The 113254-nt window shown below is 63.6% G+C and carries 99 protein-coding genes, 2 tRNA genes and 1 pseudogene (2 of these 102 running past the window's edge); 54 read left to right on the forward strand and 48 right to left on the reverse strand.

Translation table 11 applies throughout. The features are described from left to right. The 3 genes from gshA to JKP78_RS18865 form a co-directional block, all read right to left on the reverse strand. A protein-coding gene (gene gshA / locus JKP78_RS18855) for a glutamate--cysteine ligase (protein WP_200627200.1) crosses the window boundary here: on the reverse strand, positions 1–639 show its 5' end (the start). Its footprint begins 939 nt before the window's first position; only the first 639 of its 1578 coding nucleotides appear in the window; its start codon is at positions 637–639; its stop codon lies beyond the left edge, outside the window. 187 nt (positions 640–826) lie between these two features. Beyond that, a complete protein-coding gene (locus JKP78_RS18860) occupies positions 827–1210 on the reverse strand; it encodes a PaaI family thioesterase (RefSeq protein ID WP_170027816.1) in 384 nt (127 codons plus the stop codon). Next, positions 1210–3534 carry a Tex family protein gene (locus JKP78_RS18865; protein ID WP_170027817.1) on the reverse strand — a complete coding sequence of 775 codons (2325 nt, stop codon included), beginning with the start codon at positions 3532–3534 and terminating at the stop codon, positions 1210–1212. The genes JKP78_RS18860 and JKP78_RS18865 overlap by 1 nt, the downstream gene beginning before the upstream one ends. Positions 3535–3751: 217 nt before the next feature. Here JKP78_RS18865 and ompR point away from each other — a divergent pair, with 217 nt between their 5' ends. Both ompR and JKP78_RS18875 read left to right on the forward strand, forming a co-directional pair. Then, complete coding sequence (gene ompR / locus JKP78_RS18870) at positions 3752–4492, forward strand: osmolarity response regulator transcription factor OmpR (protein ID WP_170027818.1); 741 nt, start codon at positions 3752–3754, stop codon at positions 4490–4492. A 13-nt stretch (positions 4493–4505) separates the two neighbouring features. Then, a complete protein-coding gene (locus JKP78_RS18875; RefSeq protein ID WP_170027819.1) occupies positions 4506–5819 on the forward strand; it encodes an ATP-binding protein in 1314 nt (437 codons plus the stop codon). Between the two features lie 115 nt (positions 5820–5934). On the opposite strand, the gene rimK is transcribed toward JKP78_RS18875, so the two are convergent. Beyond that, positions 5935–6840, reverse strand: a complete 906-nt coding sequence (rimK, locus tag JKP78_RS18880) for a 30S ribosomal protein S6--L-glutamate ligase (protein ID WP_200627202.1) — start codon at positions 6838–6840, stop codon at positions 5935–5937. Further along, on the reverse strand, positions 6837–7319 hold the full coding sequence (gene rimB / locus JKP78_RS18885; protein WP_420831029.1) for a retropepsin-like aspartic endopeptidase RimB: 483 nt from the start codon (positions 7317–7319) through the stop codon (positions 6837–6839). The genes rimK and rimB overlap by 4 nt, the downstream gene beginning before the upstream one ends. Positions 7320–7428: 109 nt before the next feature. On the opposite strand from rimB, the gene JKP78_RS18890 reads away from it, so the two are divergent. Continuing rightward, the gene (locus tag JKP78_RS18890; RefSeq protein ID WP_186687611.1) at positions 7429–7830 is read left to right on the forward strand and encodes an RNA-binding S4 domain-containing protein; all 402 of its coding nucleotides are present in this window, start codon (positions 7429–7431) and stop codon (positions 7828–7830) included. A 64-nt stretch (positions 7831–7894) separates the two neighbouring features. On the opposite strand, the gene JKP78_RS18895 is transcribed toward JKP78_RS18890, so the two are convergent. Continuing rightward, positions 7895–8689 carry a phosphatase PAP2 family protein gene (locus JKP78_RS18895; RefSeq protein WP_186687608.1) on the reverse strand — a complete coding sequence of 265 codons (795 nt, stop codon included), beginning with the start codon at positions 8687–8689 and terminating at the stop codon, positions 7895–7897. Between the two features lie 121 nt (positions 8690–8810). On the opposite strand from JKP78_RS18895, the gene hslO reads away from it, so the two are divergent. From hslO to JKP78_RS18910, 3 genes are all read left to right on the forward strand, one after another. Next, positions 8811–9710: an Hsp33 family molecular chaperone HslO gene (hslO, locus tag JKP78_RS18900; protein WP_170027822.1), complete on the forward strand. Its 900-nt coding sequence runs from the start codon at positions 8811–8813 to the stop codon at positions 9708–9710. 179 nt (positions 9711–9889) lie between these two features. After that, on the forward strand, positions 9890–11431 hold the full coding sequence (locus tag JKP78_RS18905; RefSeq protein ID WP_170027823.1) for a phosphoenolpyruvate carboxykinase: 1542 nt from the start codon (positions 9890–9892) through the stop codon (positions 11429–11431). A 263-nt stretch (positions 11432–11694) separates the two neighbouring features. Then, on the forward strand, positions 11695–12135 hold the full coding sequence (locus JKP78_RS18910; protein ID WP_186687594.1) for an acyl-CoA thioesterase: 441 nt from the start codon (positions 11695–11697) through the stop codon (positions 12133–12135). 55 nt (positions 12136–12190) lie between these two features. Here JKP78_RS18910 and JKP78_RS18915 read toward each other — a convergent pair whose 3' ends face one another. From JKP78_RS18915 to fdhD, 3 genes are all read right to left on the reverse strand, one after another. Further along, entirely contained in the window at positions 12191–12673 is a 483-nt protein-coding gene (locus JKP78_RS18915) for a glycine zipper domain-containing protein (RefSeq protein WP_170027825.1), read from the reverse strand. Positions 12674–13092: 419 nt separating this feature from the next. Continuing rightward, positions 13093–15438 carry an FdhF/YdeP family oxidoreductase gene (locus JKP78_RS18920; protein WP_200627204.1) on the reverse strand — a complete coding sequence of 782 codons (2346 nt, stop codon included), beginning with the start codon at positions 15436–15438 and terminating at the stop codon, positions 13093–13095. A gap of 5 nt (positions 15439–15443) precedes the next feature. Next, positions 15444–16271 carry a formate dehydrogenase accessory sulfurtransferase FdhD gene (gene fdhD, locus JKP78_RS18925; protein ID WP_200627206.1) on the reverse strand — a complete coding sequence of 276 codons (828 nt, stop codon included), beginning with the start codon at positions 16269–16271 and terminating at the stop codon, positions 15444–15446. A gap of 189 nt (positions 16272–16460) precedes the next feature. Between fdhD and lysM the strand changes: the two genes are divergently transcribed. Further along, positions 16461–16901, forward strand: a complete 441-nt coding sequence (lysM, locus tag JKP78_RS18930; RefSeq protein WP_200627208.1) for a peptidoglycan-binding protein LysM — start codon at positions 16461–16463, stop codon at positions 16899–16901. Between the two features lie 50 nt (positions 16902–16951). Here the strand turns inward: lysM and yrfG are convergent, their stop codons facing one another. Next, positions 16952–17614, reverse strand: coding sequence for a GMP/IMP nucleotidase (gene yrfG, locus JKP78_RS18935; protein ID WP_186687584.1), 663 nt, complete (start codon positions 17612–17614; stop codon positions 16952–16954). A gap of 64 nt (positions 17615–17678) precedes the next feature. Here yrfG and nudE point away from each other — a divergent pair, with 64 nt between their 5' ends. Further along, complete coding sequence (nudE, locus tag JKP78_RS18940; RefSeq protein WP_015268611.1) at positions 17679–18245, forward strand: ADP compounds hydrolase NudE; 567 nt, start codon at positions 17679–17681, stop codon at positions 18243–18245. Further along, positions 18242–19060, forward strand: coding sequence for a 3'(2'),5'-bisphosphate nucleotidase CysQ (gene cysQ / locus JKP78_RS18945; RefSeq protein WP_200627211.1), 819 nt, complete (start codon positions 18242–18244; stop codon positions 19058–19060). Before nudE ends, cysQ begins: the two co-directional genes overlap by 4 nt. Before the next feature lie 134 nt (positions 19061–19194). On the opposite strand, the gene JKP78_RS18950 is transcribed toward cysQ, so the two are convergent. From JKP78_RS18950 to rfbC, 4 genes are read right to left on the reverse strand one after another with little or no spacing between them, the layout of a single operon-like run. Beyond that, positions 19195–19650: a thioesterase domain-containing protein gene (locus JKP78_RS18950; RefSeq protein ID WP_170027831.1), complete on the reverse strand. Its 456-nt coding sequence runs from the start codon at positions 19648–19650 to the stop codon at positions 19195–19197. Continuing rightward, the gene (locus JKP78_RS18955; protein ID WP_200627213.1) at positions 19650–21056 is read right to left on the reverse strand and encodes a sigma-54-dependent transcriptional regulator; all 1407 of its coding nucleotides are present in this window, start codon (positions 21054–21056) and stop codon (positions 19650–19652) included. Before JKP78_RS18955 ends, JKP78_RS18950 begins: the two co-directional genes overlap by 1 nt. Beyond that, complete coding sequence (locus JKP78_RS18960; RefSeq protein WP_170027833.1) at positions 21053–22867, reverse strand: sensor histidine kinase; 1815 nt, start codon at positions 22865–22867, stop codon at positions 21053–21055. Before JKP78_RS18960 ends, JKP78_RS18955 begins: the two co-directional genes overlap by 4 nt. Positions 22868–22909: 42 nt before the next feature. Next, the gene (rfbC, locus tag JKP78_RS18965) at positions 22910–23455 is read right to left on the reverse strand and encodes a dTDP-4-dehydrorhamnose 3,5-epimerase (protein WP_200627215.1); all 546 of its coding nucleotides are present in this window, start codon (positions 23453–23455) and stop codon (positions 22910–22912) included. A gap of 262 nt (positions 23456–23717) precedes the next feature. On the opposite strand from rfbC, the gene aguA reads away from it, so the two are divergent. The 3 genes from aguA (at position 23718) to JKP78_RS18975 (ending at position 27037) form a co-directional block, all read left to right on the forward strand. Then, positions 23718–24824, forward strand: coding sequence for an agmatine deiminase (gene aguA / locus JKP78_RS18970; RefSeq protein WP_186687570.1), 1107 nt, complete (start codon positions 23718–23720; stop codon positions 24822–24824). Between the two features lie 197 nt (positions 24825–25021). Further along, on the forward strand, positions 25022–25219 hold the full coding sequence (locus JKP78_RS25170; RefSeq protein WP_225931912.1) for a hypothetical protein: 198 nt from the start codon (positions 25022–25024) through the stop codon (positions 25217–25219). Between the two features lie 498 nt (positions 25220–25717). Continuing rightward, a complete protein-coding gene (locus tag JKP78_RS18975; protein ID WP_186674938.1) occupies positions 25718–27037 on the forward strand; it encodes an OprD family porin in 1320 nt (439 codons plus the stop codon). A gap of 42 nt (positions 27038–27079) precedes the next feature. On the opposite strand, the gene JKP78_RS18980 is transcribed toward JKP78_RS18975, so the two are convergent. The 4 genes from JKP78_RS18980 to JKP78_RS18995 all read right to left on the reverse strand — a co-directional run bounded on the left by JKP78_RS18980 (position 27080) and on the right by JKP78_RS18995 (position 29661). Beyond that, entirely contained in the window at positions 27080–28744 is a 1665-nt protein-coding gene (locus JKP78_RS18980; RefSeq protein ID WP_200627217.1) for an FMN-binding glutamate synthase family protein, read from the reverse strand. A 136-nt stretch (positions 28745–28880) separates the two neighbouring features. Then, the gene (locus tag JKP78_RS18985; RefSeq protein ID WP_186674940.1) at positions 28881–29090 is read right to left on the reverse strand and encodes a DUF3079 domain-containing protein; all 210 of its coding nucleotides are present in this window, start codon (positions 29088–29090) and stop codon (positions 28881–28883) included. Between the two features lie 148 nt (positions 29091–29238). Next, positions 29239–29314, reverse strand: a tRNA-Thr gene (locus JKP78_RS18990). A gap of 98 nt (positions 29315–29412) precedes the next feature. Further along, positions 29413–29661, reverse strand: a complete 249-nt coding sequence (locus JKP78_RS18995) for a hypothetical protein (protein ID WP_186687562.1) — start codon at positions 29659–29661, stop codon at positions 29413–29415. A 524-nt stretch (positions 29662–30185) separates the two neighbouring features. Here JKP78_RS18995 and JKP78_RS19000 point away from each other — a divergent pair. Further along, positions 30186–30470: a DUF3077 domain-containing protein gene (locus JKP78_RS19000; RefSeq protein ID WP_186687560.1), complete on the forward strand. Its 285-nt coding sequence runs from the start codon at positions 30186–30188 to the stop codon at positions 30468–30470. Between the two features lie 368 nt (positions 30471–30838). Here JKP78_RS19000 and JKP78_RS19005 read toward each other — a convergent pair whose 3' ends face one another. The 5 genes from JKP78_RS19005 to JKP78_RS19025 form a co-directional block, all read right to left on the reverse strand. Then, entirely contained in the window at positions 30839–32044 is a 1206-nt protein-coding gene (locus tag JKP78_RS19005) for a methyltransferase (RefSeq protein WP_200627219.1), read from the reverse strand. Positions 32045–32172: 128 nt separating this feature from the next. Beyond that, positions 32173–32862 carry an ABC transporter permease gene (locus JKP78_RS19010; protein ID WP_170027845.1) on the reverse strand — a complete coding sequence of 230 codons (690 nt, stop codon included), beginning with the start codon at positions 32860–32862 and terminating at the stop codon, positions 32173–32175. Continuing rightward, positions 32862–33554: an ABC transporter permease gene (locus JKP78_RS19015; RefSeq protein WP_170027846.1), complete on the reverse strand. Its 693-nt coding sequence runs from the start codon at positions 33552–33554 to the stop codon at positions 32862–32864. The genes JKP78_RS19010 and JKP78_RS19015 overlap by 1 nt, the downstream gene beginning before the upstream one ends. Positions 33555–33608: 54 nt before the next feature. After that, positions 33609–34364: an ABC transporter substrate-binding protein gene (locus JKP78_RS19020; RefSeq protein ID WP_186687556.1), complete on the reverse strand. Its 756-nt coding sequence runs from the start codon at positions 34362–34364 to the stop codon at positions 33609–33611. Between the two features lie 11 nt (positions 34365–34375). Then, complete coding sequence (locus tag JKP78_RS19025) at positions 34376–35149, reverse strand: ABC transporter ATP-binding protein (RefSeq protein ID WP_003257472.1); 774 nt, start codon at positions 35147–35149, stop codon at positions 34376–34378. A 639-nt stretch (positions 35150–35788) separates the two neighbouring features. Between JKP78_RS19025 and gabP the strand changes: the two genes are divergently transcribed. Next, positions 35789–37174: a GABA permease gene (gabP, locus tag JKP78_RS19030; protein WP_200627221.1), complete on the forward strand. Its 1386-nt coding sequence runs from the start codon at positions 35789–35791 to the stop codon at positions 37172–37174. Between the two features lie 181 nt (positions 37175–37355). On the opposite strand, the gene JKP78_RS19035 is transcribed toward gabP, so the two are convergent. Then, positions 37356–37799, reverse strand: a complete 444-nt coding sequence (locus JKP78_RS19035; protein ID WP_170027848.1) for a hypothetical protein — start codon at positions 37797–37799, stop codon at positions 37356–37358. 233 nt (positions 37800–38032) lie between these two features. Between JKP78_RS19035 and JKP78_RS19040 the strand changes: the two genes are divergently transcribed. Beyond that, entirely contained in the window at positions 38033–38266 is a 234-nt protein-coding gene (locus JKP78_RS19040; protein WP_200627223.1) for a hypothetical protein, read from the forward strand. Between the two features lie 54 nt (positions 38267–38320). On the opposite strand, the gene ppk2 is transcribed toward JKP78_RS19040, so the two are convergent. Continuing rightward, positions 38321–39301, reverse strand: a complete 981-nt coding sequence (gene ppk2 / locus JKP78_RS19045) for a polyphosphate kinase 2 (protein ID WP_234454665.1) — start codon at positions 39299–39301, stop codon at positions 38321–38323. A gap of 149 nt (positions 39302–39450) precedes the next feature. Here ppk2 and JKP78_RS19050 point away from each other — a divergent pair, with 149 nt between their 5' ends. After that, positions 39451–39741: a type II toxin-antitoxin system RelE/ParE family toxin gene (locus JKP78_RS19050; RefSeq protein WP_200627225.1), complete on the forward strand. Its 291-nt coding sequence runs from the start codon at positions 39451–39453 to the stop codon at positions 39739–39741. A gap of 9 nt (positions 39742–39750) precedes the next feature. Further along, positions 39751–40053 carry an addiction module antidote protein gene (locus JKP78_RS19055; RefSeq protein WP_200627227.1) on the forward strand — a complete coding sequence of 101 codons (303 nt, stop codon included), beginning with the start codon at positions 39751–39753 and terminating at the stop codon, positions 40051–40053. Positions 40054–40184: 131 nt separating this feature from the next. Here the strand turns inward: JKP78_RS19055 and JKP78_RS19060 are convergent. The 4 genes from JKP78_RS19060 to JKP78_RS19075 all read right to left on the reverse strand — a co-directional run bounded on the left by JKP78_RS19060 (position 40185) and on the right by JKP78_RS19075 (position 43921). Beyond that, positions 40185–40260, reverse strand: a tRNA-Phe gene (locus JKP78_RS19060). Positions 40261–40350: 90 nt separating this feature from the next. Then, on the reverse strand, positions 40351–40623 hold the full coding sequence (locus JKP78_RS19065; RefSeq protein ID WP_003257478.1) for an oxidative damage protection protein: 273 nt from the start codon (positions 40621–40623) through the stop codon (positions 40351–40353). Continuing rightward, positions 40620–41687 carry an A/G-specific adenine glycosylase gene (gene mutY, locus JKP78_RS19070; RefSeq protein ID WP_186687552.1) on the reverse strand — a complete coding sequence of 356 codons (1068 nt, stop codon included), beginning with the start codon at positions 41685–41687 and terminating at the stop codon, positions 40620–40622. The genes JKP78_RS19065 and mutY overlap by 4 nt, the downstream gene beginning before the upstream one ends. Next, positions 41684–43921: an AsmA family protein gene (locus JKP78_RS19075; protein WP_200627229.1), complete on the reverse strand. Its 2238-nt coding sequence runs from the start codon at positions 43919–43921 to the stop codon at positions 41684–41686. The genes mutY and JKP78_RS19075 overlap by 4 nt, the downstream gene beginning before the upstream one ends. Before the next feature lie 384 nt (positions 43922–44305). Here JKP78_RS19075 and JKP78_RS19080 point away from each other — a divergent pair, with 384 nt between their 5' ends. From JKP78_RS19080 to hisF, 6 genes are all read left to right on the forward strand, one after another. Then, positions 44306–45967, forward strand: a complete 1662-nt coding sequence (locus JKP78_RS19080) for an OFA family MFS transporter (RefSeq protein ID WP_200627231.1) — start codon at positions 44306–44308, stop codon at positions 45965–45967. Positions 45968–46265: 298 nt separating this feature from the next. Then, positions 46266–46859: an imidazoleglycerol-phosphate dehydratase HisB gene (hisB, locus tag JKP78_RS19085; RefSeq protein WP_003255736.1), complete on the forward strand. Its 594-nt coding sequence runs from the start codon at positions 46266–46268 to the stop codon at positions 46857–46859. Then, positions 46860–47498 (forward strand): imidazole glycerol phosphate synthase subunit HisH, encoded by a 639-nt coding sequence (hisH, locus tag JKP78_RS19090; RefSeq protein ID WP_170027853.1) that lies wholly within the window; start codon positions 46860–46862, stop codon positions 47496–47498. Beyond that, entirely contained in the window at positions 47499–47759 is a 261-nt protein-coding gene (locus JKP78_RS19095; protein ID WP_200627243.1) for a DUF2164 domain-containing protein, read from the forward strand. Between the two features lie 27 nt (positions 47760–47786). Next, positions 47787–48524, forward strand: coding sequence for a 1-(5-phosphoribosyl)-5-[(5-phosphoribosylamino)methylideneamino]imidazole-4-carboxamide isomerase (hisA, locus tag JKP78_RS19100; protein WP_003257484.1), 738 nt, complete (start codon positions 47787–47789; stop codon positions 48522–48524). A gap of 10 nt (positions 48525–48534) precedes the next feature. Next, a complete protein-coding gene (hisF, locus tag JKP78_RS19105; protein WP_200627245.1) occupies positions 48535–49305 on the forward strand; it encodes an imidazole glycerol phosphate synthase subunit HisF in 771 nt (256 codons plus the stop codon). A 118-nt stretch (positions 49306–49423) separates the two neighbouring features. Here hisF and choV read toward each other — a convergent pair whose 3' ends face one another. The 3 genes from choV to JKP78_RS19120 form a co-directional block, all read right to left on the reverse strand. Continuing rightward, a complete protein-coding gene (choV, locus tag JKP78_RS19110; protein WP_170027857.1) occupies positions 49424–50602 on the reverse strand; it encodes a choline ABC transporter ATP-binding protein in 1179 nt (392 codons plus the stop codon). Next, positions 50599–51447 (reverse strand): choline ABC transporter permease subunit, encoded by an 849-nt coding sequence (choW, locus tag JKP78_RS19115; RefSeq protein ID WP_170034006.1) that lies wholly within the window; start codon positions 51445–51447, stop codon positions 50599–50601. The genes choV and choW overlap by 4 nt, the downstream gene beginning before the upstream one ends. Before the next feature lie 80 nt (positions 51448–51527). After that, entirely contained in the window at positions 51528–52475 is a 948-nt protein-coding gene (locus tag JKP78_RS19120; RefSeq protein ID WP_170027858.1) for a choline ABC transporter substrate-binding protein, read from the reverse strand. 453 nt (positions 52476–52928) lie between these two features. On the opposite strand from JKP78_RS19120, the gene JKP78_RS19125 reads away from it, so the two are divergent. Further along, entirely contained in the window at positions 52929–54305 is a 1377-nt protein-coding gene (locus tag JKP78_RS19125; protein ID WP_186687547.1) for an L-serine ammonia-lyase, read from the forward strand. Between the two features lie 479 nt (positions 54306–54784). Continuing rightward, complete coding sequence (locus JKP78_RS19130) at positions 54785–55891, forward strand: GlxA family transcriptional regulator (RefSeq protein WP_186674957.1); 1107 nt, start codon at positions 54785–54787, stop codon at positions 55889–55891. Positions 55892–56011: 120 nt separating this feature from the next. On the opposite strand, the gene JKP78_RS19135 is transcribed toward JKP78_RS19130, so the two are convergent. The 5 genes from JKP78_RS19135 to choX form a co-directional block, all read right to left on the reverse strand. Beyond that, a complete protein-coding gene (locus JKP78_RS19135; protein ID WP_170027860.1) occupies positions 56012–56269 on the reverse strand; it encodes a hypothetical protein in 258 nt (85 codons plus the stop codon). A gap of 397 nt (positions 56270–56666) precedes the next feature. Further along, complete coding sequence (locus JKP78_RS19140) at positions 56667–57146, reverse strand: thioesterase family protein (protein ID WP_186687545.1); 480 nt, start codon at positions 57144–57146, stop codon at positions 56667–56669. Between the two features lie 10 nt (positions 57147–57156). Continuing rightward, positions 57157–58122: an L-carnitine dehydrogenase gene (locus tag JKP78_RS19145; protein WP_186687542.1), complete on the reverse strand. Its 966-nt coding sequence runs from the start codon at positions 58120–58122 to the stop codon at positions 57157–57159. 18 nt (positions 58123–58140) lie between these two features. Continuing rightward, positions 58141–59025, reverse strand: a complete 885-nt coding sequence (locus JKP78_RS19150; protein WP_170027863.1) for a 3-keto-5-aminohexanoate cleavage protein — start codon at positions 59023–59025, stop codon at positions 58141–58143. A gap of 122 nt (positions 59026–59147) precedes the next feature. Further along, positions 59148–60092: a choline ABC transporter substrate-binding protein gene (gene choX, locus JKP78_RS19155; RefSeq protein WP_186674961.1), complete on the reverse strand. Its 945-nt coding sequence runs from the start codon at positions 60090–60092 to the stop codon at positions 59148–59150. A 145-nt stretch (positions 60093–60237) separates the two neighbouring features. Here choX and JKP78_RS19160 point away from each other — a divergent pair, with 145 nt between their 5' ends. Continuing rightward, complete coding sequence (locus JKP78_RS19160) at positions 60238–61182, forward strand: GlxA family transcriptional regulator (RefSeq protein WP_186687539.1); 945 nt, start codon at positions 60238–60240, stop codon at positions 61180–61182. 117 nt (positions 61183–61299) lie between these two features. Here JKP78_RS19160 and JKP78_RS19165 read toward each other — a convergent pair whose 3' ends face one another. Beyond that, the gene (locus JKP78_RS19165; protein WP_186687528.1) at positions 61300–61701 is read right to left on the reverse strand and encodes a lysozyme inhibitor LprI family protein; all 402 of its coding nucleotides are present in this window, start codon (positions 61699–61701) and stop codon (positions 61300–61302) included. 296 nt (positions 61702–61997) lie between these two features. Here JKP78_RS19165 and JKP78_RS19170 point away from each other — a divergent pair, with 296 nt between their 5' ends. The 6 genes from JKP78_RS19170 to etfB all read left to right on the forward strand — a co-directional run bounded on the left by JKP78_RS19170 (position 61998) and on the right by etfB (position 69829). Then, positions 61998–62975, forward strand: coding sequence for a dipeptidase (locus JKP78_RS19170; protein WP_016392223.1), 978 nt, complete (start codon positions 61998–62000; stop codon positions 62973–62975). 77 nt (positions 62976–63052) lie between these two features. Continuing rightward, positions 63053–63583 carry a DUF5943 domain-containing protein gene (locus tag JKP78_RS19175; RefSeq protein WP_046614486.1) on the forward strand — a complete coding sequence of 177 codons (531 nt, stop codon included), beginning with the start codon at positions 63053–63055 and terminating at the stop codon, positions 63581–63583. A 15-nt stretch (positions 63584–63598) separates the two neighbouring features. After that, positions 63599–65659 carry a dimethylglycine demethylation protein DgcA gene (gene dgcA, locus JKP78_RS19180; RefSeq protein ID WP_170027867.1) on the forward strand — a complete coding sequence of 687 codons (2061 nt, stop codon included), beginning with the start codon at positions 63599–63601 and terminating at the stop codon, positions 65657–65659. A gap of 204 nt (positions 65660–65863) precedes the next feature. After that, entirely contained in the window at positions 65864–67816 is a 1953-nt protein-coding gene (dgcB, locus tag JKP78_RS19185; protein WP_200627247.1) for a dimethylglycine demethylation protein DgcB, read from the forward strand. Continuing rightward, complete coding sequence (gene etfA, locus JKP78_RS19190; protein WP_170027869.1) at positions 67816–69048, forward strand: electron transfer flavoprotein subunit alpha; 1233 nt, start codon at positions 67816–67818, stop codon at positions 69046–69048. The genes dgcB and etfA overlap by 1 nt, the downstream gene beginning before the upstream one ends. A 10-nt stretch (positions 69049–69058) precedes the next feature. Next, on the forward strand, positions 69059–69829 hold the full coding sequence (etfB, locus tag JKP78_RS19195; RefSeq protein ID WP_186687523.1) for an electron transfer flavoprotein subunit beta: 771 nt from the start codon (positions 69059–69061) through the stop codon (positions 69827–69829). A 706-nt stretch (positions 69830–70535) separates the two neighbouring features. Here the strand turns inward: etfB and gbcA are convergent. Then, on the reverse strand, positions 70536–71828 hold the full coding sequence (gene gbcA / locus JKP78_RS19200; protein ID WP_170027871.1) for a glycine-betaine demethylase subunit GbcA: 1293 nt from the start codon (positions 71826–71828) through the stop codon (positions 70536–70538). Between the two features lie 293 nt (positions 71829–72121). Between gbcA and gbcB the strand changes: the two genes are divergently transcribed. After that, positions 72122–73222, forward strand: coding sequence for a glycine-betaine demethylase subunit GbcB (gene gbcB / locus JKP78_RS19205; RefSeq protein WP_170027872.1), 1101 nt, complete (start codon positions 72122–72124; stop codon positions 73220–73222). 124 nt (positions 73223–73346) lie between these two features. Here the strand turns inward: gbcB and JKP78_RS19210 are convergent, their stop codons facing one another. Continuing rightward, on the reverse strand, positions 73347–74972 hold the full coding sequence (locus JKP78_RS19210) for a methyl-accepting chemotaxis protein (RefSeq protein ID WP_200627249.1): 1626 nt from the start codon (positions 74970–74972) through the stop codon (positions 73347–73349). 274 nt (positions 74973–75246) lie between these two features. On the opposite strand from JKP78_RS19210, the gene JKP78_RS19215 reads away from it, so the two are divergent. The 4 genes and pseudogenes from JKP78_RS19215 to JKP78_RS25515 all read left to right on the forward strand — a co-directional run bounded on the left by JKP78_RS19215 (position 75247) and on the right by JKP78_RS25515 (position 77926). After that, the gene (locus tag JKP78_RS19215; protein WP_186687519.1) at positions 75247–75477 is read left to right on the forward strand and encodes a hypothetical protein; all 231 of its coding nucleotides are present in this window, start codon (positions 75247–75249) and stop codon (positions 75475–75477) included. Then, entirely contained in the window at positions 75474–75776 is a 303-nt protein-coding gene (locus tag JKP78_RS19220; protein WP_170027875.1) for a cell division protein ZapA, read from the forward strand. The genes JKP78_RS19215 and JKP78_RS19220 overlap by 4 nt, the downstream gene beginning before the upstream one ends. Before the next feature lie 257 nt (positions 75777–76033). Continuing rightward, positions 76034–77062, forward strand: a pseudogene (locus JKP78_RS25510) (HAMP domain-containing protein); the annotation flags it as partial. Positions 77063–77221: 159 nt separating this feature from the next. After that, entirely contained in the window at positions 77222–77926 is a 705-nt protein-coding gene (locus JKP78_RS25515) for a methyl-accepting chemotaxis protein (protein WP_442794012.1), read from the forward strand. Between the two features lie 118 nt (positions 77927–78044). Here the strand turns inward: JKP78_RS25515 and JKP78_RS19230 are convergent, their stop codons facing one another. After that, on the reverse strand, positions 78045–79085 hold the full coding sequence (locus JKP78_RS19230) for a threonine aldolase family protein (RefSeq protein WP_200627253.1): 1041 nt from the start codon (positions 79083–79085) through the stop codon (positions 78045–78047). Positions 79086–79426: 341 nt separating this feature from the next. On the opposite strand from JKP78_RS19230, the gene JKP78_RS19235 reads away from it, so the two are divergent. The 8 genes from JKP78_RS19235 (at position 79427) to JKP78_RS19270 (ending at position 89169) form a co-directional block, all read left to right on the forward strand. After that, positions 79427–80680, forward strand: a complete 1254-nt coding sequence (locus JKP78_RS19235) for a serine hydroxymethyltransferase (protein ID WP_170027880.1) — start codon at positions 79427–79429, stop codon at positions 80678–80680. 15 nt (positions 80681–80695) lie between these two features. Then, positions 80696–81946 (forward strand): sarcosine oxidase subunit beta family protein, encoded by a 1251-nt coding sequence (locus tag JKP78_RS19240; protein ID WP_138219304.1) that lies wholly within the window; start codon positions 80696–80698, stop codon positions 81944–81946. A gap of 14 nt (positions 81947–81960) precedes the next feature. Next, a complete protein-coding gene (locus tag JKP78_RS19245; protein ID WP_170027881.1) occupies positions 81961–82296 on the forward strand; it encodes a sarcosine oxidase subunit delta in 336 nt (111 codons plus the stop codon). After that, complete coding sequence (locus tag JKP78_RS19250; RefSeq protein ID WP_170027882.1) at positions 82293–85310, forward strand: sarcosine oxidase subunit alpha; 3018 nt, start codon at positions 82293–82295, stop codon at positions 85308–85310. The genes JKP78_RS19245 and JKP78_RS19250 overlap by 4 nt, the downstream gene beginning before the upstream one ends. Before the next feature lie 170 nt (positions 85311–85480). After that, on the forward strand, positions 85481–86113 hold the full coding sequence (locus JKP78_RS19255) for a sarcosine oxidase subunit gamma (RefSeq protein ID WP_013970521.1): 633 nt from the start codon (positions 85481–85483) through the stop codon (positions 86111–86113). A gap of 11 nt (positions 86114–86124) precedes the next feature. Continuing rightward, on the forward strand, positions 86125–86982 hold the full coding sequence (gene purU, locus JKP78_RS19260; RefSeq protein ID WP_186674975.1) for a formyltetrahydrofolate deformylase: 858 nt from the start codon (positions 86125–86127) through the stop codon (positions 86980–86982). Positions 86983–87251: 269 nt separating this feature from the next. Next, positions 87252–88451, forward strand: coding sequence for a formaldehyde dehydrogenase, glutathione-independent (gene fdhA / locus JKP78_RS19265; protein ID WP_186687513.1), 1200 nt, complete (start codon positions 87252–87254; stop codon positions 88449–88451). Positions 88452–88593: 142 nt separating this feature from the next. Next, on the forward strand, positions 88594–89169 hold the full coding sequence (locus JKP78_RS19270; protein WP_170027884.1) for a DUF2780 domain-containing protein: 576 nt from the start codon (positions 88594–88596) through the stop codon (positions 89167–89169). A gap of 113 nt (positions 89170–89282) precedes the next feature. On the opposite strand, the gene JKP78_RS19275 is transcribed toward JKP78_RS19270, so the two are convergent. Further along, positions 89283–90170: an acyltransferase gene (locus JKP78_RS19275; protein ID WP_186687510.1), complete on the reverse strand. Its 888-nt coding sequence runs from the start codon at positions 90168–90170 to the stop codon at positions 89283–89285. 182 nt (positions 90171–90352) lie between these two features. On the opposite strand from JKP78_RS19275, the gene rloA2 reads away from it, so the two are divergent. After that, on the forward strand, positions 90353–90853 hold the full coding sequence (gene rloA2, locus JKP78_RS19280) for a retropepsin-like aspartic peptidase RloA2 (protein WP_186674980.1): 501 nt from the start codon (positions 90353–90355) through the stop codon (positions 90851–90853). 76 nt (positions 90854–90929) lie between these two features. Here the strand turns inward: rloA2 and JKP78_RS19285 are convergent, their stop codons facing one another. The 5 genes from JKP78_RS19285 to aceE all read right to left on the reverse strand — a co-directional run bounded on the left by JKP78_RS19285 (position 90930) and on the right by aceE (position 99889). Beyond that, a complete protein-coding gene (locus JKP78_RS19285) occupies positions 90930–91553 on the reverse strand; it encodes a glutathione S-transferase (protein WP_186687508.1) in 624 nt (207 codons plus the stop codon). A gap of 2 nt (positions 91554–91555) precedes the next feature. Beyond that, positions 91556–92221, reverse strand: a complete 666-nt coding sequence (gene msrA, locus JKP78_RS19290; protein WP_170027888.1) for a peptide-methionine (S)-S-oxide reductase MsrA — start codon at positions 92219–92221, stop codon at positions 91556–91558. A 165-nt stretch (positions 92222–92386) separates the two neighbouring features. After that, positions 92387–95077 carry a putative bifunctional diguanylate cyclase/phosphodiesterase gene (locus tag JKP78_RS19295; RefSeq protein ID WP_200627255.1) on the reverse strand — a complete coding sequence of 897 codons (2691 nt, stop codon included), beginning with the start codon at positions 95075–95077 and terminating at the stop codon, positions 92387–92389. Positions 95078–95586: 509 nt separating this feature from the next. After that, positions 95587–97230 carry a dihydrolipoyllysine-residue acetyltransferase gene (aceF, locus tag JKP78_RS19300; RefSeq protein ID WP_046614466.1) on the reverse strand — a complete coding sequence of 548 codons (1644 nt, stop codon included), beginning with the start codon at positions 97228–97230 and terminating at the stop codon, positions 95587–95589. Between the two features lie 13 nt (positions 97231–97243). After that, positions 97244–99889 (reverse strand): pyruvate dehydrogenase (acetyl-transferring), homodimeric type, encoded by a 2646-nt coding sequence (aceE, locus tag JKP78_RS19305; RefSeq protein ID WP_170027891.1) that lies wholly within the window; start codon positions 99887–99889, stop codon positions 97244–97246. Between the two features lie 383 nt (positions 99890–100272). Here aceE and glnE point away from each other — a divergent pair, with 383 nt between their 5' ends. The 8 genes from glnE (at position 100273) to JKP78_RS19345 (ending at position 110391) form a co-directional block, all read left to right on the forward strand. Next, positions 100273–103206 carry a bifunctional [glutamate--ammonia ligase]-adenylyl-L-tyrosine phosphorylase/[glutamate--ammonia-ligase] adenylyltransferase gene (gene glnE / locus JKP78_RS19310; RefSeq protein WP_200627257.1) on the forward strand — a complete coding sequence of 978 codons (2934 nt, stop codon included), beginning with the start codon at positions 100273–100275 and terminating at the stop codon, positions 103204–103206. 224 nt (positions 103207–103430) lie between these two features. Beyond that, entirely contained in the window at positions 103431–104480 is a 1050-nt protein-coding gene (waaF, locus tag JKP78_RS19315; protein ID WP_200627259.1) for a lipopolysaccharide heptosyltransferase II, read from the forward strand. Next, positions 104481–105539, forward strand: coding sequence for a lipopolysaccharide heptosyltransferase I (waaC, locus tag JKP78_RS19320; RefSeq protein WP_170027894.1), 1059 nt, complete (start codon positions 104481–104483; stop codon positions 105537–105539). Next, complete coding sequence (locus JKP78_RS19325; protein ID WP_170027895.1) at positions 105539–106663, forward strand: glycosyltransferase family 4 protein; 1125 nt, start codon at positions 105539–105541, stop codon at positions 106661–106663. Before waaC ends, JKP78_RS19325 begins: the two co-directional genes overlap by 1 nt. After that, positions 106660–107466: a lipopolysaccharide core heptose(I) kinase RfaP gene (gene rfaP, locus JKP78_RS19330; RefSeq protein WP_186687493.1), complete on the forward strand. Its 807-nt coding sequence runs from the start codon at positions 106660–106662 to the stop codon at positions 107464–107466. The genes JKP78_RS19325 and rfaP overlap by 4 nt, the downstream gene beginning before the upstream one ends. After that, the gene (locus JKP78_RS19335) at positions 107466–108200 is read left to right on the forward strand and encodes a lipopolysaccharide kinase InaA family protein (RefSeq protein WP_186687490.1); all 735 of its coding nucleotides are present in this window, start codon (positions 107466–107468) and stop codon (positions 108198–108200) included. The genes rfaP and JKP78_RS19335 overlap by 1 nt, the downstream gene beginning before the upstream one ends. Beyond that, positions 108197–108949: a lipopolysaccharide kinase InaA family protein gene (locus JKP78_RS19340; RefSeq protein ID WP_186687487.1), complete on the forward strand. Its 753-nt coding sequence runs from the start codon at positions 108197–108199 to the stop codon at positions 108947–108949. Before JKP78_RS19335 ends, JKP78_RS19340 begins: the two co-directional genes overlap by 4 nt. Beyond that, entirely contained in the window at positions 108949–110391 is a 1443-nt protein-coding gene (locus tag JKP78_RS19345) for a lipopolysaccharide kinase InaA family protein (protein ID WP_170027899.1), read from the forward strand. The genes JKP78_RS19340 and JKP78_RS19345 overlap by 1 nt, the downstream gene beginning before the upstream one ends. Here JKP78_RS19345 and JKP78_RS19350 read toward each other — a convergent pair. Then, on the reverse strand, positions 110352–113254 hold the 3' portion of the coding sequence (locus JKP78_RS19350) for a dermonecrotic toxin domain-containing protein (RefSeq protein WP_200627261.1). 121 nt of this gene lie beyond the right edge of the window; the window shows 2903 of its 3024 coding nt (coding positions 122–3024); the start codon falls outside the window, past its right edge — the gene reads right to left on this strand; the stop codon is at positions 110352–110354. The genes JKP78_RS19345 and JKP78_RS19350 overlap by 40 nt on opposite strands.

Below are 113254 nucleotides of genomic sequence, written 5' to 3' on the forward strand. Positions count from 1 at the left end.
ACGGCCACGCAGGAAGCCTTTGTCCAGGGCCGGCGAGGCGCCGAACAGGTACATCAACAGCCAGCTGTAACGGCGGAAATTGCGAATCAGCGCGATGTAGGCCGACGACTGGTAGTCGCGGTCGCTCTCGCTGCTGCCTTCGGCGCTGCGCAGCAGTGGCCACAGTGCCTCCGGCAAGGAGAAATTGTAATGGATACCGGCGATGCACTGCATGGTGCGGCCGTAGCGCAGGGCCAGGCCCTTGCGGTAGACGTGCTTGAGCTTGCCGATGTTGGAGCTGCCGTATTCGGCGATCGGGATGTCTTCCTCGGCCGGCAGCGTGCACGGCATCGATGGGCTCCACAGGTATTCGTCGCCCAGCTTGCTGTAGACGAAACGGTGGGTCTCCTCGAGGCTTTCGAGCACCTTGGCCGGGTCGGGCAGGGCCGGGGTGATGAACTCCAGCAGCGACTCGGAATAATCGGTGGTGATCTGCTCGTTGGTCAGCGCCGACCCCAGGGCTTGCGGATGCGGCGTCTGGGCCAGGCGACCTTCGGCGGTCACACGCAGGCATTCGCGCTCAATACCGTGCAGGCACTGCTTGAGCAGGGGGAGATTGGCGCCGAGCAGGCTCAGGCGGCGGTTGAGGAGTTCGCTCAAGATGTATTCCTTCACGCGTCAGTCGCCCCAATATGGGGGTAGAAAAGACGGTCTACAAGGGTAGTGGGAAAAGGAACTGGCGTTGTCGCCTGGTTTATGCGGTTCCGGCATTGCACAACGCCGACTTCGGAGGCCGCTTCGCAGCCCCCAGTCGTTGCCGAAAATACCGCACATAGCGGTTGGTGAGCTAGAGAACCGCGAAGGTTCCTTGCGCTTTCGCCACCAGTTTGTCGCCTTGGACTACGTCGGCGTCGACTACCAGGGTGCGCCGCCCGGCGTGCAGCACGCGAGCCGTGCACAGCACTTCGCCGTCACTGACGGCGCGCATGTAGTTGATCTTGCACTCGATGGTCACGCTTTGCTGGTCAAAGCCATGGCTGGCCGAGCAAGCCAGGCCCATGGCTATGTCCACCAGGCTGAAGATCGCCCCGCCGTGCAGTTTCTGGCCACGGTTGCGCAAGTGCGGCCCGAGCGCCAGGGCTACCTCGGCAACACCTGTCTCCAGGTGTTGCAGGCGGCAGCCGAGTAGCTGGCTGAAGGCGCTTTCGACGTATTCGCCGGGTACGTCCATCACTTCTTCTTCAACTGCTTGGCATTGGCGAACAGTGCGGCCATGGCATTGTTGGCCGGGGCGGCAGTGGCAGTTTCGCGCTGGCGCGGTGCCTGCTGCTGGCGGTTGCCGCCGGTGCCACGGTTGCCGCCGCGGTTGCCTTCGACCTTTTCGCCCGGGGTATCGCTCATGCGCATGGACAGGCCGACACGCTTGCGCGGGATGTCCACTTCCATGACCTTGACCTTGACCACGTCGCCGGCCTTGACCGCCTCACGCGGGTCCTTGACGAACTTCTCCGACAGCGCCGAGATGTGCACCAGGCCGTCCTGGTGCACACCGATGTCGACGAAGGCGCCGAAGTTGGTGACGTTGGTCACCACGCCTTCGAGGATCATGCCCGGTTCCAGGTCCTTGAGGTCTTCGACGCCGTCCTGGAAGGTGGCGGTCTTGAACTCAGGGCGCGGGTCACGGCCAGGCTTGTCCAGTTCCTGCAGGATGTCGGTGACGGTCGGCAGGCCGAAGGTTTCATCGGTGAACTGCTTCGGGTCCAGGCGCTTGAGGAAGCTGCTGTCACCGATCAGCGAACGGATGTCGCGGCCGGTGTCGGCGGCTATGCGCTGCACCAGCGGGTAGGCTTCAGGGTGCACTGCCGAGGCGTCCAGCGGGTTGTCGCCGTTCATCACGCGGAGGAAGCCGGCGGCCTGTTCGAAGGTTTTCTCACCCAGGCGGCTGACTTTTTTCAGCGCCGCGCGGGTGGCGAACGGGCCGTTGGCATCGCGGTGGGCGACGATGTTCTGGGCCAGGGTGGCGTTGAGGCCGGAAATACGGGTCAGCAGCGCCACCGAGGCGGTGTTGACGTCGACCCCCACGGCGTTCACGCAGTCCTCGACCACGGCGTCCAGGCCACGCGCCAGCTTCACCTGGGAGACGTCGTGCTGGTACTGCCCGACGCCGATGGATTTCGGGTCGATCTTCACCAGCTCGGCCAGCGGGTCCTGCAGGCGGCGGGCGATGGAAACAGCGCCACGGATCGACACGTCCAGGTCCGGGAATTCGCGGGCGGCCAGCTCCGAGGCGGAGTACACCGAAGCGCCGGCTTCGGAAACCATGACCTTGGTAATCTTCAGCGCTGGATACTTCTTGACCAGCTCGGCCACCAGCTTGTCGCTTTCGCGGCTGGCGGTACCGTTGCCAATGGCGATCAGTTCCACCGAGTGCTTGGCGCACAGCGCGGCCATGATGGAAATGGTACGGTCCCAGTCGTTCTTCGGCGCGTGCGGGTAGACCGTGGTGTGGTCCAGCAGCTTGCCGGTGGCATCGACCACGGCGATCTTGCAGCCGGTGCGCAGGCCCGGGTCGAAGCCCAGGGTCGCGCGCGGGCCGGCCGGGGCGGCCAGCAGCAGGTCGTGCAGGTTGTGGGCGAAGACATTGATCGCCTCGCCTTCGGCGTTGTCGCGCAGTTCGCCGAACAGGTCGGTTTCCAGGTGGGTGTACAGCTTGACCTTCCAGGTCCAGCGCACCACTTCGCCGAGCCACTTGTCGGCCGGGCGGTTGCGGTTGTCGATGCCGACGTGGTTACCGATCATCAGCTCGCAGGGGTGCAGGGTGCCGGGCAGTTCTTCGCCAACCTTGAGCGAGGCGCTCAGCACGCCCTCGTTGCGCCCGCGGAAAATCGCCAGGGCACGGTGCGACGGCGCGTTGCGCAGCAATTCGTCGTGGGCGAAGTAATCGCGGAACTTGGCGCCTTCCTCTTCCTTGCCGGGCACCACGCGGGCGCTGAGCACGGCTTCCTGCTTGAGGAAGCTGCGCAGCTTGTCGAGCAGCGCGGCGTCTTCGGCGAAGCGCTCCATGAGGATGTATTTGGCGCCTTCCAGCGCCGCCTTGACGTCGGCCACGCCTTTGTCGGCGCTGACGAAACGTGCGGCTTCGCTTTCCGGAGCCAGGTCAGGGTTGTTGAACAGGCCGTCGGCCAGCTCGCCGAGGCCGGCTTCGAGGGCGATCTGGCCCTTGGTGCGGCGCTTCTGCTTGTACGGCAGGTAGAGGTCTTCGAGGCGGGTCTTGGTGTCGGCCAGCTTGATCTCGCGGGCCAGTTCCGGGGTCAGCTTGCCCTGCTCCTCGATGCTGGCCAGGATGCTGGCGCGGCGCTCGTCGAGTTCGCGCAGGTAGCGCAGGCGCTCTTCCAGATGGCGCAGCTGGGTATCGTCCAGGCTACCGGTCACTTCCTTGCGGTAACGGGCGATGAAGGGCACGGTCGAGCCTTCGTCCAACAGGCCCACGGCCGCCTCGACCTGCTGGGGGCGTACGCCCAGTTCCTCGGCGATACGGCTGTTGATGCTGTCCATGTAAACCACCTGACATTGATGAATACGGAGGGCGCCTGTGGGCCTTTCGCCCGGCGGCGCTGGATGAAAGCCGCGCATTATACCCATCGCAACCGCCTTGCGGTGATGGCGCCCGGCCAGCCGGAACTGGCGCCCGGGGAAAAATCTGCTAACAATGCTCACGCAACGTGCAGCAATGGCTACGCCATAATGCGCGGCGATACCAGAGGAGTAATTCATGACCGGCACGCCAAACACCGCTGAAGGTGAAAAGATTCTCATCGTCGATGACGACCCGGGGCTGAGCAGCCTGCTGGAGCGTTTTTTCGCCAGCAAGGGCTACCGTGCCCGCGCGGTGCCCAACACCGAGCAGATGGACCGCCTGCTGCAGCGCGAGGTGTTCAACCTGGTCGTGCTCGACCTGATGTTGCCTGGTGAAGACGGCCTGTCGGCATGCAAGCGCCTGCGCCAGCAGAACAACCAGATCCCGATCATCATGCTCACCGCCAAGGGCGACGAGCTCAGCCGCATCAAGGGCCTGGAACTGGGCGCCGACGACTACCTCGGCAAGCCGTTCAACCCGGACGAGCTGATGGCCCGGGTCAAGGCCGTGCTGCGCCGCCAAGCCCCGAGCGTGCCGGGTGCGCCGGGCAGTGAAGACGAGTCGGTCACCTTCGGCGACTACGAGCTGTCGCTGGCTACCCGCGAACTCAAGCGTGGCGACGAAGTGCACATGCTCACCACCGGTGAGTTCGCCGTGCTCAAGGCGCTGGTCATGCATGCACGCGAGCCGCTGACCCGCGACAAGCTGATGAACCTGGCCCGTGGCCGCGAATGGGATGCGCTGGAGCGCTCCATCGACGTGCAGATCTCGCGCCTGCGCCGCATGATCGAGCCGGACCCGTCCAAGCCGCGCTATATCCAGACTGTCTGGGGCGTGGGCTACGTGTTCGTACCGGACGGAAACGCCGGCAAATGATGCCTCGCCGTCGATGAAGACACCGCTGTGGTTTCCGCAAAGCTTCTTCGCCCGCACGCTGTGGCTGGTGTTGATCGTCGTCCTGTTCTCCAAGGCCTTGACCCTGGTCTACCTGTTGATGAACGAGGACGTGCTGGTCGACCGCCAGTACAGCCACGGCGTCGCGCTGACCTTGCGCGCCTACTGGGCTGCCGACGAAGAAAACCGCGACAAGATCGCCGAAGCGGCAGGCCTTATCCGGGTTACCGGCTCGGGTGTACCCGAGGGCGAACAGCACTGGCCCTACAGTGAAATCTATCAACGGCAGATGCAGGCCGAGCTGGGCGATGATACCGAGGTGCGCCTGCGTATTCACGCCCCACCGGCGTTGTGGGTCAACGCGCCCAGCCTGGGCCCCGGTTGGCTGAAAGTGCCGCTGTATCCGCACCCGCTGCGGGGGCAGAAGATCTGGAACGTGCTGGGCTGGTTCCTCGCCATTGGCCTGCTTTCCACCGCCTCGGCGTGGATCTTCGTGCGCCAGTTGAACCAGCCGCTCAAACGCCTGGTATTCGCTGCTCGCCTGCTCGGCCAGGGGCGCAGCGTGCGCCTGCCGATCAGCGATACGCCCAGCGAGATGACCGAGGTGTACAAGGCCTTCAACCAGATGGCCGAGGATGTCGAGCAGGCCGGGCGCGAGCGCGAGCTGATGCTCGCCGGGGTGTCCCACGACCTGCGCACCCCGCTGACGCGCTTGCGCCTGTCGCTGTCATTGTTGAACAGCGACAGCGAGCTGAGTGAAGACATGGTCCGTGATATCGAGGACATGGATGCGATCCTCGATCAGTTCCTGGCCTTCATTCGCGATGGCCGTGACGAACCGCTCGAAGAAGTCGACCTGGCCGACCTGGTGCGCGAAGTGGTGGCGCCTTACAACCAGCCGGAAGAACGCGTGCGCCTGTGCCTGGAGCCGATTCCGCCGTTCCCGCTGCGCCGGGTTTCGCTCAAGCGCATGCTCGGCAACCTGATCGGCAACGCCTTGCACCATGCCGGCAAGGGGGTTGAGGTGGCCGCCTACGTGTCGGGCGACGAGAGTGCGCCGTACGTGGTGCTGAGTGTGCTGGACCGTGGCACAGGGATCGACGAGTCGGAGCTGGAAACCATCTTCAACCCGTTCATTCGCGGCGACCGGGCGCGCGGTGGCAAGGGCACCGGGTTGGGGCTGGCGATCGTCAAGCGGATCGCGGCGCAGCATGGCGGCAATGTGGAGCTGCGCAACCGCTCCGGGGGCGGGATCGAGGCGCGGGTAAGGCTGCCTCTGGGGCTGTTGCTGCCACGTAACGCCGTGTGATTACCGGGGCCGCTTTGCGGCCCTTTCGCGACGCAAGGCCGCTCCTACAAAAAGTGCGCGACCTGCTGTAGGAGCGGCCTTGTGTCGCGATGGGCTGCAAAGCAGCCCCAGGCTCTCAACCCTTGCCCTTGGTCCGGGTCTGATTAGGCCCGCCATTTTTCTCCAGATGCTCGATGATCATCGCCGCCACGTTCTTGCCGGTGGTCACCTCGATGCCCTCCAGCCCCGGTGACGAGTTCACCTCCATCACCAGCGGCCCATGGTTGGAACGCAGGATATCCACACCCGCCACGCTCAAGCCCATCACCTTGGCCGCGCGAATGGCGGTCATGCGTTCTTCCGGCGTGATCTTGATCAGGCTGGCCACCCCGCCACGGTGCAGGTTGGAACGGAATTCGCCGGGTTTGGCCTGGCGTTTCATCGAGGCGATGACCTTGTCGCCGACCACGAAGCAGCGGATGTCCGCGCCGCCAGCTTCCTTGATGTACTCCTGCACCATGATGTTCTGCTTCAGGCCCATGAACGCCTCGATCACCGACTCGGCCGCCTTGGTGGTTTCGCACAGCACCACGCCGATGCCCTGGGTGCCTTCCAGCACCTTGATCACCAGCGGCGCGCCATTGACCATCTGGATCAGGTCGGGGATATCGTCTGGCGAGTGGGCGAAGCCGGTAATCGGCAGGCCGATGCCACGCCGCGATAGCAGCTGCAGTGAGCGCAGCTTGTCCCGCGAGCGGGCAATCGCCACCGACTCGTTGAGCGGATATACACCCATTATCTCGAACTGGCGCAGCACTGCGCAGCCATAGAAAGTCACCGAGGCGCCGATGCGCGGGATCACCGCATCGAAACCTTCCAGCGGTTTGCCGCGGTAGTGGATCTGCGGCTTGTGGCTGGCAATGTTCATGTAGGCCCGCAGGGTATCGATCACCACCATTTCGTGGCCCCGCTGGGTTCCGGCTTCGACCAGGCGGCGGGTGGAATACAGACGCGGATTGCGCGACAGCACAGCGATCTTCATGCAGCACCTGTGACAGGGGAAAGGGTGGCCGGGAAGGCCGGTTTGTCTTGTACGTATTTCAGCCCGGGGTTGACCACCAACTGGCCGTGGATCAGCGCCTTGGAACCCAGCAACAGGCGGTAGCGCATGTTCTTGCGGCAGGCCAGGGTGAACTCCACCTCCCACACACCATCGCCCAATGCCAGTGACGTGCGGATGACATAGCGGGTCTGGGCCTGGCCATTGGAGCTCTTGATGGTCTTCATGGTCACCAGCGGTGCCTCGCAGCGACGGTGGCGCAGTTGCACCACCGAACCCAGGTGGGCAGTGAAGCGGACCCAGGGCTGGCCGTCGCGTTCGAACGGTTCGATTTCGGTGGCATGCAGGCTGGAGGTGCTGGCGCCGGTGTCGATCTTGGCGCGCAACCCGGCCACGCCAAGGTCGGGCAGGGCTACCCACTCGCGCAGGCCGATCACTGTCAAATGGTCAAATGTCTTCACGAAACGCACCCTGCTGATGAGGTGTTGAACTGTAAGCACGGCGGGGATTTTTTGCATCCGCTCGTTACGGTAGTACAGTTCGATGAAACACAGCGTTCGAGGTAACGGGATGGCACAAAAAGCCGAAGAAGACGACAAGGTCCGCCTGGACAAATGGCTGTGGGCGGCTCGCTTCTACAAGACCCGCGCACTGGCCAAGGCGGCGATCGAGAGCGGCAAGGTGCATTGCCGGGGCGAGCGCTGCAAGCCGGGCAAGGAGCCGCGGGTAGGCGACGAGTTCGTGCTGCGCACCGGGTTCGATGAACGCACGGTGGTGGTAAAAGCACTGTCGGTGGTGCGGCGTGGGGCGCCGGAGGCGCAGACGTTGTACGAGGAAACCGAAGAGAGCGTGCGCCGCCGTGAGCAGGCGGCAGAAATGCGCAAGGCGGGCGCCCTGGGGGTGACGACCGATGGCCGGCCGACCAAGAAGCAGCGGCGGCAGATTCACCAGTTGCATGGCAGTTTCGATTGAAAGGGGCCGCGTTGCGGCCCATCGCGGGCTTGCCGGCGATGGGCTGCGCAGCAGCCCCATGGCCTCACCGGGTGACGGCCATCCGTCCGACCAACGGTAATTTGCCCAGCAGGTTGAACAACGGCGCTGTCCAGCGCATCAGCGCCGCACTGCCCTTGGCCGCCAGCGGGGTGTAGTAGCTCCAGCCCAACGCCAGCACGGCCATCAGCAACCCGCCGATGTAGTCATCTTGCCCCCAGTGGGCACCAGCTACCAGGCGCGGCAGCATGAACAGCAGCGCCAGCCCCCAGATCACCAGGTACTGCACCAGGCGGCGGCTGAACACGCTCATGAACAGCGCCCAGATCAGCAGAACCGAGGCGTGGTCGCCGGGAAAACTGTTGCTTGAGCGGTCCTTCAACTCCCAGGCCTTTTCCAGGTTCGGATAGTAATCGCTCAGGTGCACGACGTTGTCGAACACCATCGATGGGCTGTCGTGTTGCCAGCCCATTGCAGCCACCCACTTGGAAAACAGTGCGCGAATCACCACTAAGAGGACAAGCGTGACCAGAAAGCCGAAAAAGGCCTGGCGAACCTGTGCCGCCTTGAACACCCAGTCGCCGCGGATAAGCACTGCCAGCAGGATCAGGCCAACGACGATGTCGAATGGGCGCAGGCTGCCGAGCGTCCAGATGTAGCGCCAGACGGTGCTTTCCGCCAGCGGGGCATTCAGGCTGTGGAACAGCCATTCGTCGAAAGTCAGGCACAGGATCTGGCCAACGGGCCATAACCAGAAACACAGTAGAACGATGGGAAGCAGCGTACAGGCTGCCAAGGGCCCGAAGGACCACCTTGCTTGGAACAGTGGTGGATTGTCCATAAAATACCTCTATTGCAAACAGGACGCGGAGCGCATCGTAAGCGCTCTATAACGGGGTTCTCGCTCGATTTCCGACAACCCTTGTAACCATTTTGTCATTATTCTCAGATAGCCAAAACCTATGAGCGACTTGCCTGATACCGATTTCACCCAACGTTTCATCTTCGACGAGCGCGATGTGCGCGGCGAGTGGGTGTCTCTCGATGACAGCTACGCCGCGGTGCTGGCGCGTCATGAGTACCCGCAACCGGTGCAGACGCTGCTCGGCGAACTGATGGCCGCCACTGCCCTGTTGGTCGGGGCGCTGAAGTTCGACGGCCTGCTGATTCTGCAGGCGCGTTCGGCCGGGCCGATCCCGCTGCTGATGGTCGAGTGTTCCGGTGACCGCGACATCCGCGGCATGGCCCGCTACGAAGCGGAGCAGATCCCGCCCCACGCGACCCTGTCGGAGTTGATGCCCGACGGCCACCTGACCCTCACCATCGACCCGGTCAAGGGCCAGCGCTACCAGGGTACTGTCGACCTCAATGGCGACAACCTGGCAGAGTGCTTCACCAACTATTTCGTGCAGTCGCAACAGCTCAATACCCGTTTCTGGCTGCATGCCGAAGGCGGCAAGGCCCGTGGCCTGCTGCTGCAGCAATTGCCGCGCGATCGCCAGCCCGACGACGAAGAGCGCGAAGCAAGCTGGCAGCACGTGGTCGCCCTGGCCACCACGCTCAAGGCCGAGGAGTGGGCCTTGGGCAACGAAACCTTGCTGCACCGCCTGTACCACGAAGATGCCGTGCGCCTGTTCGACATCCAGCCGTTGCGCTTCAATTGCAGTTGCTCTCGTGAACGTTCCGGCAATGCGCTGGTCAGTCTGGGCGAGCAGGACGCCAAGGCGTTGGTGGAAGAGTGCGGCGGGCAGGTCGAGATCGATTGCCAGTTCTGCAACGAGCGCTATTTCTTCGACGCCAGTGACGTGGCGCAACTGTTTGCCGGTGGCGGCACGGACGTAGCCTCAGAAACTCGTCACTGAAACGTTTAACTACAGGATAATTTCCTGTCGAATTGCGCAAAAGCGCAGTTCTGACAGGAGGGGCCTACTTTTTTTGGGCGTTTCTGGCATAATCCGGCCACTTTTTTCGCTGTAGTAGTTTTTTCGAGACAACTACAAAACGTTTGGAGCACTCGGCCTCGGGCCGGATGGGGTATCTCATGACGCAAGCCAACAACACCGTGTACACCGACCTGAGCGTCGATGAGCTGGTAAAAGAAGCGCTGCAACGCGGTGAAGGCGTACTAGCCGATACTGGCGCACTGGTCGTGGAGACTGGTCACCGTACTGGCCGTTCGCCGGCTGACCGTTTCATCGTCGAAGAACCTTCCACCCAGGACGCCATTGCCTGGGGCCCGATCAACCGCAAGTTCCCGGCCGACAAGTTCGATGCCCTGTGGGACCGCGTCGAGGCGTTCAACAACGCCCAGGATCACTTCGTTTCCTACGTTCACGTAGGGGCGGCTGCCGAGCACTACCTGCCGGTGAAGATGACCACACAGACTGCCTGGCAGAACCTGTTCGGTCGTTGCCTGTTCATCAACCCGGAGCAGTACAACCCGGCTGGCCGTGGCGAGTGGCAGATCCTCAACGTGGCCAACTTCGTCTGCGAGCCGGAGCGTGACGGTACCAACTCCGATGGCTGCGTGATCATCAACTTCGCCCAGAAGAAGGTGCTGATCGCTGGCATGCGCTACGCCGGCGAAATGAAGAAGGCCATGTTCTCGGTGCAGAACTTCCTGCTGCCGGCTGCCGACGTGCTGCCGATGCACTGCGCCGCCAACATCGGCGAAGCAGGCGACGTGACCCTGTTCTTCGGCCTGTCCGGCACCGGCAAGACCACCCTGTCGGCCGACGAAAGCCGTTACCTGATCGGTGACGACGAGCACGGCTGGGGCGAGGGCGTGGTGTTCAACATGGAAGGTGGTTGCTACGCCAAGTGCATCGACCTGTCCGAGAAGAACGAGCCGGTCATCTGGAAAGCCATCAAGCACGGTGCAGTGCTGGAGAACGTCGTTCTCGACGCCAACAAGCACGCCGACTACACCGACGTCAGCCTGACCCAGAACAGCCGTGCGGCCTACCCGCTGGAGCACGTGGCCAAGCGTTCCGAAGCGAACCTGGGCGGCGAGCCCAACGCAGTCATCTTCCTGACCTGCGACCTGACCGGTGTTCTGCCTCCGGTGTCGATCCTGAACAACGAGCAGGCGGCCTATCACTTCCTGTCCGGCTACACCGCGCTGGTCGGTTCCACCGAAATGGGCTCGGGCGGCGGCATCAAGTCGACCTTCTCTACCTGCTTCGGCGCTCCGTTCTTCCCACGCCCGGCTGGCGAGTACGCCGAGCTGCTGATCAAGCGTATCAACGGCTTCAACTCCAAGGTCTACCTGGTCAACACCGGCTGGACCGGCGGTGGCTACGGCGTTGGCAAGCGCTTCAGCATCCCGACCACCCGTGCCGTGATCGCTGCGATCCAGAGCGGCGCGCTGGTCGGTGCCGAAACCGAGCACCTGGACATCATCAACCTGGACGTGCCGAAAGCTGTTCCGGGTGTTGAAACCGAGCTGCTCAACCCGCGCACCAACTGGGCTGACAAGGCTGCCTACGACGAGGCTGCCAAGGGCCTGGCCAAGCTGTTCATCGAGAACTTCAAGAAGTTCGACGTGTCCGACGCCATCAAGGCCGCTGGCCCGCAGCTGTAAGCTGAAGCCGGTTGCAACGAAAGCCGCCCCTCGGGGCGGCTTTTTTGTTTCTTCCGGCCGACACGCGCCCCTTGTAGCAGCGGCCTTGTGTCGCGATGGGCTGCAGGCAGCCCCGCCAGTTCTGCATCCACGCTGAAATCCAGGGGCCGCTTGGCGGCCCATCGCGACACAAGGCCGCTGCTACGCAGAGCCGGTGCAAGCAGCGGAAATCAGGTTTTTCTGTTTCACTGTCAGCATCCGTTGCGAAGACAAGAGCCAGCCAGATGACCGAATCCCCTCAACGCACTGCCTTCTGCCACTTCCACCCCATCCTTACCCGCCCGCAGGACAACGACCTCAATGGCCATATCGCCGGGGCTACCGTGCATGGCTTCTTCGAAACTGCAATCCAGGCATTTCTTGTCGAACAGGCCGAACTGGACCTGCGCGACGGCGAGCTGGCAGCGTTCGTGGTCAGCTCCGCAGCGGATTTCTACGCGTTGCCGGGCTTTCCGGACGTGCTGGAAGTCGGGTTGGGGGTGACGCGCCTGGCGGGCAGTACGGTGGAGTACCGCCTGGCGCTGTTCCGTCCGGGCGAGCCGGAGGCCTGTGCGGCAGGGACGGTGGTGCAGGTGTTCATCGAGCGCGCCAGCGGCCGGCCGGTAATGCTGGCGGAGACGCTGCAGATGATCCTGTCCGGCGTCATGCTGGAACAGCCGGCATAAAAAAGCCCCGCTGGCAGGGGCGGGGCTTTTGTTGCCGGGGCAGGGCCCTCAGGCGTTAGTCGCGCCAGTGGCGTCTGTGCTTGCGATGGCCGTAGTGGTTGCCATTGTCCCAGTGACGACGGTCGTCGTCATAGCCACGACGGTAGCGGCGGCCATCGTGGTAATCATCTTCGTCGGCCTCCTTGCCCAGGTAGTTACCCAGTGCGCCACCGGCACCACCGCCGGCTGCCGCGCCAATGTAGCTACCGGTAGTGCCGCCGACCGAGCGACCGACCACGTTACCGCCAGCAGCGCCCAGCGCGCCGCCGATTGCAGCCTCGCCACGCTGGCGTTTGTCGGCACCCAGGGCGCCACCGGCTGCACCGCCCAGGCCCGCACCAATGGCGCCGCCTGTGCTACCACCGATGGAGTTGCCCACGACAGAGCCCAGTACCCCACCCAATGCGCCGCCAATGCCGGCCTCGGTGGTGCCGCCTGCCATGGCAACGCCGCTGAGCAAGCTGAAAGACAACAACAGTATCGAGGAGTACTTCTTCATCAAGAGAGCCTCATAGGGATGACGAGGCGAATTTGAGGCTAACAAGCGCGCCTGGCAATGGAAATCCGACGAGTAACACGAGTTGTACACAATTCTCTAAGTTACTGTATTTGCTGTGAAACTTTATCTATTTTTCGCTGTCTGAGACTTTTATGACGAAGCCCTGAACCGCACTGGAACAGGGCTTTTTTCGTTTTTGGCGTTGGGGCTGTTGGCCTCTTTGCGGCTAACTGCTTCTACAGAAACACCACGACTCAGGCCTTGTGATTTTCCCTGTAGGGGCTGCAGCCGCGATTACCGGTACAGCCGGTGCCGTCCACCGCGTCGCCTGCATCGCGGATAAATCCGCTCCTACACACGGCTTCGACTTGACGCTGCACCTGTACATGCGGCTTTGGCCGCGAACAGGCCGGCGCAACCTAGAGGATTCGCCCGTCGCCCTGCGCCCGCTCCAGCTTGATGGCGATGAACTTCGATGTCGGCGTGTAGCTGCCGTCGCCAACACTCTCCAGCGGTACCAGCGGGTTCACCTCAGGGTAATACGCCGCTGCCTGTCCGGCCGGGATGTCGAAGGCCAGCAGGGTGAAGCCCCGCACCCGGCGCACATGCCCGTCCCCCCACAACGACACGATGTCGACCTTCTGCCCCGGCTGGAAGCCCAGGCGAAGGATGTCGGCTTCGTTGACGAACAACACTTCGCGCTGGCCGCGCACACCGCGGTAGCGGTCGTCCAGCCCGTAGACGGTGGTGTTGTACTGATCGTGCGAGCGCATCGACTGCATGATCAGGTCCGGCAGTTGGCCGCTGGCGCGTACACGCTCGTCGAGCAGCGTGTCCGGTAGCCGGTTGGCCTTGAAATTGGCTCGGCCGGTGTTGGTCTTCCACTCGCGGGCGGCGGCGCTGTTGCCCAGGTAGAAGCCGCCCGGCTGGCGCAGGCGCTGGTTGAAGCCGGCAAAGCCGGCGATGGTGTCGCCGATCAGGTCACGAATACGGTCGTAGTCAGCCACCAGCCAACGCCAATCAACCGGGTTGTTGCCCAAGGTAGCGGCGGCAATACCGGCGATGACCGCGGGCTCCGAGCGCATCTGTGGCGATAGCGGTTGCAGCTGGCCATTGGACGCGTGGACCATGCTGAACGAGTCTTCCACCGTTACCGCCTGCGGCCCTTCGGCCTGCAGGTCGATATCGGTACGCCCCAGGCACGGCAGGATCAGCGCCTGCTTGCCGTGCACCAGGTGGCTACGGTTGAGCTTGGTGCTGATGTGCACGGTCAGTTCGCAGTTGCGCAGCGCCTGGGCGGTACGTTCGGTATCCGGCGTCGCCTGGGCGAAGTTGCCACCGAGGCCGATGAACACCTTGGCGCGGCCCTCGAGCATGGCGTGAATCGCCTCGACGGTGTTGTGGCCCTGCTGCCGTGGTACGGGGAAGCCAAAGCGCTTTTCCAGGGCATCGAGCAGCGCCTCTGGGGGGCGTTCGTTGATGCCCATGGTGCGATCACCCTGCACGTTGCTGTGGCCACGCACCGGGCACAGGCCTGCGCCAGGTACGCCGATATTGCCGCGCAACAGCTGCAGGTTGACGATTTCCTGGATGGTCGGCACCGAATGGCGGTGCTGGGTGATGCCCATGGCCCAGCACATGATTACCCGTTTGCCCCGGCAATACATGCGTGCAGCCAGTTCGATGTCGGCCAGGGGCAGGCCGGACTGCGTCTGGATGTGTTCCCATGGTGTGGCATCCACCACCGCCAGGTAGTCGTCGACGCCATGGCCGTGCTCGGCGATAAAGGCGTGGTCGAATACCGCCGGCTCACCCTTGGCCTGGGCTTCGCGCTCCCATTGCAGCACGAACTTGGCCATGCCGCGCAGCATCGCCATATCGCCACCCAGGGCCGGGCGGAAAAACGCCGTATTGGTCGGGCGGTCGCTGTTGGTCAGCATTTCCAGTGGGTGCTGAGGGTGCTGGAAGCGCTCCAGGCCACGTTCCTTGAGCGGGTTGACGCACACCACCTGCGCACCACGCTTCACCGCATCGCGCAGCGGGTCGAGCATGCGCGGGTGGTTGGTGCCCGGGTTCTGGCCCCAGACGAAAATCGCATCGGCGTGTTCGAAGTCGTCGAAAGTGACGGTGCCCTTGCCAACCCCGACGCTTTGCGCCAGCGCCACACCACTGGCTTCGTGGCACATGTTCGAACAGTCGGGGAAGTTGTTGGTGCCGTAGGCGCGCACGAACAGCTGGTACAGGTACGCCGCTTCGTTGCTCGCGCGGCCCGAAGTGTAGAACTCGGCCTGGTCGGGGCTGGCCAACTTGTTGAGTTCGCGTCCGATCATGGCAAAGGCGGCGTCCCAGCTGATCGGCAGGTAGCGGTCGCTGGGGGCGTCGTAGACCATCGGTTCGGTCAGGCGCCCCTGGTATTCAAGCCAGTAGTCGCTCTGACCTAGCAGCGAAGTGACGCTGTAGCGGGCGAAGAAGGCCGCGTCGACGCGGCGCTTGGTCGCCTCCCAGTTCACCGCCTTGGCACCGTTCTCGCAAAACTTGACCATGCCGCTCTCGGGTGAGTCGCCCCAGGCGCAGCCTGGGCAGTCGAAACCGCCGTTCTGGTTGGTCTTGAGCAGCGCGCGAATGTTCTTCAGCGCGTTATCGCTGCCGACCCAGGCCTTGGCCACGCTGCGCAGCGCACCCCAGCCACCGGCGGGGCCGTGGTAGGGCTTGTAGCGAGGAGGGGAGGCTGGGGCGTTTTCCGGGAAGTGCTGGTACGAGGTCACGACTGTTACGACTCCGCCGCGGGGCTATAGACCCGCGGTGCGCTGTGCTTGGGCAGATGGATGAGATTGAGGTTGTGTTTGCGCGCCCATTGCAGGGCAAGGCCGGTGGGCGCCGACAGGCTGACCAGGGTCTGGATACCGGCACGCAGCACCTTCTGGATCAGCTCCAGGCTGCAGCGGCTGGTGACGATGGCCAGGCCGCCCTGGCTGTCGATGCCCTGGCGCAGCAGTGCACCGATCAGCTTGTCGAGGGCGTTGTGCCGGCCGATGTCTTCGCGGCCGAGCAACAGTTCGCCGTTGCGGTCCATGAACAGCGCCGCGTGCACCGCGCCGCAATGCTGGCCAAGGGGTTGGAAAGCATCGATGCGTTCGCGCAGCCCTGCCAGCCATTGCGCAGGCGGTAAAGGGGCGCCAGGCAGCTTGGCCAGGTCCGGCAATGCCTGCTCCAGCGCTTCGACTCCGCACAGGCCGCAACCACTGGTGCCGGCCAACTGGCGGCGCTGGTTCTTCAGGTTCCAGAATGCACGGCTGGAAATCTCCAGGTCGGCATACATCGCCGAGCCACTGCCGGAGAGTTTCAGGTCGTAGATTTCGGCAGTGCCTTCGACAATGCCGCTGCCGACGCTGAAGCCGACCGCGAAGTCCTTCAGGTCGGTGGGGCTGACCAGCATCACTGCCTGGTTCAGGCCGTTGTAGGCGATGGCCAGGGCCACTTCCTCGGCCAGCGGGGTGCTGTCGCGTCGGGCGTCGTTGAGCTGGACGTAATCGTAGGTGTTGCTGGCTGCGGGCATGGACAGGGGCGAGGCCGCGCAGAGCGGAGGCTTGCTTTTCATCGGGGCTGGCTGTTCACCGGAGCTATCGGCAGCTTTTTGATAGCACAAGCCTAGGCGTGCGGGCCGGCGGCGTCTAATCGCTAGGGTCTATGCCTTGATAGAGCGCGTCGATGGAAGATGCGGGTGGGTCGGCGGAGTCTTCGCCTAGACTTCACTGTCCAACGGTTTCACGTCAACAAGGAGAGTGTCATGAGTCTGTTCAGTTTTGTGAAAGAAGCGGGCGAAAAGTTGATCGATCTGCTGACCCCCGGTAATGCCAACGCCGAAGAGCAGCTGAAAAAGCACGTGGAAACTGTCGGCCTGGGTAACCCGAACATCAAGGTCAAGGTAGAGGGGGACAAGATTATCCTCCAGGGCGAGGTGGCCAGCCAGGAGGAAAAGGAGAAGATCATCCTGGCGGCGGGCAACATCAGCGGTGTCGCCAGTGTGGATGACCAGATCACCGTAACCGGGCCGGTGGCGCAGGCGGCGCGGTTCGTGACCGTGGAGAAGGGCGACACGCTGAGTGCCATCTCGAAGAAGGTGTACGGCGACCCCAACAAGTACCAGAAGATCTTCGAGGCCAACAAACCGATGCTCAAGCACCCGGACAAGATCTACCCAGGGCAGGTGCTGCGTATTCCTGACTGATCTCCACAGCCGCTAGCGGCCTCTTCGCGGGCATACCCGCGAAGAGGCCCTCACAGGCCTGCCAATAGCTCCCGGTAGTCCTCGACCGCAGCAAATTCTTCGGTATCCCGCGGCCCCGCCTGGCTATCGGGCTGGCGCACCGCCAGCAAGTGCCCCACGCCGAACCGCCGCGCACTGCGCAGGATCGCCAGGGTGTCATCGATGAACAGGCTGCGCTCCGGCGCAAAGCCGATGTCCGCCTGCAAGGCATCCCAGAATTGCGGGCTTTCCTTCGGGTAGCCATAGTCGTGCGAGCTGATCAGCCGCTCGAAATACGGCGTCAGCTCCACCCGCTCCAGCTTCAGCGACAGGGAATCCCGGTGCGCATTGGTGATCATCACCACGCGCTTGCCGGCCTGGCGAATGGCCGCCAGGAAGGTGTCGGCATCTGGGCGCAGGGCGATCAGGTCGGCGATTTCCCGTTTCAGCTCGCGAATCGGCAGGCGCAGCTCGCGGCTCCAGAAGTCCAGGCAATACCAGTTCAGCGTACCGGCGTTACGCTCGAACAGTGGCTGCAGTTCCATTTCCGCCATGGCCCGGCTCACCCCGTGCAGCTCGGCATAGCGCTGGGGCAGGTGGTCCAGCCAGAAGCGGTTGTCGTAATGCAGGTCGAGCAAGGTGCCGTCCATGTCCAGCAGGACAGTATCGATGGCAGACCAGGGAAGAACAGGCATGGGAAATTCTCGATCAGTCGGCAAGCCACGGTATAGTAACCCGTTCACGCCAAGGAGCCGCCCCATGCGCCAGAAACCCACCGTCCTCAGCCGCGAAATCGTCGCCAGCAGCCGCCTGTTTCGCGTCGAAGCCGTGCAATTGCGTTTCAGCAATGGCAATGAGCGCACCTACGAGCGCCTGGTGGGGCGCGGCAATGGTTACGGCGCGGTAATGATCGTGGCCATGCTCGACGCCGAGCACGCCGTGCTGGTGGAAGAATACTGCGGCGGCACCGATGAATATGAGCTGTCGCTGCCCAAGGGCCTGATCGAGCCGGGCGAGGACGTGCTGGCGGCAGCCGACAGGGAGCTCAAGGAAGAAGCCGGTTTTGGCGCGCGCCAGCTGGAGCACCTGACCGAGCTGTCGCTGTCGCCCGGCTACATGAGCCAGAAGATCCAGGTGGTGCTGGCCAGCGACCTTTACGAAGAGCGCCTGGAGGGCGACGAGCCGGAGCCGATGCGGGTCGACAAGGTCAACCTGCGCGAGCTGTCGGCCTTGGCCATGCACCCGCAGTTCACCGAAGGTCGTGCCCTGGCGGCGCTGTACCTGGCGCGTGACCTGCTGATTCAGCGGGGGCTGCTGGAAGCATGAACGACCTGCAACTGATGCACGAAGTGGTCAAGCTGGCGCTGAAGGCCGGCGAGGCGATCCTGCCGTTCTGGCGTGCCGATGTCGCCGTGACCAGCAAGGCTGACGATTCGCCGGTGACCGCCGCCGACCTGGCGGCGCACCGGGTGCTTGCCGATGGCCTGCTGGCCCTGGCGCCGCAGATTCCGCTGCTGTCGGAAGAAGACTGCAATATCCCGTTGGCCGAGCGCCAGCGCTGGCAGCGCTGGTGGCTGGTCGACCCGCTGGACGGCACCAAGGAGTTCATTGCCGGCAGCGAGGAATTCACCGTCAACATCGCCCTGGTGGAAAACGGCGAGGTGGTGTTTGGCGTAGTCTCGATGCCAACCAACGGGCGCTGTTACTTCGGTGGCCGTGGGCTGGGCGCCTGGCGTGCGCAAGCCGGTGAAGCCGCTGAGCCAATCCAGGTACGCAATGCACCGCCGCTGGGAGAGCGCTTTACCGTGGTGGCCAGCCGTCGGCATTCCAGCCCGGAGCAGGAAGCGTTGCTGGCCGGGCTGGGCGCTGCGTTGGGTGAGCTGGAGCTGGCCAACATTGGCAGTTCGTTGAAGTTCTGCCTGTTGGCGGAAGGTAGCGCCGATTGCTATCCGCGCCTGGCGCCGACTTCGCAGTGGGATACGGCGGCGGCCCAGGGGGTGGTGGAAGGCGCCGGGGGCGAGGTGATCGGACTGGATGGCCTGCCGTTCCGCTACCCGCCACGGGAGTCGTTGCTCAACCCGCACTTCCTGGCGTTGCCGGCCAATGCACAATGGCGCCAGGCCTTCCTGAGCCTGATCTGACCGCCGCACACGATCGTGTAGGAGCGGCCTTGTGTCGCGAAAGGGCCGCAAAGCGGCCCCGGCAATTCAAGCGGCGAAGCTGAAACCTTGGGGCCGCGTTGCGGCCCGATCGCGACACAAGGCCGCTCAGGGTTTCAGCGGTGCAGGACGTACTGCCCGCTGAACCTTACCGCCGGCTCGTCACTACCGGCATTGCTCACCGTGGTTTCCAGCGTCAGCCGCGCCCGCCCGCGACGCTGGTACATCGTCACGAAGCGTTCCCAGGTCTTTTCGTCCGGCGCCGCGCAACGTGCCACCGCCGCCCCGGTCACCGGCAGCGGATAATTGATCTGCCCCTCCTGGATGACGATATGCCCGTCATCGATCCCCAGCTCGCGCAGGCGCAGGTGCAGCCAGCCCCAACCCACCAATACGGCCGCGCAGTACAGGCTGCCACCGAACATGGTGCTCTTGTGGTTGACGTTGGCCGCCAACGGCAGTTGCAGGCGCAGGGTGTGCTGCTGCCAGTCGAGCACCTCCAGGCCCATTTCGCGGGTCAGCGGGATGTCGCCGTGCAGCACGGCCTGGAGATACTGGCTATCGCTATTCATCAACGGTGGTCCTCATGATCGTCTTGCCCGCCGCTGCCACCGTCAAAGCTCAAGCCATGCTTGCGCAACTTGTCGTGCAGGGTCTTGCGGGGAATGCCCAGCGCTTCGGCCAGGCTGCGCATGGAGCTGTGGGGCTGGGCCAGTTCGGCGGCGATCAGCGAGCGCTCGAACTGCTCGACCTGCTCGCTGAGGTTGCCGCTCAGCAGGGGTGCCGCCGGCATCGCGGCAGGCGTTGCCTGGCCATCCAGGGCCAGCTCCAGGCCCAGGGCGAAACGTTCGGCGGCGTTCTGCAATTCGCGCACGTTACCGGGCCAGGCGTGGCGCAGCAGCATGGCGCGTTGGGCCGGCTGCAGGGTGTGCGGGGGCAGGCCATGGCGCTGGCTGGCGGCGTCGGCGAAGTGCTGGAACAGCACCAGGATGTCATCACCGCGTTCGCGCAGCGGCGGAATACGCAGCGGCGCCACGTTCAGGCGGTAATACAGGTCGGCGCGAAAGCGCCCCTGGTCGGCGGACTGGCGCAGGTCTTCCTTGGTCGCGGCGATGATGCGGATGTCCAGCGGGATCAGCTGGTTGCCACCCAGGCGTTCGACTACCCGTTCCTGCAGCAGGCGCAGCAGTTTCACTTGCACATCCAGGCTCATGCTCTCGATCTCGTCGAGGAACAGCGTGCCGCCATTGGCAAACTCGAACTTGCCGATGCGGCGCTTCTGCGCACCGGTGAAGGCGCCGGGCTCATGGCCGAACAGCTCGCTTTCGACCACCGATTCGGCCAGGGCGCCGGCGTTGATCGCCACGAACGGGCCATCGCGGCGGCTGGACAGGTCGTGCAGGGCGCGGGCCACTACTTCCTTGCCCGCGCCGGTCTCGCCCAGGATCAGCACGTCGGCACGGGTGCCAGCCAGGGCGCCGATCTGCTCGCGCAGGCGCTGCATGGCCGGCGACTGGCCGACCAGGCGGGTGGCCAGTTGCTGGCGGTCGCTCAGGGCCAGGCGCAGGCTGCGGTTGTCCAGCACCAGGCGGCGCAAGGCCAGGGCGCGGCGTACGCTGTCGAGCAGCGCGTCACTGGCGAAGGGCTTTTCCAGAAAGTCATAGGCGCCGGCGCGCATCGCCTGCACCGCCAGCGGCACATCGCCGTGGCCGGTAATCAGCAGCACCGGCAGCTCGGCGTCGCGGCCATGCAGCTGTTCCAGCAACTGCAAGCCATCGATACTGGGCATGCGGATATCGCTGACCACTACCCCAGGCCAGTCGGCTTCGATGCGCTCGGCCAGGCCGTGGGCATCGGCCAGGGCGACCACCTTGAGCCCGGCCAGGTCCAGGGTCTGGCTCAGCGCCTGGCGCAGGTGCGGGTCGTCGTCGACCAGGATCACCTGGGCTTGGCTGTCGATGAGTGTCTCGGTGGTCATGCCGAGGGGTCCTCCGAATTGGGCAAAGTAGCGCCAGGCGCGGCCACACGCAGCTGCAAGGTCAGCAGTGCGCCACCTTCCGGGTGGTTGGCCAGCAGCAGTTCACCGCCCAGGGCGCGCATCAGGCTTTCGCAGATGGCCAGGCCCAGGCCCAGGCCCTGGGTGCGGGTCTTGGTGGTGAAGAATGGCTCCTTGGCGTGCTCCAGGGCCTGGCGGCTGAAGCCGGGGCCGTTGTCGCGAATGTACAGGTAGACGCAGTCGTCGCGCTGCTCGGCACTCAGCCACAGGCGGCGGGGGTTGGCCTTTTCGGTCAGGGCATCGAGGGCATTGGCCAACAGGTTGCCGAGCACCTGGCGCAGGCGGGTCTCGCCAGCCTGGACCCACAAGGTGGCTTCCGGCAGGTCGCGAATCAGCTCCACGGCCATGGCGCGCCGACGCTTGGCCAGCAGCGCGAGGGCATCGTCCAGGGCCGGCTGCAGCGCCACGCTCTCCGGTGCATGGCGGTCACGGCGGGCGAAGGCGCGCAAGTGGGCGATGATCGAGGCCATGCGCCCGGTCAGCTCGCCGATCAGCTTGAGGTTGCCGCGGGCGTCCTCGATGCGCTGGTGGTCGAGCAGGATTTCGGCGTTTTCCGCGTAGCTGCGGATGGCCGCCAGCGGTTGGTTGAGTTCGTGGCTGATGCTGGCCGACATGGTGCCGAGCACCGACAGCTTGCCGGCCTGTACCAGCTCGTCCTGGGCGCGCACTGCCTCCTGCTGGGCGTTCTCGCGCTCCAGCACGGCACGCTTGAGGCGGGTGTTCAGGCCTTCCAGGTCGGCGGTGCGCTCGGCCACGCGTTGTTCCAGTTCCTGCCGGCCACGGGCCTCGAAATCGATACGGTCGATGTAGTGGCGGCGCCGTTGCATCACCAGGCCGGCCAGCAGCATCAGCACCAGCAAGGTGCCGGCACCGATGGCCATCACCGTTTGCACCGAGCGGTCGACCAGCATGCGCGGGGCAAGGATGCTGACCTGCCAGCCGGTTTCCGGGATGTCGCGGGTCTGGGCGATCCACGCTTGCGGGTTGAGCACCAGCGGTTGCGGGGCCTGGGTCGGGTAGGGCTGGATGGCGATGATGGCCTGGCGCTCGGCCTCGCTCAGCGGGCGGGTGGCACGGAAGCGCCAGTCCGGCCGTGAGGTGAGGATGACCACGCCATTGTGGTCGGTCAGCAGCAGTTGCTCGGGGGTACGGCCCCACAGGGTTTCGGTGTGGTCGAGGTCGACCTTGACCACCAGCACGCCAACGATGCGCTCCCGGTCGCGTACCGCCGCGGCAAAGAAGTAGCCACGCTTGGCCGATGTGGTGCCCTGGCCGAAGAAGCGCCCCAGGCGGCCGGCCATGGCTTCGTTGAAGTAGGGGCGGAAGGCGAAGTTGCGGCCGACGAAGCTGTCGCGCTTGTCCCAGTTGGAGGCGGCCAGGGTGTTGCCGTTGATGTCCATCAGGTACATCACCTCGGCGCCGGTCTGCTCGACGATGCCTTTGAGCAGGCGGTTGGCGTTGGTCACCGCTTCCAGGCGCAACGGGTCGGCCAGCACGCTGCGCAGCGCCGGCAGGTCGCCGAGGATCTGCGGCAAGGTCTCGTAGCGGTGCAGGGTACCGAGCAGGTTGGCCACGTACAGGTCGAGGGTCTGGCGGTTCTGCGAGGCCAGCTCTTGCTGGTAATAACGTTCGGCCAGGTGATGCAGAGGCCACAGTAACGGGGCCAGGCACAGGGCCAGCAGGGCCAGGCTGCGCCAGCGCGGACGGCGAGGGGGCGTGGGTTTTGCAATCATCACGTAGAGGCGCCAGGAAAGTCTGACGCAATTATGCGCTAGTTAAGGCAGCAGTTCCGCCTTTGCCCATGAACTGCCGACCTTGTCCTTGTCCGACAGCAACGGTGGCTGTTCCAGCCCCCAGTCGATGGCCAGGTCTGGGTCATCCCAGCGGATACAGCGCTCGGCGACTGGGTTGTAGTAGTCGGTGGTCTTGTACAGGAATTCGGCGGCGTCGCTCAGCACTGCGAAGCCATGGGCAAAACCGGGTGGAATCCATAGCTGGCGATGGTTGTTGGCCGACAGCTGCACCGCCACCCACTGGCCGAAGGTGGGCGAACTCTTGCGCACATCCACAGCAACGTCACGGATCTCGCCCTGCACCACGCGCACCAGCTTGCCCTGGGTGTTTTCCACCTGGTAGTGCAGGCCGCGCAGTACCCCCTTGATGGAGCGCGATTGGTTGTCCTGGACGAACGTCGTCGCCACGCCGGTTTGCCGGGCGAACTCACGGGCGTTGAATACCTCGAAGAAGAACCCACGGCTGTCACCGAAGACCTTCGGCTCGATGATCAGGACGTCGGGGATTGCGGTGGGGATGATATTCATGACGGATCGCTGGCCGGTTTGCCTACGTAATGACCCTAGCTGTACTCGACGGTTTTGTCCGCCCTGCGCTGCAACGGCTTCACAAGGCCCGGCTATGGTATGTGCCTTGGGATAGCCGGATGCCTATCGATTGATATCGGCTTAAAGGCGCTGATCGGTCACTTCGACTTCCTATATGATGCTTTAAATGTCGATATATATCGGTTATAAATGGACAAACGCCCCAGCACAGTCCGGCTCAGGGCCATCACAGAGGTCAACCATGAAAACCCTCAACTCCACCCCCCGTGCCGATGGTTTCCACATGCCCGCCGAGTGGGCCCCGCAAACCCAGGTATGGATGGTCTGGCCAGAGCGCCCGGACAACTGGCGCCTGGGCGGCAAGCCGGCACAAGCTGCCCATGTGACCCTGGCCAAGGCGATTGCCCGCTTCGAGCCGGTCACCGTCGCGGTTTCTGCTGCGCAGTACGAAAATGCCCGTCGCCAACTCGACCAGCCGAACATCCGCGTGGTCGAGATCAGCAACGATGACGCCTGGGTGCGTGACACCGGCCCGACCTTCGTCATCAACGACCAGGGTGAAGTACGCGGGGTGGACTGGGGCTTCAACGCCTGGGGCGGCTTCGACGGCGGCCTGTATGCACCCTGGAACCGCGACGAGGAACTGGCGGCCAAGGTGCTGGAAATGGAGCGCTGCCAGCGCTACCACACCGAAGGCTTCGTGCTCGAAGGCGGTTCCATCCATGTGGACGGTGAAGGCACCGTGATCACCACCGAAGAATGCCTGCTCAACCGCAACCGCAACCCGCACCTGAGCCGCGAGCAGATCGAAGCGGTATTGCGTGACCACCTGGCGGTGGACACCGTGGTCTGGCTGCCGGATGGCCTGTACAACGACGAAACCGATGGCCACGTCGACAACTTCTGCTGTTACGTGCGCCCGGGCGAAGTGTTACTGGCCTGGACCGATGATTCCAACGACCCCAACTATGCACGCTGCCACGCTGCCATGGAGGTGCTCAAGCGCACCCGTGATGCCAAGGGCCGTGAATTCATCGTGCATAAAATGCCAATCCCGGGCCCGCTGTTCGCCACCGCTGAAGAATGTGCCGGTGTCGACCAGGTGGCCGGCAGCCAGGAGCGTGACCCGTCGGTGCGCCTGGCCGGCTCGTACGTCAACTTCCTGATCGTCAACGGCGGCATCATCGCCCCAAGCTTTGACGACCCGGCAGATACTGAGGCCAGAGCGATCCTGGAGAAGGTGTTCCCCGATCATGAAGTGGTGATGATCCCCGGCCGCGAGCTGTTGTTGGGCGGTGGCAATATCCACTGCCTGACCCAGCAGCAGCCAGCGCCGATCAAGCGTTGAGCGCAGCGTGAATGAAGAGGCCCGTCACCTGACGGGCCTTTTTCATTTCCGGGCGATGTCCGGTGGGTTGTGCTGGCATATCTTTTGTATTGATTTCAAATGGATAGCCAGATCGGTGGCCCGGCGAGCCCGCGCTATCGATCTGTAACAATACATAAGTAGATTTGCCGTCCACGGGCCTAGGAGTACGTGTAGAGATGAATGCAGCAAGTGAGTCGGCTTTGCGCCCATCGGCAGTGAATCACCAATCGCTCAAGCTTGTGGCGAAGTGGTTGAAACACCATGGAAGCATCAGGGTCAGGACGACCGACCCACGACATCTGCTTGCCGGGCGATATCCCCAAGGCCTGATCAGCGAAGCAGAAATGCAGGCGCTGATGGCGGTGTGGCACTGATCGGTTGTTTGAACCTGCCGGCCCCTGTGGGAGCGGGCTTGCCCGCGAAGGGGCCGGCACAGGCAACAGGCATCTATGAAGGTACAACCCTCGGCCAGCCCCCACCCTGGCCACTTCTCGCTTCACCCTGCCGTCCCACAGCACACGCCCCTGCGTCTTGCCCTGCACCTAGGCCCTCGCCCCACAATCAGTCCGACTTTTCCTACTCAAGATAAATTGCCTGCTGATAGCGCAACGCTAGGCAGAAATGCACTCGGCTTGCCCACATTTTGGTTATAACCATCTTCATTTCACGATTTTTTGACATTTGCAAACGCGCACGGCTAGGATTCGGCCAACGCCTGCTGGCCATCATCGTGGCCACGCAGCTGCCAGAGCCGCCGTGTGAGTACCGGCAGGCCTTCCAGTCTGGATCCGCATAGCGTCGAACCTACGAAGGGGCGTTGGTTCCTGGCGTCATATTGCAGAGCGTTTTTGATTACGAACAAGGAAAACAACATGTTGAAAACCAGGATCAGCCTGGTCGCCCTGGCGATGATCGCCGCGACCCAGGCCCAGGCCAATGACCAGGCCGACAGCAAAGGCTTTATCGAGGACAGCCACGCCAACGTCCTGCTGCGCAACGCCTACATCAATCGTGACAAGAAGCACGGCACCGACGACCAGATCGAATGGGGCCAGGGCGTCATCGCCAACTTCTCTTCCGGCTTCACCCAGGGCACCGTCGGTGTCGGCGTCGATGCATTCGGCCTGTACGCCGTGCGTCTGGACGGCGGCAAGGGCCACAACGGTGGCGCTGGTGTCGACTTCTTCAAGCCATCGGACTTCAAGGACGAGAACGGCAACGCCAACTCGCCGCACAATCTGGCCCGTGGTGGCGCTGCAGTGAAGTTCCGCATCTCCAACACCGTGCTCAAGTACGGTGACCAGATGCCGGCACTGCCTGTGCTGCAATACGACGACGCTCGCCTGCTGCCAGAAAGCTTCACCGGCACCCTGATCACCTCCAAGGAAATCCAGGGTCTGGAACTGAACGCCGGCCGCTTCACCCAGGAAGCGCGCAAGAGCGCCGAGCGCCGTGACGGTGGTGGCCTGAAGTCGATCAACGTGCTCGGTGGCAGCTACAAGTTCACCGACAACTTCACCGCTTCGCTGTACACCGCCGACAACGAAGACGTGATGAAGAAGCACTATCTGGGCCTGAACTACGTCTTCCCGATTGCCAACGACCAGTCCCTGACCCTGGACTTCAACGGCTACAAGTCGGACATCGACAACAAGTTCGTCAAGAGCGCCGAACTCAACGGCGACTCCAACACCATCTGGAGCCTGGCCGCCACCTACGCCTACGGTGCGCACTCGTTCACCATCGCCCACCAGCGCAGCACCGGCAGCACCGGCTACAACTACGGCTGGTACCAGAATGCCGGCGGCGTGGGTGACGGTGGTTCGACCATCTACCTGGCCAACTCGTACTGGTCCGACTTCAACGCCGAAGACGAGCGTTCCTGGCAGCTGGGCTACGGCCTGGACTTCGGTGCCTACGGCATTCCGGGCCTGACCTACAAGCTGGCCTACGTGGTGGGTGACAACATCAATACCCGCAACGTCGCCAACCCGCAGGGCTTCGGCGAAGGTAAAGAGCGCGAGATCTTCAACCAGATCCGTTACGTGGTGCAGGACGGCCCGGCCAAGGACCTGTCGATCAAGCTGCGTAGCTCGTTCGTGCGTACCAACAACGCCGTGCAGCAGAACGGTTACAACGACGACGGCAACGAAGTCCGCGTATTCGTCGAGTACCCGATCAGCATCTTCTGATCAGCAGAGCCTGGGGCTGCAGGGCAGCCCCAGGCTTTTCTGTTACGCCGGCTCCACCTCCCTGCGCCGCACCGCTGCAACCCTCACCTCCCCCTCACCCGTCTCTGGCGCAAAACTGTCGCTACGCGCCATCCGCCACATCCGCGCATAAAACTCGCTTTCAATCGAGCCACTGAGCAATTCGCCCGGCTTGAGAAACGTGTGCAGGTCCGAAAACAAGCCGATTTCGCTTGAGCTGATACGCCGCGCTAGGTGCTTGGGTTTGAGCTGCGAAGGGTGCTCCAGCCCCGCAGCGGCCAGCATCTCTGCCAACGCATGCAGCGTATTGCGATGGAAGCTGGCAACCCGTTCAGCCTTGTCCGGCACCACCAGGGCGCGCTGGCGCAGTGGGTCTTGCGTGGCCACCCCGGTCGGGCACTTGTTGGTGTGGCAGCTCTGCGACTGGATGCAGCCGATGGCGAACATGAAGCCGCGCGCGGAGTTGACCCAGTCAGCGCCGATAGCCAGCACACTGGCGATGTCGAAGGCGCTGACGATCTTGCCCGCTGCGCCAATGCGAATGCTGGAGCGCAGGTTCAGGCCGACCAGGGTGTTGTGCACGAACATCAGGCCCTCGCGCATCGGTACGCCCATGTTGTCGCTGAACTCGCGTGGCGCCGCGCCGGTACCGCCTTCCTTGCCGTCGACGACGATGAAGTCCGGGGTAATGCCGGTGGCCAGCATTGCCTTGGCGATGCCCATGAATTCCCACGGGTGGCCCAGGCAGAACTTGAAGCCCACCGGCTTGCCGCCCGACAGCTCGCGCAGGCTGGCAATGAACTGCAGCAACTCGACCGGCGTGCGGAAGGCACTGTGCGCCGCTGGCGATATGCAGTCTTCACCCTCGCGTACGCCCCGCGTCTGGGCGATTTCGCGGCTGACCTTGTGCCCCGGCAGGATGCCGCCGTGGCCCGGCTTGGCGCCCTGGCTGAGCTTGACCTCGATCATCTTCACCTGCGGCGAGCGGGCCTGCTCGGCGAAGCGCTGCGGGTCGAAGCGACCGTCCTCGGTGCGGCAGCCGAAGTAGCCACTGCCGATTTCCCAGATCAGGTCACCGCCATGTTCGCGGTGGTACGGGCTGATACTGCCTTCGCCCGTGTCATGGGCAAAACGGCCCATGCGTGCACCACGGTTGAGCGCCGCGATGGCGTTGGCGCTGAGCGCGCCGAAGCTCATCGCGGAAATGTTGAAGATCGACGCCGAGTAGGGCAGGCGACACTGCGGCCCGCCGATGGCGATGCGAAACGAGGCAGGGTCCGGCGTGTTTACCGGCAACATGGAATGGCTGATGAACTCGAAGCCGGGCTTGTAGGCGTCGTTGAGCGTGCCAAAGGCTTTTTCGGCGCTTTCGTTCTTGGCCCGGGCGTAGACCAGCGAGCGCTGAGCGCGGGAAAACGGCAGCTTGTCGTCGTCGCCCTCAATCAGGTACTGGCGGATTTCCGGGCGGATGGTTTCGATCAGGTAGCGGATGTTGCCCAGGATCGGGTAGTTGCGGCGCACGGCATGGTGGCTTTGGCGCAGGTCGTTGAGGCCGACCAGGCTGAGCAACGCGGTGATCAGCGTGATGGGCCACAGCCAGGCATGCGTGTGTAGCAACGGCAGGCTGGCGAGGGTGAATAGTAGGCAGAATGCGAGGCAGGCGTAGCGGCTGGGTAGGGAATGTTTCATGGGTCCATCACAGGCGGGATGACCCGGCCTAGGATAGGCAAAGCAGGGTTAGGGAAAACCTGGGGAATCGGTAAAAGACTGTTGCATGGTTGTCATGGCTCTGGCCTGGACGGGCGCCGATTTAATGCATGGTTTGTCAGGGCTTGGGGGCTGTTCCATGCTCGCGGTCGATCGGTTTTTCCAGTTGGTTATCGAAACTGTCCCAGTCTTCGCCGAACAGTTCTGCTGGATGCATGGTCCGGCTCGCGCCGTTGCCGCATGCGAGTGCCTTGGCTGGGCAGTAGAGGTCGCAGCCCCAGCAGATGCGTTCGGGGTGGCTGGGGTTGGTGGGGAATTTCTTGGCCATGGTGAGCTGCCTCGATGGGGGCTGATCTCAGGCTAAGTCATCTGTCTGGAGCGGGCTTGATTGGGGTCAAGTCTGGGGAGGGAGCGAGCGGAGTGTACTTAAAACAAAAAAGGCTCACCTTTCGGTGAGCCTTCTTTGATACTGCGTATGGTGCCGGCACCAGGAATCGAACCCGGGACCTACTGATTACAAGTCAGTTGCTCTACCATCTGAGCTATACCGGCAGTGGGGCGTCATTATAACGATCGGTTGGCGCCTGTAAACCACTTCCTTGCGATTGTTCGCAAATGACCTAAGTTACCGGTCTGAAAGAAGAATTTTCCTACCAGCCGCGGTGGATGGTAGTGACGCTTGGCTCGGTTTTGCCCGGGTTGAAGAACAGCTTGTCGTTGTCGCAGCCACGCTTGCGGCAAGGGCTTTCGGTGCGCAGGGGCAGGCCGTTGTCGCCGCCAAGCTGCATGCCGGGGTGGTTCCAGCCCAGGCTGCTGCGGGGTTGGGGCGGGGTGCTGCTGGCGCAGGCGGTCAGAGCCAGGGTGAGGCACAGCAGGGCGAGGGGCTTGGTCTGGGTCACGATGGTCGGGTCCGTTAGTCCATTGTCGGTTCTGGCGCAACGCCAGAAGGTCGCGGGGCTGGCGGGCAGCGCGCGACGTCACTTTTTAATGATTTGGGGGCGGATGATACACCGTTGCGGTGGTTGAGCATTAGCCTTGTGTTGTCTGGTAGGGCCTCATCGCGGGTGAACCCGCTCCTACAGGTACCGCGTCGCTGTGAAGATAGAGGTCAGACAATTCTGAACTTGGGGGCAAATGCTTCAAGGTTTGGGGGCCTCGGACCTATCCTACGCGCGCCGCTGAAGTATCGCTGTTGTCGGGGAAATGGCTCACGGATACCGTTTTCGGGTCGCTCTGGCGACCGGGTGTGAGAACCCGATTACGAATTTAGCGGCTGCGTTATGGCGACCGTGCGCGGGCAGACTTCGGTCTGGCCGAGGCTTCCTATATTCACTCGGTTTCTCACCCCGTGCACGGTTGCCGCCCTTCGTTCCGTGAGAAGAACGAAGGTGGTAACTCCTTGAGGAATATAGGAGTTTGAAAATTGAAAGATTCTGATCTCAGCAGTCCCAAGCCAATCACCACCGCAGGCGTGGAAACCTTCCTCGCAGCCGGCAACCCGTCCCTCAACCTGCTACGCGTCGAGCCCGGCGTCCCGGCCGATGCTGTCTACGAGCACGTCTCGATCCTGATGGGCTACATCAAGCACCTGGTGCGCGAAGGGGATATGGAGGATGACCATAAATTCCTCGGTGCGGCCGACTATTTGTGCGACATGGCCAAGGCGCTGATGAACGATGTCGAGATTGCCAGGAACAAGGCGCACTGAATCCTGACGCGGACGGGTGTGTGTAGGAGCGGCCTTGTGTCGCGATGGGCTGCGAAGCAGCCCCCAGTACTCTCTGTAATTACGCTAAAAGCGGGGCCGCTTTGCGGCCCATCGCGACACAAGACCGCTCCTACAGGGATTGCGTTGGCAGCTGTGGTCGCTAACCACAACAAATGTTTATGCACAAGTGGCATTGACGGCTTGCGCGAAACGCATGCCGGATCGGCATTCCGCTGGTCTTTGCGCAAACGCCTGTTTTTACTGGGCTTGAAGTACTAGGCGGAATAAGCCAAACGCTTGAAATAGCGCTTGGATCCAACAGCTAATCAAAAGCTTGTACACAGAGTTATCCACAGGTTGTACTGCGGCTAACGGTCGCGTTCGGCGAGAATCAGCAGGTTGCGTGGAGTCAGTGGATAGTCACAGAACAGGCCCAGTTGCACGTTATAGCCGCGTTCTTCCAGAAACAGGGCGCGATCCAGTACCAGCCACAGCTCCAGCGGCCGACGGAACAGGTTGCGCACGCGCTCCAGGTTACGGACCTCGGCCAGGCGTTGCCAGCCGGCTGCTTCCAAGGCCGCCCAGTCCGGGTTGCCGGTCAGTTGCAGTTGCTTGAGCGCGGCCAGGTCGCGGCAGTATTGCTCGAAGGGCTTTTCCAGCCAGGCCACAGGCAACGAAGGCGTCGGTAGGTATTCGGCGCTCTGGCGCTGCTGGCGTTGCAGCAGGTCGAAGCCCAGGCGCCGGGCCATCGAGGTGTCGCGCTGGCGCCGCACGCGGGCGCCGGCGGTGACGGTTTCGCTCAGCGGCAGGCCCAGGTCGTCCAGCGACAGCTGCAGGATGGACGCTTGCGCGGCTGTGGATAACGGCTGGTACTGCTGCGCCGCAATTCGGTTGTAGCAGCAAGGGGCCACGGCCAGCTGCCGGCAGCCTTGCTGGCTGGCCAGCTGCATCAGGCGTACATGCAAGTCGCCACAGGCGTGCAGGGCGACCACGGTTTTGTCGTCTGCCAGGTGGCGGGCGCTGTCGTCGGCCATCACATCCTGGTGCAGGTGCAGCGCCGGCAGGTGATGGTGCGCGCTCAGGGCCTGGCCGGCGGCGACCAGGTCGGCGTCGTATTCCAGGCAGGTCAGCTGCTGGCCAGGTTGCAGCAGGCGGCGGCCGAGGTGGCCTTTGCCGGCGCACCAGTCCAGCCAGTGGCGGGGCTGCGCGCGGAAGCTCAGGTGGCTGGCGAAGGCTTCGATCTGCTGCCATTTGCGACCGGGGACGGCAACGTCGAGGCGGTGGGCGGCAGCGGGCAGGTCGGTGGCCGGGAGGTTGCCAAGGGTAGCGAGCTGTTGGGCTTGCCGGGCCAGTTGTGGGAATGGGGCGGGCAAGGCCGAGGCGGTGCCTTCGCTTTCGGTGTCTGCCAGGGAGCTCTGGCGCAGGTGGGCGGCTAGTTCTGGATGCGCGGTTTCCCACTCCAGTTGCAGGGTAGTGAAGGGGCGGGGTTTCCACAGCTGCTGGTGCTCGATCAGGAATTGGTCGAGGGCCTGGAAGCGGGTGCTTAGGTGGTGGCTGTGGAGGTGGCTGGGCATGGCAAGGATGTGTGGTGGTTTTGAGGACCTCTTCGCGGGCACGCCCGCTCCCACAGGTATAGCGCCACATTCAAGGTTGGCGCTACACCTGTGGGAGCGGGCGTGCCCGCGAAGCAGTCAGTGAAGTTTCAGCGGCCTTGGCAGGCATCCACACGCAGCCAGCGCTCCAGCAGCTTGAAGCCCTGCACCAGCACGAACGAGATCACCAGGTAGAACACCCCGGCGGCAAAGAAGATCTCTACCGGCAGGTAGGTGCGGGCAATGATGGTACGGGCCATGCCGGTCAGTTCCAGCAGGGTCACGGTACTGGCCAGGGCGCTGGCCTTGAGCATCAGGATCACTTCGTTGCTGTACGCCGGCAGGCCGATGCGCGCGGCGCGTGGCAGCATGATGTAGAACAGCGTCTTGCCACGCGACATGCCCAGCGCCCGTGCCGCCTCGATCTCACCCTTGGGGATCGACTGCAGCGCGCCGCGCAAAATCTCGGCGATGTACGCGGCGGTGTGCAGCGTCATGGTCAGCACCGTGCACCAGAACGGATCGCGCAGGTAAGGCCACAGCGAACTCGAACGCACCACGTCGAATTGCGCCAGGCCGTAATAGACCAGGAACAGCTGCACCAGCAGCGGCGTACCGCGGAAGAAGAAGATGTAGCTGAACGGCACGGCGCGCACATACCAGTGGCGCGAAGAGCGGGCGATGCCCAGCGGGATGGCCAGGATCAGCCCGGCCACCACGGCGATGGCTACCAGCTCCAGGGTCAGGGTGGCACCCTGGGCCAGGCGCGGCAGCCATTTGATGATCACTTCCCAGTTCATTACACGGCCCTCGCAAAGCCGCGAGCGGCGCGTTTTTCCATGAAGTGCATGCCGGTCATGGCGATGATGGTCAGGCTCAGGTAGATGCAGGCCGCGACCATGTAGAAGGTGAACGGCTCCTTGGTCACGGTCACGCCGATTTGCGCGTGGCGCATGATTTCTTCCAGGCCGATCACCGACACCAGGGCGGTGTCCTTCATCAGGATCATGAACAGGTTGCCCAGGCCGGGCAGGGCGATACGCCACATCTGTGGCAGGATGATCCGCGACAGGATGCGGCCCTTGGACAGGCCCAGCGCCAGGCCGGCTTCGCGGTGGCCCTTGGGGATCGCCAGGATCGCGCCACGGAACACTTCGGTGGCGTAGGCGCCAAAGCACAGGCCCAGGGCAATCACGCCTGCCGCGAAGGCGCTGAGCTCCAGGCCCGGCATGTTCAAGGCTTCACCGAGGGCATTCATCAAGCCGACGGTGCCGAAATAGATAAGCAGGACCCACAGCAGTTCGGGCACGCCGCGCACCAGGGTCGAATAGAAGCCGCCAAGCCATTGCAAAGGCTTGACCGAGGAAGTCTTGGCCAGGGCGCCGAGCAGGCCCAAAACCAGGCCCAGCAGCAAGGCGCAAAGCGCCAGTTTTACGGTCATCAGGGTGCCGGCCATCATGGCCGGACCGAATCCGTGCAGGTCAATATTCATGGGCAGGTCATTCTAGGGACTGGCGCGCCGCAAGGGCGCGCCAGTCAGGGCGGGTCATTCGATGCTGAACGGGAAGTACTTGTCGTTGATCTTCTTGTACGTTCCGTCGGCCTTGATTTCTGCCAGGGCTTTGTTCAGGTCGTTGCGCAGCTTGTCGTCGCCCTTGCGCACGGCAATGCCGATCTTGTCGCTGTCCATCACCGGCTCGCCCTTGAACTCGAAGTTCGAGCCGTCCTTGCTCTTGAGCCACTCGTACTGCACGTACTTGTCGGCCAGGATGCCGTCGATGCGGCCGGAGACCAGGTCGAGGTAGGCGTTTTCCTGGGTGTCGTACAGCTTGATCTCTACGTCATCGCCGTAGTTGTCTTCCAGCCAGGTGCCAGCCAGGGTGGCGCGCTGGGTGCCGATCACCTTGCCCTTGAGCGAGGCCTTGTCGGTCTTGAAGTCGACGTTCTTCGGCGCGATGAACTGCAGCTTGTTGGAGTAGTACGGGTCGGTGAAGTCCACGGCCTGCTTGCGCTCGTCAGTGATCGACAGCGACGACACCAGGAAGTCGAACTTCTTGGCATTCAGCGCCGGGATGATGCCGTCCCAGTCCGAGGTGACGACCGAGCACTCGACTTTCATCTTGGCGCACAGGGCGTCGCCGATGTCCTTGTCGAAGCCGACCACGTTACCGCTGGCATCCTTGTTGTTGAACGGTGGGTAGGCGGCCTCGATACCCATGCGCAGTTTTTCTGCGGCCATGGCGTTGGCCGACATCACCAGCGTGGCAGCGGCTGCCAGGAGAAACTTCTTGTAAGTGTGCATGTATTGCTCCGTTAACGGTGGCTGGACATGAATTGCTTGCAACGCGCCGAGGTCGGGTTCTCGAACACCTGCTGCGGCGATCCCTGCTCTTCGACCAGGCCCTGGTGCAGGAAGACGACTTCACTGGACACATGCCGGGCAAAGCTCATCTCGTGCGTGACCAGCAGCATGGTACGGCCTTCTTCGGCCAATGCGCGGATAACGTTTAGCACTTCCTGGACCATTTCCGGGTCGAGCGCCGAAGTTGGCTCGTCGAACAGGATGACCTTGGGCTTCATGGCCAGGGTACGGGCAATGGCGGCACGCTGTTGCTGGCCACCGGAAAGCTGGGCGGGGTAACTGTGGCGTTTGTCGTAGATGCCGACCTTGTTCAGCAGCGCTTCGGCGGCTTCGATGGCCTCGGCCTTGCTCTGGCCAAGTACGCGGCGTGGCGCCTCGATGATGTTGTCGAGGATCGACATGTGCGGCCACAGGTTGAAGTTCTGGAAGACGAAGCCGATCTCGCTGCGCAGGCGGTTGATCTGGCGATTGTCGGCGGCGACCAGGTCGCCGTTCTTGGCGGCCTTGAGCTTGAGCGCTTCACCGGCGACGAGGATTTCGCCCTGGTGCGGGTTCTCGAGCAGGTTGATGCAGCGCAGCAGGGTGGACTTGCCGGAGCCGGACGACCCCAGGATGGAGATCACGTCACCGTCGCGTGCGGTCAGCGAAATGCCCTTGAGAATTTCCTGCTCGCCGTAGCGTTTGTGCAGGTTGCGGATTTCCAGCGCGGGCGTGGCCTGAGCCATGTGCGGTCCTCATTGTGTTCGGGTGCGTTCCCAGCTGTTGGCGGCCTTCCTGGCGAGCGCCAAGCTAGCATAGCGGTATCGCGGCGGCCAACAGGGGCGCCAGGTGCTCGGGGCGCTGGTGGGGCAGTTTGTCGCATCGCTGCAGCGCAACGTCGCGCGGATGTCCGCGAAGGTCTCGCCCAGCACCAGAGCCTTGATGAAAAAAGGCGCGATGGTGCCAGCTTTGGCCGGCTCAGGGAAGCGCTTTTAGACCATTCGCGGGTAGATCCGCGCCGCCAAGGCTGCCGCGCCGGTGAAAACAGGTGCACCTGCACAGGCCTTTATAAGGTGTTCGGTTGTACCTGTGGGTTGCACTTTTTTGCCTTGCAGCGGTGCAAAGGTGTTACCGAGGAGCACCTTTGGTGCGTTTGTAAGTGGGTATTCCAGTAATCCGAAGATTTGATGTCCTTTCGGTCAGCTCTTGGCCGAAAGCCCTCCGAACCGCGTGCTGAAAGGCCTGCCGGGCTTTCTGACGAACGCATTCAGCACATGGCGCGCTTATTGCCAGCAGGAAACCGCCGATTGCAGCGACGCCCAGGTCAACCCTTGGCGCGCTTTGTAACCGCAGTCGGGTGGTCCACTCCTTACAAAGGTAGTTTTATGAGCGGTAACAATTCCAATGACCTCGCTCAGGGGCTCAAACAACGGCATGTGACCATGCTGTCCATCGCTGGCGTGATCGGTGCCGGCCTTTTCGTTGGCTCCGGCCACGCCATTGCCGCTGCCGGCCCTGCCGTGCTGCTGGCTTACGCTGCTGCCGGTACGCTGGTCGTACTGGTCATGCGCATGTTGGGTGAAATGGCGGTCGCCTCGCCTGACACCGGTTCGTTCTCTACTTATGCCGACCGCGCCATCGGGCGCTGGGCCGGTTTCACCATCGGCTGGCTGTACTGGTGGTTCTGGGTGCTGGTGATTCCGCTGGAAGCCAACGCCGCCGCAGCCATCCTGCACGCCTGGTTCCCTGCGGTCGACCTGTGGGCGTTCTCCCTGGTGATCACCCTGGCGCTGACCCTGACCAACCTGTGCAGCGTGAAGAACTACGGTGAGTTCGAGTTCTGGTTCGCCCTGCTCAAGGTGCTGGCGATCATCGGCTTCATCGCCGTGGGTTGTGCTGCCTTGTTCGGCTTCGTGCCGAGCAGCCAGGTCAGCGGTGCCAGCCACCTGTTCGACACCCAGGGCTTCATGCCCAACGGCCTGGGCGCGGTGCTGGCAGCCATGCTGACCACCATGTTCTCGTTCATGGGTACCGAAATCGTCACCATCGCCGCGGCCGAGTCGAAGGACCCGGGCAAGCAGATCAGCCGTGCTACCAACTCGGTCATCTGGCGTATCTGCCTGTTCTACCTGGTGTCGATCTTCCTGGTCGTGGCCCTGGTGCCGTGGAACGCCCCGGCGCTGGCCGAAACCGGTTCCTACCAGACCGTGCTGAGCCGCATCGGCGTGCCGAATGCCAAGCTGATCGTCGACATCGTCGTGCTGATCGCGGTAACCAGCTGCCTGAACTCGGCGCTGTACACCTCCTCGCGCATGCTGTTCTCGCTGAGCAAGCGCGGTGACGCCCCGGCCATCGCCCAGCGCACCACCAAGTCGGCTACCCCGCATGTGGCTGTGCTGCTGTCTACCGCAGCGGCGTTCCTTTGCGTGTTCGCCAACTTCGTGGCCCCGGCCCAGGTGTTCGAGTTCCTGCTGGCCAGCTCCGGTGCCATTGCGCTGCTGGTGTACCTGGTGATTGCCGTGTCGCAGCTGCGCATGCGTGCCCAGCGTGAGGCCCGCGGCGAGAAGATTACCTTCAAGATGTGGCTGTTCCCGGGCCTGACCTGGGCGACCATCGCCTTCATCATTGCCATTTTGGTGGTGATGGCGCTGCGTGAAGACCACCGCGCCGAAATCATCGCGACCGCGCTGCTGAGCATTGGTGTGGTGGCGGCGGGCTTGCTGGTGCACCGCAAGCGTGAAGCTGCCGGGCGGGTAGCGCTGGATAACTGATCCGCGCTGGCTGCAAATGAAAAGGCCGCGTCCTGTGCAGGGCGCGGCCTTTTTTGTTGCCTGTTCCGGCCCTTTCGCGGGCTTGCCCGCTCCCACATGGGTGGCGTTGCCTTCAGGCTGGCGGTGAACCTGTGGGAGCGGGCAAGCCCGCGAAGAGGCCGGAACAGGCTACCTGGCCCTGTCAGCCAAACTGCTTCTGTTGTTGCTGCTGCTTGGCAACCAGCTCCGATGCCGCGACATAAGCTGCCTGGAATTCGTCGCTTTCCAGCCAGGCCATGGTGGCCTCTTCGTCTGCACCGTCCAGCCATTTGCGGTAGGCGTTGAACACCAGCACGATGTAGTCGGTGGCGTGTTCTTCCTTGTGCCCCTTGAGCACCAGGCCCAGCAGCGGGTCTACCAGGAACACCGAGATCATCGGTACCAGGCCGCCCTCCTGGGCTTCCTTCATCTTCTTGAACAGCGCATCGTAGCTGCCCGACTCCATGGCCTTGTTGTACACCTGCTCGATGCTGGCACTGTCGCCGGCACTGGCTTTGACCGCCTGGCCGCTGCGTACCATGCGGTTCTGCTTGGCCTTGCTGGCGGCGCGCTTGGCGCGTTTCTGTTGCTTGGTAGGGGTGGCCATGGGGCAAATCCTGAGGCTGCTGGAAATTGCGCGTATTGAAGCGCAATTGCCGGATAAACCCAAGCCGTGTGCCGCCGCGGGGCGATGCTCTCTGCGATGGACATGCCTCCAGCTTATGCCCGCTACCTGAACTGCATAACGTCTCTGCACCGTCATCCCTGTCTGGGTGGCGGCTCACTGCTATGTCAATCGGCGTTTGCAAAACGCGCGCAGCTGCGCGGAAGGAGAGAGCCATGAAGCATTTCTATCTTGTAACCCTGTATGGCTATGACGAGGAGGGTAGACTTTTTTATGCGACCGGTTTCGCCAAGTGCGACCGACAGTCGATCACAAAGGCTGACGTTGCGGCAATTAGCGAAAAAGCCCAGGAAGACAGTGAGTTTCCGCTTGATCTGCACGGAATCTCCTATATGGGCTGCATGACCCAAGATGCTTTCGAGCATCTTCGTTGCATGACAGGCGACTAAGATGCGCCCGCAGCCCGTCTCGGGCTGCGGCGTCTGTCGATGGCAGGTCGGGCGTCAGCCTGCTGGCCGTGGTGTCTCGTCTTCTTCGAAACCACGTGAAGCCCGGCCTACCAGCTGCGGGTCGGGGGCGTGTGCCACCTGCGGGTCCTTGCCCGGGTAGTCCAGCGAATGCAGGAAGTGGCGGATACAGTTGATCCGCGCCCGTTTCTTGTCATCGGACTTGATCACCGTCCAGGGCGCGTCGGCGGTATCGGTATGGAAGAACATCGCCTCCTTGGCGGCGGTATAGTCCTCCCACTTGTCCAGCGACTTGATGTCGATGGGTGACAGCTTCCAGTGCTTGAGCGGGTCGTCCCGGCGCGAGATGAAACGGCGCAGTTGCTCTTCGCGGTTCACCGAGAACCAGTACTTGAACAGCAGGATGCCGCTGTTGCACAGCATGCGTTCCAGCTCCGGCGCCTGGCGCATGAACTCCAGGTACTGCAGTGGCGTGCAGAAATCCATCACCTTCTCGACCCCGGCGCGGTTGTACCAGGAGCGGTCAAAGAACACCATTTCACCCGCCGTGGGCAGGTGCTGGATGTAGCGCTGGAAGTACCACTGGCCTTTTTCCTGCTCGGAAGGCTTCTCCAGGGCCACGATGCGCGCACCGCGCGGGTTGAGGTGCTCCATGAAACGCTTGATGGTACCGCCCTTGCCGGCTGCATCGCGCCCTTCGAACAGGATTACCACGCGCTGGCCGGTTTCCTTCACCCAGCTTTGCACCTTCAGCAATTCGATCTGCAGCGCGTGCTTGGCCTTTTCATAGTCCTGGCGGCGCAGCCGGGTGCGGTAGGGGTAGCTTTCTGGCAGGCGGGCTGAAGTGCTGTCTTCGTTGCTGCCTTTGGGTGCCGTGGCCACTTCCAGGGCTGCGGGTTGCTGGCTGACACGGGTGATGCTCGGCTCCGGCTTGCGCTGGCGTGGGCGGCGGGTGCGGGCTGGGGCGGCAGCAGGTTCGCTGGGGGCGGGGAGCAGGAGGGGGGATTCTTCGCTCATGACGGTCCTTGCGGGTCGATTCGGATGGCCATCTGGCATTCTAGGATGAGCGATTAATGGCATTTTGATGCTGGTCAACAGCGTATGGATAAACAGTTTGAAACAGCTGCAAATTGAATGTAGTGTGAACTACGGTTTACATTTTTCTCATGCACACATTAATTCAAGCCGAGACCTACCGAAGGTGGTTCGCTGCTCTGCGTGATCCACGGGCAAAGGCTCGTATCAACGTCAGGTTGCGTCGAGTGGAGCTCGGGGTGATGGGGGACTGTAAGCCCGTTGCTGTGGGAGTATCCGAACTCAGGATCGATTATGTTCCGGGCTATCGGGTGTATTTCGTTCAACGAGGCTATGAGGTGATCATCCTCTTGGCGGGTGGCGATAAGGCCAGCCAGGCCAGAGATATCAAATCTGCCCTCAAGCTCGCACGAGACCTTTAGGAGGCTGCCATGACAGATATCAAGCTGAGCAAATGGGACGCTGTGGACCATTTGAAAACAGAGGAAGACATGGCCTTGTACCTTGAGGCGTGTCTGGAGGAAAACGACCCGGCACTGCTTGCTGCTGCTTTGGGCGATATCGCCCGTGCCCGAGGCATGGCTCAGTTGGCGCGTGACACCGGCCTGACACGGGAAGGGCTGTACAAGGCGCTGTCTGCGGAAGGTAACCCGAGCCTGGCAACCATCATGAAAGTGATGGCGGCGCTGGGGGTAAGGCTTCATGCCGAGCTGCTGCCGCGCGCTGCAGGATAAGGTTCATGGGATGGTAGCAAGGCCGGTAGGCTGCCATGCCTTGCGCAAAAATCGCAGACAACAAAAAACCCGCACTAGGCGGGTTTCTTGTTGTCGCTTCGGGTAACTTTGCAACCACCAGAAGCTGAAGGTGGTGCCCAGAGACGGAGTCGAACCGCCGACACGAGGATTTTCAATCCTCTGCTCTACCGACTGAGCTATCTGGGCGACGAGGTGAATTAAATAGACTTTCAGACCGCTCGTCAACGACTTTTTGAAAAAATTTTAAATTAATTCCGTCGCTTACGTTCCGTGGGGTCATTCCGAGGGCGGCACGTAGCCTTCCGCCTGGGCGTATTCTTCGCCGGCGAAAAACTTGTCCATCTCGCCCTGGAGGAATTTGCGGTCCTCGGCGTTCATCATGTTCAGGCGCTTTTCGTTGATCAGCATGGTCTGGTGTTTCTGCCAGTCGGCCCAGGCCTTCTGCGAGATGTGTTCGAAGATGTCCTGGCCCTTGGCGCCGGGGTAGGGCGGGCGCTCCAGGCCTGGCAGTTCTTCTTTGTACTTGCGGCACATCACGGTGCGGGTCATCGGGCGTCTCCTGCAATCAGTTCGTCGGCCGCGCGTTTGAGCAGCTTTTTCACCGGGGCGGCAAGGCCCAGGCGCGGCGGGGTGGCGAGGTTATACCAGAGCCAGTCGGCCTCGGCCACGTGCTGGCCGAGCGGGTCGACGCGCACCAGCCAGGGCTCGATCGCCAGCTGGAAGTGGCTGAAGGTATGGGTCAGGCCGTCCATGGCGCGGCTTTCGGCCAGGCGCAGGCCGTGCTGGTAGGCCAGGTCGTCGAGCTGGGCGATGTCGTCCAGTTCCGGCAGGCTCCACAAGCCACCCCACAACCCGCTGGACGGGCGGCGGTAAAGCAGGATGGCGCCTTCGTGGTTGGCCAGCAGCGGCATCAGCGTGCGCCGTTGTGGCAGCGCCTTGCGCGGCTTGGGTTCCGGGTAGCGGGTTTCTTCGCCATGCAGGTGCGCTTGGCAGCCGCGCCGCAGTGGGCAGATCAGGCAGCTGGGCTTGCTGCGGGTGCACAGCGTGGCGCCCATGTCCATCATCGCCTGGGTGTAGTGGTTGGCGCGCTGCTGCGGGGTAAAGCGCTCGGCCGTGGCCCACAGCTGGTTGGCCACCTTGGGCTCGCCAGGGTAGCCGGCCTGGGCGGTGTAGCGGGCCAGCACGCGTTTCACGTTGCCGTCGAGGATCGGTGCGCGGATGCCCATGCTGATGCTGGCGATGGCGCCTGCGGTGGAACGGCCGATGCCGGGCAGCTCGGTGAGCTGCTCGACACTGCGCGGGAATTCGCCAGCATGCTGCTCGACCACGATCTTCGCGGCCTTCTGCAGGTTGCGCGCCCGGGTGTAGTAGCCCAGGCCGGTCCACAGGTGCAGCACCTCGTCCTCGGGCGCTTCGGCCAGGGCCTGCACGGTCGGCAGGGCCTGCATGAAGCGGTCGAAGTAGTTGAGCACGGTGCTGACCTGGGTCTGCTGCAGCATGATTTCCGACACCCACACCCGGTACGGGGTGATGCCCTGCTGCCAGGGCAGGTCGTGCCGGCCGTGCTCGTCATACCAATCCAGCACAGCGCTGGAGAACTGCTCTGGGGTCATCGCTTGAACAGCCCCTTGAGCGCGTCTTTCACTTCCGGGCTCACTTTGTCTCCGAGTTTTTCATCGAGCTTTTCCTGCAGGCGGTTGCCGGCCAGCTTGGCGGCAACCTTGCCCAGGCCGTCCTGGTCCAGGCGGCAGGCCTTGGCGCCCAGCTCCAGCGGGCCGCGGCAACGCAGTGGCACTTCCACGCCAACATAGCGTTCGTTGACCTGGCAGGCCGGGTCGGGCATGGCGCGCTGGTCGCCTTCGACAATCACGCCGACCTTGTAGTCCATGCCTAGCACGCGCAGGTCGAGGTCCCCCTGGCCGTTGACGGTAAGGCCTGGGATGCGCGCCTTGAGGTCCGGGTTGCTGGCGACCCCATTGCGTACCACCAGGCTGCCGCGCAGCTCCTGGAAGGGGGTGTCCTTGCCGCGAGGCTCGCCGTTCAGCGATTTGCGGTTGAGCGTGGCGATGGCCTGGCACAGTTGCTGTTCCAGGTTGGCATTGACCAGCACGCCGTCGTTGATGACGAAACTGGCGTTGCCGTTGAGGGTATCCACCAGGGCCTTGTGGCTGTTGCCGGTGGCGGTCAGGTCGCTGGTCAGGGTCAGCAGGCCTTTGACCGGCGGCTGCTGTTCCTTGCCCTCGGTCTTGATGAAGTGCTCCACCGGTACCCGCTGGATGTTGGTGTTGACGCCCAGTTGCGGCACGGCAGGGCGAACATCGACGGTGCCCTTGGCCTCGAAGGTGCCGTTGTACAGCCCGCCACGCAGGGTTTGCAGGGTCAGCAGGCCGCCCTGGCCGATGGCCTTGAGCTGGGCATCGGTGATCGGCAGTTTATCCAGGGTCAGCGCGCCGAAGGCCAGGTCGGCCTGCAGGTCGAGGGCGCGCAGGCGGTCGACCGGCAACAGCTTGTCGTCGCTCCAGGCTACCTGGGTGGGGGCGTTGGGCAGCGGCGTGGTGCCGGCACCGGCGACCGCGCTGGCTTCCTGCTGCTTGACCTCGGCCTGGCGCGCGGCAGTGGCACCCTTGGCCTGCTCGCTCTTGGCCGGCAGGTAGCGGTCGGCGTCGAAGCTGTCGCCCTTGAGCTGCAGGCGCAGGGCTTGCTTGGCGAAATCCTCGACGGCCACGCGGCCGGTGAAGGTGCTGTCGTCCAGCTTCACGGCCAGGTCTTCCAGGGCCAGGCTGTTCGGCGTGCCTTGCAGGCGGGTGACCATTTCCAGCCTGGAGAAGGCTGCCGGGTCGTTGCTGGCCGGTAGTGGGCGGCCAATGCTGTCGAGGAACGTGCGCAGGTCGAACTGGGCGATGGACAGGCCGCCGCTGAGCTGGGGTGCCTTGTCCAGGTCACGCAGGTTCAGCTCGCCCAGGGCGCGCAGCTGGTTGGCCGATACTTTCAGGCCGCTCCACGAGGCGACATTGGCGCCCAGGTCGACCAGCAGTTGGCCCTGCGCGGCGAAGGTTACAGTCTTGCCGCCGGTTGGCTCGCCCGAGGTTTCGCCCGACAGGCGCATGTCTTCGAAGTTGTAGCGCTTGAGCTTGCGGTCGAAGCGCAACTCGCCGGCCAGCTCGGTGCGGGCCTTGATGTTCGGCTGGCTGGCGCTGAGGAAGGCGCTGGCCTTGAGCGGAATGTTCGCGCCTTCGTGGACCGGGCCGGTGCTCAGCTGGATGCTCTCGGCGCTGTAGCTGTGGCCGGTCTTGGCATCGGTGTACTGCACGCGGGCGTTGTTCACGGTCAGGCTGTCGATATCCAGCTTGACCGCGCGGTCGTTGCTGGGGGCCGGTGCAGGCTGTTGTTCGGCGGGTGCCTGGGCCGGGGCATTGGCCTGCGCGCCGGCGTCCTGGGCGGGCAACGGCTTGCCGATGTCTTCCCAGTTGCCATGGCCCTGTTCGTCACGCGCCAGGGTCAGGTTCAGGCCCTCGACGCGCACGTCGCTCATCTGTACTTCGCGGCGCAGCAGTGGCAGCACACGCACCGACAAGCCCAGCATCTGCAGGTCGGCGAACGGCTCCTTGGGTTTGTTCAAGGTGGCGATGCTTGCTTCGTGCAGCTCCAGGCCCAGCCATGGGAACAGGCTCCAGCCAATGTCACCGTTGAGGGTGAGCTCGACGTGTGCCTTGTCGCGCGCCAGCTGGCGAATCTCGTCTTTGTAGTCGTTGGGATCGAACAGGTGGGTCAGGGCGAAGCCCAGCGCCACGATGATCAGCAGCAACCCGAGAAGCCCAAGTCCCAGGATTTTGCCGAACGCTTTCATGGGCGAGTCCTTGTAGTCGTTTGAAATTCAAGCGCCAGAGTATAGCGCCGCAGTGGTTGTCCCTGCGTATTCGACTAGAGATACAGGGCATTTCCTACGTGTGCATCAGAGGGTAAGGCTTTCGACAACCACGATTTTGCCAGTTCCGCATGTTTCGCCGGCACTGGCCTAATCACCTTCCAGCCAGCGCCCCACAGGCTGCACAAACCTCGCTGGCTGTTGCGTCCCGGTGGGCGCCGGCTTGCCGACGGTAGGGTCGGAACAGGCAGCATGACCGTTTCAGCCGAGCGAAAATTTGCAATATCAGATTGCCTTCACGCTACTTGATGCTGCTACCCTTGCGCCGCTTTGCCTGCATTCCCCCTATAAGAAGGATCCTATCCCATGAGCAGTACCGTCGCGGCGGGGGCCCTGGTCAGTGCGCCAGGCTTCCTGTCGAAGGAGCGCATTATCGCCCGCCCGGGCTTCAACCGCTGGCTGGTTCCGCCGGCCGCCCTGGCCATTCACCTGTGCATCGGCATGGCCTATGGCTTCTCGGTGTTCTGGCTACCGCTGTCGCAAGCCCTCGGCATTACTGCCCCGGTCGCCTGCGCGGCGGACATGGGCTTCATCGCCCGCATGTTCAGCGCCGAATGTGACTGGCCGATCTCGATGCTGAGCTGGATCTACACCTTGTTCTTCGTCTTCCTCGGTTGCTCGGCGGCGGTGCTGGGCGGCTGGCTGGAACACGCCGGCCCGCGCAAGGCCGGGCTGGTGTCGGCGCTGTGCTGGTGTGGCGGCATGCTGATCTCGGCCATGGGGGTGAAAACCCACCAGCTGTGGCTGATGTGGCTGGGCTCCGGTGTAATCGGCGGTATCGGCCTGGGCCTGGGCTACATTTCGCCAGTTTCGACCCTGATCAAATGGTTCCCGGACAAACGCGGCATGGCCACCGGCATGGCGATCATGGGCTTCGGTGGCGGCGCCATGGTCGGTGCACCGCTGGCCACGGCGCTGATGGGGCACTTCGGCAACGCGCAGGAAGTGGGGGTGTGGCAGAGCTTCGTGGCCATGGCGGCGATCTACTTCGTGTTCATGACTGCAGGCGCCTTGGCCTATCGCGTACCGCCAACCGGCTGGAAGCCCGAAGGCTGGACTGCGCCGGCGAAAAAGGCCGGCAACACCATGGTCACCGACCGCCACGTGCACGTCAGCGTGGCGTGGAAAACCCCGCAGTTCACGCTGATCTGGCTGGTGCTGTGCCTGAACGTGTCGGCGGGTATCGGCATTCTCGGCATGGCCTCGCCGCTGTTGCAGGAAGTGTTCGCCGGCAAGCTGCTGGGCAACGGGCTGAGCTTCAGCGAGCTGAACAGCGCCCAGCTGGCGCAGATTGCCGCGATCGCCGCCGGCTTCACCGGCCTGCTGAGTCTGTTCAATATCGGTGGGCGGTTCTTCTGGGCTTCGTTCTCCGATTACATTGGCCGCAAGAACACCTACTTCGCCTTCTTTGCACTTGGGGTTGGCCTGTACAGCCTGGTGCCGAACATGGGCCACCTGGGTAACGTGGCGCTGTTCGTGGCGGCGTTCTGCATCATCCTGTCGATGTACGGCGGTGGCTTCTCCACCGTACCTGCCTACCTGGCCGACCTGTTCGGCACGCAGATGGTCGGTGCCATTCACGGTCGCCTGCTGACTGCCTGGGCGGCGGCGGGCGTGCTGGGGCCGGTGCTGATCACCTACCTGCGCGAGTATCAGCTGGCCGCCGGGGTGGAACGTGCCGCGGCTTACGACATGACGCTGTACATCCTGGCCGGCCTGCTGGTGCTGGGCTTTGTCTGCAACATGCTGGTGCGCCCGGTAGCCGACAAGTACTTCATGAGCGATGCCGAGCTGGCCGCCGAGCGGGCGCTGAGCCACGACAAGGGCGCCGATGGCGTGCAGTCGCTGGAGTGGAAAGCAGCGCCGGGTAGCCTGCCGCTGGTGCTGCTGGCCTGGGCGGTGGTGGTTGTGCCGTTGGCCTGGGGGGTGTGGATTACCCTGCAGAAGACGGCGGTGCTGTTCCATTGATGGAATCATCCGGTACCCACGGGTAACGTGATGATGTAGGAGCGGCCTGGCGTCGCGATGGGGCGCGAAGCGGCCCCAGGGTCTCGGCGCTGATGCAGAAATCGCCGGGGCCGCTTTGCGGCCCATCGCGACCCAAGGCCGCTCCTACAAACAGTCCCGTGTTAGTCGGTTGTATAGACCTGTAGCACTAATCAGCCCCGTAATTCCTCGCCATGCCATATGTCATCCGCGTTTCAAGCGGGCGCGTTCTGGGCCTATAATGAAGCCCTTTTCGCCCAATGATTTTGCGGAGCTGGTGATGGTTGAACGTAAGGCGTCCGTCGAGCGCAACACCCTGGAAACCCAGGTCAAGTGCTCGATCAACCTCGATGGCAGTGGCAAGGCCCGATTCGATATCGGTGTGCCTTTCCTTGAACACATGCTGGACCAGATCGCCCGCCATGGGCTGATCGATCTGGATATCGAGTGCAAGGGTGACACGCATATCGACGATCACCATACCGTCGAAGACGTCGGCATCACCCTGGGCATGGCATTCGCCCAGGCCATCGGTGACAAGAAGGGCATCTTCCGCTACGGCCATGCCTACGTGCCGCTGGACGAAGCGCTGTCGCGCGTGGTCATCGACTTTTCCGGTCGCCCGGGCCTGCAGATGCATGTGCCATACACCCGCGCTAGTGTTGGTGGCTTCGATGTCGACCTGTTCCAGGAATTCTTCCAGGGCTTCGTCAACCACGCCCTGGTGACCCTGCACATCGACAACCTGCGTGGCCACAACACCCACCACCAGATCGAAACCGTGTTCAAGGCATTCGGCCGCGCCCTGCGCATGGCCATCACCCTCGACGAGCGCATGGCCGGGCAGATGCCTTCCACCAAAGGGTGCCTGTAAATGCAGACGGTAGCCGTAATCGACTATGGCATGGGCAACCTGCACTCGGTGGCCAAGGCGCTCGAGCATGTAGGTGCCGGCAAGGTACTGGTCACCAGCGACGCCGCGGTCATCCGCGAGGCCGACCGCGTGGTGTTCCCGGGGGTGGGCGCGATTCGCGACTGCATGGCTGAAATCCGCCGCCTGGGCTTCGACAGCCTGGTGCGCGAAGTCAGCCAGGACCGCCCGTTCCTGGGTATCTGCGTAGGCATGCAGGCGCTGCTGGAGCACAGCGAAGAAAACGACGGTGTCGATTGCATTGGCCTGTTCCCCGGCCAGGTGCGCTTCTTCGGCAAGGACCTGAAGGAAGACGGCGAACACCTGAAGGTGCCGCACATGGGTTGGAACGAGGTGGGCCAGACCAACCACCACCCGCTGTGGCATGACATCCCCGACCGTGCGCGCTTCTATTTCGTGCACAGCTACTACATCGATGCCGGCAAGCCGGCGCAGGTGGTCGGTCGTGGCCATTACGGCGTCGACTTCGCTGCAGCGCTGGCCGATGGTTCGCGCTTTGCCGTGCAGTTCCACCCGGAGAAGAGCCATACCCATGGCCTGCAGCTGCTGCAGAACTTCGTCGCCTGGGACGGGCGCTGGTAAATGAGCAGATCGAAGACCAAGGCCCCAGTCATCACCCTGGCCCCCGAGCAGGAGCGCGCCGCGCTCGACACGCTCAAGCGCTTCCTCGAAGACCGTTTCGAGTTGACGCTGGGTTCGTTCGAGGTGGCCGAGGTCCTCAATGTGTTCAGCAAGGAAATTGCACCCCATTACTACAACAGGGCGATTGCCGATGTTCAGCTGCACCTCAAGGAGCGGTTCGACAGCATCGAAAGCGATCTGTGGGCGCTCGAGAAGCCCTGAAACCCCAAGAACAGACAGGTTCCCAAGATGCTGATTATCCCCGCTATCGATCTGAAGGACGGTGCCTGCGTGCGCCTGCGCCAGGGCCGCATGGAAGACTCCACGGTATTTTCCGATGACCCGGTGAGCATGGCCGCCAAGTGGGTCGAGGGTGGCTGCCGCCGCCTGCACCTGGTCGACCTCAACGGCGCCTTCGAAGGCCAGCCGGTCAACGGTGAAGTGGTTACCGCCATCGCCAAGCGCTACCCGACCCTGCCGATCCAGATCGGTGGTGGCATCCGCTCGCTGGAAACCATCGAGCACTACGTCAAGGCCGGTGTCAGCTACGTGATTATCGGCACCAAGGCGGTCAAGCAGCCAGAGTTCGTTGCCGAAGCGTGCAAGGCCTTCCCGGGCAAGGTCATCGTTGGCCTGGATGCCAAGGACGGCTTCGTCGCCACCGACGGCTGGGCCGAAGTCAGCTCGGTGCAGGTCATCGACCTGGCCAAGCGTTTCGAGGCCGATGGCGTCTCGGCGATCGTCTACACCGACATCGCCAAGGACGGCATGATGCAGGGCTGCAACGTGCCGTTCACCAAGGCGCTGGCAGAAGCTACTTCGATCCCGGTGATCGCCTCGGGCGGCATCCACAACCTGGGCGACATCAAGGCCCTGCTGGACGCCAAGGCCCCAGGCATCATCGGCGCCATCACCGGCCGTGCCATCTATGAAGGCACCCTCGATGTTGCCGAGGCCCAGGCCTTCTGCGACAACTACCAAGGCTGAGGACTGAACCATGGCACTGGCCAAGCGCATCATCCCTTGCCTGGACGTGGACAACGGCCGGGTGGTCAAGGGCGTCAAGTTCGAGAACATCCGTGATGCCGGCGACCCGGTGGAAATCGCCCGTCGCTACGACGAGCAAGGTGCCGACGAAATCACCTTCCTCGACATCACCGCCAGCGTCGATGGCCGCGACACCACCCTGCATACCGTCGAACGCATGGCCAGCCAGGTATTCATCCCGCTGACCGTGGGCGGTGGCGTGCGCACCGTGCAGGACATCCGTAACCTGCTCAATGCCGGTGCCGACAAGGTCTCGATCAACACGGCCGCGGTGTTCAACCCGGAGTTCGTCGGCGAGGCGGCGGACCGTTTCGGTTCGCAGTGCATCGTCGTCGCCATCGACGCCAAGAAGGTTTCCGCGCCGGGTGAAGCACCGCGCTGGGAAATCTTCACCCATGGTGGGCGCAAGCCGACCGGGCTGGACGCGGTGGAGTGGGCGAAGAAAATGGAAGGCCTGGGTGCCGGCGAGATCCTGCTGACCAGCATGGACCAGGATGGCATGAAGAACGGCTTCGACCTGGGCGTCACCCGCGCGATCAGCGATGCGCTGGGTATTCCGGTCATTGCCTCGGGGGGTGTGGGTAACCTGCAGCACCTGGCTGACGGCATTCTGGAAGGGCATGCCAGTGCGGTACTGGCGGCCAGCATCTTCCACTTTGGTGAGTACACGGTGCCGGAAGCCAAGGCCTACATGGCTTCGCGCGGGATCGTCGTGCGCTGAAACAGTGATTGGGGCTGCTTTGCAGCCCATCGCGACGCAAGGCCGGTCCTACAGGGGGATGCGTATCCCTGTAGGAGCGGCCTTGCGTCGCGATGGGCCGCAAAGCGGCCCCATGCCCTCAACCGTGGTTCTTGCCGAGCAAGGCGTGGTAAAGCTCGGTATCGCCAAGAATCCCAACCACCTTGTCGTTGTCCTGCAACACCAGCTTGTTGCCAGTCTGATAACGAATCTGTAGCGCCTCGCGCATTCCGATATCGGCATTGACCAATGTTGGGCGGCGGCCCAGCAGCTCCACATCCTGCCCGGGTGCCCAGTTCTGCAGGTCAAGCCCGTTCTGCCCTTGGCGTGCGCGCTTGATCGAGCCACCTTCGCCAAGGTCCAGCCACGAGTCGATGCCAGGATCGATGCACACCGAGCCGTTGACCCGCTTGCACTGGTCCAGGCTGCGCATCAGGCTGCGGCCGCACAATACGTTCAGCGGGTTGGTATGGGCGACGAAAGTACGCACATATTCATCGGCCGGGTTCAGCACGATCTCTTCCGGCTTGCTGTACTGGATGATCCGCCCGTCCTTCATGATCGCGATGCGGCTACCCAGCTTCAACGCCTCGTCCAGGTCGTGGCTGACGAACACGATGGTCTTGCTCAGCTTCGCCTGCAGGCCCAGCAACTCATCTTGCAGGCCCTGGCGAATCAGCGGGTCGAGTGCCGAGAACGGTTCATCCATCAGCAGGATGTCGGCATCCATTGCCAGCGCCCGGGCCAGGCCCACGCGCTGCTGCATGCCGCCAGACAGTTCGTCCGGCTTCTTGTTGCGCCACTGGGTCAGGCCCACCAGCTCGAGCTTCTCGTCAACCAGCTTGCGCCGTTCCTTTTCAGGGCGGCCCTGCATTTCCAGGCCAAAGCTGATGTTCTCGCGCACCGTCAGCCAGGGCATCAGGGCAAACTTCTGGAACACCATGGCAATGCGCTTGGTGCGCATCATCTTCAGCTCGGCCGGGGTGCAGTGGGCAATGTCGATGTTCTTGCCTTCGTGCTCGACGAACAGCTTGCCGCGGCTGACGGTGTTGAGGCCGTTGATGCAGCGCAGCAGGCTCGACTTGCCGGAGCCGGACAAGCCCATCAGTACGCAGATCTCGCCCTTCTGGATGTCCAGGTTGGCCTTCTCGACACCCACCACCAGGCCGGTTTCCTTGAGGATCTGCTCGCGGGTCTTGCCCTGGTCGAGCAGTGCCAGCGCCTCGCGCGGCTTGCTGGAGAAGATGACGTCGACGTCTTCGAATCGAATGATGCTCATGCTTCACCCCTTACCGGCAGGTCCGGTTGCTTGCAGATACGGTCGAGCATGATCGCCAGCAGCACGATCGCCAGGCCCGCTTCGAAGCCCAGGGAGATATCAGCGGTGTTCAGTGCGTTGACCACAGGTTTGCCCAGGCCGTCAGCGCCGACCAGGGCGGCAATCACCACCATCGACAGCGACAGCATGATGCACTGGGTTACGCCGGCGGCGATGCTCGGCATCGCGTGCGGCAGTTCGATACGGGTAAGCAGCTGGCGGCGCGAGCAGCCGAACGCCTTGCCGGCGTCCATCAGCTCCTGCGGCACGTCGCAGATGCCCAGGTAGGTGAGGCGGATCGGCGCGGCGATGGCGAACACCACGGTCGAGATCAGCCCCGGTACCACACCCAGGCCGAACAGGGTCAGGGTGGGAATCAGGTAGACGAAGGTGGGGACCGTCTGCATCAGGTCGAGTACCGGGCGCATGGCGGTGTAGAACATCGGCTTGTGCGCGGCGACGATACCCAGCGGCACGCCTATGGCCACGCACACTACTGTGGCGAAGGTGACCTGCGCCAGGGTTTCCATGGTTTCCTGCCAGTAACCCAGGTTGAGGATCAGCAGGAACGACAGGGCAACGAATGCAGTCAGCGCCCATTTGCGCTGGATCAGGTGCGCCAGGGCGGCGAACAGGGCGATTAGGACGAACGGGTTGAACCAGGTCAGGGCACTGGTGACGCCATGGATCATGAATTCCAGGCCTTGCGCGATGGCGTCGAAGTAACTCGCGCCGTTCTGGGTAAGCCATTCGACGAACGACGCGATGTACTGCCCCAGGGGTATTTTCTGATCGATAAGCATGATAGCGAGCTTCCACCTGCATAGATTGAACTCAACCCAGGGCAGACACGATCTGCCCTGGGGTAGCGCTATTGCATATTGCGTTATTGCGTCAGTTTGGCCTTGGCCGCCTCGAGGCCGGGCTTGCCGTCCACGGTAGTCACGCCGGCCAGCCAGGCTTCCAGCTTGCCAGGGTTCTCCTTGAGCCACTTCCTGGCGGCCGCCTCGGGTTTCATCTTGTCGTCCAGGACATAGCCCATCATGGTGCTTTCATCCTTGAGCTCGAACGACAGGTTCTTCAACAGCTGGCCAACGTTGCTGCATTCCTGCACATAGCCCTTGCGGGTGTTGGTCAACACGGTCGCCTTGCCGAAGTCGGGGCCGAAGAACTCGTCCCCGCCGGTCAGGTACTGCATCTTGAAGCGGGTGTTCATCGGGTGCGGTTCCCAACCGAGGAACACGATGGCCTCGCCGCGCTTCTGTGCGCGGTCGACCTGCGACAGCATGCCGGCCTCGCTGGACTGCACGATCTTGAAACCAGCGTCCTTCAGGCCGAAGGCGTTCTTGTCGATCATGCTCTGGATGGTGCGGTTGCCATCGTTGCCGGGCTCGATGCCGTAGATCTTGCTGTCCAGTTCCTTCTTGAACTTGGGAATGTCGCTGAAATCCTTCAGCCCCTTGTCATACAGGGCCTGGGGCACAGCCAGGGTGTACTTGGCGTTTTCCAGGTTGGCGCGCACGGTTTCTACAGTGCCGGCGTCGCGGTATTGCTTGATGTCGTTCTCCATGGTCGGCATCCAGTTGCCGAGAAACACATCCAGGTCCTTGCCGGTGGCCAGCGACTTGTAGGTCACCGGTACCGAGATCATGGTGGTGTGTGCCTTGTAGCCCAAGGCCTCGAGCACAACGCTGGTGGTCGCGGTGGTGACCGTGATATCGGTCCAGCCGACGTCCGAGAAGCGTACCGTCTGACACTGCTCGGGCTCGGCGGCCTGGGCCAGCAAGGGTGCGGACAGCAACGCAGCCAGCAACAGCGATGGTGAACCTTTCATGGATGGACTCCTGTGGATTTGTCTTCGGGTTCGCGTGGGTCGCCGGGCTTTCTCAGGGTCCGGTCGACCAGGCCTGCAGAGGGCAGGATGCGTGGCCGTGCTTTACGAGTCGCTTTCGATAATCCTCCAGCGCCGGGCAATCGCCTACTGGTAGGGTCGTAACCAGTACGGAACGGGTCGTATCCAGTACAGGCGATGTCGCTTATGGATTTTTCCATCCCCCTAGGCGCATTTTTGCGTCACCAGGGCGCCCTGAAACGGCATGGAAAGGTTGGCTCCCCATGCAAAAACAGCGCGGCGCTGCTGGACAAAAGTACGTCGGTTGCAGACGGCGAGGGGGACGACAAAAGCCCGATGATGCGTGCATTCAAGGCGGCCCGCTGCTTCAGCCTAGCAGCTGCCGCGCCCTGCGCATGGCGCGCAGAGACAAGCCCATCAAGAGGTGATTCGACAATGGCCATCAGCGTGTTCGACCTGTTCAAGATCGGTGTCGGGCCTTCCAGCTCCCACACCGTCGGCCCCATGCGTGCCGGCGCCCTGTTCGTCCAGGGCCTGCGCGACCGCGGCGAGCTGGAGCGTGTGAAGCGGATCGAAGTGCGCCTGTATGGCTCGCTGTCGGCCACCGGGGTCGGCCACGGCACCGACAACGCCACCATCATGGGCCTGATGGGCGAATGGCCTGACGCCATTGACCCGACCCAGATCGCGCCGCGTATCGCCGACCTGCGGGAAACCCGCACGCTGCTGCTGGACAGCCGCCTGCCCATCGAATTCGTCTGGGCCCGCGACATGCTGCTGCTGGACGAGAACCTGCCGTACCACCCCAATGCCATGACCCTGATTGCCGAAGGCGAGCAGGGCGAGCTGCACCGCGACACCTACTACTCGGTGGGTGGCGGCTTCGTGGTCGATGCTGCCCAGGCCGCCAGCGGCGTGCTGGACGCCGACCAGACGGAGCTGCCGTACGACTTCAACAGTGCCGCTGAACTGCTGCGTCTGTGCAAGCAAAACGACCTCAGCGTGTCGCAATTGATGATGGCCAACGAGAAGGTCTGGCGTAGCGAGGAAGAGATTCGCGCTGGCCTGCACAAGCTGTGGGAGGCCATGCAGGAATGCGTAAACAATGGCCTGAAGTACGAAGGCACGTTGCCTGGCGGCCTTAATGTGCGCCGCCGCGCCGCCAAGCTGCACCGCAACCTGCAGGAGATCGGCAAGCCCAACGTGATTGGCTCGACCATGAGCGCCATGGAATGGGTCAACCTGTTCGCCCTGGCGGTCAACGAAGAGAACGCCGCCGGCGGGCGCATGGTCACGGCACCGACCAACGGCGCTGCCGGCATCATTCCGGCGGTGCTGCACTACTACATGCGCTTCAGTGACGCGGTGAACGAGTCCAGCGTGGTCGACTTCTTCCTCGCTGCCGCTGCGGTGGGCATCCTGTGCAAGAAGAACGCGTCGATTTCCGGTGCCGAAGTTGGTTGCCAGGGTGAAGTCGGCTCGGCCTGTGCCATGGCAGCTGCCGGGCTGGCCGAAGTGCTGGGTGCGACCCCGCCCCAGGTGGAAAACGCCGCTGAAATCGCCCTGGAGCACAACCTGGGCCTGACCTGTGACCCGGTTGGCGGGTTGGTTCAGGTGCCGTGCATCGAGCGCAACGCAATTGCTGCGGTAAAAGCCATCAATGCGGTGCAGATGGCTTTGCGTGGTGATGGCGAGCACTTCATTTCCCTCGACCAGGTGATCCGCACCATGCGTGATACCGGGGCCGACATGCACGACAAATATAAAGAGACCTCGCGCGGTGGCCTGGCGGTCAGCGCCATTGAATGCTGAGTTGTCGAGCCCTCTCAAGGGCCTCATCGCGGCTGAATCCGCTCCTGCAGGGTCATGCATCCCTGGTAGGAGCGGATTCATCCGCGATGAGGCCCTTGAACGTTTCAAGTGCGCCGCGCCCTGTTTCAGTGCGTGGTCTACGCTGTCCGATCGTCGGGTGTCGCTATCAGTACGAGCATTGTCGGTGACACTCAATAGTGTCGTTTCTGGGCAACCAACCCTGCGCGTGTCACCAAATTGCTCAGCAGTTACACGCAAGGCGCTAGCACGGCGGTTTGCAAAGACTTGCCAACTTGATCGAAGCACCTGATTTGCCGAATAAAGGCGTCGTTTTCAGGTTTTTTTGGATGGCCGTTCAATTTCAGGCACGGCCTTTGCGTTGAGATTGGCACAAGCCCCTTGCACATGAGGCGGGGGTAATAACAAGAAATGAATGCCCGCCTGAGGCATACCCTGCATTTGTGTGAGGAGAAATCGCGATGACGTCCTACACCTCCGGGAATCCAACCCAGAACCGCACAGCACCCCAGTCCATCGGGTTTCTTCTATTGGACAATTTCACCCTGATTTCGCTGGCCTCGGCGGTCGAGCCGCTGCGCATGGCCAACCAGTTGTCCGGTCGCGAGCTGTACCGCTGGCACACCCTGACCGTCGACGGCGGCCAGGTGTGGGCCAGCGACGGCCTGCAGATCACCCCGGACGCGGCCATGCACAGCGCCCCACCGATGGACACCGTCATCGTCTGTGGCGGCGTCGGCATCCAGCGCACCGTTACCCGTGAGCATGTCACCTGGCTGCAGGCCCAGGCCCGCCAGTCGCGCCGCCTGGGTGCGGTGTGCACCGGCAGCTGGGCGCTGGCCTGCGCCGGCCTGCTCGACGGTTTCGATTGCAGCGTGCATTGGGAATGTCTGGCGGCCATGCAGGAAGCCTACCCGCGGGTGAACATGAGTACCCGCCTGTTCACCCTGGACCGTAACCGCTTCACCAGCTCTGGCGGCACTGCGCCGCTGGACATGATGCTGCACCTGATCAGTCGCGACCATGGGCGCGAGCTGTCGGCGGCGATCTCGGAGATGTTCGTCTACGAGCGTATTCGCAACGAGCAGGACCACCAGCGCGTGCCGCTCAAGCACATGCTCGGCACCAACCAGCCGAAGCTGCAGGAGATCGTCGCGTTGATGGAGGCCAACCTCGAAGAGCCGATCGACCTCGACGAACTGGCGGTGTATGTGTCGGTGTCGCGTCGCCAGCTCGAGCGGCTGTTCCAGAAGTACCTGCACTGTTCGCCGTCGCGCTATTACCTGAAGCTGCGCCTGATCCGCGCCCGTCAGCTGCTGAAGCAGACGCCGATGTCGATCATCGAGGTGGCCTCGGTATGCGGCTTCGTGTCGACCCCGCACTTCTCCAAGTGCTACCGCGAGTATTTCGGCATTCCGCCGCGTGACGAGCGTGTGGGTTCCAACACCGCGCAGCAGGTGGCCATGATGCCGATCCCGCAGGCCATGACCCTGTCGCCGCACAGCGGGCCGATGGCGGCCCTGAGCCAGGCGCGCAACGAGTCGACCTTTGCCAGTGTGAGGCTCTGAAACGGCACTGGCCCCTTCGCGGATAAACCCGCTCCCACAGGTACTGCACTGCTTTCAAGTTCAGTGCAGTACCTGTGGGAGCGGGTTTATCCGCGAAGAGGCCAGTGCAGGAAAGTTCGGTCAGGCGCGCTGGTTGAACTGCGCCAATGCCGGCAACAGCTGTTTGTCGATGGCCTGGCGCACCGCCGGCAGGATCGTCGCGCTACCGGTATACATCTGCTCCACCATGCCCTTCAGCGCTCGTGCATTAGGCTCGGTCAGCCCGCGCACCACCGCCTCGCAGGCCTGCTCGGCGCTGGCACCGGCCGGAATGTCGAACCCGCGCGCGCGCAGGTGGCCTGCCAGGTCGTCCTGGTCAATCAAATCCGCATGCATCATGGCTGTTGTCCCTTTTATCGCTAAGAGAGTGCTGCTGTGATTTACGACCGATTCTGTGACGCTGGCGACATACCCGCAACCACAGAATGGCGCCATGGCTGCTTTGGCTAAGAACAGGTCGTTTCCGGCTAAATCGAGCTGCCATGAACTGCGCAAACTCAAGCCATCTACCGCAACGGAGGGTTTGGTCACCCTCGTTCGTGCAACGTGGATGCTGCTCGCTCTTGGCCCCGGTTGCTCACGGCTTCCCGGGGCTATTTTTTTGCCTTGAATGTGTTGCGCACCCGTGTAGGAGCGGCCTTGTGTCGCGATGGGCTGCAAAGCAGCCCCGGCAGTTTCTGCATCGATGCTGGAATTCTGGGGCCGCTGCGCGCCCCATCGCGACACAAGGCCGCTCCTACAGCGGCTTGGGGTTCAAGCCCATCACCCGGCCCAGGTACTCGGCTGCTGGCAGATCCTGTTGCTGGTCCACCAACCCCTGCAGCAACCCCACACTGCGCTCACTGAACGGCGCCGACTTCGGCCCGGCCAGGTCCACATGCAGCAGCATCTGCTCGCTGGCCGCCAACGCCTCGTCGACGCCTGCCCGGTGCAGGCTGTGGTAGACGTGCAAGCGCTTGCGATCGAAGCCGATGATCTGGGTCTGCACCCACACCTCGCTGCCCAGCTTCACTTCGTGCAGGTAGTTGATGTGCGCTTCCAGGGTGAACAGCGAATTGCCGCTTTGCCCCCGGCTGTCGGCATCCAGGCCGATGCGCTCCATCAGTGCATCGGTGGCATAGCTGAAGATCAGCAGGTAGAAGGCATCGCGCAGATGCCCGTTGTAGTCGACCCAGTCCTCCTGGACCGGGGTGCGGTAGGTGATCAGTGCGGGCATTACAGGGTCCTCAATCGCCGAAAGCCATGCCGTGCTTGGCCTTGCTGGTTTTCACGGCGTCCAGCACGGCCAGCAGGGTGTCATCACGATAGCGCTCCAGCGCGGCGATGCTACGTTCGCCCAGCTGTTCCGACGTGCCTTCGACCACGTCGTCGATCAGTTTGTCGGTCAGCTCCGGTGCTGGCAGGTAGGTCCACGGCAGCTTCAGCGCCGGACCGAACTGGGCCATGAAGTGGCGCATGCCGGCGTCGCCTCCGGCCAGGGTGTAGGTCAGGAACGTGCCCATGAACGACCAGCGCAGCCCGGCGCCGAAGCGGATCGCATCGTCGATTTCGCCGGTGCTGGCCACGCCGTCGTTGACCAGGTGCAGGGCTTCGCGCCACAGCGCTTCCAGCAGGCGATCGGCGATGAAACCGGGGACTTCCTTGCGCACATGCAGCGGGCGCATGCCCAGCGCGGTGTAGATGGCCTTGGCCGCTTCGATGGCCTCGGGCGCGGTGCGTTTGCCGCCGACGATCTCTACCAGTGGCAGCAGGTACACCGGGTTGAACGGGTGGCCGACCACGCAGCGCTCGGGGTGGGTGGCCGATTCGTAGAACTCGCTGGGCAACAGGCCCGAGGTGCTGCTGCCGATAATGGCGTCGGGTTTGGCCGCGGCGCTGATTTTCGCGTGCAGGTCGAGCTTCAGGTCCAGCCGCTCCGGCGCGCTTTCCTGGATGAAGTCGGCATCACGCACGCATTCCTCGATGGTGGCGACGAACTTCAGCCTGTCCGGGGAAGCACCCGGCGCCAGGCCTTGCTTGTGCAAGGCCGGCCAGGCATTGGCAACACGCTTGCGCAGCGCCTGTTCGGCGCCGGGCGCCGGGTCCCAGGCGACCACGTCCAGGCCGTGGGCCAGGGCGCGGGCGACCCAGCCGCTGCCGATCACGCCGCTACCCAGGGCAGCGAAGGTGTTGATCTGGGTGATGAAGGTCATGGTGTTCTCCTGAATGGATCAGCGGCGTTTGAGGTTCATCTTTTCCCGGCCTTCGGCCGGGGTAAGCACACGGGCACCAAGGCGCGAAATGATTTCCACCGCGCGCTCGACCAGCTGGCCGTTGCTGGCCAGCACGCCACGGTCCAGGTACAGGTTGTCTTCCAGGCCCACCCGCACATTGCCACCCAGCAGCACCGCCTGGGCGGCCATCGGCATCTGCATGCGGCCGATGCCGAAGCCGGCCCAGGTGACATTGGCCGGCAGGTTGTCGACCATCGCCTTCATGGTGGTGGTATCGGCCGGCGCACCCCAAGGAATGCCCAGGCACAACTGGAACAGCGGGTCGTCGAGCAGGCCTTCCTTGATCATCTGCTTGGCGAACCACAGGTGGCCGGTGTCGAAGATTTCCAGCTCGGCCTTGACCCCCAGTTCGGTGATGCGCCGGGCGCCGGCCCGCAGTTGCGCCGGGGTGGAAACGTAGATCGAATTGCCGTCGCCAAAGTTGAGGGTGCCGCAATCCAGCGTGCAGATCTCCGGCAGCAGCGCTTCGACGTGCGCCAGGCGTTCGAGCGGGCCGATCAGGTCGGTACCCGGGCCGAATTCCAGCGGCGTTTCGCCTGGGCCGATTTCCAGGTCGCCGCCCATGCCGGCGGTGAGGTTGACGATGATGTCCACGTCAGCTTCGCGGATGCGTTCCATGACTTCGCGGTACAGCGCCACGTCGCGGCTGAAGCGGCCGGTTTGCGGGTCGCGAACGTGGCAATGGACCACGGTGGCGCCGGCTTTGGCGGCTTCCACGGCGGCTTCGGCGATCTGCTTGGGGGTGACCGGGACCAGGTGGCTTTTCGAGGCGGTGTCGCCGGCGCCGGTGAGGGCGCAGGTGATGATGACGTCGTGGTTCATGGTGGGTTCCTTGTGATAGCTGTGTTGGGCTTTTCGCGGGCGCGCCCGCTCCCACAGGATCTACGTGACCCTGAGTGTGTCGCTGTACCTGTGGGAGCGGGCATGCCCGCGAAGAGGCCGGATCAGTTGGCGGTGAGCTTGAGGTTGTCCGCCGCCGGCTGGCCGTCGAAGGTGGTCACCCCCTCAAGCCAGCGGGCCTTGTCCTGTGGGTGATCCTTGAGCCATTGGCGAGCCGATTCCAACGGGTCCTTGTGGTCGAGCAGCGGCTGCATCATGCGGCTCTCGTCTTCGGCGCTGAAGTTCAGGTTGGCCAGCAGGCGGTGGGCGTTGGGGCAGCGTTCGGCGTAGTCCGGCGCGGTCACGGTCCAGACCGTCGCGCGGCCTTCGTCAGGGCCCAGGGCGTCCTGGCTGTCGCCCAGGTAGACCATGTCGATATTCACGTTCATCGGGTGCGGCGCCCAGCCGAAGAACACCACGGCCTCCTTGCGCCGTACCGCGCGGTCGACGGCGGCGAGCATGCCGGCCTCGCTGGACTCGACCAGCTGGAACTTGCCCAGGCCGAACTGGTTCTTGGCGATCATCGCCTTGATCTGGGTGTTGGCGCCGGAGCCTGGCTCGATGCCGTAGATTTTCCCGCCCAGCTCCTTTTCGAACTTGTGGATATCGGCGAAAGTCTTCAGGCCCTTGTCGGCCAGGTACTTCGGCACCGCCAGGGTGGCGCGGGCATCTTCCAGGCTGGGCTTGTCGAGCACCTTGACCTGCTTGGCGTCGACGAACGGGGTGATGGTTTGGGTCATGATCGGGTTCCAGTACCCGAGGAACATGTCCAGGCGTTTGTCGCGGATGCCGGCGAAGATGATCTGCTGCGACGCACTGGTCTGCTTGGTCTGGTAGCCCAGGCCGTCGAGCAGCACCTGGGCCATGGCACTGGTGGCGATGACGTCGGTCCAGTTGACCACGCCCAGGCGGACGTTCTTGCAGGCCGCGGGTTCGGCGGCATAAAGCGGGGAAGCGACGATAGTGCTCAGGGCTACGGACAACAGGCTGCGGCGGATCAAGCGTTGCATGGTGGCTCTCCATCGGCAGGGCGTTTTTTATGGGGGCCGGCCTCTCTGGGCCGTGTGAACACGCTACGCTGCTGCCAGGGTGGAAAATCGCACCCTGGCGACCAACAATTGCACGGAGGCGACCACCTTTGCCGTGGAGCATGCAATGCCGCAAATCATCCATTTCCTGCTGTTGCCCGGTTTCTCGGCGATGGGCTTCATCAGTGCCTTGGAGCCACTGCGGGTGGCAAACCGTTTCCAAGGCCCGTCGTACAGCTGGCAGGTGCTGAGCCTGGATGGCGGCGCGGTGCAGGCCAGCAATGGCATGTCGGTGAATGCCGATGCGGCGCTGACGGCGGCCGGGCCTGGCGGCGTCCTGTTGATCGTGGCCGGTTTCGACCCCCTGGCCTGCTACGGGCCGGCCTTGCAACACGCGCTGCGCCGCCTCGACCGCGACGGGGTGATACTGGGCGGCATCGACACCGGTGCGGTGGTGCTGGCCGAGGCCGGCCTGCTGGATGGCCACCGCGCCACCGTGCATTGGGAGGCGCTCGAAGCGTTCAAGGAGAACTACCCGAACCTGCAGGCGACCCAGGAACTGTTCGAGATCGACCGGCGGCGTATCACTTGCGCCGGCGGTACCGCGTCGATCGACCTGATGCTCGACCTGATTGCGCAAGCGCACGGCAGTGAACTGGCGGTGCAGGTCTCGGAGCAGTTCGTGCTGGGGCGTATCCGCCAGCGCCAGGACCACCAGCGTATGCAGATCGCCAGCCGCTACGGCATCAGCAACAAGAAGCTGGTAAAGGTGATTGGCGAAATGGAGCGCAACACCGAGCAGCCGCTGAACACCCAGGTGCTGGCCGATGCGGTGCAGGTGACCCGGCGGCAACTGGAGCGGCTGTTTCGCCTGCATCTGGGCGACACGCCCAGCGGTTTCTATTTGCGACTGCGGCTGGACAAGGCCCGCCAGCTGTTGCGCCAGACCGACATGAGCGTCCTGGAGGTAGGGGTGGCGTGCGGGTTCGAATCGGCTTCGTACTTTACCCGCTGCTATCGGGCGCGGTACCAGCGCTGCCCGCGGGAGGACCGTCTGGCCCGGGCGGTTTGATTTGCGCCTGTACCTGCCTCTTCGCGGGCACGCCCGCTCCCACAGGAACCCCGCCGCCCGTGAGCGTTGCGCAGTACCTGTGGGAGCGGGCGTGCCCGCGAAGAGGCCGGTACAGGCTTACTGCTGGCCGATGGACTGCAGGTACTCCGAGCGGTCATCGCTGCGCTGCGCCACACAGGTATCCCAGGCCGCCTGGAATGCCTTGCTGCCAGGCTTCTCGGCAAAGGTCTCGACCTTGCAGTCGGCGTCACGCAACTGCGTCCACAGCTTTTCGGCAGCGTCCATGCGGGTGACCAGTGCGTTCGCCTGGTCGCCTTCGTCGGCATATTGGTCATGGATGCGTTGGATCAGGTCGTCGTACGCCGCTTTCAGCTCGCGCTCGGCAGTCTGCTTGTTGAATGCAGCGCAGGCGTAGGTCTGCTGGTCGGTCTCGACGTTGTCGCAGGGGGTAGTTTCTTCCTCGCCGGCCTGGGCGCCCGACACGACAGCCAGCAATACCAGCCATGCCATTGATTTCATCCGTATTCTCCTCAACAGGCTGACGAATCGCTGGGATTCTCGCTCAGACGACGGCGCTGCGGTAGCTGCCTGAACAAATGTTCATAAAGCGCAGGAAAACGTCGTTATCGAGACTGTCTCTCATCCCCAAACGGCGTAGCCAAGGCGCTGGAACTGGCGCGTTGTCGCGCATTGACGCTTTCGGCAAACCCCCTGTCGTTTTTGCATCGGGGCGCCGTTGGGCACAGGCATATGCTGGCCCCAAAGCGCCGGCACAAGGTTTGGCGCCAACCTATTCAATAAAAGGGGACAGCCTGATGAGCCCAGCCGAACTTCACGCCGACAGCATCGTCATCGACGGCCTGATCATTGCCAAATGGAACCGCGAGCTGTTCGAAGACATGCGCAAAGGCGGGCTGACTGCGGCCAACTGCACGGTTTCGGTCTGGGAAGGCTTCAAGGCAACCGTCGACAACATCGCTGCCAGCCAGAAGCTGATTCGCGACAACAGCGACCTGGTCATGCCGGTGCGCACCACCGCCGACATCCGCAAGGCCAAGGAGCTGGGCAAGACCGGCATCCTCTTCGGCTTCCAGAACGCCCACGCGTTCGAAGACCAGATCGCCTACGTCGACGTGTTCAAGCAGCTGGGCGTGGGCATCGTGCAGATGTGCTACAACACCCAGAACCTGGTGGGCACCGGTTGCTACGAGCGCGACGGTGGCCTGTCGGGCTTCGGCCGCGAGATCGTCGCCGAAATGAACCGCGTCGGCATCATGTGCGACCTGTCCCACGTTGGCTCCAAGACTTCCGAAGAAGTCATCCTCGAATCGAAAAAGCCGGTGTGCTACTCGCACTGCCTGCCGTCGGGTCTGAAAGAACACCCGCGCAACAAATCCGATGCAGAGCTGAAGTTCATCGCCGACCACGGTGGTTTCGTTGGCGTGACCATGTTCGCGCCGTTCCTGGCCAAGGGCATCGACTCGACCATCGACGACTACGCCGAAGCCATCGAGTACACCATGAACATCGTCGGTGAAGACGCTATCGGTATCGGTACCGACTTCACCCAGGGCCACGGCCAGGACTTCTTCGAGTACCTGACCCACGACAAGGGTTATGCCCGTCGCCTGACCAACTTCGGCAAGATCATCAACCCGCTGGGTATCCGTACCGTGGGCGAATTCCCCAACCTCACCGAAACCCTGCTCAAGCGCGGCCACTCCGAGCGCGTGGTGCGCAAGATCATGGGCGAGAACTGGGTCAACGTCCTCAAGGACGTGTGGGGCGAATAAGCCGCTCTCCAAGCCTGTAAGCCCTTGCCAGCAACGCCGGGGCATCCCAAACAAAATTTTTATGGAGTTGAGTTTCCATGGCCAAGATCGCCCCGCAATTGCCAATCGAAGTCGACAGCGAGACCGGTGTCTGGACCAGCGACGCCTTGCCGATGCTGTATGTGCCGCGCCATTTCTTCGTCAACAACCACATGGGTATCGAAGAAGTCCTCGGTGCCGACAAGTACGCCGAGATCCTCTACAAGGCCGGCTACAAGTCCGCCTGGCACTGGTGTGAAAAAGAAGCCGAATGCCATGGCCTGGAAGGCGTGGCGGTGTTCGAGCACTACATGAAGCGCCTGAGCCAGCGCGGCTGGGGCCTGTTCGAGATCCAGGACATCGACCTGGACAAGGGTACCTGCAGCGTCAAGCTCAAGCACTCGGCGTTCGTGTACGTCTATGGCAAGTGTGGCCGCAAGGTCGACTACATGTTCACCGGCTGGTTCGCCGGCGCCATGGACCAGATTCTCGCTGCCCGCGGCAGCTCGATCCGCACCGTGGCCGAACAGGTCTACGGCGGTTCGGAAGAAGGCCACGAAGATGGCCTGTTCGTCGTCAAGCCGTTGTAAGCCGGAGATAGCGTCATGGCATTCGAAGCAATGTTCCAGCCGATTCAGATCGGCAAACTGACCATCCGTAACCGCGTGCTCAGCACTGCGCACGCCGAGGTCTACGCCACTGACGGCGGCATGACGACCGACCGCTACGTGAAGTACTACGAAGAAAAGGCCAAGGGCGGTATCGGCCTGGCGATCTGCGGCGGCTCGTCCGTCGTCGCCATCGACAGCCCGCAGGAATGGTGGTCGTCGGTCAACCTGTCGACCGACCGCATCATCCCGCACTTCCAGAACCTGGCCGACGCCATGCACAAGCATGGCGCCAAGATCATGATCCAGATTACCCACATGGGCCGTCGCTCGCGCTGGGACGGCTTCAACTGGCCGACCCTGATGTCGCCGTCGGGTATCCGTGAACCCGTGCACCGTGCCACCTGCAAGACCATCGAGGTGGAAGAGATCTGGCGCGTGATCGGCAACTATGCGCAAGCGGCACGCCGCGCCAAAGAGGGCGGCCTGGACGGCGTCGAGCTGTCGGCCGTACACCAGCACATGATCGACCAGTTCTGGAGCCCACGGGTCAACAAGCGTACCGACGAATGGGGCGGCACTTTCGAAGGCCGCATGAAGTTCGGCCTGGAAGTGCTCAAGGCCGTACGCGCCGAGGTCGGTGACGACTTCTGCGTGGGCATGCGCATTTGCGGTGACGAGTTCCATCCGGACGGCCTCAGCCATGAGGACATGAAGCAGATCGCCGCGTACTACGACGCCACTGGCATGATCGACTTCATTGGCGTGGTCGGCTCGGGTTGCGACACCCACAACACCCTGGCCAACGTCATCCCCAACATGAGCTACCCGCCGGAGCCGTTCCTGCACCTGGCGGCCGGCATCAAGGAAGTGGTCAAGGTCCCGGTACTGCACGCGCAGAACATCAAGGACCCGAACCAGGCCACGCGTATCCTCGAAGGCGGCTACGTGGACATGGTCGGCATGACCCGTGCGCACATCGCCGACCCGCACCTGATCGCCAAGATCAAGATGGGCCAGATCGACCAGATCAAGCAGTGCGTTGGTGCCAACTACTGCATCGACCGCCAGTACCAGGGCCTGGACGTGCTGTGCATCCAGAACGCCGCGACCTCCCGTGAATACATGGGCGTGCCACACATCATCGAGAAGACCACCGGCGCCAAGCGCAAGGTGGTGGTAGTGGGCGCCGGCCCTGCCGGCATGGAAGCGGCCCGCGTGGCTGCCGAACGTGGCCACGATGTGACCCTGTTCGAGAAGAAGGACCAGATCGGCGGGCAGATCACCATCGCCGCCAAGGCGCCGCAACGCGACCAGATTGCCGGTATCACCCGCTGGTACCAGCTGGAGCTGGCGCGCCTGAAGGTCGACCTGCGCCTGGGCACCGCTGCCGACGTGGCGACCATCCAGGACCTGCGCCCGGACATCATCGTGCTGGCGGTGGGTGGGCATTCGTTCCTTGAGCAGAACGAGCACTGGGGCGCCGCCGAAGGGTTGGTGGTCAGCAGCTGGGACGTGCTCGATGGCAAGGTGGCACCGGGCAAGAACGTGCTGGTGTACGACACCATCTGTGAATTCACCGGTATGTCGGTGGCGGATTTCATCGCCGACAAGGGCAGCCAGGTGGAAATCGTCACCGACGACATCAAGCCGGGCGTGGCCATGGGCGGTACCAGCTTCCCGACCTACTACCGCAGCATCTACCCGAAAGAAGTGATCATGACCGGCGACATGATGCTGGAAAAGGTCTACCGCGAGGGTGACAAGCTGGTGGCGGTGCTGGAGAACGAATACACCGGCGCCAAGGAAGAGCGCGTGGTCGACCAGGTAGTGGTGGAGAACGGCGTGCGTCCTGACGAGCAGCTGTACTACGCGCTGAAGGAAGGTTCGCGCAACAAGGGCCAGATCGACGTGGAGGCGCTGTTCGCCATCAAGCCACAGCCGATCCTCAGCCAGCCGGGCGAAGGCTACCTGCTGTACCGCATCGGCGACTGCGTGGCCCAGCGCAACGTGCATGCGGCGATCTACGACGCCTTGCGCCTGTGCAAGGACTTCTGATCGCTCCGCCTCTCTAGAGGCGGGACTGGCCCCCCTGTAGGAGCGGCCTTGTGTCGCGATGGGCTGCACGGCAGCCCCAGGATTTGTGCAGCGCCACTGACCCCTGGGGCTGCTGCGCAGCCCATCGCGACACAAGGCCGCTCCTACAGGGGTCCGCGCCGCCCTTGAGGGGGCGCAAGTATCCAGCTGTTGTGGGAGCCTCCCATGTTGAACACCCTTCTACCCATCCTGCTGTTCGCTGCCCTTGGCCTGGCAGTGCTCGGCGCCCTGCGCCGGGTGCGCATGTGGCGGCGCGGCCGGCCATCCAAGGTCAACCTGATCGGCGGCCTGCTGGCCATGCCGCGCCGTTACCTGGTGGACCTGCACCACGTGGTCGAGCGCGACAAGTACATGTCCAAGACCCACGTGGCCACCGCAGGCGGCTTCGTGCTGTCTGCCGCATTGGCAATCCTGGTGCACGGTTTCGGCCTGCAGAGCAAGATCCTCGGCTACGCACTGCTGGTGGCCACGGTGATCATGTTCAGCGGCGCCATCTTCGTCTTCAAGCGCCGACTCAACCCGCCAGCACGGCTGTCCAAGGGGCCGTGGATGCGCCTGCCGAAGAGCCTGCTGGCGTTCGCCGCGAGCTTCTTCATCGCCACCCTGCCGGTCGCCGGCATCCTGCCTGCCAATACCGGCGGCTGGGTGATGGTCGCCATTCTCGGCCTGGGCGTGCTGTGGGGCGTGTCCGAGCTGTTCTTCGGCATGACCTGGGGCGGGCCGATGAAGCACGCCTTCGCCGGTGCCCTGCACCTGGCCTGGCACCGCCGTGCCGAGCGCTTCGGCGGCGGCCGCTCCACCGGCCTCAAGCCGCTGGACCTGGAAGACCCGAACGCGCCGCTGGGCGTGGAAAAACCGGTGGACTTCACCTGGAACCAGCTGCTGGGCTTCGATGCCTGCGTGCAGTGTGGCAAATGTGAAGCCATGTGCCCGGCGTTTGCCGCCGGCCAGCCGCTGAACCCGAAAAAGCTCATCCAGGACATGGTCATCGGCCTGGCCGGTGGTACCGACGCCCAGTTCGCCGGCAGCCCGTACCCTGGCAAGCCGATCGGCGAGCATGGCGGCCACCCGCACCAGCCGATCGTCAATGGCCTGGTCGATGCCGAAACGCTGTGGTCGTGCACCACTTGCCGCGCCTGCGTCGAGGAATGCCCGATGATGATCGAGCACGTCGATGCCATTGTCGACATGCGTCGCCACCTCACCTTGGAAAAGGGCGCCACGCCGAACAAGGGCGCCGAGGTACTGGACAACCTGATCGCCACCGACAACCCGGGCGGTTTCGCCCCCGGTGGGCGCATGAACTGGGCCGCCGACCTCAACCTGCAACTGCTGTCGGAGGTGAAAACCACCGAAGTGCTGTTCTGGGTCGGTGATGGTGCCTTCGACATGCGCAACCAGCGGACCCTGCGTTCGTTCGTCAAGGTGCTCAAGGCCTCCGGCGTGGACTTTGCCGTGCTCGGCCTGGAAGAGCGCGACAGTGGCGACGTGGCGCGCCGCCTGGGCGACGAAGCGACCTTCCAGCAGCTGGCCAAGCGCAATATCCAGACCCTGGCCAAGTACAAGTTCCAGCGCATCGTCACCTGCGACCCGCACAGCTTCCATGTGCTGAAGAACGAGTACGGCGCCCTGGGCGGTGAGTACCAGGTGCAGCACCACAGCACCTACATCGCCGAACTGATCGCGGCCAACAAGCTCAACCTCGGCCAGCACAAAGGTGGCAGCGTCACCTACCACGACCCGTGCTACCTGGGCCGCTACAACGGCGAGTACGAAGCCCCGCGGGCAGTACTCAAGGCGTTGGGCATCGAAGTGCGCGAAATGGAACGCTCCGGCTTCCGCTCGCGCTGCTGTGGCGGTGGCGGCGGTGCGCCGATCACCGACATCCCGGGCAAGCAGCGGATCCCCGACATGCGCATGGACGATATCCGCCAGACCGAGGCCGAGCTGGTGGCAGTGGGTTGCCCACAGTGCACCGCGATGCTCGAAGGCGTGGTCGAACCGCGCCCACAGATCAAGGACCTGGCCGAGCTGGTCGCCGACGTGCTGATCGAAGAGGACGCGCCTGCTGCCACCAAGGCGCAAACGGCCAAACGTGAACCTGCGGAGGTGCATTGATGAGCGACATTATCCGCCGCGACCCGCGCGCCGAGTGGATCGCCCGTAACCGTCTGCACCCGCTGCACGCAGCGATGCAGACGCAGCAAACCCGCTGGATGGGGCCGAACGGCCTGATCCGCAAGAACCCTCATGCGATTGCCGCAGGCTTCATCGGCCCGGCCGGCCTCAAGCGCATCGACCGCAGCGGCGCCCAGCAGGGCACCGGTGTGGGCGGGCGGCGCACGGCGGCGGCCGAGGTGCAGCTGCCGCTACACCAGGTAACGGCGCCGGCGTTCTACATTGCCGTAGTGCCGGACATGGTCGGTGGCCGCCTGAGCAGCCACGACCGCGACCTGCTCGGCCTGGCCCACAGCCTGGCCGGCAGCGACGGCGCGGTATTGGCGGTGGTATTCGGTGAGCACAAGGAAAGCAACTTTTCCACAGCTGGCGTCGACCGCCTGCTGGTCATCGAAGGCGAGGCCTTCGAAGGTTATGCACCGGAGCAACTGGTGCAGGGCCTGCGCGCTGTGGATAACCAGTTCACCCCGCGCCACTGGCTGCTGCCCGACAGCCGCACCGGTGGCGGCGAACTTGGCCGACGCCTGGGCGCGGCGCTGGGCGAGCGCCCGGCGACGCGGGTATGGCAGGTCAAGGATGGCCAGTGCATTGGCCGTGCCGGTGCCGGCCAGCAAGACCTGCAACGCGCCGTGCCGCGCCTGATCCTGGCGGCGGCCGAATGCGCCGAGCCGGTCAGCGAAACCCGCCATGAAGCGCTGCCGGTAGAGTTGTCCACAAGTGTTCCGCGCAGCCTGTCGCGTATCGAGGACCTCGGCTCGGTGGCCGTCGACCCGGCCACCATTGCCATGGCCGAGGCCGAGTTCATCGTCTCCGGTGGCAACGGCGTCAAGGACTGGGACCTGTACCACCAGGCTACCGCAGCGCTGGGCGCCACCGAAGGTGCCTCGCGGGTGGCGGTGGACGACGGCTTCATGCCGCGCAACCGCCAGGTGGGCGCTACCGGTACCTGGGTTACCGCACGGGTCTACGTGGCTGTGGGTATCTCGGGTGCGATCCAGCACCTGCAGGGCATTGGCGCCTGCGACAAGGTGGTGGCCATCAACATGGACCCAGGCTGCGACATGATCAAACGGGCCGACCTGTCGGTGATTGGCGACAGCTCGGCAATTCTCAAGGCACTGATCGAGGCTGTGGATAACTACCGCAGCGGCGGCCAGCGCGACGCGGCATAAGGGCACGAGCATGAGTACGAAAGTGATCAGCCTGGTTTCCATCGGTGCCCACCCCAGCTCTGGCCGCGCGCGCCGCGCCGAGCAGGATGCCCGCGCGGTGGAACTGGGCTTGCAGCTGGCTGGGGATAACTTGCAGGTGGTGCATGCCGGCGACCCTCGCGAAGAGGCGCTGCGCGCCTACCTGGGCATGGGCCTCGACCACCTGGATGTGCTGGAGCAGCCGGCCGGTGCCGATGTGCTGAGCGTGCTGGGCGACTACCTGCGTGACGCCGGGGCACAGTTGGTGCTGACCGGCAGCCAGGCAGAGACCGGCGAAGGGTCGGGCATGCTGCCGTTCCTGTTGGCGGAGAAACTCGGCTGGCCATTGATCGTGGGCCTGGCCGAAGTGGAATCGATCGACAACGGCACCGCCCAGGTATTGCAGGCCCTGCCACGTGGCCAGCGGCGCCGGCTGAAGGTGCGCCTGCCGCTGCTGGCGACTGTGGATAACGCCGCGCCGAAGCCGCGCCAGAGTGCCTTCGGGCCGGCGCGCCGTGGTGTCCTGGCGGCGCGCAACGTGGCCATCGTCGAAGACCAGCTGCTGGTCGAGGCCGAGCTGCAGCCGGCACGCCCACGGCCCAAGCGGCTGAAGGTGATCAAGGCCAAGAGCGGCGCCGACCGCATGAAGGCGGCGACTGCCAAGGCCAGTGGTGGCGGTGGCAAGGTGTTGAAAGACGTTACTCCGCAGGAAGGCGCCGAAGCCATCCTCAAGCTGCTGGTGGAAGAAGGCGTGCTGCGATAAAGCCTCCCGCGGTCCCATGTAGGAGCGGCCTTGCGTCGCGATGGGCTGCGCAGCAGCCCCCAGATCTTGAGCCAGACTCAGGATTGTCGGGGCTGCTGCGCAGCCCATCGCGACGCAAGGCCGCTCCTACATTTGGGGCAAGGCATCGGCCGCGTACTTTGCCCACCAAATCTGTTCGCCAACATGTGGATAAAGTGTTGGCGCATGGCCGCAGGCCTCGTATCACGCTGCCTCCAATGATTTGATCAAAAAACAGTCAGGCTCTGTCGGGGCGCTTGCTTGCCTAGCGCATCAGCCTCTTCCGGTTTTTGCCCACAATCGCTGTTAGCCCCTCTGTGGATAATATGTTCGGCATCGGCTGCGAGCCGCGTATTCAAAGGCGTTGACGGATTTGTTCGAAAAATGATCAAAGCCCTGTTTTTAACCTTCCGAACTTGATAATCAGGGTCTTGCAGCGCTTATCCACAGTTCGCTTGCGAACGCTCGTGCGGTTGCTCACAAACTCTGTTGGTGGCTCTGTGGATAAGGTGTATGAACACCGCTGCACCCGAGCGCGCATGCGGGTTTGACCGAGTTGGTCAAATACTGATCAGTGATTCGCTGGGGCAAGTGTTGCAGGGGGGAAGGGTTACACAGCGGGTTTCAGGCGGGGAGTGTAGAAAGGGGAGTCCCCGCCACCAAACAACGTCCAGTGGCGGGGTTGGGCTTACTGTGCCTGTACTTCCTTCAGGTAAGGTGCTGGCTCCGCCCCCAGGTTGTTCAGCAAGCGCTGGCTGTACCAGTCAATGAAGTTGACCACGCCAAACTCGTAGGTCTTCGAGTAAGGGCCCGGCTGGTATGCGGTGGAGTTGATCCCGCGCTGGTTTTCTTCGGCCAGGCGGCGGTCCTGGTCGTTGGTGGCGTCCCACACCTTGCGCATGCGCTCCGGATCGTAATCCACGCCTTCCACGGCGTCCTTGTGTACCAGCCATTTGGTGGTGACCATGGTTTCCTGGGCGCTGATCGGCCACACGGTGAACACGATCATGTGGTCGCCCATGCAGTGGTTCCACGAGTGCGGCAGGTGCAGGATGCGCATCGAGCCCAGGTCCGGGTTCTTGATGCGGCCCATCAGCTTCTGGCAGGCCTGCTTGCCGTCCATGGTCATCGACACGGTGCCCTTGAGCAGCGGCATGCGCACGATGCGGTTACGCAGGCCATGGCTCTTGTGCAGGTACGGGATCTTCTCGGCTTCCCAGGCGGCGGCCGAGGCAGCCACGTGGTCCTTGAATTCCTGGCTGGCGCGCGGGTCGTTGGTGTCGTCCCATTCCAGCAGGGTTTGCAGCAGTTCCGGGTGCGAACCGTTGCAGTGGTAGCACTCGCGGTTGTTTTCCAGCACCAGCTTCCAGTTGGCCTTTTCCATCAAGGTGGTTTGCACCGCCACCTTGGTGTTCTCCATGTCGTACGGCTCCATGTAGTGGTCCAGGGTGGCCAGGAACTCGTCGATGGCAGGCGGGTTTTCCGCCAGGCTGATGAAGATGTAGCCGCCAGCGACCTTCACGTTCACCGGCTTCAGGCCGTACTGGTTCATGTCGAAGTCGGCACCCATTTCGGTGCCGGCGAACAGCAGGCGGCCGTCCAGCTCGTAGGTCCACTGGTGGTACGGGCAGACCAGCTTGGCCACCTTGCCCTTGTCGCTGACGCACAGGCGCGAGCCGCGATGGCGGCAGACGTTGTGGAAGGCATGCACCTTGCCTTCGGCGCCACGCACCACGATGATCGGGTTCTTGCCGATCTGCAGGGTGATGTAGTTGCCCTTGGCCGGGATCTCGCAGGTCATGCCGGCGATCAGCCACTCCTTGTGGAAGATCTCCTGCATGTCGATCTGGAACAGACGCTCGTCGTTGTAGAAAGGCTGGGGCAGCGAGAAGGTGCGCTCGCGGGTCTGCAGCATTTCGGCTGTCGCCTTGCGTGCAGGTTCCAGTGGATCGCCCAGGCTCAGGGTTGCGGTGACGTCCATCGTGTATTCCTCGGGGCCGTGTGCGGCCGGCAAAAGGTGGCTAATCGTTGTTGTGGTGCCGCAAGGCTGCTTATCAAGAAACAGCGGTTGTTTTGCCGTGGAGTGTGCGTCCGAAGACGTCGTGAACCGTATCCATGGGCGACATGGCCGAATTGAATTACGACTCCGCAGCCCCTGTGGTGCGGGGCTGGTCGCGATAAGCACGCCGATGTCGCTGGCAGGAATGTACGTCGCCTTCAGCTTGCGCATTATCCAAGCCATAAAAGGCCAATAGTCGGCTGCTGGAGATGAACATGTCCGATACCTTCCTCAATCCGGTCACCACCCAGACCTGGGCCAACGGCCGCCACATCGTGCGCTGCGTCAAGGTCATCCAGGAGACCTGGGACGTGCGCACCTTCTGCTTCATGGCCGACCAGCCGATCATGTTCTTCTTCAAGCCCGGGCAGTTCGTCACCCTGGAGCTGGAGATCGAAGGCAAGCCGGTGATGCGCTCCTACACCATCTCCAGCTCGCCCTCGGTGCCCTACAGCTTCTCGATCACGGTCAAGCGCGTACCGGGCGGCCTGGTGTCCAACTTCCTCCACGACACCATGCACGAAGGCGCCGAACTGCCGGTGCACGGCCCGGTGGGGCTGTTCAACGCCATCGATTTCCCGGCGCAGAAGGTGCTGTACCTTTCCGGCGGTGTCGGTATCACCCCGGTGATGTCGATGGCCCGCTGGTTCTACGACACCAACGGCAATGTCGACATGGTGTTCGTGCACAGTGCCCGTTCGCCGAAGGACATCATCTACCATCGCGAGCTGGAACAGATGGCCTCGCGCATCCCCAACTTCAGCCTGCACATCATTTGCGAAAAGCATGGCCTGGGTGAGCCGTGGGCGGGTTACCGCGGCTACCTAAACCAGCGCCTGATGGAGCTGATTGCGCCGGACTACATGGAGCGCGTGGTGTTCTGCTGTGGCCCGACGCCGTACATGAGCGCGGTCAAGCGCATGCTCGAAGCGGTGGGCTTCGACATGAAGAACTACCACGAGGAGTCGTTCGGTGCCACGCCGCCGGAAGCCAAGGCGGACGCGGTGGAGCATGCCGAACAGGCTGCCGATGCGCCGGAACTGGATGCCGCCGACCTCAACCTGGTGGAGTTCATCGGCAGCGACAAGAGTATCCGCATCGCTCCGGGCGAGACCGTGCATGCAGCGGCCGCCAAGGTTGGCCTGATGATCCCGAAAGCCTGCGGCATGGGCATCTGCGGCACCTGCAAGGTGCTCAAGCTGGGCGGCGAGGTGGAGATGGAGCACAACGGCGGCATCACCGAAGAGGACGAAGCCGAGGGCTACATCCTGTCGTGCTGCAGTGTGCCGAAAGGGGATGTGCGGATCGATTACTGATCCGCGATTGCAGGGGCTGCTTTGCAGCCCATCGCGACACAAGGCCGCTCCTGCAGGAGACCGCGATCACCTGTGTAGGAGCGGCCTTGCGTCGCGAAAGGGCCGCAAAGCGGCCCCAGGTCTCTCAAGTACGGAACCGTGCTACCAACCCATTCAGATCCACCGCCAGGCGCGACAACTCGGCACTCGCTGCACTGGTCTGATTCGCCCCAGTAGCGCTCTGCACCGACAGGTCGTTGATGTTCACCAGGTTGCGGTCCACTTCCCGCGCTACCTGCGCCTGCTCTTCCGCAGCGCTGGCAATCACCAGGTTACGCTCGTTGATCTGCGCCACCGCCCCGGCAATGGTATCCAGCGCCAAGCCTGCTCCACGGGCGATATTCAAGGTCGATTCGGCACGCTCGGTGCTGGTGCGCATCGAGTTCACGGCCTCTTCGGTACCGCCCTGAATGCTGCCGATCATCCGCTCGATCTCGCTGGTCGACTGCTGGGTACGGTGGGCCAGCGCCCGCACTTCATCGGCGACCACGGCAAAACCACGGCCGGCCTCGCCGGCACGAGCCGCCTCGATCGCCGCGTTGAGTGCCAGCAGGTTGGTCTGGTCTGCCAGGCCGCGGATCACATCCAGCACCTTGCCGATATCACGCGACTGTTCGGCCAGGTGGGTAACCAGCTTGGCGGTGGCTTGTACGTCACCGCTCATGCGCTCGATGGCACCCACGGTTTCCATGACCAGGTCACGGCCATCGCCTGCCGAACGGCTGGCTTCGCTGGAGGCTTCCGAGGTGCTGACGGCATTGCGTGCCACCTCTTCGACGGCGCTGGTCATCTCGTTCACCGCCGTGGCGGCCTGTTCGATTTCGTTGTTCTGCTGCTGCAGGCCACGGGCGCTTTCGTCGGTGACGGCGTTCAGCTCCTCGGCAGCCGAGGCCAGCTGCGTGGCCGAGCCGGCGATCAGCTGCAAGGTGTCGCGCAGCTTGTCCTGCATGCGGGCCATGGCGCGCAGCAGGCGGGCAGCTTCGTCGGTACCCTCGGCATGGATGACGTGGGTCAGGTCGCCGTCGGCGATCTGTTCGGCGCAACTGAGCGCCTCGTCGATAGGCTTGACGATGCTGCGGGTCAACAGCAGGGCGCAGGCAAAAGTCAGCACGGTGGCGGCGACCAGCAGGGCGATCACCAGGGAGAAAGCCACGTCATACTGGTTGGCAGCTTTCGCGTTGGTGTCACGGGTCTGCTCGGTGTTGATCTGTACCAGGGTCTCCATGATCTTGTTGATCTGCTCGGAGTTGGCCTGCAAGTCACGGTTGAGCACATCTCTCAGTTCGTCGAGGCGGCCGGCCTGGTTCAGGCTGCGCATGCGCGCCTCGAGCTGGCGGTACTGGTTGAGCGCCTGGACGTACTGGTCGTACGCGGCCTTTTCGTCAGCGGCAGTGATCAGCGGCACGTAGGTTTCGCGCGCGCGGTCGATCTGCTGGTTGCGCTGCTCCATCAGGTTGAGGATTTCCTGCTGGCTTTGCGGGTCGCGGTTCACCAGCAGGCGGTAGGAGAGGCTGCGCAGGCGCAGGTTCAGCGCGCTGATCTCATCCAGCGTCTTGATGGCCGGGACGCTGATTTGCTCGATGACCAGGCCGGCCTGGCGGATGTTGCCCATCTGCATCAGGGAGAAAGTACCGAGGCCGAGCATCAGCAGGCCGATAAGCGAAAAGCCCAGCAGTGCGCGCGGGGCAATGTTCATGTTGCGTAATGACATGGTGGGCAGATCCAGGAAAGTGAAGGAGAGGCACCCAGTGCGACAGAATGTGTCTCTTTGAGTATCGGTCGTGACCGGCCAGTCTTGAGTGTGCGCCTGACAAAATCCCGAGTTGGCCCAGGTGTTCCTGACCGGCGGTTGACCCAGGTCGGAACAAGGGGCCGGTTACCCTGTCAATCTGCGGGTTCGACACGTTGTGAATCCGATATTTAATGGCGACGGGCGGCACTTTTCTTTATCGTGTGCGCCCCCCGCAACAACCTGAGATAGACCCATGCTGGAAGCTTCCCTGAATCAAATCGAGCAACTGGTCAACGACCTGCTGCAGAAGAACGCCCAACTGACCGAGCAGAACGCCGCCCTCGGCCAGGAACTGGCCCAGGCCAAGGAAGAGAACGAGACCCTGCAGCTGTCGCTGATGGAGCAGGAAGAGAAGCACGGCAGCACCGCCGCGCGCCTGCAGGCGCTGATCGAACGCGCCAACGCTGGCGTCGTCGGCGCATGACACTACGTGCTCAGCCGATCAATGTCGTGTCGATCCTCGGCAACGACTATTCGATCAAGGCGCCTGAAGGCCAGGAAGCAACCCTGGCCCAGGCCGTGCAAATGCTCAACACCGCCCTGGCCCAGACCAAGCGCCAGTACCCGACCCTGATCGGTGACAAGTTGCTGGTGCTGGCCGCGTTGAACCTGTGTTCGCGACAGATCGAACTGCAGGATGAGCACCGCAAGACGCTGGAGCGTACCCAGGCGCAGATAGATGCCACCGTGGACACCATCGTCCGGACTATCGCCGAACAATGACGGCCTGATACCGAGGTGCCTGTGAGAGCGAGCGTGTCGAGGCTTCGAACCACCGCAAACACCGGCGCAGCCGGTGCCAGACACAGTGATGAAGTAATCCTGGGCATCCCCGCTGGCACGGGCGGGAAGCTGTTGTTCTAGATCACTGGATTAACTGGATACGCAAGTGTATACACTTCCCGCAAAACAATAATTATGCGGGGAGCAGGGGCATGCGTATCTGGCGTAAAAGCATCCAGTGGCAGTTGATCACCAGCATGGGCGCCGCCCTGCTGGTGAGCATTCTGGTCGTAGTCATCATTTTCACCGTGGCGCTCAATCGCCTCACCGAACGCTACCTGGTGGGCAGTGCCTTGCCGGCCAGCATCGAGGCCATCCGCAACGACATCGAACGCATGCTCGGCCAGCCGCTGGTAGCGGCGGCAGACATCGCTGGCAACACGCTGCTGCGCGACTGGCTCGCCGCAGGTGAGAACCCCGCGCAGGCCCCGCAGTTCATCGAATACCTCACCGCCGCCAAGCAGCGCAACCAGGCGTTCACCACCTTGTTCGTCTCCACCGAGAGCGGCCACTACTACAACGAGAACGGGCTGGACCGTACCCTCAGCCGCAGCAACCCCAAGGACCAGTGGTTCTACGGCTACATCGACAGCGGTGCCGAGCGGTTCATCAATATCGACATCGATGGCGCCACGGGCGAGCTGGCCCTGTTCATCGACTACCGGGTGGAAAAGCATGGCCAACTGGTCGGCGTCGCCGGTATGGGCCTGCGCATGACCGAGCTGTCGCAGCTGATCCACGACTTCAGCTTTGGCGAACACGGCAAAGTGTTTCTGGTGCGTAACGATGGCCTGATCCAGGTGCACCCGGATAACGCCTTCAGCGGCAAGCGCCAGCTGGCCGAGCAGCTCGGTGGGGACGCCGCCAAGGCGGTGCTGAGCGGGGCGCAGGGCCTGCGCAGCAGCCGCTTCAGCCGAGACGGCGAAAGCTACCTGGCGCTCGGCCTGCCCTTGCGCGACCTGAACTGGACCCTGGTCGCCGAGGTGCCGGAGCAGGAGATCTACGCGCAAATGCACCAGGCAGTGTGGCTGACCAGCCTGATCGGTGGCGCCGTGGCGCTGGTCTCGCTGCTGCTGGTGGTGCTGTTGGCCCGCGGCCTGGTGCGGCCGATCCGTCGCGTCACGGCTGCGCTGGTGCAAATTGGCAGTGGCGCGGGTGACCTCAGCCAGCGCCTGGACGATTCACGCCTGGACGAGTTGGGTGACCTGGCTCGCGGTTTCAACCGCTTCCTCGACAGCCAGCGGCGGCTCATCGGTGAAGTGCTGCAGACCTCCGAGCGGCTGCACCAGGCAGTTGAACAGGTGACCGTGGTGGTGGACAACACGGCCGAACGTTCCGGGCGCCAGCAGGAAATGACCGAAATGGTGGCTACCGCCGTACACGAAATGGGCCTGACCGTGCAGGACATTGCCCGCAATGCCGGCGATGCGGCCCAGGCCTCGCAGGCGGCGCGCGATGAGGCCGTGCAGGCGCGCGAAGTGGTTCGGCGCTCGGTCCAGGGCATCGAAGGTATGTCGGGCGATATTGGCAAGGCGGCCGCTGCTGTCAGCCAGTTGGCCGGTGAAGTCGCCTCGATCGATGAAGTATTGGCGGTGATCCGCAGCATTTCCGAACAGACCAACCTGCTGGCGCTGAATGCTGCCATCGAGGCCGCACGGGCAGGCGAGATGGGGCGCGGGTTTGCCGTGGTGGCCGATGAAGTGCGCACCTTGGCGCGGCGCACGCAGCTGTCCACCGACGAGGTGCAGCAGATGATCCAGCGCCTGAAGCAGGGCGCGGGCGTGGCGGTGAGTTCGATGCAGGCGGGGCAGCAGGCGACTGGCAGCGGTGTCGAGGCGAGCCAGCGTACAGGCGCATCGCTGGGGGCCATTACCGACCGGGTCGAGCACATCAGCGACATGAACCATCAGGTCGCGACGGCGACCGAAGAGCAGTCGGCGGTGACCGAGGAAATCAACCGCACGGTGCAGGGGATTTCCGACCTGGCGCGGGAGACCGCGGCAGAGGTGCAGGGCTGTCGCGAGGAGTGCCGGGCATTGCGTGGGCTGGCCGATGACCTGGCGCGGCAGATGGGCGGGTTCAGGCTTTAGATCGCCGGGGCCGCTATGCGGCCCATCGCGACACAAGGCCGCTCCTACAAGGGAACGCAATCCCGTGTAGGAGCGGCCTTGTGTCGCGATAGGAGGGCGAAGCCCTCCCGGCAATCCCTCAGCCAGCGATGATCGCGCGGATATCCGCCGCCAGCTCGCGCACTCGCTCTTCCTCGGTATCCCACGAGCACATGAAGCGCGCCCCACCACTGCCAATGAAGGTGTAGAACCGCCAGCCTCTGCTACGCAGCGCTTCGATCGCATGCTCCGGCATCTGCAGGAACACCCCGTTGGCCTCCACCGGGAACATCAGCTCCACCCCAGGCAGGTCGCTGACCAGCGAGGCCAGCAGCTGCGCGCAGCGGTTGGCATGCGCGCCGTGACGCAACCAGGCGCCGTCTTCCAGCAGGCCCACCCATGGTGCCGACAGGAAGCGCATCTTCGATGCCAGCTGGCCGGCCTGCTTGCAACGGTAATCGAAGTCCTCGGCCAGCTGGCGGTTGAAGAACAGGATCGCTTCGCCCACCGCCATGCCGTTCTTGGTGCCGCCAAAGCACAGCACGTCGACGCCGGCCTTCCAGGTCAGCTCGGCCGGGCTGCAGCCCAGGAACGAGCAGGCGTTGGCAAAGCGCGCGCCGTCCATGTGCAGGTTCAGGCCCAGCTCCTTGCAGGTGGCGCTGATCGCCTTCAGTTCTTCGGGGCGATACACCGTGCCCACTTCGGTGGCCTGGGTAATGGTCACCACGCGTGGCTTGGGGTAGTGGATGTCCTGTCGTTTCAAGGCCACATCACGGATCGACTGTGGGGTCAGTTTGCCGTGGACGCTGGCCGCAGTCAGCAGCTTGGAGCCGTTGGAGAAGAATTCCGGTGCACCGCATTCGTCGGTTTCGACGTGGGCGGTCTCGGAGCAGATCACGCTGTGGTAGCTCTGGCACAGCGAGGCCAGGGCCAGGGAGTTGGCAGCGGTACCATTGAAGGCGAAGAACACTTCGCAATCGGTTTCGAACAGGTTGCGGAAGTATTCGGCGGCGCGCTCGGTCCATTGATCGTCGCCGTAGGCGCGGTCGTGGCCGTGGTTGGCCTTTTCCATCGCGGCCCAGGCTTCGGGGCAGATGCCGGAATAGTTGTCGCTGGCGAATTGTTGGCTCTTGTCTGTCATGGCACTTCTGTCCTGTGAACGACGCAGAGCAGCACTCTAAACCATCGATTCAGCAGTTGCCTATACAACCCGTGCACCTGCGGATTGTTGGGTTGTCTGTGCCGGCCCTTTCGCGGGTAAACCCGCTCCCACAGGGATCTCACAGGCCTCGAATGCACCGCAGTAGCTGTGGGAGCGGGTTCACCCGCGAAAGGGCCGGCACAGACAACACAAAGCCAATGTCGTAAACGCGCCATTGCAAGGCGTGCGCAGGCATCTGACCCGCCCCGGCCAGTCATAACATCGCCACAAAGGGCCACAGTGCCCCACGACAAAAAATGATCGCCGCCGGGAGATACACGATGTTCAGCAAGCAAGACCAGATCCAGGGTTACGATGATGCACTTCTGGCGGCGATGAATGCCGAAGAACAGCGCCAGGAAGATCACATCGAGCTGATCGCCTCGGAAAACTACACCTCCAAGCGCGTGATGCAGGCCCAAGGCAGCGGCCTGACCAACAAGTACGCCGAAGGCTACCCGGGCAAGCGCTACTACGGTGGCTGCGAGCACGTGGACAAAGTCGAGGCCCTGGCCATCGAGCGCGCCAAGCAGCTGTTCGGTGCCGACTACGCCAACGTCCAGCCGCACTCCGGCTCGTCGGCCAACGGCGCGGTCTACCTGGCCCTGCTGCAGCCGGGTGACACCATCCTCGGCATGAGCCTGGCCCACGGCGGCCACCTGACCCACGGCGCCAAGGTGTCGTCCTCGGGCAAGCTGTACAACGCCGTGCAGTACGGCATCGACACCAATACCGGCCTGATCGACTACGACGAAGTCGAGCGCCTGGCGGTCGAGCACAAGCCGAAAATGATCGTGGCCGGCTTCTCGGCCTACTCCAAGACCCTCGACTTCCCGCGCTTCCGCGCCATTGCCGACAAGGTCGGGGCGCTGCTGTTCGTCGACATGGCCCATGTTGCCGGCCTGGTGGCCGCCGGCCTGTACCCGAACCCGATTCCGTTCGCCGACGTGGTTACCACCACCACCCACAAGACCCTGCGCGGGCCACGTGGCGGCCTGATCCTGGCCAAGGCCAACGAAGAGATCGAGAAGAAGCTCAACGCCGCAGTATTCCCGGGTGCCCAGGGCGGCCCGCTGATGCACGTGATCGCCGCCAAGGCGGTGTGCTTCAAGGAAGCGCTGGAACCTGAGTTCAAGGCCTACCAGAAACAAGTGATCGAAAACGCCCAGGCCATGGCCCAGGTGTTCATCGAGCGTGGCTACGACGTGGTTTCCGGTGGCACCGACAACCACCTGTTCCTGGTCAGCCTGATTCGCCAGGGCCTCACCGGCAAAGACGCCGACGCCGCCCTGGGCCGTGCGCACATCACCGTCAACAAGAATGCCGTGCCGAACGACCCGCAGTCGCCGTTCGTCACCTCGGGCCTGCGCATCGGCACCCCGGCCGTCACCACCCGCGGCTTCAAGGTCGCGCAATGTGTCGCCCTGGCCGGCTGGATCTGCGACATCCTCGACAACCTCGGTGACGCAGACGTCGAAGCCGATGTGGCGAAGAACGTCGCGGCGCTGTGCGCAGATTTCCCTGTTTACCGCTGAGTGGAGCCACACACCATGCAACGTTACTCGGGATTCGGCCTTTTCAAGCACTCCCTCAGCCACCACGAGAACTGGCAGCGCATGTGGCGCACGCCAACCCCTAAAAAGGTCTACGACGTGGTTATCGTCGGCGGTGGCGGCCATGGCCTGGCCACGGCCTACTACCTGGCCAAGGAACACGGCATCACCAACGTTGCCGTGATCGAGAAGGGCTACCTGGGCGGCGGCAATACCGCCCGTAACACCACCATCGTGCGTTCCAACTACCTGTGGGACGAGTCGGCGCACCTGTACGAGCACGCCATGAAGCTGTGGGAGGGCCTGTCCCAGGACCTCAACTACAACGTGATGTTCTCCCAGCGCGGCGTCTACAACCTGTGCCACACCCTGCAGGACATGCGTGACTCCGAGCGCCGCGTCTCCGCCAACCGCCTGAATGGCGTGGACGGCGAGCTGCTGAACACTGCCCAGGTCGCGGCCGAGATCCCGTACCTGGACTGCTCGAAGAACACCCGTTACCCGATCCTTGGCGCCACCGTACAGCGCCGTGGTGGCGTGGCCCGTCACGACGCCGTGGCCTGGGGCTTCGCCCGTGCTGCCGACGCCCTGGGCGTGGACCTGATCCAGCAGACCGAAGTGACCGGTTTCCGCAAGGAAAACGGCGCGGTCATCGGTGTGGAAACCAACAAAGGCTTCATCGGCGCCAAGCGCGTCGGTGTGGTCACCGCCGGTAACTCCGGGCACATGGCCAAGCTCGCCGGCTTCCGCCTACCGCTGGAATCGCACCCGCTGCAGGCGCTGGTATCCGAGCCGATCAAGCCAATCATCGACAGCGTGATCATGTCCAACGCCGTACACGGCTACATCAGCCAGTCGGACAAGGGCGACCTGGTGATCGGTGCCGGCATCGACGGCTGGGTCGGCTACGGCCAGCGCGGTTCGTACCCGGTGATCGAGCACACCCTGCAGGCCATCGTCGAGATGTTCCCCAACCTCTCGCGCGTTCGCATGAACCGCCAGTGGGGCGGCATCGTCGATACCTCGCCGGACGCCTGCCCGATCATCACCAAGACCCCGGTCAAGAACCTGTTCTTCAACTGCGGTTGGGGTACCGGCGGCTTCAAGGCGACCCCGGGTTCGGGCAACGTCTTCGCCGCGAGCCTGGCCAAGGGCGAAATGCACCCACTGGCCGCGCCGTTCTCCATGGACCGTTTCTACAACGGCGCACTGATCGACGAACACGGCGCCGCCGCCGTCGCCCACTAACCGGAGACACCGTCATGTTGCATATTTTCTGTCCCCACTGCGGCGAGCTGCGCTCCGAAGAAGAGTTCCACGCCTCTGGCCAGGCGCACATCGCCCGCCCGCTGGACCCCAACGCCTGCTCCGACGAGGAGTGGGGTACCTACATGTTCTACCGTGACAACCCGCGCGGTATTCACCACGAACTGTGGGACCACGTTGCCGGCTGCCGCCAGTACTTCAACGTCACCCGCGACACCGTGACCTACGAAATTCTGGAAACCTACAAGATTGGCGAGAAGCCGCAAGTGACCGCCAACGGCAAGCAAAGCAGCGCACCGTCGACCGTCAAAGGCCAAGGGGAAAAAGTATGAGCCAGACCTATCGCCTCGCCAGCGGCGGCCGTATCGACCGCAGCAAGGTCCTTAACTTCAGCTTCAACGGCAAGACCTACCAGGGTTATGCCGGCGACACCCTGGCCGCCGCGTTGCTGGCCAACGGCGTCGACATCGTTGGCCGCAGCTTCAAGTACTCGCGCCCTCGCGGCATCATCGCCGCCGGTACCGAAGAGCCGAACGCCATCCTGCAGATCGGCTCCAGCGAAGCCACCCAGATCCCTAACGTGCGTGCCACCCAACAGGCACTGTACGCCGGCCTGGTCGCCACCAGCACCAACGGCTGGCCGAACGTCAACAATGACGTCATGGGCATTCTCGGCAAGGTCGGCGGCAGCATGATGCCGCCGGGCTTCTACTACAAAACCTTCATGTACCCGAAATCGTTCTGGATGACTTACGAGAAGTACATCCGCAAAGCCGCCGGCCTTGGCCGCGCGCCGCTGCAGAACGACCCGGACAGCTACGACTACATGAACCAGCACTGCGACGTGCTGATCGTCGGTGCCGGCCCTGCCGGCCTGGCCGCGGCCCTGGCCGCTGCGCGCAGCGGTGCCCGAGTGATCCTGGCTGACGAGCAGGAAGAGTTCGGCGGCAGCCTGCTCGACACCCGCGAAACCCTCGACGGCAAGCCTGCCACCGACTGGGTCAACGCCGTGGTCAAAGAGCTGGAAAGCCTGCCGGAAGTGACCCTGCTGCCACGCGCCACGGTCAACGGCTACCACGACCATAACTTCCTGACCATCCACGAGCGCCTCACCGACCACCTCGGTGACCGTGCCCCTATCGGCCAGGTGCGCCACCGCGTGCACCGCGTCCGCGCCAAGCGCGTGGTGCTGGCCACCGGCGCCCACGAGCGCCCGCTGGTGTACGGCAACAACGACGTGCCGGGCAACATGCTGGCCGGTGCCGTTTCCACCTACGTGCGCCGTTACGGCGTGGCCCCGGGTCGCAAGCTGGTGCTGTCGACCAACAACGACCACGCCTACCGCGCCGCGCTGGACTGGCACGATGCCGGCCTGCAGGTGGTCGCCATCGCCGACGCCCGCCACAACCCGCGTGGTTCGCTGGTTGAAGAAGCACGTGCCAAGGGCATCCGCATTCTCACCTCCAGCGCGGTGATCGAGGCCAAGGGCAGCAAGCATGTCACTGGCGCCCGCGTGGCCGCCATCGACGTACAGGCGCACAAGGTCACCAGCCCTGGCGAAACCCTGGACTGCGACCTGATCGCCACCTCCGGCGGTTACAGCCCGGTCGTGCACCTGGCTTCGCACCTGGGCGGCCGGCCGATCTGGCGCGAAGACATCCTCGGCTTCGTACCGGGTGATGCGCCGCAGAAGCGCGAATGTGTCGGCGGTATCAATGGTGTGTACCCCCTGGGCGACGCGATTGCCGATGGTTTCGAAGGCGGCGTGCGCGCAGCCACCGAAGCCGGCTTCAAGGCCACTGTCGGCAGCCTGCCGAAAACCGTGGCGCGCAAGGAAGAGGCCACCGTGGCGCTGTTCCAGGTGCCGCACGACAAGGGCACTGCCCGTGCGCCCAAGCAGTTCGTCGACCAGCAGAACGACGTTACCGCGGCCGCCATCGAACTGGCCACCCGCGAAGGCTTCGAGTCGGTCGAGCACGTCAAACGCTACACCGCGCTGGGCTTCGGTACCGACCAGGGCAAGCTGGGCAACATCAACGGCCTGGCTATCGCCGCCCGTTCGATGGGCATCACCATCCCGGAAATGGGCACCACCATGTTCCGCCCCAACTACACGCCGGTAACCTTCGGCGCGGTAGCAGGCCGGCACTGTGGCCATCTGTTCGAGCCCGTGCGCTTCACTGCCCTGCATGCCTGGCACGTGAAGAACGGCGCCGAGTTCGAAGATGTCGGCCAGTGGAAACGCCCTTGGTACTTCCCCAAGGCCGGTGAAGACATCCATGCGGCCGTGGCCCGTGAATGCAAGGCCGTGCGCGACAGCGTGGGCCTGCTGGACGCCTCGACCCTGGGCAAGATCGACATCCAGGGCCCGGATGCGCGTGAGTTCCTCAACCGCATCTACACCAACGCCTGGACCAAGCTCGACGTGGGCAAGGCCCGTTACGGCCTGATGTGCAAGGAAGACGGCATGGTCTTCGACGACGGCGTGACCGCCTGCGTCGGCGACAACCACTTCATCATGACCACCACCACCGGCGGCGCTGCGCGCGTGCTGCAGTGGATGGAGCTGTACCACCAGACCGAATGGCCGGAGCTGAAGGTGTACTTCACCTCGGTCACCGACCACTGGGCGACCATGACCCTGTCCGGCCCCAACAGCCGCAAGCTGCTGAGCGAGCTGACCGACATCGACATGGACAAGGAAGCCTTCCCGTTCATGACCTGGAAGGAAGGCAACGTCGGCGGCGTGCCAGCCCGGGTGTTCCGTATCTCGTTCACCGGTGAGCTGTCGTACGAAGTCAACGTGCAGGCCAACTACGCCATGGGCGTGCTGGAGCAGATCATCGAGGCGGGCAAGAAGTACAACCTGACCCCGTATGGCACCGAGACCATGCACGTGCTGCGTGCCGAGAAGGGCTTCATCATCGTTGGCCAGGACACCGACGGCTCGATGACCCCGGACGACCTGAACATGAGCTGGTGCGTAGGCCGCAACAAGCCGTACTCGTGGATCGGCCTGCGTGGCATGAACCGCGAAGACTGCGTGCGCGAGAACCGCAAGCAGCTGGTGGGCCTGAAGCCGGTCGACCCGACCAAGTGGCTGCCGGAAGGTGCCCAGCTGGTGTTCGATCCGAAGCAACCGATCCCGATGGACATGGTCGGCCACGTCACCTCCAGCTACGCAGCCAACTCCCTGGGCTATTCGTTCGCCATGGGTGTGGTCAAGGGCGGCCTCAAGCGCATGGGCGAGCGTGTGTACTCGCCGCAGGCGGATGGCAGCGTGATCGAGGCGGAGATCGTGTCTTCGGTGTTCTTCGATCCGAAGGGTGAGCGGCAGAACGTCTAAGGCCCCGGTACCAACTGATGCCCAGCTTGGAATGAGGTCTCTGTGGGAGCGGGCGTGCCCGCGAAGAAGGCGGTGAATCCACCATCGCATTCGCGGGCATGCCCGCTCCCACAGGATGATCGTCTCCCGCAGGCATCGTGGTCGACTCCAGAATTCAAGGCAGGTAAGAAATGAGCGCTATCAACGTCTTCCAGCAAAACCCCGGCGCCGAGGCCAAGGCCCAGTCGCCACTGCACCACGCCGACCTGGCCAGCCTGGTTGGCAAAGGCCGCAAGAACGCAGGCGTGACCCTGCGTGAACGCAAGTTCCTCGGCCACCTGACCATTCGTGGCGATGGCCACGACCCGGAGTTCGCCGCCGGCGTGCACAAGGCCCTGGGCCTGGAGCTGCCAGTGGCGCTGACCGTGGTCGCCAACAATGAAATGTCGCTGCAATGGATGGGCCCTGACGAGTGGTTGCTGATCGTCCCCGGCGGCCAGGAGTTTGCCGTCGAGCAAAAGCTGCGCGCTGCCCTCGAAGGCCAGCACATCCAGGTGGTCAACGTCAGCGGTGGGCAGAGCCTGCTGGAACTGCGCGGCCCGAACGTGCGCGAAGTGCTGATGAAGTCCACCAGCTATGATGTTCATCCGAACAACTTCCCGGTGGGCAAGGCTGTCGGTACCGTGTTCGCCAAGTCGCAACTGGTGATCCGCCGCACCGCCGAAGACACCTGGGAGCTGGTGATTCGCCGCAGCTTCGCCGACTACTGGTGGCTGTGGCTGCAGGACGCTTCGGCCGAGTACGGCCTGAGCATCGAAGCTTAAGGAGAGCGAACATGAGTCGGGCACCGGATACCTGGATTCTCACCGCCGACTGCCCGAGCATGCTCGGTACCGTCGACGTGGTGACGCGTTACCTCTTCGAGCAGCGCTGCTACGTGACGGAGCACCACTCCTTCGATGACCGGCTGTCGGGGCGTTTCTTCATTCGCGTGGAGTTTCGCCAGCCGGACGATTTCGACGAGGCAGGTTTTCGCGCCGGCCTTGCCGAGCGCAGCGAAGCGTTCGGCATGGCCTTCGAGCTGACCGCACCCAACCACCGCCCGAAGGTGGTGATCATGGTGTCGAAAGCCGACCACTGTCTCAATGATCTGCTGTACCGCCAGCGCATCGGCCAGCTGGCCATGGACGTGGTCGCAGTGGTGTCCAACCACCCCGACCTCGAGCCCCTGGCACAATGGCACAAGATTCCTTACTACCACTTTGCCCTCGACCCCAAGGACAAGCCTGCGCAAGAGCGCAAGGTGATCCAGGTGATCGAGGAAACCGGCGCGGAGCTGGTGGTGCTTGCCCGCTACATGCAGGTGCTGTCGCCGGAGCTGTGCCGCCGCCTGGATGGCTGGGCGATAAACATCCACCACTCGCTGTTGCCCGGCTTCAAAGGCGCCAAGCCTTACCACCAGGCCTACAACAAGGGGGTGAAGATGGTTGGCGCCACGGCGCACTACATCAACAACGACCTGGACGAAGGGCCGATCATCGCCCAGGGCGTGGAGGTGGTGGATCATAGCCATTATCCGGAAGACCTGATTGCCAAGGGGCGCGACATCGAATGCCTGACCCTGGCGCGGGCGGTGGGCTACCACATCGAGCGGCGAGTGTTCCTCAACGCCAACCGGACGGTCGTGCTCTAACAACCTGCACCGGCCATTCGCGGGCAAGCCCGCTCCCACAGGTTATATGCGGCCTTCACAGCTGGCATTCTTCCTGTGGGAGCGGGCTTGCCCGCGAATGGACCAACACAATTTCCCCTGCCGTTAAAAGGCATCTCCCTGTCGCTTCCAGTCAGTGCAATCTGCCGTATCAGGCCCACAATCCCCTGCATTCCAGAAACACATGCCGCCCACGGATGGCGGCGCGTTCAACCACCGCTGCATAAATACAAATCAAGCGAGGTAAGAGCATGTCTGGCAATCGTGGAGTGGTATATCTCGGCGCCGGCAAGGTCGAGGTGCAGAAGATCGACTACCCGAAAATGCAGGACCCACGCGGCAACAAGATCGAGCACGGCGTGATCCTGAAGGTGGTCTCCACCAACATCTGCGGCTCCGACCAGCACATGGTCCGCGGTCGCACCACTGCCCAGGTTGGCCTGGTCCTGGGCCACGAAATCACCGGTGAAATCGTCGAGATGGGGCGTGATGTCGAACGCCTGAAAATCGGTGATCTGGTATCGGTACCGTTCAACGTTGCCTGCGGCCGCTGCCGCTCCTGCAAGGAAATGCACACCGGTGTCTGCCTCACCGTCAACCCGGCCCGCGCCGGTGGTGCCTACGGCTACGTCGACATGGGCGACTGGACCGGTGGCCAGGCCGAATACGTGCTGGTGCCGTATGCCGACTTCAACCTGCTGAAACTGCCGGATCGCGACAAGGCCATGGAGAAGATCCGTGACCTGACCTGCCTGTCCGACATCCTGCCGACCGGCTACCACGGCGCTGTCACCGCTGGCGTAGGCCCAGGCAGCACCGTTTATGTCGCCGGTGCCGGCCCGGTCGGCCTGGCCGCCGCCGCCTCGGCACGCCTGCTCGGCGCGGCCTGCGTCATCGTCGGCGACCTCAACCCGGCTCGCCTGGCCCACGCCAAGTCGCAGGGCTTCGAAGTGGTCGACCTGTCCAAGGACACCCCGCTGCACGAGCAGATCGTCGACATTCTCGGCGAGCCGGAAGTGGACTGCGCCGTCGACGCCGTTGGCTTCGAGGCTCGCGGCCACGGCCATGAAGGCGCCAAGCATGAAGCGCCGGCCACCGTGCTGAACTCGCTGATGCAGGTGACCCGTGTTGCCGGCAAGATCGGTATCCCGGGCCTGTACGTGACCGAAGACCCGGGTGCGGTGGATGCCGCGGCCAAGATCGGCGCGCTGAGCATCCGCTTTGGCCTGGGATGGGCGAAGTCGCACAGCTTCCACACCGGCCAGACCCCGACCATGAAGTACAACCGCCAGCTGATGCAGGCGATCATGTGGGACCGTATCAACATTGCCGAAGTGGTAGGCGTGCAGGTCATCAATCTCGACCAGGCACCGGAAGGCTATGGCGAGTTCGATGCTGGCGTGCCGAAGAAATTCGTCATCGACCCGCACAAGATGTGGGGCGCAGCTTAACCTGATGGAGCAACGCCCCCGCCCGGGGGCGTTGTGTTTCGAGTGAGCCCAAGCGGGCCGATCACCGGCCTGGAACAAACTTGTCTGGCTCCAGTCCAATGCCTCGTTTCCCCGGCCATCCCGGCCGACGAGGTCCCTCCCGATGAAAGCATTCACTCTGGCTACCCTGATGACCCTGGCCGCAAGCCCGGTGTTCGCCTACAACCTCAGCGATGCGGCCAATGCCGTGGCCGCCATGCAGCAACAGGGCCAGCAAGGCCAGGTACAGGCACCGGCGGCGCAGGCCAACCTGCTCAACATCCTGGGCAGCCAGCTGAACATCACCCCGGAACAGGCGGTGGGTGGCGCAGGGGCCATGCTGGGGCTGGCGCGCAACAACCTCAGCAGCGACGACTATGGCCAGCTGACCAAGGCCGTGCCTGGCCTCGACCTGCTGTCGGGTGCCAATCTCCTGGGTGGGCTGAGTGGGTTGGGGCAGTTGCTGGGCAATGACAAGGATAGCCAGTCGGCCTTGGACAAGGCGCTGGGCAACGATGTGCAGAACCGCACCGACCTGGACGCTGCATTCAAGGCGTTGGGCATGGATACCGGCATGATCGGCCAGTTCGCTCCGCTGCTGCTCCAGTACCTTGGGCAACAGGGTATTGCCGGATCGTTGCTGCAGAATCTGGGCAGCTTGTGGACCAGCCCGGCGCCATTGACCCGACCTTCGGTCTGACGATCCTGTCGTACCCATGCTGGCGCCAAGGCCGGGTCCCACAGGGCTTTTACAGCATTCAAGCCTGACGCTGTACTTGGGAGCTGGCCTGCCGGTGATGAGGCCAGTACAGGTCAGCCCAGTTCGGCCCGAAGCTGCTCGATCCGCTGGTCCTTTTCTATCCACAACTGGTTTACCCAGGCCTGCACGGTGTGGCGGAATTCAGCATCGTTCTCGTAGTCGCCAGCCCACAGCGCCGGGTCCAGTTCACGCACACGAATGTCGATAATCACCCGGCTGATGCTGCCATTGAGTAAATCCCAGAACCCTGGCGCCGAGTTGCCGGGGTAGACGATGGTCACGTCCAGCAACGCATCCAGTTGCTCGCCCAGCGCTGCCAGCACAAAGGCCACGCCGCCGGCCTTGGGCTTGAGCAGGTGGCGATACGGCGACTGCTGCTCCAGGCGCTTGGCCTCGCTGAAGCGGGTGCCTTCGAGGTAGTTGACCACGGTCACCGGTTGGCGCTTGAACAGCTCGCAGGCCGCCTTGGTGATTTCCAGGTCCTTGCCCTTGAGTTCCGGGTGCTTTTGCAGAAACGCCTTGCTGTAGCGCTTCATGAACGGATAGTCCAGGCCCCACCAGGCCAGGCCGAGCAGCGGCACCCAGATCAGTTCCTTCTTGAGGAAGAACTTGAAGAAGGGTGTGCGGCGATTGAGGCTTTCGATCAGCGCCGGGATGTCGACCCAGGTCTGGTGGTTGCTGACCGCCAGGTAGGAAGTGTCCCTGCGCAGGTTCTCGACACCGCGTATATCCCATTGGGTAGGAATGCACAGGGCGAAAATGGCCTTGTCGATCTCCGACCAGGTTTCAGCCACCCACATTACCGCCCACGACGCATAGTCACGCCCGCGGCCTGGCAGCACCAGCTTGAGCAGGGCGAAGACCAGCAGTGGGCCGATCAGCACCAGGGTGTTGAGCAGCAGCAGGGTGGTGGTGAGGATGCCGGTCAGCAGGCGACGCATAAGGAGACTCTTGTTGTGGGATGAAAACGGTTGGCAATCATAAGCAGGGCCGTGGCCTACGCCAAATTTCCACTGCCCGGCGGTGGGGACAAATGTTTCACATTATGTTGGTTAGGCTTGTGACAGCGAACCTATCCTGCCAGTGCAGTCTAAGCACTGACACTTCTCAAGGAAGCCTGCCTGTGAAATATCTCTTTGCCATGTTGTCGCTGTTGGCCCTGCCAGTAATGGCTGCCGAGCCTACCCTTTACGGTCGTTACGAAAACATTGCCCTGCCCGAACTGGGCGAAACCCTGAAAGCCAAGATGGACACCGGTGCCTTCACCGCGTCGCTGTCGGCCAAGGACATCGAACTGTTCACCCGTGATGGCGACGAGTGGGTGCGCTTCCGCCTGGCGACCAAGGACTCGGACGGCAAGGTGTACGAGCACAAGGTCTCGCGCATCAGCAAGATCAAGGGGCGTGCCGACGAGGAAGAGGAAGGCGACGGGCCGGAAATCTCCAAGCGCCCGGTGGTCGACCTGGAGCTGTGCCTGGGTGACGTGAAACGCACCGTGGAAGTGAACCTGGTGGACCGCAGCAGCTTCAACTACCCGCTGCTGGTGGGTTCCAAGGCGCTGCGCGAATTCAAGGCTGCGGTCAACCCGGCGAAGAAGTTCACCGCTGGCAAGCCTGACTGTTGATGCTGTGCCGGCCTCATCGCGGATGAATCCGCTCCTACAAATTCGTGTAGGAGCGGATTCATCCGCGATTGGTCTGTCAGGCTATCGGGGCTGTAGCGACCATCGACGGCCGCTTGGCCACTTCGGCATACCACGCCGCCAGGCCAGGCTGGCGCTCGCGCCAACCGAACTCGGGTTGACGCAGGTCCAGGTACCCCAGTGCACAAGCCACGCCGATCGCTGCCAGATCGAAGCCGCTGGCCAACTCGGCCAGGTGCTCCTGCTCCAGGTTGGCCAGGCTGCGGCGAATCTTCTCGCCTTGTGCCTGCAGCCAGCCATCCCAGCGTTTGTCTTCCGGCCGCAGGAAGCTCTCGTAGCGGCTCGAAACCGCCGCATCCATGATCGCATCCGCCTGCGAGGCCAGCGTCATGCGCCGCCAGCGTGCCGAACCCTCGCGCGGCAGCAGCGGCAGGCCGACATGCTGCAGATCGAGGTATTCGCAGATCACCCGGCTGTCATGCAGAACCGTGCCGTCGTCCAGGCGCAGGGCGGGGATCTTGCCGATCGGGTTGTCCAGGTTCAGCTGGGGGTCGCCGCTTACCGGGCTGATGTTCACCGGCTGCAACTTGACCCGATCCAGCTGGCCGGTTTCGTGCAACACCACCATCACCTTGCGCACGAAAGGTGACAGCGGCGCGTGGAACAGCGTCATCGTGCTCACGCTCAGTTACCCTGCAGGCTGGGTGGCAGGCACACGCCGGTACCGCCAATACCGCAATAGCCGTCCGGGTTCTTGGCCAGGTATTGCTGGTGGTAGGCCTCGGCGAAGTAGACGGTCGGCGCCTGGGCAATCTCGGTGGTGATTTCGCCGAAACCGGCTTTGCTCAGCTCGGCCTGGTAGGCGTCGCGGCTGGCCTCGGCCTGTTCCAGCTGTTCCGGGCTGGTGCAGTAGATGGCCGAGCGGTACTGGGTGCCGATGTCGTTGCCCTGGCGCATGCCCTGGGTCGGGTTGTGCAGCTCCCAGAACATCGCCAGCAGCTCGCGGTAGCTGACCTTGTCCTTGTCGAACACTACCAGCACCACTTCGGTGTGCCCGGTCAGGCCCGAGCAGACTTCTTCGTAGGTCGGGTGCGGGGTGAAACCGCCGGCGTAGCCGACCACCGTGCTGACCACGCCTTCACGCTGCCAGAAGCGGCGTTCGGCGCCCCAGAAGCAGCCCAGGCCGAAGATGGCGAAGTCGACATTCTGGAAGAACGGGCCGAGCAGCGGTGTGTCTTTGAACACGTAATGGAACTCGGGCAGGCTCATTGGCGTTTCACGGCCAGGCAGGGCCTGTTCCGCAGTAGGCATGACGTTTTTGTTCACCAGGATTTCCGAACGCAGGACCATGGCCGTTCCTCTGTATGTCAGTTGAATAGGTGTTGGGGCTTTCGCGGGCATGCCCGCTCCCACAGGATCACCACAGGGTCTGAATGTTGTGGGGTACCTGTGGGAGCGGGCGTGCCCGCGAAAGGGCCCGAATGGTTTCTATAGTGCCCGAGGTTTACGCCGCTGTCAGGCCAGCGGACCACGCGGATAGCGCTTCAGCCGTTCGGCCAGCTCGCGCCCCGGGATTGGCCGGTCGAACAGGTAACCCTGGCCGACGTCGCAGCGATGCCGGCGCAGGAACGCCAGCTGCTCCGGCGTCTCGATACCTTCGGCCACCACCTTCAGCTTGAGGTTATGGGCCATGGCCACCACCGCCGAGGTAATCTCCATGTCGTCCTGGTTGTCCGGGATTTCGTTGATGAAGCTGCGGTCGATCTTGAGGATGTCGATGGGAAACTTCTTCAGGTAGCTCAGCGACGAATAACCGGTACCAAAGTCGTCCATGGCCAGGGTCAGGCCCAAGGCCTTCAATTCCTCCAGCTGGCGGTGGGTGTCATCGGTGGCTTCCAGCAGCAGGCCTTCGGTCAGTTCCAGCTCGAGCAGATGCGGAGGCAGGGCTTCTTCCTTGAGGATGCTGCTGATCGAGGCCACCAGGTCCGGGTCGGAGAACTGCTTGGGCGACAGGTTGATGGCCACATGCAGGTTACCCATGCCGGCCTCGCGCAGCTGCTGGCTCATGCGGCACGACTGGCGTACCACCCATTTGCCGATGGGGATGATCAGGCCGGTTTCCTCGGCCACGCTGATGAACTGGTCCGGGCGGATCATGCCGCGCTCGGGGTGGTTCCAGCGCAACAGCGCTTCCAGCCCCAGCAGGCGACCACTGCGCAGGCACAGCTTGGGCTGGTAGAACACCTCCAGCTCGTTCTGGGTCAGGGCGCGGCGCAGGTTGTTCTCGACGAACAGCTTGTAGCTGGCTTCGGCATTGAGCACTTCGGTAAATACCTGCACCTGGTGCTTGCCGTTGGCCTTGGCCTTATGCAGGGCCAGGCCGGCGTTCTTCATCAGGCTGGCCGGGTCTGCGCCGTGCAGTGGCGCGTAGGCGAGGCCTACCGAAGCGGTGACGTTGATCAGCTGGTTGTCGACGAACATCGGTTTGTCGAGGGTTCGCAGCAATTGCATGGCGACGGCCTGGCCATCTTCCAGACGCGTGTCGTCGAGCAGCACGGCGAACTCGTTACTGGCGAAGCGCGCCAGGATGCCACCGGCGTGCAGGCTGTTGCGCAGGCGCCGGGCCAGGCTGATCAACAACTTGTCGCCGGTTTGATGGCCCAGGCTGTCGTTGATGCGCTTGAAGTTATCGATGTCCACCAGCAGCAGGCACATGGCGTTTTCGCCATCACGGGCGAAGCACTCGTCCAGGCTGCGGATGAACGCCGGGCGGTTGCCCAGGTTGGTCAGGTTGTCGGTGTAGGCCAGCCGTTCGATGCGCTGCTGGGCCAGCTTGGTCTGGGTGACGTCTTCGTAGATGCCGATGTAGTGGGTCAGCTCACGGTTGTCGCCATACACCTTGGAGATCGACAACTGGCCCCAGTAGGGCTCGAGGTTCTTGCGCCGGCTCCTGAACTCGCCCTGCCAGCTGTTGCCCATGGCCAGGCTCGACGGCGAGTCGAACAACAGTTCGCTCAGGTTCTCCAGGGCGGGCAGCTCACCCAGGTGGCGGCCCTGGACTTCCTCGGTGCTGTACTGGGTGATGGCGGTGAAGCTGGGGTTGACGTACTCCACCACGCCGTCGCGGTTGACCAGCAGGAAGGCACTGGCGCTCTGCTCCACCGCACGCTGGAACAGGTGCAGGGCACTGGCCGCGGTGCGCCGGTTATGGTTGGTGATGACCTGGGCGAACTGGTCGGCCAACTCGCCGGCAAAGGCGATTTCGTCCGACTGCCAGGCCCGTGGCTGGCCGGTCTGCTCCAGGCACAGCACGCCGACTACCTGGCCATCGACGCGGATGCTGGCATCGAGCATGGCCTTGTTGGCCGGGCGCAGGCTTTGCGCGAGCGCGCGCGTGCGCGGGTCATGGCCGGCATTGTGGGCGTCGATGGCGCGGCTGGCATGCAGCGCGTCAAGGTAGTCGGGGAAGTGGCTGGCATCGATGGCTTCGGGCTGGCGGTGTTCTTGTGTGTCCCGGTACCAGGCAGTGATCGGCTCCAGCTTGTGGCCGTCCAGGTGCCAGATGCTGGCGCAGTCGACCTTGTAGATTTCGCAGGCGCTGTGGGTGATCAGCTGGGCAGCTTCCAGCAGCGAGTTGCCGCCGCTGTAGCGTTGGCGCGCCAGGCGCAGGATCAGGTCCTGCTGGCCACGTACCCGCTCCAGGTGTTCGAGCTGTTCCTGCTGCGCACGCTGGTTCAGCTGCAAGGCCAGTTGCAGGCGGTTGTTGCGCGATTCCAGGTCGCTGGATCCGGCATCGCTGCTCTCTTCGGGCTGGTCGTCGAGCACACTGAGGTAGCCGTGCAACAGTTGGCGATTGTGCTGCTTGTAGGTTTCCCCCACTTCCAGCAGGCGTAGCGATGCGGTGGGCGTGTGCAAGGTGTAGCGCACGCGATAGTAGCCACGCTGGGCCAGTTGCAACTGGATCTCGTCGTGTAGCCGGTAGCGGACCTCGGGCTCCATCAGGCTGGCGTAAGGGGCGTCGACCAGCGCGCACAGGTCGCTGGCGTGCAGGCCGAACTGGCGTTCGCAAGCCGGGTCGAGGTAGAGCATGGCCCAAGTGGCTTCGTTGAGCCTTTCGAAACGCAGCATGCCGAGCCGCGAGGGCACGGGTAACTGCGTGACGACCTCGGCCGCCACACGGCTGGCGGCATCGGGTTGGCTTTTCATCGAAGACTCGCTTGAAGAGGGAACGCGGCCTTTGGGCGGCGGCAGATCTGGCAAGGTTGCATCATGTCCAGGGGGCTGGCAAGCCGCCATGTGTGATGCTGTGTTCGGGTTATCGGCTTGTGGGCTGGATTCTGTAGTTCGCCTTGATTGTTTCGGCGCCTGTGCGATCGAGCGCCGCCCGCGCGGCGCATCGCGAGCTGCGCTCGCTCCTACGTTTGTTTCGGGCCAATTATTGCTGTGGGATTTGCGCGCGAACGCCTTGGCGCATGACGGGATATCGCGTGGTATGAACCAGGCGGTCGCGCACGCCTGTTACAGGCGTTACTGGCCTGAAACAAACGTAGGAGCGAGCGCAGCTCGCGATGCGCCGCGCGGGCGGCGCTCGATCGCACAGGCGCCAAACGTTTATCGCCAGGCAAAAAAAAGCCCCGCCAATCGACGGGGTTGAGGTACGAGCGTGGCAGCTCGAAAAGTGTACTGCCCCTCGCTGGGAGGGGCAGTGTGCAGCCTTACAGCAGCATGGTGCGGATATCGCCCAGCACGTCGCCCAGGCGCTTGGTGAAGCGCGCGGCGGCGGCGCCGTTGATCACTCGGTGATCGTAGGACAGCGACAGCGGTAGCATCAGCTTCGGCTGGAAGGCCTTGCCGTCCCAGACTGGCTGCATGGTCGCCTTGGAGACGCCCAGGATAGCCACTTCCGGCGCGTTGACGATCGGCGTGAAGCCGGTGCCGCCAATGTGACCGAGGCTGGAGATGGTGAAGCAGGCGCCCTGCATCTCGTCAGCCGACAGCTTCTTGGTGCGGGCTTTTTCAGCCAGCGCAGCCGCTTCGGCAGCCAGTTGCAGCAGGCTCTTCTGGTCGACGTTCTTGATCACTGGGACCAGCAGGCCGTCCGGCGTGTCCACGGCGAAGCCGATGTGCACGTACTTCTTGCGGATGATGGCCTTGCCGCTTGGCGCCAGCGAGCTGTTGAAGTCCGGCAGTTCCTTGAGCAGGAAGGCGCAGGCCTTGAGCAGCAGTGGCAGCACGGTCAGCTTCACGCCAGCCTTCTCGGCCACGGCCTTCTGCGCCACGCGGAAGGCTTCCAGCTCGGTGATGTCGGCGGAGTCGAACTGGGTGACGTGCGGCACGTTCAGCCAGCTGCGGTGCAGGTTGGCGGCACCGACCTGCATCAGGCGGGTCAGGGCCACTTCTTCCACTTCACCGAACTTGCTGAAGTCCACGGCCGGGATTGGCGGGATGCCGGCGCCGCCGGTCGCGCCGGCGGCTGCCGGGGCTTCCTTGGCCTTCTGCATCATCGCCTTGACGTAGACCTGCACGTCTTCCTTCAGGATGCGGCCGTGCGGACCGGTGGCCGCAACGGCACCCAGGTCGACACCGAATTCACGGGCCAGCTGGCGAACCGCCGGGCCGGCGTGAACCTTGGCGTTGCTGCCGGCAGCCGGTGCGGTAGCGACCGGTGCAGGAGCAGCAGCCGGAGCGGCAGCGGCAGGTGCGGCGGCCGGAGCCGCCTCAGCCTTGGCCGGGGCAGCAGCGGCGGCCGGAGCCGGAGCGGCAGCAGGCGCCGCGCCAGCAACCTTGAGCTTGAAGATCAGGTCGCCAGTGCCGACTTCGTCTTCCAGTTTGCACAGTACTTCTTCGACCACGCCGGCAGCCGGCGACGGGATTTCCATGGAGGCCTTGTCGGACTCCAGGGTGATCAGCGACTGGTCAGCTTCGACGGTGTCGCCGACCTTGACCAGCACTTCGATGATCTTGGCCTTGCCCGACGAACCGATGTCCGGCACGTGGATGTCCTGCACGCTGGCGGCAGCCGGGGCTGCGGCCGGAGCAGGAGCCGGGGCGGCTTCAGCGGCCGGAGCCGGTGCAGCAGCCTGCGCCGGAGCGGCGGCAGGCGCCTCGGGGGCCGCCGCAGCGGCGCCCTCGGCTTCCAGAACCAGCAGCTCGTCGCCTTCTTTCAGGCGGTCGCCCAGCTTGACCTTCAGCTCCTTGATGACGCCGGCCTTCGGCGCCGGGATTTCCATGGAGGCCTTGTCGGACTCCAGGGTCAGCAGGCTCTGGTCAGCCTCGATACGGTCACCGACCTTGACGAACAGCTCGATGATTTCACCTTCACCGCTGCCGATGTCAGGTACGCGAATGAGTTCGCTCACTTAAAAATACTCCTCAGCAGTCCAGTGGGTTGCGCTTGTCCGGGTCGATGCCGAACTTGACGATGGCGTCAGCCACAACCTTGGGTTCGATCTCGCCACGGTCAGCCAGGGCTTCCAGCGCAGCCAGCACCACGAAGTGGCGGTCGACTTCGAAGAAGTGACGCAGCTTCTTGCGGCTGTCGCTGCGACCGTAACCGTCGGTACCCAGGACCTTGAACTCTTTGCTCGGCACCCACTGGCGGATCTGCTCGGCGAACAGCTTCATGTAGTCGGTAGAGGCGATGACCGGGCCCTTGCGGCCGCTCAGGCACTGCTCGACGTAGGTCTGCTGTGGCTTTTGGCCAGGCTTCAGGCGGTTGGCGCGTTCCACTGCCAGGCCGTCGCGACGCAGTTCGTTGAAGCTGGTCACGCTCCACACGTCGGCACCGATGTTGAACTCGTCACGCAGGATCTTCGCCGCTTCGCGGACTTCGCGCAGGATGGTGCCGGAGCCCATCAGCTGTACGTGGTGCGCGGCTTCGCGAGTGTCTTCCTCGAGCAGGTACATGCCCTTGATGATGCCTTCCTCGACACCGGCCGGCATGGCTGGCTGCTGGTACGACTCGTTCATCACGGTGATGTAGTAGAAGATGTCCTGTTGCTCTTCGGTCATCTTCTTCATGCCGTCCTGGATGATCACCGCCAGCTCGTAGCCGTAGGTCGGATCGTAGGTGCGGCAGTTCGGGATGGTGCCCGCCATCATGTGGCTGTGACCGTCTTCGTGCTGCAGGCCTTCACCGTTGAGGGTGGTACGGCCGGCGGTACCGCCGATCAGGAAGCCACGGGTACGGCTGTCGCCAGCGGCCCAGGCCAGGTCGCCAATGCGCTGGAAGCCGAACATCGAATAGAAGATGTAGAACGGCAGCATCGGCTGGTTGTGGCAGCTGTACGAGGTACCGGCAGCGATGAACGACGACATGGCGCCGGCTTCGTTGATGCCTTCCTCGAGGATCTGGCCCTTCTTGTCTTCGCGGTAGAACATCACCTGGTCTTTGTCGACCGGCTCGTAGAGCTGGCCAACCGACGAGTAGATGCCCAGCTGGCGGAACATGCCTTCCATACCGAAGGTACGGGCTTCGTCCGGGATGATCGGGACGATGCGCTGGCCGATTTCCTTGTCCTTGACCAGCTGCGCGAGGATACGCACGAAGGCCATGGTGGTGGAGATTTCGCGGTCGCCCGAGCCGTCCAGGATCGCTTTCAGCGTTTCCAGTGGCGGGGTCGGCACGCTGAAGCTCTTGGCACGGCGCTGTGGCACGAAGCCGCCCAGGGCAGCACGGCGCTCGGCCAGGTACTTGGCTTCGGCAGAACCTTCTTCCGGCTTGAAGAACGGCAGGTTCTCCAGGTCGGCATCCTTGACCGGGATGTCGAAGCGGTCACGGAAGTGGCGCAGGCTGTCGACGTCGACCTTCTTGGTGTTGTGCGCGGTGTTCTTGGCTTCGCCGGCACCGGTACCGTAACCCTTGATGGTCTTGGCCAGGATGACGGTAGGCTGGTCCTTGTGGTTGACCGCCTGGTGGTACGCCGCGTAGACCTTGTACGGGTCGTGGCCGCCACGGTTGAGCTTCCAGATCTCGTCGTCGGACAGGTCTTCGACCATGGCCTTGAGTTCTGGGGTGTTGAAGAAGTGCTCACGGACGTACGCACCGTCCTTGGCCTTGTAGTTCTGGTATTCGCCGTCGATGACTTCGTCCATGCGGCGCTGCAAGGCACCGTTGGTGTCCTTGGCGAACAGTGGGTCCCAGAAGCGGCCCCAGACGACCTTGTTGACGTTCCAGCCACCGCCACGGAACACGCCTTCGAGTTCCTGGATGATCTTGCCGTTGCCGCGAACCGGGCCGTCGAGGCGCTGCAGGTTGCAGTTGATGACGAAGATCAGGTTGTCCAGCTTCTCGCGGCCGGCCAGGGCGATCGCGCCCAAGGATTCCGGTTCGTCGCACTCGCCGTCGCCCATGAAGCACCAGACTTTCTGCTTGCCGGCCGGGATGAAGCCGCGCGCTTCCAGGTACTTCATGAAACGTGCCTGGTAGATGGCCTGGATCGGGCCCAGACCCATCGATACGGTCGGGAACTGCCAGAAGTCAGGCATCAGCCAAGGGTGCGGGTACGAAGACAGGCCGTTGCCGTCCACTTCCTGACGGAAGTTGTTCATCTGCTCTTCGCTGATGCGGCCTTCCATGAAGGCGCGGGCGTAGACGCCTGGCGAAGCGTGGCCCTGGAAGAAGATCAGGTCGCCGCCGTGTTCTTCGGTCGGGGCCTGGAAGAAGTAGTTGAAGCCGATGTCGTACAGGGTGGCGCTGGAGGCGAAGCTGGAGATGTGTCCGCCCAGGTCCGAGTCTTTCAGGTTGGTACGCATGACCATGGCCAGGGCGTTCCAACGCACCATCGAGCGAATGCGGCGTTCCATGAACAGGTCGCCAGGCATGCGTGCTTCGTGGGTGACAGGGATGGTGTTGCGGTATGGCGTGGTGATCGCGTATGGCAGCTGGGAGCCACTACGGGTGGCCAGCTCGCCCATACGGGTCATCAGGTAATGAGCGCGGTCTTCGCCTTCTTTGTCGAGGACCGACTCCAGGGCATCCAGCCATTCCTGGGTTTCGATTGGATCGAGGTCTTGCATGGCTTGCTCCAGGGCGGAAAGGCAACCAGAATCGATTGCCTGAGTTTGCGACTGGCCTTATGGGCAGACGTCGTGAATTCTTGGATTACCGGGGTGTCCTCCGGCGCCGTGTAGTTTTACTACATTTGCTTTCGCATTTCATGCTTTTACACGACAGGGGTAGTAGTAAAACTACATTTGTGCGACGTTTCGTCGCATGCTGGCTTGTGAGGAAAAACGTTCATGTTGGTTGGCATTGTGTCGCGAACGGGTAATTCTTGATGGATGTTGCCAATTTTAAAGCTGTTTCAGCTATTTCCAACTTTTGTACGACAGTCCAACCGTGGTCCGGCTTCCCCTTGGCCGCTTTTTCCCCTCCATTTCACGCCGATCAAGGATAGACCATGCGCCTGCCTTTGCCGTCCGATCTGCCCGCCACCCTGCAACCGCTGGTCGCGCGCAACCAGCAATTCCTTCGCGATGCCGTGGCATATCACCCGGAACTCGACCTGCAGGCCTGGAGCCCGGCGCACCGGCAACAGTTCGACCAGGTAGCCGCTGCCAGCGACTTCGTGCTTGGCCTGGCCCGGCGCGAGCCGGCCATGTTGTTCCGCCTGCTGGCCAGTGGCGAGATGGACCGGCCGTACGCCCATGGCGAGCTGCGCGGGCACTTGGCCGCAGCCGCCCAAGCGGCGCAGAGCGAGGACGAGCTGGCGCGCAACCTGCGTCGCGAGCGCAACCGCCAGCAGTTGCGCATCATCTGGCGCGACATCACCCGCCAGGCCGCGCTGGGTGAAACCTGCCGCGACCTGTCCGACCTGGCCGACGCCGCCATCGACGAAGCCTACCAATGGCTGTACCCGCGCCATTGCCAGCAGTTCGGCACGCCCATCGGTAACCGCAGCGGCCAACCGCAGCACATGGTGGTGCTGGGCATGGGCAAGCTGGGTGCGGTGGAGCTGAACCTGTCATCGGACATCGACCTGATCTTCGCCTTCCCCGAAGGCGGCGAAACCGAAGGGGTGAAGCGCTCGCTGGATAACCAGGAGTTCTTCACCCGCCTGGGCCAGCGCCTGATCAAGGCCCTGGACCCGGTCACCGTGGACGGCTTCGTATTCCGCGTCGACATGCGCCTGCGCCCCTACGGCTCGGCCGGCGCGCTGGTGCTCAGCTTCAATGCGCTGGAGCAGTATTATCAGGACCAGGGCCGCGATTGGGAACGCTACGCAATGATCAAGGCGCGGGTGGTGGCGGGTGACCAGGCCGCCGGCGCGCAGTTGCAGGAAATGCTGCGGCCGTTCGTGTATCGCCGCTACCTGGACTTCTCGGCGATCGAAGCGCTGCGCACCATGAAGCAGCTGATCCAGCAGGAAGTGCGGCGCAAGGGCATGGCCGACAACATCAAGCTGGGCGCTGGCGGTATCCGTGAGGTGGAATTCATCGCCCAGGCGTTCCAGCTTATCCACGGTGGCCGCGACCTCAGCCTGCAGCAACGGCCATTGCTGAAGGTGCTGGCCACCCTCGAAGGCCAGGGCTACCTGCCACCGGCGGTGGTCACCGAGCTGCGCGAGGGCTACGAGTTCCTGCGTTATACCGAGCACGCCATCCAGGCCGTCGCCGACCGCCAGACGCAGATGCTGCCGGACAGCGAGCTTGACCAGGCACGGGTGGCCTACATGCTCGGTTTTGCCGACTGGCAGAGCTTCCAGGACCAACTGGTGTACTGGCGCGGCCGTATCGACTGGCACTTCCGCCAGGTGATTGCCGACCCGGATGACGAAGACGGCGAAGGCGAGCTGGTGGTAGGCGGTGAGTGGTCGCCGCTATGGGAGCAGGCGCAGGATGAAGAGGCTGCGGGCCGCCAATTGGAAGAGGCCGGTTTCAAGCAGCCCGCCGACGCCCTGCGGCGCCTGGCTGCGCTGCGCTCGAGCCCGCAGCTGCGCTCGATGCAGCGCATTGGCCGTGAGCGCCTGGATGCCTTTATCCCACGGTTGCTGGCCCAGACGGTCGAGCATGGCGACCCCGACCTGGTATTGGAGCGCGTGCTGCCACTGGTCGAAGCCGTGGCGCGGCGTTCTGCCTACCTGGTGCTGCTGACCGAAAACCCCGGCGCCCTGGGCCGCCTGCTGACCCTTTGCGCCGCCAGCCCGTGGATCGCCGAGCAGATTGCCCGTTACCCGCTGCTGCTCGACGAACTGCTCAACGAAGGCCGCCTGTACAGCCCGCCGCTGGCGCCGGAGCTTGCCAGCGAGCTGCGCGAGCGCCTGACGCGCATCCCCGAGGACGACCTGGAGCAGCAAATGGAGGCGCTGCGCCATTTCAAGCTGGCCCACAGCCTGCGCGTGGCGGCCTCGGAAATCAGCGGCAACCTGCCCTTGATGAAAGTCAGCGACTACCTGACCTGGCTGGCCGAAGCCATCCTCGACCAGGTGCTGGCCCTGGCCTGGCGCCAGACCGTGGCCCGTCATGGCCAGCCCAGGCGCAGTGACGGCAGCCTGTGCGACCCGGGCTTCATCATCATTGGCTACGGCAAGGTCGGCGGCCTGGAACTCGGCCACGGCTCGGACCTGGACCTGGTGTTCATCCACGATGGCGACCCGCAGGCAGAAACCGACGGCGCCAAGCCGATCGACGGTGCGCAGTTCTTCACCCGCCTGGGCCAGCGCATCATTCACCTGCTGGCCACCCAGACCAACTCCGGCCAGCTGTATGACGTCGACATGCGCCTGCGCCCGTCCGGGGCCGCCGGGCTGCTGGTCAGCTCGCTGGGCGCGTTCGAGCGCTACCAGCAGAACGAAGCCTGGACCTGGGAGCACCAGGCCCTGGTGCGGGCCCGTGTACTGGTGGGCTGCAAGCAGGTCGGGGCAGCGTTCGAAGGCGTGCGCGCCAAGGTGCTGGGCAAGGCCCGCGACCTGCAGAAACTGCGCAGCGAAGTGAGCGAAATGCGCGCCAAGATGCGCGACAACCTCGGCACCAAGGCCACCGCTGCCGGCACCGCGGCCAACGCCTTCGAGCCTGGTGTGCCGTTCGATATCAAGCAGGATGCTGGCGGTATCGTCGATATCGAATTTATGGTGCAATACGCCGCCTTGGCCTGGTCGCATGACCATCCGGCCTTGCTGCGATGGACCGATAACATCCGCATTCTGGAAGAGCTGGAGCAGGCAGGGTTGATGCCGGCCAGTGACGCGGTGCTGTTGCGTGAAGTGTACAAGGCGTTCCGCTCTGCCTCACACCGCCAGGCCCTGCAGAAGCAGGCCGGGGTGATCGATGCGGCGCAATTTGCCGATGAGCGCCGCGAAGTGCGGCGGATCTGGGGTGAACTGGGTTTGACTTGAGCGTTTTGCGGCCGCTTTGCGGCCCATCGCGACGCAAGGCCGCTCCTACAGGAGATCGCATTCCTGTGTAGGAGCGGCGTTGCGTCGCGATGGGCTGCAAAGCAGCCCCAAAGGCCCATGCCTCACCACCAGTGGTACACTGTCGGCCACATAGCCTGAATATAAAGAGGGGAGGCCAGGCTGTACTGCAGCCTGTTGCCTCCCCGAGTGTTTCTGGACCAAGCATGAGAATACTGATCATTGGCCCCAGCTGGGTCGGCGACATGGTGATGGCGCAGACCCTGTTCCAGTGCCTGAAACAGCAGCACCCCGACTGCCTGATCGATGTGCTCGCTCCCGAGTGGAGCCGGCCGATCCTCGAACGCATGCCCGAGGTCCGTCAGGCCCTGAGCTTCCCGCTCGGCCACGGTGCGCTGGAGCTGGCGACGCGGCGGCGCATCGGCAAGTCGCTGGCCGGCCAGTACGACCAGGCCATCCTGCTGCCCAACTCGCTGAAGTCGGCATTGGTGCCGTTTTTCGCCGGTATCCCCAAACGTACCGGCTGGCGCGGCGAAATGCGCTTTGGCCTGCTCAACGACGTGCGCAAGCTGGACAAGGCCCGCTACCCGCTGATGATCGAGCGCTTCATGGCCCTGGCCTACGCGCCTGGCGCCGAGTTGCCGCAGCCGTATCCGCGCCCCAGCCTGCAGATCGAAGCCCAGAGCCGCGACGCCGCCCTGGCCAAGTTCGGCTTGGAGCTGGACCGCCCGGTGTTGGCGCTGTGCCCCGGTGCCGAGTTCGGCGAGGCCAAGCGCTGGCCGGCCGAGCACTATGCCAGCGTGGCTGATGCAATGATCCGCCAAGGCTGGCAGGTGTGGCTGTTCGGCTCGAAGAACGATCATCCGGTCGGTGAGCAGATCCGCGACCGGCTGATCCCGGGACTGCGTGAGGAGTCGTCCAACCTGGCCGGGGAAACTTCGCTGGCCGAGGCCATCGACCTGATGTCCTGCGCCGACGCCGTGGTCTCCAACGACTCTGGCCTGATGCACGTGGCTGCGGCGCTGAACCGCCCGCTGGTGGCGGTGTACGGCTCGACCTCGCCGGGCTTTACCCCGCCGCTGGCCGAGCACGTGGAAGTGGTGCGCACCGGTATCGAATGCAGCCCGTGTTTCGACCGTACCTGCCGCTTCGGCCACTACAACTGCCTGCGCCTGCTGGAACCGGGCAAAGTCATCGCCGCCCTGCACAGCCTGAGCGGGCCGGAGCTGATCGATACCGTGGCCGAGGTCGACTAAGTGCGGGTACTGATCATCAAGACCTCGTCGCTGGGTGATGTGATTCACACCCTGCCGGCGCTTACCGATGCCGCCCATGCCATTCCGGGGATCCGCTTCGACTGGGTGGTGGAAGAAGGCTTCGCCGAAATCCCCAGCTGGCACCCGGCGGTCGACCAGGTCATCCCGGTGGCCATCCGCCGCTGGCGCAAGAACCTTTGGCAAACCATCAAGAGTGGCGAGTGGAAAGCGTTCAAGCAGCGCGTGCGCGAGCGCCAGTACGACCTGGTGATCGACGCCCAGGGCCTGGTCAAGTCGGCCTGGCTGACCCGCTACGTGAAGGCGCCGGTCGCCGGCCTGGATCGCTATTCGGCCCGCGAGGGCTGGGCCAGCCGCTTTTATGATCGACGCCTGTCGGTTGCCGTCGGCCAGCATGCGGTCGAGCGGGTACGCCAGCTGTTCGCCATGGCCCTGGCGTATGACCTGCCGGAGGGCATTGGCAACTACGGCCTCGACCTCGACCGCTTGCAGCTACCGCCGGCGGCCCCGTACGTGGTGTTCCTGCATGGCACCACCTGGGCGACCAAGCACTGGCCCGAAGCCTACTGGCGCGAACTGGCCGAACGCATGGGCCGGCGCAAGCTGGAAGTGCGCCTGCCGTGGGGCAACCCGGCCGAGAAGGCGCGGGCGGAGCGCATTGCCCAGGGCTTGAACAATTGCCAGGTGCTCCCCAAATTGAACTTGGCTGGCGTCGCCCGCGTACTGGCGGCGGCGAAGGCCTGTGTGGCCGTCGATACTGGCCTTGGCCACCTGGCGGCGGCACTCGATGTACCCACCATTTCGCTGTTCGGCCCAACCAACCCGGGGCTGACCGGCGCCTACGGACGGACCCAGATTCACCAGGCCAGTGACTGGCCATGCGCTCCCTGCCTGCAGAAGAAGTGCACTTACAAACCGAGCGCCGATGATCTGCGCCGGTACGATCTGAAACGCGAGTGGCCACTGTGCTTCACTCGCCTGAATCCCGAGCATGTGGCGAGCCGCTTGAGCGCGCTGCTGCTGGCTGAGGATGTCCGTTGATGCAACTGGCTTTCGTGCTGTACAAATATTTCCCCTTCGGCGGGCTGCAGCGCGACTTCATGCGCATTGCCCTGGAGTGCCAGAAGCGGGGCCACCAGATCCGTGTGTACACGCTGATCTGGGAGGGTGACATTCCGCCGGGCTTCGAAGTGCTGGTGGCGCCGGTCAAGGCAATCTTCAACCACCGCCGCAACGAGAAGCTCAGCGCCTGGATGGCTGCCGACCTGGCCAAGCGCCCGGTCGATCGCCTGATCGGCTTCAACAAGATGCCGGGGCTGGACGTGTACTACGCCGCCGACGGCTGCTTCGAGGACAAGGCGCAGACCCTGCGTGGCGGCCTGTACCGTCGCTGGGGCCGCTACCGGCACTTTGCCGAGTACGAGCGCGCGGTGTTCGCCAAGGACGCGCATACCGAAGTACTGATGATTTCCGAAGTGCAGCAGCCGCTGTTCATCAAGCACTATGGCACCCCGGTGGAACGCTTCCACCTGCTGCCGCCAGGCATTTCCCAGGACCGCCGCGCACCGGCCAACGCTGCCGAGATCCGCGCCGAATTCCGCAAGGAGTTCAACCTCGGCGATGACGACCTGTTGCTGGTGCAGATCGGCTCTGGCTTCAAGACCAAGGGCGTGGACCGTAGCCTCAAGGCCCTGGCGGCACTGCCCTCGGCCCTGCGCAAGCGGACCAGGCTGATGGTGATCGGCCAGGACGACCCCAAGGTGTTCCAGCTGCAAAGCGCTACCCTGGGCCTGGGCGAGCAGGTGCAGTTCCTCAAGGGCCGCAGCGATATTCCGCGCTTCCTGCTGGGTGCCGACCTGCTGATCCACCCGGCGTACAACGAGAACACCGGCACGGTGCTGCTCGAAGCGCTGGTGGCCGGCCTGCCGGTGCTGGTGTCCAAGGTGTGTGGCTACGCCCACTACATCGCCGAGGCCGACAGCGGCCTGGTGCTGGACGAGCCGTTCGAGCAGGAGCAGCTCAATACCTACCTGCAGCGCATGCTTGAAGACCAGCCGGCCCGTGCCAGCTGGGCACGCAACGGCCTGGCGTTTGCTGAAACCGCCGACCTGTACAGCATGCCGCAGCATGCCGCCGACGTGATCCTGGGGCAGGAGTCCGCATGAAGCTGATACTGGCCGAGCCGTTCAAGCGCCTGTGGGCCGGGCGCGATGCCTTCGATGCGGTGGAAGCGCTGCAAGGCGAGGTCTACCGCGAGCTGGAAGGGCGCCGCACGCTGCGCACCGAGGTCGCTGGCGCTGGCTTTTTCGTCAAGATCCACCGCGGCATCGGCTGGGGCGAGATCTTCAAGAACCTGTTTACCGCCAAGCTGCCGGTGCTCGGTGCCGGCCAGGAATGGCAGGCGATCCAGCGCTTGCACCAGGCTGGCGTGCCGACCATGACCGCGGTGGCCTATGGCGAGCGTGGCAGCAACCCGGCCGCGCAGCACTCGTTCATCATTACCGAAGAGCTGGCGCCGACCATCAGCCTGGAAGACTTCAGCATCGACTGGCTCAGGCAACCGCCCGAGCCACGCCTGAAGCGCGCACTCATCGCCGAGGTGGCCAGGATGACCGGCGGCATGCACCGCGCCGGGGTCAACCACCGCGACTGCTACATCTGCCACTTCCTGCTGCACACCGACCGCCCGGTGACGGCGGATGACTTCAAATTGTCGGTTATCGACCTGCACCGCGCGCAGACCCGGGCGAAAATCAGCCGCCGCTGGCGCGACAAGGACCTGGCCGCGCTGTATTTCTCGGCGCTGGACATCGGCCTCACCCAGCGCGACAAGCTGCGCTTCCTGCGTGGGTATTTCCAACGCCCGCTGCGGCAGGTCCTCAAGGACGAGGCCGCATTGCTTGGCTGGCTGGAGCGCAAGGCGCAGAAACTCTACGACCGCAAGCAACGCTATGGGGATGCACTCTGATGTCGGGTTGGACACTGGCGCCGGGCTACGAACACCTGGCGGCGGACTTCGGCAGCCTCGAAGCGGTATTCGCCCTGCAAGGCGAACGCCTGACCCGCGACCCGCTCAGCGAAGTGGTGCGCATCACGCGTGACGGGGTCAATTACTACGTCAAGCGCTATACCGGAGCCGGCAAGCATATGCGCCGTTACCTGGGCCGGCCGCGGATCAAGGCTGAATGGCAGAACCTGAAGCTGTTCGCCAAGTGGGGCATCCCCACCGCCGAAGTGGTGGCCTGGGGCCTGGAGCGTAATGGCCTGGCCTTTGCCCGGGGCGCGATGATCACCCGCGAACTGCCGCGTACCGAAGACCTGTCGGCGTTGGCCGAGCGCAACGATGCGCGCCTGGCCGACCGTGCCTGGGTCGGGCATGTGAGCAGCCAGCTGGCGCGCCACACCCGGGTCATGCACAAGCATCACTTCGCCCATAACGACCTGAAATGGCGCAACCTGCTGGTCGATGACCAGGGCACGCTATTCTTCATCGATTGCCCCACCGGCGACTTCTGGCGCGGCTTCATGTGGCGGCACCGGATGATCAAGGACCTGGCGTGCCTGGACAAAGTGGCCAAGTACCAGCTGTCGGCAACCCAGCGCCTGCGGTTCTACCTGCAATACCGTGGCCGCGACCGGCTGAATGAGCGCGACAAGAAGCGCATTCGCCAGGTAGTGGGCTTTTTCGAGGGAAGGGAATGACCGATTACCTGGCCAGCGCGGACCTCGCGCTGCTCAAACGCCATGGCCTGGATGACTTCGAGGCGCTGTGGGCACTGCAGCTGGATGCCGTCGACGAGCCGAATACCGGCCGTGGCGGCTGGAGCAGCGTGTTTCGCCTGGAGCTCGAAGGCAAGGGCTACTACCTCAAGCGCCAGAGCGACTACCTGACCCGTACCCTGCACCGGCCGTTCGGCGAGCCAACCTTCGCCCGTGAATTTCGCAATATCAGCCGCTACCAGAAGCTGCGCATTCCGGCCTTGCAGGCGGTGTTCTATGGCGAGCGCAAGCAAGCCGGCCAGCACCGGGCCATCCTGATGACACGCGCCCTGGACGAATGGGCCGACCTCGACAGCCTGCTGGCGCGCTGGGCACAACTGGGCGATGGCGATCGCAATGGCATCCTGCAGGCCTGCGGCCAACTGGCGCGTACCCTGCACAGCGCCGGGCAGGTGCACGGTTGCTTCTACCCCAAGCACATCTTCCTGCGCCAGCGCCGTGAAGGCTGGGACGCGCAACTGATCGACCTGGAAAAGACCCGACCCCTGCTGTTCGGCATGCGTGACCGTCTCAAGGACCTGGAGCCGCTGCTGCGCCGTGCCCCGGCCTGGAGCGAGCACGATGTCCGTACCTTGCTGGCCAGTTACCTGGCGCAGCCGGCCGATGGCACGCTGGTCGATACCTGGCTGCAACGCCTGACGCAACGCCGTCGTGAAAAAGAGGCCCGCTGATGCGTTTGTCCGAATTGAAAGAAGCCGGGCGCAACCCGTCGCTGCCCCTGAGCATTACCCTGGCCGACGCCGCCGGCAGCGCTGACTTGCAACTGCTCAGCCTGTTGCGCGTGCTGCCGGGCCAGCGCTATGTGGGCGCCGGGGTATGGCGCGGCACCCCGGTGCTGGCCAAACTGCTGGTCGGTAGCAACGCTGCGCGGCATTTCCAGCGCGAACTGCAGGGCGTGAAGCTGCTCGCCGAGCAAGGCCTGACCACGCCGAAGCTGCTGGCCGATGGCCTCAAGGAAGGCGAGGGCGGCTGGTTGCTGTTCGAGTTTCTCGACGGCGCCGAAAGCCTGGCCGATGCCTGGGCGGCCGTGCAAGACCTGCCGGTGCTGGCCGACGAGCAGCACCTGGTGCTGGGCGAGGCGCTCACTGCGGTGGCGCACATGCATGCCCAGGGCCTCTGGCAGGAGGACCTGCACCTGGACAACCTGTTGCGCCACGGCGGCAAGCTGTACCTGATCGACGGCGCCGGTATCAAGGCCGAAACGCCCGGCCAGCAACTGTCGCGCCCGCGTGTGCTGGAAAACCTCGGGGTGTTCTTCGCCCAGTTGCCCAAGCGCCTGGAGCCGTTCATCGAAGAGCTGCTGGTGCACTACCTGCTGGCCAACGCCGAGCACGCGTTGCCGCTCGAGGCGCTGCAGAAGCAAGTGGACAAGGTGCGCAGCTGGCGGCAGAAGGACTACCTGGAAAAGGCCGGTCGCGAATGCAGCCTGTTCAGCGTCCAGCGCAGCCTGTCAGGCCTGCGCGCGATCCGCCGTGACGAGGTTGAGGCCCTGTTGCCGGTACTGGAGCAGGCCGACCAGTTGCTCGACCAGGGCCACCTGTACAAGACCGGTGGCGCCGCCAGCGTGGCGCGCATCGAGGTGAAGGGGCGCCAGCTGGTGCTCAAGCGTTACAACATCAAGAACACCGCGCACTGGTTCAAACGCTTCTGGCGCCCGAGCCGGGCCTGGCATTCATGGATCGAAGGGCACCGCCTGGAGTTCCTCGATATCGCCACGCCGCGCCCGCTGGCAGTGCTGGAGCAGCGCGTGCTTGGCTTGCGCAGCCGCGCCTACCTGGTCACCGAGTACATCGATGGCCCGGACCTGGCTGCCTGTTTCGCGCCTTATGTGGAAAATGGCGACGCCCCTGAAGAGCAGGTGGATGCCTTGGTCCAGGTCATGCAGCAGCTGATTCGGGAACGCATCAGCCATGGCGACTTCAAGGGCCACAACCTGTTCTGGGACAACGGCCGCTGGTCGCTGATCGACCTTGATGCAATGTGCCAGCATGCCACCCAGCTCAGCTTCGCCCCGGCCTACGCCCGTGACCGGGCGCGGTTGTTGCGCAATTGGCCGAGCGGCAGTGCCTTGCATCAGCGCCTGGACCGGCTGCTGCCCAAGCTGGCCGAATAATCCTGCGGTAACGCCAGCCAGTCGCTGCCACGGCCGACCTGGCGCACCCGGATGCGCCATTCGCCGTCCTGATGACGCAGCACCGCCCAGGCAGGTACTGCGCCAGACAAGGCATCGGGGAAAATCAGGTGATAATGCCCGGCCAGCAGATGGCGCCGCGCCGGCAGCTGCTGGTTGTGCAGCTGCAGGTAGTACCTGCCGTTGTCGTTGAACAGGTTGTTGTCCGTGCCATCCGCAGCGCCCTCAAGCAGTGTTTTCAGCCGGCACTGCTCGAGCAGGTGCGGGATGTCTGGCAAGCCGTCGTGCCAGAGCAGCGGAGAATCAACGACCCAGTTGCCATCCTGGTTACGCCTGATCGGCAGCTTCAGGTAGGCGTAAGGCTGGTCGGGGTCGGTGGCGCGCCAGCGCGCGCCGTCAAAACTGACATTGAAGTAACGGCCCAGGTTATCCCGTACGAAGTATTGGCTCAGCCCCGGGGAACTCGACGGTTGTTCATACACAGCCTCGCCATGCGCCGAATCGATCCGATAGCGCAGCCGGGCAGCGACTGGCGCTGTTTCGTAATGACCTGGCAGCGGCACCGGTGGTGGTTTGGGCAGCCCTCGCAAGGCGCGGCGCATCAGGCTGGAGCCTGCCATTTCGTTCAGCCCGGCGGTGGCATGGCCAAGGGCCGCGACAGCATGGTGCAAGGCGCTTGCATGGTCGTCCTGCTCGTAGGCCTCGAAGCCGTCCCATATGGAGATCGCCATGCGGCCGAATGCCAGGGCGATCAATGCCCGTTGCGGCAGTATGAACGTGACCATGTCCAGCACCAGCCTGAGCACGTTGACCGAGAATTCGCCCAGCAGTTCTTCATTGCTGCGGGTGACGGTATCGGTGTGGGCCATCAGGCTTTGCACCTCGGCGCGGTACAGCGCCTGATACAGGTTGCCGGTAATGGCATCGCGAGTGATCAACGCGCCCAGCCGGCCTTTCTGCAACCGCTCCTTGAGTTTTTTCCCGCTGGCCCGTGGCAGGCGCTGGACCAGGTAGTCTTGCAATGCCGGGTCACTGCGCATGGCCCGGATCAGCGCCTTGGTATCACTGTATTCGCGCCAGTAGCGCCGGTCCGGAACGTCGGGGCAGTAGACGACGATACGTTTCGAGTGCTCTGGCGAAACCAGCAGCAATACCCCCATCAGCGTGTCGCCCTGCACCAGCAGCTGCTGGACTGTCACACGCTGCTCATTGAAATAGGGGCGGGCGTGGCTGTCTGGGGCGCTGATGACCGTGCGGGCCCAACCGTAGCCCTGTTCGAGTGTGTCGGGGAGAAAATGGCCGACATAGCGTGCTTTCACTGCTTCGGCATTCATCCGTGCGCGGCTGATCTGCGCATGGGCTGTCTGGCGCCAACGGCCTTCGGGCGAGTCAAGCAGCTGGGTGCGCAGGTAAGCCTGATAGCCACTGCCCGCGTTCAGGCGTCTCACGATCTGTTTAACCCGCAGGGGTGTCAGCGCCGGCAGCGCTTCACCGTGCAGGTGGACATGCGCGGTAAGCCAGTAGTCCACGTCGAACCAGGCGATGTTCAGCAAGGCCAGCTCATCCAGCCGGTAGGTATGCCTGACCAACTCGATGGTGTCGCCTGCCTGGCGCCGGCTGGCTACCGGAACGTAGCCCGTGGTACTTCCCAGGGGTAGCGGGTTGATGATCGGCCCGACCTGTCGAGCCAGGGTGACACTGATGGTAATGTCACGCGGGTCGCAGTCCAGGCCCGGTTCGCGTTGCAGGTATTCACGCAGGCGCAGGTTGACCCAGTTCAGCAGGGAATGCCTGTGGTTGAACTGTTCCAGGCTGAGGATGCCGGGAGCGCTGGCCGCTTCGATGGCCACGACCAGTTCCTGCAGGGTCTGCATGATGTGGGCGACGCCCTGCTGCGAAGTGGCGCGTAACCAGTTGGGTAGATGCTTTTCGAGTAGCAGGCCGTAGCGGTTGGCCAGCGGGCCGCGGCTACTGACGGAGCGCCGTATGTCGAGCGCCGCAGCCAGGGCCAGATCCAGCTGCTCGATATCGCGCTGTTTGCCGAGCTTCCAGGCCTGTTGCCAGCTGTAGCTCAGTTGCCTGGCCTGGGCATCGCGCAGGGTCGAGGCGAGGTAGTCGGCCAGGTCTTCTGTATACCAGTCGTAGCGCAGGCGCTCTGAACGACGGGCGTTTTGCTGGTTGTCGGGGTCGATCATCAGTTGCAGCAAGTGTTCGCTCTGCTGCGGGTCTTCCAGGCGCTCGCATACCTCCGTGTGCAGGTCGGCCAGGTTGTCGAAGGCCTCGATGCCGTGTGCGGCACTGCACAGCAGTACCCGGCCAACCGGCTCAAGATGATCGAGCATTCGCCCTTCGGCGCCGTGTTCGGTGAGCACCAGGAAACCTGGTACATGGCTGCGCCAGTTGGGCGCCGTACTGTCGAGCAACAGGCGATAGGCCTGGGGACGCGCGGCGGTCGGCAAGTGGCGACGTTGCCAGGGCTGCGGCAGTTCCAGGTAGGTTCTCAATAGGTGTACATGCGCCGCTGACAGGGTCTGGTCGGTGGTGCGCAGGCGGATCTCCGCATCCAGTTGCTCGCGGTACAGCACGGCAAGGCGCACGGTGCGGGTCAGGCCTTTGTTGTCCGGCTCCAGCCAGTACGCTGCCAGGCGGGCATGTAGCGTCTGACGAATGGTTTTGCAAAAGCCGTCGATATGGCCGCTGAAATCCAGTGGCAGGTTGAGCGCCGGGTAGTCGGCATGCCTGATCGGGCTGCCTGCGGGCAGGCGGAAGGTACCGCCATCGAACAGATGGAAACCCACCAGCTGCAACAGTGGCTGGGCCCCGAAGTACAGCGTGCGGGCGTTGA

The sequence above is a fragment of the Pseudomonas sp. LAM2023 genome (assembly GCF_016620375.1).
Lineage (GTDB): Bacteria > Pseudomonadota > Gammaproteobacteria > Pseudomonadales > Pseudomonadaceae > Aquipseudomonas > Aquipseudomonas anuradhapurensis.

Excerpts from the sequence above, each read along its gene's own strand:
- JKP78_RS18980 (WP_200627217.1), bottom strand. The coding sequence starts at position 28,744 with ATGAAACATTCCCTACCCAGCCGCTACGCCTGCCTCGCATTCTGCCTA.
- JKP78_RS19130 (WP_186674957.1), top strand. The coding sequence starts at position 54,785 with ATGACGTCCTACACCTCCGGGAATCCAACCCAGAACCGCACAGCACCC.
- JKP78_RS19075 (WP_200627229.1), bottom strand. The coding sequence starts at position 43,921 with ATGAAAGCGTTCGGCAAAATCCTGGGACTTGGGCTTCTCGGGTTGCTG.
- JKP78_RS19040 (WP_200627223.1), top strand. The coding sequence starts at position 38,033 with ATGAAGCATTTCTATCTTGTAACCCTGTATGGCTATGACGAGGAGGGT.
- JKP78_RS18975 (WP_186674938.1), top strand. The coding sequence starts at position 25,718 with ATGTTGAAAACCAGGATCAGCCTGGTCGCCCTGGCGATGATCGCCGCG.
- rimK (WP_200627202.1), bottom strand. The coding sequence starts at position 6,840 with ATGAAGATCGCTGTGCTGTCGCGCAATCCGCGTCTGTATTCCACCCGC.
- JKP78_RS19250 (WP_170027882.1), top strand. The coding sequence starts at position 82,293 with ATGAGCCAGACCTATCGCCTCGCCAGCGGCGGCCGTATCGACCGCAGC.
- JKP78_RS19140 (WP_186687545.1), bottom strand. The coding sequence starts at position 57,146 with ATGCCCGCACTGATCACCTACCGCACCCCGGTCCAGGAGGACTGGGTC.
- JKP78_RS18875 (WP_170027819.1), top strand. The coding sequence starts at position 4,506 with ATGAAGACACCGCTGTGGTTTCCGCAAAGCTTCTTCGCCCGCACGCTG.
- JKP78_RS19025 (WP_003257472.1), bottom strand. The coding sequence starts at position 35,149 with ATGGCTCAGGCCACGCCCGCGCTGGAAATCCGCAACCTGCACAAACGC.
- JKP78_RS19175 (WP_046614486.1), top strand. The coding sequence starts at position 63,053 with ATGGCCAAGATCGCCCCGCAATTGCCAATCGAAGTCGACAGCGAGACC.
- JKP78_RS19235 (WP_170027880.1), top strand. The coding sequence starts at position 79,427 with ATGTTCAGCAAGCAAGACCAGATCCAGGGTTACGATGATGCACTTCTG.
- JKP78_RS19065 (WP_003257478.1), bottom strand. The coding sequence starts at position 40,623 with ATGACCCGCACCGTGATGTGCCGCAAGTACAAAGAAGAACTGCCAGGC.
- fdhD (WP_200627206.1), bottom strand. The coding sequence starts at position 16,271 with ATGAAAAGCAAGCCTCCGCTCTGCGCGGCCTCGCCCCTGTCCATGCCC.
- waaF (WP_200627259.1), top strand. The coding sequence starts at position 103,431 with ATGAGAATACTGATCATTGGCCCCAGCTGGGTCGGCGACATGGTGATG.
- JKP78_RS18895 (WP_186687608.1), bottom strand. The coding sequence starts at position 8,689 with ATGGACAATCCACCACTGTTCCAAGCAAGGTGGTCCTTCGGGCCCTTG.
- JKP78_RS19240 (WP_138219304.1), top strand. The coding sequence starts at position 80,696 with ATGCAACGTTACTCGGGATTCGGCCTTTTCAAGCACTCCCTCAGCCAC.
- etfA (WP_170027869.1), top strand. The coding sequence starts at position 67,816 with ATGAGCGACATTATCCGCCGCGACCCGCGCGCCGAGTGGATCGCCCGT.
- JKP78_RS18865 (WP_170027817.1), bottom strand. The coding sequence starts at position 3,534 with ATGGACAGCATCAACAGCCGTATCGCCGAGGAACTGGGCGTACGCCCC.
- JKP78_RS19335 (WP_186687490.1), top strand. The coding sequence starts at position 107,466 with ATGTCGGGTTGGACACTGGCGCCGGGCTACGAACACCTGGCGGCGGAC.
- aguA (WP_186687570.1), top strand. The coding sequence starts at position 23,718 with ATGAAAACCCTCAACTCCACCCCCCGTGCCGATGGTTTCCACATGCCC.
- JKP78_RS19050 (WP_200627225.1), top strand. The coding sequence starts at position 39,451 with ATGCACACATTAATTCAAGCCGAGACCTACCGAAGGTGGTTCGCTGCT.
- JKP78_RS19210 (WP_200627249.1), bottom strand. The coding sequence starts at position 74,972 with ATGTCATTACGCAACATGAACATTGCCCCGCGCGCACTGCTGGGCTTT.
- lysM (WP_200627208.1), top strand. The coding sequence starts at position 16,461 with ATGAGTCTGTTCAGTTTTGTGAAAGAAGCGGGCGAAAAGTTGATCGAT.
- JKP78_RS25515 (WP_442794012.1), top strand. The coding sequence starts at position 77,222 with ATGGGCCTGACCGTGCAGGACATTGCCCGCAATGCCGGCGATGCGGCC.
- JKP78_RS18860 (WP_170027816.1), bottom strand. The coding sequence starts at position 1,210 with ATGGACGTACCCGGCGAATACGTCGAAAGCGCCTTCAGCCAGCTACTC.
- JKP78_RS19245 (WP_170027881.1), top strand. The coding sequence starts at position 81,961 with ATGTTGCATATTTTCTGTCCCCACTGCGGCGAGCTGCGCTCCGAAGAA.
- JKP78_RS19015 (WP_170027846.1), bottom strand. The coding sequence starts at position 33,554 with ATGAATATTGACCTGCACGGATTCGGTCCGGCCATGATGGCCGGCACC.
- JKP78_RS18950 (WP_170027831.1), bottom strand. The coding sequence starts at position 19,650 with ATGAATAGCGATAGCCAGTATCTCCAGGCCGTGCTGCACGGCGACATC.
- JKP78_RS19160 (WP_186687539.1), top strand. The coding sequence starts at position 60,238 with ATGCCGCAAATCATCCATTTCCTGCTGTTGCCCGGTTTCTCGGCGATG.
- hisH (WP_170027853.1), top strand. The coding sequence starts at position 46,860 with ATGCAGACGGTAGCCGTAATCGACTATGGCATGGGCAACCTGCACTCG.
- nudE (WP_015268611.1), top strand. The coding sequence starts at position 17,679 with ATGCGCCAGAAACCCACCGTCCTCAGCCGCGAAATCGTCGCCAGCAGC.
- JKP78_RS25170 (WP_225931912.1), top strand. The coding sequence starts at position 25,022 with ATGAATGCAGCAAGTGAGTCGGCTTTGCGCCCATCGGCAGTGAATCAC.
- JKP78_RS18915 (WP_170027825.1), bottom strand. The coding sequence starts at position 12,673 with ATGAAGAAGTACTCCTCGATACTGTTGTTGTCTTTCAGCTTGCTCAGC.
- choX (WP_186674961.1), bottom strand. The coding sequence starts at position 60,092 with ATGCAACGCTTGATCCGCCGCAGCCTGTTGTCCGTAGCCCTGAGCACT.
- mutY (WP_186687552.1), bottom strand. The coding sequence starts at position 41,687 with ATGACCCCAGAGCAGTTCTCCAGCGCTGTGCTGGATTGGTATGACGAG.
- choV (WP_170027857.1), bottom strand. The coding sequence starts at position 50,602 with ATGAGCATCATTCGATTCGAAGACGTCGACGTCATCTTCTCCAGCAAG.
- JKP78_RS19340 (WP_186687487.1), top strand. The coding sequence starts at position 108,197 with ATGACCGATTACCTGGCCAGCGCGGACCTCGCGCTGCTCAAACGCCAT.
- aceE (WP_170027891.1), bottom strand. The coding sequence starts at position 99,889 with ATGCAAGACCTCGATCCAATCGAAACCCAGGAATGGCTGGATGCCCTG.
- JKP78_RS19005 (WP_200627219.1), bottom strand. The coding sequence starts at position 32,044 with ATGCCCAGCCACCTCCACAGCCACCACCTAAGCACCCGCTTCCAGGCC.
- hisB (WP_003255736.1), top strand. The coding sequence starts at position 46,266 with ATGGTTGAACGTAAGGCGTCCGTCGAGCGCAACACCCTGGAAACCCAG.
- JKP78_RS19215 (WP_186687519.1), top strand. The coding sequence starts at position 75,247 with ATGCTGGAAGCTTCCCTGAATCAAATCGAGCAACTGGTCAACGACCTG.
- JKP78_RS19345 (WP_170027899.1), top strand. The coding sequence starts at position 108,949 with ATGCGTTTGTCCGAATTGAAAGAAGCCGGGCGCAACCCGTCGCTGCCC.
- JKP78_RS18890 (WP_186687611.1), top strand. The coding sequence starts at position 7,429 with ATGGCACAAAAAGCCGAAGAAGACGACAAGGTCCGCCTGGACAAATGG.
- glnE (WP_200627257.1), top strand. The coding sequence starts at position 100,273 with ATGCGCCTGCCTTTGCCGTCCGATCTGCCCGCCACCCTGCAACCGCTG.
- dgcB (WP_200627247.1), top strand. The coding sequence starts at position 65,864 with ATGTTGAACACCCTTCTACCCATCCTGCTGTTCGCTGCCCTTGGCCTG.
- JKP78_RS19230 (WP_200627253.1), bottom strand. The coding sequence starts at position 79,085 with ATGACAGACAAGAGCCAACAATTCGCCAGCGACAACTATTCCGGCATC.
- purU (WP_186674975.1), top strand. The coding sequence starts at position 86,125 with ATGAGTCGGGCACCGGATACCTGGATTCTCACCGCCGACTGCCCGAGC.
- hisA (WP_003257484.1), top strand. The coding sequence starts at position 47,787 with ATGCTGATTATCCCCGCTATCGATCTGAAGGACGGTGCCTGCGTGCGC.
- JKP78_RS19145 (WP_186687542.1), bottom strand. The coding sequence starts at position 58,122 with ATGACCTTCATCACCCAGATCAACACCTTCGCTGCCCTGGGTAGCGGC.
- rfbC (WP_200627215.1), bottom strand. The coding sequence starts at position 23,455 with ATGAATATCATCCCCACCGCAATCCCCGACGTCCTGATCATCGAGCCG.
- JKP78_RS18905 (WP_170027823.1), top strand. The coding sequence starts at position 9,890 with ATGACGCAAGCCAACAACACCGTGTACACCGACCTGAGCGTCGATGAG.
- etfB (WP_186687523.1), top strand. The coding sequence starts at position 69,059 with ATGAGTACGAAAGTGATCAGCCTGGTTTCCATCGGTGCCCACCCCAGC.
- JKP78_RS18985 (WP_186674940.1), bottom strand. The coding sequence starts at position 29,090 with ATGGCCAAGAAATTCCCCACCAACCCCAGCCACCCCGAACGCATCTGC.
- JKP78_RS19035 (WP_170027848.1), bottom strand. The coding sequence starts at position 37,799 with ATGGCCACCCCTACCAAGCAACAGAAACGCGCCAAGCGCGCCGCCAGC.
- JKP78_RS19010 (WP_170027845.1), bottom strand. The coding sequence starts at position 32,862 with ATGAACTGGGAAGTGATCATCAAATGGCTGCCGCGCCTGGCCCAGGGT.
- JKP78_RS19270 (WP_170027884.1), top strand. The coding sequence starts at position 88,594 with ATGAAAGCATTCACTCTGGCTACCCTGATGACCCTGGCCGCAAGCCCG.
- JKP78_RS19080 (WP_200627231.1), top strand. The coding sequence starts at position 44,306 with ATGAGCAGTACCGTCGCGGCGGGGGCCCTGGTCAGTGCGCCAGGCTTC.
- yrfG (WP_186687584.1), bottom strand. The coding sequence starts at position 17,614 with ATGCCTGTTCTTCCCTGGTCTGCCATCGATACTGTCCTGCTGGACATG.
- hisF (WP_200627245.1), top strand. The coding sequence starts at position 48,535 with ATGGCACTGGCCAAGCGCATCATCCCTTGCCTGGACGTGGACAACGGC.
- JKP78_RS19275 (WP_186687510.1), bottom strand. The coding sequence starts at position 90,170 with ATGCGTCGCCTGCTGACCGGCATCCTCACCACCACCCTGCTGCTGCTC.
- ompR (WP_170027818.1), top strand. The coding sequence starts at position 3,752 with ATGACCGGCACGCCAAACACCGCTGAAGGTGAAAAGATTCTCATCGTC.
- JKP78_RS19120 (WP_170027858.1), bottom strand. The coding sequence starts at position 52,475 with ATGAAAGGTTCACCATCGCTGTTGCTGGCTGCGTTGCTGTCCGCACCC.
- ppk2 (WP_234454665.1), bottom strand. The coding sequence starts at position 39,301 with ATGAGCGAAGAATCCCCCCTCCTGCTCCCCGCCCCCAGCGAACCTGCT.
- JKP78_RS19165 (WP_186687528.1), bottom strand. The coding sequence starts at position 61,701 with ATGAAATCAATGGCATGGCTGGTATTGCTGGCTGTCGTGTCGGGCGCC.
- JKP78_RS19020 (WP_186687556.1), bottom strand. The coding sequence starts at position 34,364 with ATGCACACTTACAAGAAGTTTCTCCTGGCAGCCGCTGCCACGCTGGTG.
- JKP78_RS19095 (WP_200627243.1), top strand. The coding sequence starts at position 47,499 with ATGAGCAGATCGAAGACCAAGGCCCCAGTCATCACCCTGGCCCCCGAG.
- gabP (WP_200627221.1), top strand. The coding sequence starts at position 35,789 with ATGAGCGGTAACAATTCCAATGACCTCGCTCAGGGGCTCAAACAACGG.
- JKP78_RS18955 (WP_200627213.1), bottom strand. The coding sequence starts at position 21,056 with ATGACCACCGAGACACTCATCGACAGCCAAGCCCAGGTGATCCTGGTC.
- JKP78_RS19125 (WP_186687547.1), top strand. The coding sequence starts at position 52,929 with ATGGCCATCAGCGTGTTCGACCTGTTCAAGATCGGTGTCGGGCCTTCC.
- JKP78_RS19150 (WP_170027863.1), bottom strand. The coding sequence starts at position 59,025 with ATGAACCACGACGTCATCATCACCTGCGCCCTCACCGGCGCCGGCGAC.
- JKP78_RS19170 (WP_016392223.1), top strand. The coding sequence starts at position 61,998 with ATGAGCCCAGCCGAACTTCACGCCGACAGCATCGTCATCGACGGCCTG.
- JKP78_RS19135 (WP_170027860.1), bottom strand. The coding sequence starts at position 56,269 with ATGATGCATGCGGATTTGATTGACCAGGACGACCTGGCAGGCCACCTG.
- hslO (WP_170027822.1), top strand. The coding sequence starts at position 8,811 with ATGAGCGACTTGCCTGATACCGATTTCACCCAACGTTTCATCTTCGAC.
- msrA (WP_170027888.1), bottom strand. The coding sequence starts at position 92,221 with ATGGTCCTGCGTTCGGAAATCCTGGTGAACAAAAACGTCATGCCTACT.
- JKP78_RS19055 (WP_200627227.1), top strand. The coding sequence starts at position 39,751 with ATGACAGATATCAAGCTGAGCAAATGGGACGCTGTGGACCATTTGAAA.
- JKP78_RS18960 (WP_170027833.1), bottom strand. The coding sequence starts at position 22,867 with ATGATTGCAAAACCCACGCCCCCTCGCCGTCCGCGCTGGCGCAGCCTG.
- cysQ (WP_200627211.1), top strand. The coding sequence starts at position 18,242 with ATGAACGACCTGCAACTGATGCACGAAGTGGTCAAGCTGGCGCTGAAG.
- fdhA (WP_186687513.1), top strand. The coding sequence starts at position 87,252 with ATGTCTGGCAATCGTGGAGTGGTATATCTCGGCGCCGGCAAGGTCGAG.
- rfaP (WP_186687493.1), top strand. The coding sequence starts at position 106,660 with ATGAAGCTGATACTGGCCGAGCCGTTCAAGCGCCTGTGGGCCGGGCGC.
- JKP78_RS19295 (WP_200627255.1), bottom strand. The coding sequence starts at position 95,077 with ATGAAAAGCCAACCCGATGCCGCCAGCCGTGTGGCGGCCGAGGTCGTC.
- JKP78_RS19325 (WP_170027895.1), top strand. The coding sequence starts at position 105,539 with ATGCAACTGGCTTTCGTGCTGTACAAATATTTCCCCTTCGGCGGGCTG.
- gbcA (WP_170027871.1), bottom strand. The coding sequence starts at position 71,828 with ATGGACGTCACCGCAACCCTGAGCCTGGGCGATCCACTGGAACCTGCA.
- JKP78_RS18910 (WP_186687594.1), top strand. The coding sequence starts at position 11,695 with ATGACCGAATCCCCTCAACGCACTGCCTTCTGCCACTTCCACCCCATC.
- JKP78_RS19220 (WP_170027875.1), top strand. The coding sequence starts at position 75,474 with ATGACACTACGTGCTCAGCCGATCAATGTCGTGTCGATCCTCGGCAAC.
- dgcA (WP_170027867.1), top strand. The coding sequence starts at position 63,599 with ATGGCATTCGAAGCAATGTTCCAGCCGATTCAGATCGGCAAACTGACC.
- gbcB (WP_170027872.1), top strand. The coding sequence starts at position 72,122 with ATGTCCGATACCTTCCTCAATCCGGTCACCACCCAGACCTGGGCCAAC.
- JKP78_RS19255 (WP_013970521.1), top strand. The coding sequence starts at position 85,481 with ATGAGCGCTATCAACGTCTTCCAGCAAAACCCCGGCGCCGAGGCCAAG.